100 protein-coding genes (2 of these 100 cut by a window edge) are annotated in these 114773 nt (G+C 67.9%); 46 read left to right on the top strand and 54 right to left on the bottom strand.

Features of this window, described 5'->3' with window-relative positions; all coding sequences use genetic code 11:
• Positions 1-702, bottom strand: partial view of an ABC transporter substrate-binding protein gene (locus AB0M22_RS33270; RefSeq protein WP_364735367.1) — the 5' portion only. It extends 639 nt beyond the left edge of the window; the window shows 702 of its 1341 coding nt (coding positions 1-702); it begins with the start codon at positions 700-702; its stop codon lies beyond the left edge, outside the window.
• Between the two features lie 36 nt (positions 703-738).
• Positions 739-1920 (bottom strand): ROK family transcriptional regulator, encoded by a 1182-nt coding sequence (locus AB0M22_RS33275; protein WP_364735369.1) that lies wholly within the window; start codon positions 1918-1920, stop codon positions 739-741.
• Between the two features lie 212 nt (positions 1921-2132).
• On the opposite strand from AB0M22_RS33275, the gene AB0M22_RS33280 reads away from it, so the two are divergent.
• A complete protein-coding gene (locus AB0M22_RS33280) occupies positions 2133-2801 on the top strand; it encodes a VOC family protein (RefSeq protein ID WP_364735371.1) in 669 nt (222 codons plus the stop codon).
• Positions 2802-2807: 6 nt separating this feature from the next.
• Here the strand turns inward: AB0M22_RS33280 and AB0M22_RS33285 are convergent, their stop codons facing one another.
• On the bottom strand, positions 2808-3752 hold the full coding sequence (locus AB0M22_RS33285) for an RDD family protein (protein WP_364735373.1): 945 nt from the start codon (positions 3750-3752) through the stop codon (positions 2808-2810).
• A gap of 454 nt (positions 3753-4206) precedes the next feature.
• Between AB0M22_RS33285 and AB0M22_RS33290 the strand changes: the two genes are divergently transcribed.
• Entirely contained in the window at positions 4207-4521 is a 315-nt protein-coding gene (locus tag AB0M22_RS33290; protein ID WP_364735375.1) for an NIPSNAP family protein, read from the top strand.
• A 1-nt stretch (position 4522) separates the two neighbouring features.
• Here the strand turns inward: AB0M22_RS33290 and AB0M22_RS33295 are convergent, their stop codons facing one another.
• The gene (locus tag AB0M22_RS33295) at positions 4523-6241 is read right to left on the bottom strand and encodes a DUF3556 domain-containing protein (RefSeq protein WP_364735377.1); all 1719 of its coding nucleotides are present in this window, start codon (positions 6239-6241) and stop codon (positions 4523-4525) included.
• 198 nt (positions 6242-6439) lie between these two features.
• Between AB0M22_RS33295 and AB0M22_RS33300 the strand changes: the two genes are divergently transcribed.
• Positions 6440-7597, top strand: coding sequence for an LLM class flavin-dependent oxidoreductase (locus AB0M22_RS33300; RefSeq protein ID WP_364735379.1), 1158 nt, complete (start codon positions 6440-6442; stop codon positions 7595-7597).
• Positions 7598-7759: 162 nt separating this feature from the next.
• On the top strand, positions 7760-9529 hold the full coding sequence (locus AB0M22_RS33305) for an NAD(P)/FAD-dependent oxidoreductase (protein ID WP_364735381.1): 1770 nt from the start codon (positions 7760-7762) through the stop codon (positions 9527-9529).
• 48 nt (positions 9530-9577) lie between these two features.
• Here AB0M22_RS33305 and AB0M22_RS33310 read toward each other — a convergent pair whose 3' ends face one another.
• Positions 9578-11104 (bottom strand): alkaline phosphatase D family protein, encoded by a 1527-nt coding sequence (locus AB0M22_RS33310; RefSeq protein WP_364735383.1) that lies wholly within the window; start codon positions 11102-11104, stop codon positions 9578-9580.
• A 180-nt stretch (positions 11105-11284) separates the two neighbouring features.
• Here AB0M22_RS33310 and AB0M22_RS33315 point away from each other — a divergent pair, with 180 nt between their 5' ends.
• Together AB0M22_RS33315 and AB0M22_RS33320 are read left to right on the top strand one after the other, a co-directional pair.
• Positions 11285-12364, top strand: a complete 1080-nt coding sequence (locus AB0M22_RS33315) for an ADP-ribosylglycohydrolase family protein (RefSeq protein WP_364735385.1) — start codon at positions 11285-11287, stop codon at positions 12362-12364.
• A gap of 108 nt (positions 12365-12472) precedes the next feature.
• Positions 12473-13096, top strand: coding sequence for a DUF6636 domain-containing protein (locus tag AB0M22_RS33320; protein WP_364735387.1), 624 nt, complete (start codon positions 12473-12475; stop codon positions 13094-13096).
• Between the two features lie 102 nt (positions 13097-13198).
• Here AB0M22_RS33320 and AB0M22_RS33325 read toward each other — a convergent pair whose 3' ends face one another.
• Complete coding sequence (locus AB0M22_RS33325) at positions 13199-13597, bottom strand: NUDIX domain-containing protein (RefSeq protein WP_364735389.1); 399 nt, start codon at positions 13595-13597, stop codon at positions 13199-13201.
• Positions 13598-13770: 173 nt separating this feature from the next.
• On the opposite strand from AB0M22_RS33325, the gene AB0M22_RS33330 reads away from it, so the two are divergent.
• The 6 genes from AB0M22_RS33330 to msrA all read left to right on the top strand — a co-directional run bounded on the left by AB0M22_RS33330 (position 13771) and on the right by msrA (position 17528).
• Entirely contained in the window at positions 13771-14556 is a 786-nt protein-coding gene (locus tag AB0M22_RS33330; RefSeq protein ID WP_364735391.1) for a thioredoxin domain-containing protein, read from the top strand.
• 57 nt (positions 14557-14613) lie between these two features.
• Positions 14614-15279: a peptidylprolyl isomerase gene (locus AB0M22_RS33335; protein ID WP_364735393.1), complete on the top strand. Its 666-nt coding sequence runs from the start codon at positions 14614-14616 to the stop codon at positions 15277-15279.
• Between the two features lie 91 nt (positions 15280-15370).
• Complete coding sequence (locus tag AB0M22_RS33340; RefSeq protein WP_364735395.1) at positions 15371-15670, top strand: hypothetical protein; 300 nt, start codon at positions 15371-15373, stop codon at positions 15668-15670.
• A 22-nt stretch (positions 15671-15692) separates the two neighbouring features.
• The gene (locus AB0M22_RS33345; protein WP_364735397.1) at positions 15693-16463 is read left to right on the top strand and encodes a 2-phosphosulfolactate phosphatase; all 771 of its coding nucleotides are present in this window, start codon (positions 15693-15695) and stop codon (positions 16461-16463) included.
• A gap of 97 nt (positions 16464-16560) precedes the next feature.
• Positions 16561-17016, top strand: coding sequence for a peptide-methionine (R)-S-oxide reductase MsrB (msrB, locus tag AB0M22_RS33350; protein ID WP_364735400.1), 456 nt, complete (start codon positions 16561-16563; stop codon positions 17014-17016).
• Entirely contained in the window at positions 17013-17528 is a 516-nt protein-coding gene (gene msrA / locus AB0M22_RS33355; RefSeq protein ID WP_364735402.1) for a peptide-methionine (S)-S-oxide reductase MsrA, read from the top strand. The genes msrB and msrA overlap by 4 nt, the downstream gene beginning before the upstream one ends.
• A gap of 25 nt (positions 17529-17553) precedes the next feature.
• On the opposite strand, the gene AB0M22_RS33360 is transcribed toward msrA, so the two are convergent.
• On the bottom strand, positions 17554-18225 hold the full coding sequence (locus AB0M22_RS33360) for a TetR/AcrR family transcriptional regulator (protein WP_364735404.1): 672 nt from the start codon (positions 18223-18225) through the stop codon (positions 17554-17556).
• A gap of 128 nt (positions 18226-18353) precedes the next feature.
• On the opposite strand from AB0M22_RS33360, the gene AB0M22_RS33365 reads away from it, so the two are divergent.
• Positions 18354-18725, top strand: a complete 372-nt coding sequence (locus tag AB0M22_RS33365) for a nitroreductase family deazaflavin-dependent oxidoreductase (protein ID WP_364735406.1) — start codon at positions 18354-18356, stop codon at positions 18723-18725.
• 411 nt (positions 18726-19136) lie between these two features.
• Here the strand turns inward: AB0M22_RS33365 and AB0M22_RS33370 are convergent, their stop codons facing one another.
• Positions 19137-20102 carry an ADP-ribosylglycohydrolase family protein gene (locus AB0M22_RS33370; RefSeq protein ID WP_364735408.1) on the bottom strand — a complete coding sequence of 322 codons (966 nt, stop codon included), beginning with the start codon at positions 20100-20102 and terminating at the stop codon, positions 19137-19139.
• Positions 20103-20474: 372 nt separating this feature from the next.
• Here AB0M22_RS33370 and AB0M22_RS33375 point away from each other — a divergent pair, with 372 nt between their 5' ends.
• Positions 20475-20963: a DinB family protein gene (locus AB0M22_RS33375; RefSeq protein WP_364735410.1), complete on the top strand. Its 489-nt coding sequence runs from the start codon at positions 20475-20477 to the stop codon at positions 20961-20963.
• 169 nt (positions 20964-21132) lie between these two features.
• Here the strand turns inward: AB0M22_RS33375 and AB0M22_RS33380 are convergent, their stop codons facing one another.
• Positions 21133-21765, bottom strand: coding sequence for a TetR family transcriptional regulator (locus AB0M22_RS33380; RefSeq protein WP_364735412.1), 633 nt, complete (start codon positions 21763-21765; stop codon positions 21133-21135).
• A 66-nt stretch (positions 21766-21831) separates the two neighbouring features.
• On the opposite strand from AB0M22_RS33380, the gene AB0M22_RS33385 reads away from it, so the two are divergent.
• The gene (locus AB0M22_RS33385; protein WP_364735414.1) at positions 21832-23259 is read left to right on the top strand and encodes an FAD-dependent monooxygenase; all 1428 of its coding nucleotides are present in this window, start codon (positions 21832-21834) and stop codon (positions 23257-23259) included.
• 141 nt (positions 23260-23400) lie between these two features.
• The gene (locus tag AB0M22_RS33390) at positions 23401-24003 is read left to right on the top strand and encodes a hypothetical protein (RefSeq protein ID WP_364735416.1); all 603 of its coding nucleotides are present in this window, start codon (positions 23401-23403) and stop codon (positions 24001-24003) included.
• On the opposite strand, the gene AB0M22_RS33395 is transcribed toward AB0M22_RS33390, so the two are convergent.
• Positions 24004-24870, bottom strand: a complete 867-nt coding sequence (locus tag AB0M22_RS33395) for an LLM class flavin-dependent oxidoreductase (RefSeq protein WP_364735418.1) — start codon at positions 24868-24870, stop codon at positions 24004-24006.
• Between the two features lie 120 nt (positions 24871-24990).
• Between AB0M22_RS33395 and AB0M22_RS33400 the strand changes: the two genes are divergently transcribed.
• Positions 24991-25536 (top strand): MepB family protein, encoded by a 546-nt coding sequence (locus AB0M22_RS33400; protein WP_364735420.1) that lies wholly within the window; start codon positions 24991-24993, stop codon positions 25534-25536.
• Between the two features lie 13 nt (positions 25537-25549).
• On the opposite strand, the gene AB0M22_RS33405 is transcribed toward AB0M22_RS33400, so the two are convergent.
• Positions 25550-26266, bottom strand: coding sequence for an SDR family NAD(P)-dependent oxidoreductase (locus AB0M22_RS33405; RefSeq protein ID WP_364735422.1), 717 nt, complete (start codon positions 26264-26266; stop codon positions 25550-25552).
• A gap of 102 nt (positions 26267-26368) precedes the next feature.
• On the opposite strand from AB0M22_RS33405, the gene AB0M22_RS33410 reads away from it, so the two are divergent.
• The 3 genes from AB0M22_RS33410 (at position 26369) to AB0M22_RS33420 (ending at position 28126) form a co-directional block, all read left to right on the top strand.
• On the top strand, positions 26369-27208 hold the full coding sequence (locus tag AB0M22_RS33410) for a helix-turn-helix transcriptional regulator (RefSeq protein ID WP_364735424.1): 840 nt from the start codon (positions 26369-26371) through the stop codon (positions 27206-27208).
• Positions 27209-27369: 161 nt separating this feature from the next.
• Positions 27370-27810: a nuclear transport factor 2 family protein gene (locus AB0M22_RS33415; protein WP_364735426.1), complete on the top strand. Its 441-nt coding sequence runs from the start codon at positions 27370-27372 to the stop codon at positions 27808-27810.
• A 187-nt stretch (positions 27811-27997) separates the two neighbouring features.
• Positions 27998-28126, top strand: coding sequence for a hypothetical protein (locus AB0M22_RS33420; protein ID WP_364735428.1), 129 nt, complete (start codon positions 27998-28000; stop codon positions 28124-28126).
• A gap of 110 nt (positions 28127-28236) precedes the next feature.
• Here the strand turns inward: AB0M22_RS33420 and AB0M22_RS33425 are convergent, their stop codons facing one another.
• Positions 28237-28632 carry a nuclear transport factor 2 family protein gene (locus AB0M22_RS33425; RefSeq protein WP_364735430.1) on the bottom strand — a complete coding sequence of 132 codons (396 nt, stop codon included), beginning with the start codon at positions 28630-28632 and terminating at the stop codon, positions 28237-28239.
• 234 nt (positions 28633-28866) lie between these two features.
• On the opposite strand from AB0M22_RS33425, the gene AB0M22_RS33430 reads away from it, so the two are divergent.
• Entirely contained in the window at positions 28867-29367 is a 501-nt protein-coding gene (locus tag AB0M22_RS33430) for a hypothetical protein (RefSeq protein ID WP_364735432.1), read from the top strand.
• A gap of 5 nt (positions 29368-29372) precedes the next feature.
• Here the strand turns inward: AB0M22_RS33430 and AB0M22_RS33435 are convergent, their stop codons facing one another.
• From AB0M22_RS33435 to AB0M22_RS33490, 12 genes are read right to left on the bottom strand one after another with little or no spacing between them, the layout of a single operon-like run.
• Positions 29373-30161, bottom strand: coding sequence for an ABC transporter permease (locus AB0M22_RS33435; protein WP_364735434.1), 789 nt, complete (start codon positions 30159-30161; stop codon positions 29373-29375).
• A complete protein-coding gene (locus AB0M22_RS33440; RefSeq protein WP_364735436.1) occupies positions 30148-31107 on the bottom strand; it encodes an ABC transporter ATP-binding protein in 960 nt (319 codons plus the stop codon). The genes AB0M22_RS33435 and AB0M22_RS33440 overlap by 14 nt, the downstream gene beginning before the upstream one ends.
• Positions 31070-32617 (bottom strand): SDR family NAD(P)-dependent oxidoreductase, encoded by a 1548-nt coding sequence (locus AB0M22_RS33445; RefSeq protein WP_364735438.1) that lies wholly within the window; start codon positions 32615-32617, stop codon positions 31070-31072. The genes AB0M22_RS33440 and AB0M22_RS33445 overlap by 38 nt, the downstream gene beginning before the upstream one ends.
• Positions 32614-32862, bottom strand: a complete 249-nt coding sequence (locus AB0M22_RS33450) for an acyl carrier protein (protein WP_364735440.1) — start codon at positions 32860-32862, stop codon at positions 32614-32616. The genes AB0M22_RS33445 and AB0M22_RS33450 overlap by 4 nt, the downstream gene beginning before the upstream one ends.
• Positions 32852-34594 (bottom strand): HAD-IIIC family phosphatase, encoded by a 1743-nt coding sequence (locus AB0M22_RS33455; RefSeq protein WP_364735442.1) that lies wholly within the window; start codon positions 34592-34594, stop codon positions 32852-32854. The genes AB0M22_RS33450 and AB0M22_RS33455 overlap by 11 nt, the downstream gene beginning before the upstream one ends.
• A gap of 2 nt (positions 34595-34596) precedes the next feature.
• Entirely contained in the window at positions 34597-35556 is a 960-nt protein-coding gene (locus AB0M22_RS33460; protein ID WP_364735444.1) for a hypothetical protein, read from the bottom strand.
• Entirely contained in the window at positions 35553-37313 is a 1761-nt protein-coding gene (locus tag AB0M22_RS33465; RefSeq protein WP_364735446.1) for a fatty acyl-AMP ligase, read from the bottom strand. Before AB0M22_RS33465 ends, AB0M22_RS33460 begins: the two co-directional genes overlap by 4 nt.
• Entirely contained in the window at positions 37310-42943 is a 5634-nt protein-coding gene (locus AB0M22_RS33470; RefSeq protein ID WP_364735448.1) for an amino acid adenylation domain-containing protein, read from the bottom strand. Before AB0M22_RS33470 ends, AB0M22_RS33465 begins: the two co-directional genes overlap by 4 nt.
• Positions 42936-45914, bottom strand: coding sequence for a beta-ketoacyl synthase N-terminal-like domain-containing protein (locus AB0M22_RS33475; RefSeq protein ID WP_364735450.1), 2979 nt, complete (start codon positions 45912-45914; stop codon positions 42936-42938). Before AB0M22_RS33475 ends, AB0M22_RS33470 begins: the two co-directional genes overlap by 8 nt.
• Complete coding sequence (locus AB0M22_RS33480; RefSeq protein ID WP_364735452.1) at positions 45911-50926, bottom strand: condensation domain-containing protein; 5016 nt, start codon at positions 50924-50926, stop codon at positions 45911-45913. Before AB0M22_RS33480 ends, AB0M22_RS33475 begins: the two co-directional genes overlap by 4 nt.
• The gene (locus AB0M22_RS33485) at positions 50910-54218 is read right to left on the bottom strand and encodes a beta-ketoacyl synthase N-terminal-like domain-containing protein (RefSeq protein ID WP_364735454.1); all 3309 of its coding nucleotides are present in this window, start codon (positions 54216-54218) and stop codon (positions 50910-50912) included. Before AB0M22_RS33485 ends, AB0M22_RS33480 begins: the two co-directional genes overlap by 17 nt.
• Positions 54219-54233: 15 nt before the next feature.
• Positions 54234-55070, bottom strand: a complete 837-nt coding sequence (locus tag AB0M22_RS33490; protein ID WP_364735456.1) for a CPBP family glutamic-type intramembrane protease — start codon at positions 55068-55070, stop codon at positions 54234-54236.
• Between the two features lie 663 nt (positions 55071-55733).
• On the opposite strand from AB0M22_RS33490, the gene AB0M22_RS33495 reads away from it, so the two are divergent.
• Positions 55734-57146, top strand: a complete 1413-nt coding sequence (locus tag AB0M22_RS33495; RefSeq protein WP_364735458.1) for an MDR family MFS transporter — start codon at positions 55734-55736, stop codon at positions 57144-57146.
• Here AB0M22_RS33495 and AB0M22_RS33500 read toward each other — a convergent pair.
• Positions 57143-58129 carry an endonuclease/exonuclease/phosphatase family protein gene (locus AB0M22_RS33500; protein ID WP_364735460.1) on the bottom strand — a complete coding sequence of 329 codons (987 nt, stop codon included), beginning with the start codon at positions 58127-58129 and terminating at the stop codon, positions 57143-57145. The two genes, AB0M22_RS33495 and AB0M22_RS33500, sit on opposite strands and share 4 nt — an antisense overlap.
• 211 nt (positions 58130-58340) lie before the next feature.
• Here AB0M22_RS33500 and AB0M22_RS33505 point away from each other — a divergent pair, with 211 nt between their 5' ends.
• Positions 58341-60317 carry an AarF/UbiB family protein gene (locus tag AB0M22_RS33505; RefSeq protein WP_364735462.1) on the top strand — a complete coding sequence of 659 codons (1977 nt, stop codon included), beginning with the start codon at positions 58341-58343 and terminating at the stop codon, positions 60315-60317.
• A 53-nt stretch (positions 60318-60370) separates the two neighbouring features.
• Here AB0M22_RS33505 and AB0M22_RS33510 read toward each other — a convergent pair whose 3' ends face one another.
• The 5 genes from AB0M22_RS33510 to AB0M22_RS33530 all read right to left on the bottom strand — a co-directional run bounded on the left by AB0M22_RS33510 (position 60371) and on the right by AB0M22_RS33530 (position 64315).
• Positions 60371-61126, bottom strand: coding sequence for a hypothetical protein (locus AB0M22_RS33510; RefSeq protein ID WP_364735464.1), 756 nt, complete (start codon positions 61124-61126; stop codon positions 60371-60373).
• Entirely contained in the window at positions 61123-61332 is a 210-nt protein-coding gene (locus AB0M22_RS33515; protein WP_364735466.1) for a hypothetical protein, read from the bottom strand. The genes AB0M22_RS33510 and AB0M22_RS33515 overlap by 4 nt, the downstream gene beginning before the upstream one ends.
• A 185-nt stretch (positions 61333-61517) precedes the next feature.
• Positions 61518-61952 (bottom strand): 2Fe-2S iron-sulfur cluster binding domain-containing protein, encoded by a 435-nt coding sequence (locus AB0M22_RS33520; RefSeq protein ID WP_364735468.1) that lies wholly within the window; start codon positions 61950-61952, stop codon positions 61518-61520.
• The gene (locus AB0M22_RS33525; RefSeq protein WP_364735470.1) at positions 61949-63292 is read right to left on the bottom strand and encodes an oxygenase MpaB family protein; all 1344 of its coding nucleotides are present in this window, start codon (positions 63290-63292) and stop codon (positions 61949-61951) included. Before AB0M22_RS33525 ends, AB0M22_RS33520 begins: the two co-directional genes overlap by 4 nt.
• A gap of 3 nt (positions 63293-63295) precedes the next feature.
• On the bottom strand, positions 63296-64315 hold the full coding sequence (locus AB0M22_RS33530) for an oxygenase MpaB family protein (RefSeq protein WP_364735472.1): 1020 nt from the start codon (positions 64313-64315) through the stop codon (positions 63296-63298).
• Between the two features lie 47 nt (positions 64316-64362).
• Here AB0M22_RS33530 and AB0M22_RS33535 point away from each other — a divergent pair, with 47 nt between their 5' ends.
• Positions 64363-65022 (top strand): TetR/AcrR family transcriptional regulator, encoded by a 660-nt coding sequence (locus AB0M22_RS33535; protein WP_364735474.1) that lies wholly within the window; start codon positions 64363-64365, stop codon positions 65020-65022.
• 764 nt (positions 65023-65786) lie between these two features.
• Here AB0M22_RS33535 and AB0M22_RS33540 read toward each other — a convergent pair.
• Positions 65787-67226: an amino acid permease gene (locus AB0M22_RS33540; RefSeq protein WP_364735476.1), complete on the bottom strand. Its 1440-nt coding sequence runs from the start codon at positions 67224-67226 to the stop codon at positions 65787-65789.
• Positions 67227-67518: 292 nt separating this feature from the next.
• Positions 67519-68346 carry an NADPH-dependent oxidoreductase gene (locus tag AB0M22_RS33545; RefSeq protein ID WP_364735478.1) on the bottom strand — a complete coding sequence of 276 codons (828 nt, stop codon included), beginning with the start codon at positions 68344-68346 and terminating at the stop codon, positions 67519-67521.
• Between the two features lie 138 nt (positions 68347-68484).
• Here AB0M22_RS33545 and AB0M22_RS33550 point away from each other — a divergent pair, with 138 nt between their 5' ends.
• Entirely contained in the window at positions 68485-69246 is a 762-nt protein-coding gene (locus AB0M22_RS33550; RefSeq protein ID WP_364735480.1) for a siderophore-interacting protein, read from the top strand.
• Between the two features lie 211 nt (positions 69247-69457).
• On the opposite strand, the gene AB0M22_RS33555 is transcribed toward AB0M22_RS33550, so the two are convergent.
• The 4 genes from AB0M22_RS33555 to AB0M22_RS33570 form a co-directional block, all read right to left on the bottom strand.
• Positions 69458-70366 carry an alpha/beta fold hydrolase gene (locus AB0M22_RS33555; protein WP_364735482.1) on the bottom strand — a complete coding sequence of 303 codons (909 nt, stop codon included), beginning with the start codon at positions 70364-70366 and terminating at the stop codon, positions 69458-69460.
• Between the two features lie 383 nt (positions 70367-70749).
• The gene (locus AB0M22_RS33560) at positions 70750-71802 is read right to left on the bottom strand and encodes an ABC transporter substrate-binding protein (protein WP_364735484.1); all 1053 of its coding nucleotides are present in this window, start codon (positions 71800-71802) and stop codon (positions 70750-70752) included.
• A 2-nt stretch (positions 71803-71804) separates the two neighbouring features.
• Complete coding sequence (locus AB0M22_RS33565; RefSeq protein WP_364735486.1) at positions 71805-72692, bottom strand: ABC transporter permease; 888 nt, start codon at positions 72690-72692, stop codon at positions 71805-71807.
• Positions 72682-73530 (bottom strand): ABC transporter ATP-binding protein, encoded by an 849-nt coding sequence (locus AB0M22_RS33570; protein WP_364735488.1) that lies wholly within the window; start codon positions 73528-73530, stop codon positions 72682-72684. Before AB0M22_RS33570 ends, AB0M22_RS33565 begins: the two co-directional genes overlap by 11 nt.
• Positions 73531-73676: 146 nt before the next feature.
• Here AB0M22_RS33570 and AB0M22_RS33575 point away from each other — a divergent pair, with 146 nt between their 5' ends.
• Together AB0M22_RS33575 and AB0M22_RS33580 are read left to right on the top strand one after the other, a co-directional pair.
• Positions 73677-75365 carry a sensor histidine kinase gene (locus tag AB0M22_RS33575; protein ID WP_364735490.1) on the top strand — a complete coding sequence of 563 codons (1689 nt, stop codon included), beginning with the start codon at positions 73677-73679 and terminating at the stop codon, positions 75363-75365.
• Positions 75347-76033: a response regulator gene (locus AB0M22_RS33580; RefSeq protein ID WP_364735492.1), complete on the top strand. Its 687-nt coding sequence runs from the start codon at positions 75347-75349 to the stop codon at positions 76031-76033. The genes AB0M22_RS33575 and AB0M22_RS33580 overlap by 19 nt, the downstream gene beginning before the upstream one ends.
• Here AB0M22_RS33580 and AB0M22_RS33585 read toward each other — a convergent pair whose 3' ends face one another.
• Positions 76034-76597, bottom strand: a complete 564-nt coding sequence (locus AB0M22_RS33585) for a carboxymuconolactone decarboxylase family protein (protein WP_364735494.1) — start codon at positions 76595-76597, stop codon at positions 76034-76036.
• 69 nt (positions 76598-76666) lie between these two features.
• Here AB0M22_RS33585 and AB0M22_RS33590 point away from each other — a divergent pair, with 69 nt between their 5' ends.
• Entirely contained in the window at positions 76667-77014 is a 348-nt protein-coding gene (locus AB0M22_RS33590) for a helix-turn-helix domain-containing protein (protein ID WP_364735496.1), read from the top strand.
• A 71-nt stretch (positions 77015-77085) separates the two neighbouring features.
• Here the strand turns inward: AB0M22_RS33590 and AB0M22_RS33595 are convergent, their stop codons facing one another.
• From AB0M22_RS33595 to AB0M22_RS33605, 3 genes are read right to left on the bottom strand one after another with little or no spacing between them, the layout of a single operon-like run.
• Positions 77086-77628 (bottom strand): LppP/LprE family lipoprotein, encoded by a 543-nt coding sequence (locus tag AB0M22_RS33595; RefSeq protein ID WP_364735498.1) that lies wholly within the window; start codon positions 77626-77628, stop codon positions 77086-77088.
• Between the two features lie 50 nt (positions 77629-77678).
• Entirely contained in the window at positions 77679-78371 is a 693-nt protein-coding gene (locus AB0M22_RS33600) for an HAD family phosphatase (protein WP_364735500.1), read from the bottom strand.
• A complete protein-coding gene (locus tag AB0M22_RS33605) occupies positions 78368-79924 on the bottom strand; it encodes a mannitol dehydrogenase family protein (RefSeq protein ID WP_364735503.1) in 1557 nt (518 codons plus the stop codon). The genes AB0M22_RS33600 and AB0M22_RS33605 overlap by 4 nt, the downstream gene beginning before the upstream one ends.
• Positions 79925-80610: 686 nt before the next feature.
• Here AB0M22_RS33605 and AB0M22_RS33610 point away from each other — a divergent pair.
• The 7 genes from AB0M22_RS33610 (at position 80611) to AB0M22_RS33640 (ending at position 88402) form a co-directional block, all read left to right on the top strand.
• Complete coding sequence (locus AB0M22_RS33610) at positions 80611-81660, top strand: Gfo/Idh/MocA family oxidoreductase (RefSeq protein WP_364735505.1); 1050 nt, start codon at positions 80611-80613, stop codon at positions 81658-81660.
• Between the two features lie 110 nt (positions 81661-81770).
• Positions 81771-82664 carry a bile acid:sodium symporter family protein gene (locus AB0M22_RS33615; RefSeq protein WP_364735507.1) on the top strand — a complete coding sequence of 298 codons (894 nt, stop codon included), beginning with the start codon at positions 81771-81773 and terminating at the stop codon, positions 82662-82664.
• Positions 82665-82745: 81 nt separating this feature from the next.
• Positions 82746-84494, top strand: coding sequence for a protein kinase (locus tag AB0M22_RS33620; protein ID WP_364735509.1), 1749 nt, complete (start codon positions 82746-82748; stop codon positions 84492-84494).
• A gap of 47 nt (positions 84495-84541) precedes the next feature.
• On the top strand, positions 84542-86098 hold the full coding sequence (locus tag AB0M22_RS33625; RefSeq protein WP_364735511.1) for an AMP-binding protein: 1557 nt from the start codon (positions 84542-84544) through the stop codon (positions 86096-86098).
• Positions 86099-86107: 9 nt separating this feature from the next.
• A complete protein-coding gene (locus tag AB0M22_RS33630) occupies positions 86108-86890 on the top strand; it encodes a M50 family metallopeptidase (RefSeq protein WP_364735513.1) in 783 nt (260 codons plus the stop codon).
• Positions 86887-87771, top strand: coding sequence for a DUF5995 family protein (locus AB0M22_RS33635; protein ID WP_364735515.1), 885 nt, complete (start codon positions 86887-86889; stop codon positions 87769-87771). Before AB0M22_RS33630 ends, AB0M22_RS33635 begins: the two co-directional genes overlap by 4 nt.
• A gap of 67 nt (positions 87772-87838) precedes the next feature.
• Complete coding sequence (locus AB0M22_RS33640; protein WP_364735517.1) at positions 87839-88402, top strand: DJ-1/PfpI/YhbO family deglycase/protease; 564 nt, start codon at positions 87839-87841, stop codon at positions 88400-88402.
• Here AB0M22_RS33640 and AB0M22_RS33645 read toward each other — a convergent pair.
• Positions 88397-88873: a gluconokinase gene (locus AB0M22_RS33645; RefSeq protein ID WP_364736103.1), complete on the bottom strand. Its 477-nt coding sequence runs from the start codon at positions 88871-88873 to the stop codon at positions 88397-88399. The two genes, AB0M22_RS33640 and AB0M22_RS33645, sit on opposite strands and share 6 nt — an antisense overlap.
• Before the next feature lie 110 nt (positions 88874-88983).
• Positions 88984-89862 carry a dihydrodipicolinate synthase family protein gene (locus AB0M22_RS33650; protein WP_364735519.1) on the bottom strand — a complete coding sequence of 293 codons (879 nt, stop codon included), beginning with the start codon at positions 89860-89862 and terminating at the stop codon, positions 88984-88986.
• 82 nt (positions 89863-89944) lie between these two features.
• On the opposite strand from AB0M22_RS33650, the gene AB0M22_RS33655 reads away from it, so the two are divergent.
• A complete protein-coding gene (locus tag AB0M22_RS33655; protein ID WP_364735521.1) occupies positions 89945-90865 on the top strand; it encodes an LLM class F420-dependent oxidoreductase in 921 nt (306 codons plus the stop codon).
• 1 nt (position 90866) lies between these two features.
• The gene (locus tag AB0M22_RS33660; protein WP_364735523.1) at positions 90867-91727 is read left to right on the top strand and encodes a class I SAM-dependent methyltransferase; all 861 of its coding nucleotides are present in this window, start codon (positions 90867-90869) and stop codon (positions 91725-91727) included.
• A gap of 1 nt (position 91728) precedes the next feature.
• Here the strand turns inward: AB0M22_RS33660 and AB0M22_RS33665 are convergent, their stop codons facing one another.
• Positions 91729-93687, bottom strand: coding sequence for a CocE/NonD family hydrolase (locus AB0M22_RS33665; protein WP_364735525.1), 1959 nt, complete (start codon positions 93685-93687; stop codon positions 91729-91731).
• Positions 93688-94102: 415 nt separating this feature from the next.
• Between AB0M22_RS33665 and AB0M22_RS33670 the strand changes: the two genes are divergently transcribed.
• On the top strand, positions 94103-95008 hold the full coding sequence (locus tag AB0M22_RS33670; protein ID WP_364735527.1) for a dienelactone hydrolase family protein: 906 nt from the start codon (positions 94103-94105) through the stop codon (positions 95006-95008).
• Between the two features lie 4 nt (positions 95009-95012).
• Here AB0M22_RS33670 and AB0M22_RS33675 read toward each other — a convergent pair whose 3' ends face one another.
• The 3 genes from AB0M22_RS33675 to AB0M22_RS33685 form a co-directional block, all read right to left on the bottom strand.
• The gene (locus AB0M22_RS33675; protein ID WP_364735530.1) at positions 95013-96521 is read right to left on the bottom strand and encodes an FAD-dependent monooxygenase; all 1509 of its coding nucleotides are present in this window, start codon (positions 96519-96521) and stop codon (positions 95013-95015) included.
• Positions 96518-97099: a TetR/AcrR family transcriptional regulator gene (locus tag AB0M22_RS33680; protein ID WP_364735532.1), complete on the bottom strand. Its 582-nt coding sequence runs from the start codon at positions 97097-97099 to the stop codon at positions 96518-96520. Before AB0M22_RS33680 ends, AB0M22_RS33675 begins: the two co-directional genes overlap by 4 nt.
• 74 nt (positions 97100-97173) lie before the next feature.
• On the bottom strand, positions 97174-98073 hold the full coding sequence (locus tag AB0M22_RS33685) for a LysR family transcriptional regulator (RefSeq protein ID WP_364735534.1): 900 nt from the start codon (positions 98071-98073) through the stop codon (positions 97174-97176).
• A gap of 117 nt (positions 98074-98190) precedes the next feature.
• Between AB0M22_RS33685 and AB0M22_RS33690 the strand changes: the two genes are divergently transcribed.
• A complete protein-coding gene (locus AB0M22_RS33690) occupies positions 98191-99312 on the top strand; it encodes a PQQ-dependent sugar dehydrogenase (protein ID WP_364735536.1) in 1122 nt (373 codons plus the stop codon).
• Between the two features lies 1 nt (position 99313).
• Here the strand turns inward: AB0M22_RS33690 and hutI are convergent, their stop codons facing one another.
• The 5 genes from hutI to hutH form a co-directional block, all read right to left on the bottom strand.
• Positions 99314-100471 carry an imidazolonepropionase gene (gene hutI / locus AB0M22_RS33695; protein ID WP_364735538.1) on the bottom strand — a complete coding sequence of 386 codons (1158 nt, stop codon included), beginning with the start codon at positions 100469-100471 and terminating at the stop codon, positions 99314-99316.
• Positions 100459-101763, bottom strand: a complete 1305-nt coding sequence (locus tag AB0M22_RS33700; RefSeq protein WP_364735540.1) for a formimidoylglutamate deiminase — start codon at positions 101761-101763, stop codon at positions 100459-100461. The genes hutI and AB0M22_RS33700 overlap by 13 nt, the downstream gene beginning before the upstream one ends.
• The gene (locus AB0M22_RS33705; RefSeq protein WP_364736106.1) at positions 101760-102959 is read right to left on the bottom strand and encodes an allantoate amidohydrolase; all 1200 of its coding nucleotides are present in this window, start codon (positions 102957-102959) and stop codon (positions 101760-101762) included. The genes AB0M22_RS33700 and AB0M22_RS33705 overlap by 4 nt, the downstream gene beginning before the upstream one ends.
• A 32-nt stretch (positions 102960-102991) precedes the next feature.
• The gene (hutU, locus tag AB0M22_RS33710) at positions 102992-104644 is read right to left on the bottom strand and encodes a urocanate hydratase (RefSeq protein ID WP_364735542.1); all 1653 of its coding nucleotides are present in this window, start codon (positions 104642-104644) and stop codon (positions 102992-102994) included.
• 64 nt (positions 104645-104708) lie between these two features.
• A complete protein-coding gene (hutH, locus tag AB0M22_RS33715; RefSeq protein ID WP_364735544.1) occupies positions 104709-106256 on the bottom strand; it encodes a histidine ammonia-lyase in 1548 nt (515 codons plus the stop codon).
• Positions 106257-106343: 87 nt separating this feature from the next.
• On the opposite strand from hutH, the gene AB0M22_RS33720 reads away from it, so the two are divergent.
• On the top strand, positions 106344-107126 hold the full coding sequence (locus tag AB0M22_RS33720) for an IclR family transcriptional regulator (protein ID WP_364735546.1): 783 nt from the start codon (positions 106344-106346) through the stop codon (positions 107124-107126).
• Here AB0M22_RS33720 and AB0M22_RS33725 read toward each other — a convergent pair.
• A complete protein-coding gene (locus AB0M22_RS33725) occupies positions 107123-107920 on the bottom strand; it encodes an SAM-dependent methyltransferase (RefSeq protein ID WP_364735548.1) in 798 nt (265 codons plus the stop codon). The genes AB0M22_RS33720 and AB0M22_RS33725 overlap by 4 nt on opposite strands.
• Positions 107921-108170: 250 nt before the next feature.
• Between AB0M22_RS33725 and AB0M22_RS33730 the strand changes: the two genes are divergently transcribed.
• The 3 genes from AB0M22_RS33730 to AB0M22_RS33740 are packed head-to-tail and all read left to right on the top strand — an operon-like array spanning position 108171 to position 110044.
• Positions 108171-108626 (top strand): MarR family transcriptional regulator, encoded by a 456-nt coding sequence (locus tag AB0M22_RS33730; RefSeq protein WP_364735550.1) that lies wholly within the window; start codon positions 108171-108173, stop codon positions 108624-108626.
• Positions 108623-109045: an organic hydroperoxide resistance protein gene (locus AB0M22_RS33735; RefSeq protein ID WP_364735552.1), complete on the top strand. Its 423-nt coding sequence runs from the start codon at positions 108623-108625 to the stop codon at positions 109043-109045. The genes AB0M22_RS33730 and AB0M22_RS33735 overlap by 4 nt, the downstream gene beginning before the upstream one ends.
• A 15-nt stretch (positions 109046-109060) precedes the next feature.
• The gene (locus tag AB0M22_RS33740; protein WP_364735554.1) at positions 109061-110044 is read left to right on the top strand and encodes a zinc-binding dehydrogenase; all 984 of its coding nucleotides are present in this window, start codon (positions 109061-109063) and stop codon (positions 110042-110044) included.
• Between the two features lie 4 nt (positions 110045-110048).
• Here AB0M22_RS33740 and AB0M22_RS33745 read toward each other — a convergent pair whose 3' ends face one another.
• Complete coding sequence (locus tag AB0M22_RS33745; protein ID WP_364735556.1) at positions 110049-111602, bottom strand: NAD(P)/FAD-dependent oxidoreductase; 1554 nt, start codon at positions 111600-111602, stop codon at positions 110049-110051.
• A 247-nt stretch (positions 111603-111849) separates the two neighbouring features.
• On the opposite strand from AB0M22_RS33745, the gene AB0M22_RS33750 reads away from it, so the two are divergent.
• Positions 111850-112287, top strand: a complete 438-nt coding sequence (locus AB0M22_RS33750; protein ID WP_364735558.1) for a hypothetical protein — start codon at positions 111850-111852, stop codon at positions 112285-112287.
• 13 nt (positions 112288-112300) lie between these two features.
• On the opposite strand, the gene AB0M22_RS33755 is transcribed toward AB0M22_RS33750, so the two are convergent.
• Positions 112301-113230 carry a PDR/VanB family oxidoreductase gene (locus AB0M22_RS33755; RefSeq protein ID WP_364735560.1) on the bottom strand — a complete coding sequence of 310 codons (930 nt, stop codon included), beginning with the start codon at positions 113228-113230 and terminating at the stop codon, positions 112301-112303.
• Between the two features lie 147 nt (positions 113231-113377).
• On the opposite strand from AB0M22_RS33755, the gene AB0M22_RS33760 reads away from it, so the two are divergent.
• Positions 113378-114535 carry an acyl-CoA dehydrogenase family protein gene (locus AB0M22_RS33760; protein ID WP_364735562.1) on the top strand — a complete coding sequence of 386 codons (1158 nt, stop codon included), beginning with the start codon at positions 113378-113380 and terminating at the stop codon, positions 114533-114535.
• 29 nt (positions 114536-114564) lie between these two features.
• On the top strand, positions 114565-114773 hold the beginning of the coding sequence (locus AB0M22_RS33765) for a YiiD C-terminal domain-containing protein (protein ID WP_364735564.1). The gene runs 316 nt beyond the window's last position; the window shows 209 of its 525 coding nt (coding positions 1-209); it begins with the start codon at positions 114565-114567; its stop codon lies off the right edge, out of view.

Genomic DNA, 114773 nt, shown 5'->3' on the forward strand with positions numbered 1-114773 from the left:
CGACTTTCCGTCCGCGCCGAAGTAGTCGGCGCCGTACTGGGCCAGGTAGCGGGTGGCCGCCGTCTCGTAGCCGTGATAATTCGGCAGGAAGCCGAGCTGTTTGAAGCTGTCCCCCTCCGGGATGGTCAGCTTGCGCGCCGCCGCCTCGAACTCACTGAATGTCTTTGGCGGTGAGGTGATTCCGGCGGCCGCGAACGCGGTCTTGTTGTAGTACAGGCCGTACGAGTCGCCCAGCAACGGCAGCGCGCACTGGTTTCCCTGGAACTGGCTGTACTCCAGCATCCCAGCCGGGAACGTCTTGGCCGGGTCGATGCCGTCCTTCTTCATGAACGGGGCGAGATCGGCCCAGACCTTGGCCGCGCAGAACTTGCCGACATTGTCGGTGGTGAACGAGGACACCACGTCCGGAGCATCGCGCCCGCCGCCGCGCAGCGCCTGCTCGAGCTTGTCGTCGGCGATATTGCCGACCGGCTTGACGTGGATGTTCGGGTGTAGCTTCTCGAAGGCGGCGATGTTGTCCTCGATCGCCTTGACCTCGGTGTCCTGGCTCCAGCCGTGCCAGAAGGTGATGGTGACGTCCTTGCCCTCGGCCGATCCGTCGTCACCACCGGTCGAACTCTGGCCGGTACAGGCGGCGAGGAACAGCGCGGTGGTCGCGCATGCGGTGAGGGCGGCGAGGGTGCGGCGGGTTGTTCTGCGCATGTGCGGTTCTCCTGGGTACTGCGGTTGTGCGGCGGATCAATGGGTCGAGAACACGGAGTCCCGCGTAGTGGCCAAGGCGCGTTCCAGCGCGCCGTGCAGTACCGGCGAGCCCGGCAGGGTGCTCGAACGCACCTCGGGACGCGGAAAGGTGAGTTCGGTCAACGCTTCTTCGACCAGCGCCCGCAGCCGTTCGCCGCCGGCGCTGGGCACGTCACCGGCCAGGATCAGCAGCTCGGGGTCGACCACCGACACGATCGAGGCCAGGCCGAGCGCCAGCCGGCCCGCGAACTCGACCAGGAACGCGTCGCCGGAGCCCGGCGTCTCCAGCGCCTCGGCCACCACGCGGGCGGCCGTCGGCGCGGACAGTCCATGCTGCTTGGCCAGCGCCAGAACAGCGGGCGCACCGGCCAACTGTTGGAAGCCGCCGGAGTTCTTCCGGCGAACGTCGTGCACGATCGGCGCGCCGGGCAGCGGCATGTAGCCGACTTCGCCTGCGCCGCTGTGGAAACCGCGGTGCAACCGGCCGGCGATCACGATGGCCGCGCCGACGCCGACGCCGGTCCAGAGCAGCACGAAGTCCTCGCACCCCTGCGCCGCGCCGTGCGCCTGCTCGGCGATGGCGGCGAGATTCACGTCGTTCTCGATCGACACCGAGCAGCCGATGGCCTGCTCGAGCTCGGCGATCAGGCGCGGCGAGTGCCAGCCGGGCAGGTGCGTCGCGTAGCGGAGCTTGCCGGTGGCCGGGTCGAGCGCGCCGCCGATGCCGATGACCACCTCGCAGCAGATGCCCTCGGCGAGCCCGGCCAGTTCGACCGCCTCGCCGACCGCCTCGCCCACCCTGGCGGTGGTTTCGGCGGCGGGCCAGCCTTTGGTGGAGACCTCGTGTTCGGCGAGGGTGCGACCGGTGATGTCCGCGACCGCGATTCGAATTCTGGAGGCTGTCACGTCGAGTCCGGCGACATATCCCGCAGCCGGATTCACTTGGTACAGCTGAGCATTCGGCCCTGGACCGCCGGGCATGGTGCCGACCGGGACGACCAGGCCCGCGGCCTCCAGGCGACCGAGCAGCTGGGAGGCGGTCGGCTTGGAAAGGCCGGTGAGCGTGCCGATTTGGGTCCTCGACAGCGGGCCGTTGGCGAGCAGCAGCTCCAGCGCGGCGCGATCGTTGATCGCGCGCAGCAGGCTGGGCGTGCCGGCGAGGGTCTGTCGCGTGCTCACGTGACACCCCTCCTCTCACCCCGCATCGGGTGAACTATTAGGAAAGTTTCCAATTACTTTGAGGAGGGACTGTATGTCCGGTTCGACAGCCTGTCAATCGCTGTCCGCATGGCGGATACCCAAACGTCATGCGGCACAACGAAGTGTTTGACCTCAACCACTGTTGAGGATCTAGCCTCGGGACCGACCGCATGGAACCGAAGGGACTCGGCATGAAGATTCGCGAAGTAGTCATCAGCACAACGGATCTCGGCGCGGCGGCGGATTTCTATCGGAACGTGCTCGAACTACCGGTCGTGGTTGGCAGCGATCATGTGACGGTAGAAATCGGCCGTAGCAGGCTCGTGTCGACCCGCGGCGAAAATTTCGCGGGCGCGCATCATCTGGCGTTCGGGATTTCCCCAGACGATTTCGAGCTTGCGCGGAAGTGGTTGGGGCGTCAGGTCGAGTTGATCGCCGCGAACGGGTCCGATGTCATCGAGGGGCCACCCGGTTGGGATTCGCGATCGGTCTACTTCCGTGGGCCGGATGGGATCGTGTTGGAACTGATCGCACGGGAGGCCGATGCCGGGGTCCCTGCCAGTAGCGGCGAGGTGCCCAGGATGCTGTCGATCAGCGAGGTCGGCATCGGTGTGCCCGACGTTCAGCAAGCGGTCGGCGAACTCGCCGAAGCGTATGGCCTCGACGCCTTCACGCCGCGGCTGCCCGCCTTCACCCCGGTCGGCGACCATGACGGATTGATCATTCTGGTTGACCGGGAACGGATTTGGTTCCCGACCGACGCCGACCTCCCCGCCCGCGCCTCGGTGGCGGTGCGCATCGATGCGCCCAAGGGCGGCGGAACCCTCGCCCTCAGCGAGGCGGCCCGCATCGACGGGTGAGAAGTATCAGCTCTGGGAATCGCGTCGCCTGTAGTAGACCGCGCGGAGGTTCGTGCCGATCTTCTTGGCCGAGTCCTGAACCTGCTGTCCGCGTTCGGAGTTGAGCAACTGCCTGGCTGCCGCGCCGGTCTGCCGACCGGCGTCCTTCCCGATCCGGCGCAGCTGTGCGGTCTGGTTCGATTCGCGCAGCCGCCGGAGGCGTTCGTCCTCGGCGAGGTGCTGCGCCTGTTCCTTCATGGCGTTGGTGACCGCGTGCATCCGTTCGAGGCCGACCTGCGCGCCCTGGGCGCCGCGCTCGACGATGGCCGCGTCTCGGGCCGCCTGCCACGACTTCTGGTACAGCCCGGCGCGCACGACCGTGGTCCCCGCCAGGCGATCGATCACCGTTCGACCACCGGCCAGCGGCACCGCGTTGACGATCAGCGCCACCACCGCGACCACCCAAAGCACAAGGGAGAGCACGAACTTTCCGGCAAGCAGCGCGATGCACGCGGCGGAATACAGTCCGACATCCACCATCGTGCCGGCGAACGCCCGGCGGGCCGACTGCCACTTGCTCAGGGCGCCTTGCGGATCCGCGAGCGAATGAACGCGGATGTCCAGCAGGAACTTTCCGAGCGTGCGGCCCTTCCAAGCCAGCGCCGCGAACTGGTAGGCGAACACGATCAAAACCAGGGCGACGAACGCCTCGGTGACGAGTAGCAGGATCTCACCGAAGACGTCCCACCCGAACGCTTTTCCCGCGCCGCCCCAATCACCGTTCGCGCGGAAGAGGTTCCAGCCGCCCTCCTCGGCGAGCCCGGGCCAGCTGGAGAGGTAGTCGGCGATCCGATAATGCGTCACCGAGCCGAGCAGCACCGCCGCGCAGATGATGAGGCCGAAATCGACCGCCCAGGCGGCGATTCGCCGATTGGCGGGCGCCCGGTCGGGTGGCGGAATGTGCTCGGCCATCGTGTGCACCTCTTCGCAGTGCCGGGACCCGGCGCTCTGTCTTTGCTCTAACAGATTCCTCGCTGCGACGAGGCCGCACTATCGGCCGAACAACCGACACGAATGCGGGGGTACCAGAGGTTTCGCGGCTCGAGCCGGGCGCGCTAAGCGGATACGCGCGGGGAGTTCGCGGGGTGCACGTCTTCGGCGACGGTACGGCGACGCGGGGCCGGCCGGCGCTGCGCGAGATGCGCGGCGACCACCACACCGTGAGTTGCGATCACGACGGCTGACGCAGTACCGATTCCCACCAGTAGCAAACCCACGACAGATACCGATCCTTCCAAAGCACAGTTTTTCGCCGGCGCGCTGTGCGCCGTCGGGCAGTATGCCCCGGCCTCGCCCTTCCAAACGGTGTGTGATCCAGAACACAGCACGGCGGGGCCGGCCGCTGCCGCGGTCGTAGGCTGACCTGGTGATCACCTGTGTTGTGGAGTACGTGATCGATCCCGCGAAGATCGAGGCGTTCGAGCGGTTCGGTCGCCGGTGGATCGAATTGGTGCAGCGGCACGGCGGCATCCATCACGGCTATTTCCTGCCCGGCGAAGGAGCCAGCGACAAGGCCATGGCGCTGTTCAGTTTCGACAGCCTCAGCGCTTACGAACAATACCGAGAGCTGTTCGGCGTCGATCCAGACTTCATCGCGGCGGATCACATCCGGGACGAGAGCGGGTGTGTGTTGCGCTACGAGCGCACCTTCATGCGGCCCATGCTCCCGGACCGGGATTAGCTCAATCGCGGACGTGCACGGGCACGTCGTCGGCCCAGGGCTGGCGAGTCACCATGTCCGCGACGTACACGTAACCGCGTTCGAACTCGCCGGTGGCGGCATCGACGAGGCGATACTCCTGCGTGCCCTTGTGGATCGGCTGCGCGTCGAGCAGCACGATGCGCACCTCGCCGGGTTCGAACCGGCAACGCTCCTGCATCGCGGCGATGAGTTGCTCGTTGTGCATATGGCCGTCGCCGAAGTTCCAGCCGACGGCGGTGCTGCAGATGCGTTCACCGTCGGTGATGGTGTATTCGTCCTCGTGACCGGCCGGCATGGCGCGATGGACGAGAGTGAACAGGGCGCGCCCGTGGGTGTTCATGGCACGGAAGGCATACCCCATGAACATCGGGATCACCGCGCGGTCCTTGCCGTAGAACCGCTCCAGCTGGGCGTGCGGCATGCTGGCGATCGCGACGATCCCCTGCCCGATCTTGGCCGCCGCCGACGGCTTGACGCACCACATCGTGGTATCCCAGTTGCCCGCGTAGTAGCGCATGCCCGGCAGGAAGGAAACCTTGCGCGGGAACAGGTTTCCGGCGATCACGAGGCCCGCGATCACCACGAACAACACCGCCACCGGCGCGGGATCGTGCAGGCTGCCCAGCCCGAGGTCGGCGTGCGCGACGAACAGCACCAGCACGCCGAAGATCATGAAGACGTTCCACTCCAGCGGCACGCCCATCGGCACGGCGGTCAGGATGCCCAGATGGAAGCCGACCATCACGATCGCGGCGATCACCGTCACGAGACCGCCGTGCGAGAAGAACAACACCAGGGGGACAAACATTTCCACGGCCGTCGCGCCGTGGGCGAAGATCCGGGACCGGCGGCCGGGGCGGAGATCGTCGGGAAAGTTCTCGAAGAACTTGCGTTTCAACGCCTTTCGCCGGAAGACCGGACTGTTGGACATCATGGTGGACACCACGAACGGGAAGTGCTTGTTCAGCTTGGAGGTCGCCGCGCCCATCCAGATCACCAGGAACACCACCTTGGCGGCGACGATCATGTCGGTGCCGGTGAACAGGAAGGTGACCGCGAGGGTGGCATATACCTCGCCGCGGGCCGCCAGGAAGATCACCTTGTCGCGCAACCCGAGCACCGCGAGCAGCCCGAGCACCGCCACGATCTGCCACATCGGCAGCGGTCCCACCGTCGTGTCCAGCTCGCGCACCGGGCCGGTTCCGTTGGACAGCAACGCGATCACGGTCATCACCAACAGCGCCGCGTACAGCGCGACATCCACCACCGAACGCGTGTCGCCCTTGGTCAACGGAACTCGCCCGGGCCAGGGCGGCAGCCGAATGGTCTTGGGCCGCAACCAATACAGGATCGAGCCGAACGGCGGAAAGAACCGGTTGTTCAGCGGCCCGAACCCACAACCGAGCCCGACCACCTCGAACAGCAACGTGTACAGCACGGCCTTCTGGAAGACGATCGGCTCCGACCACCAGTCACCGACATCGGTGAACCCATCGATGCCCTTGGTGGCCAGCACGATCAGCCAACCGCCGAGCACGTACAGGCCCACCTTGCCGACATAGAACAGGTGCAGCGCGACCGGCGTCCCGAATCCCACCTCGGCCCAGTGCCGGGCCATCGGCCGGATTCGTTCACTGCGGGTGCCCTTGCTCCACTCCGCCATATCGACCACCGGCAGTTCGGGTTGCAGAAACCCCATAGCGCACGCTCCGACTCGACGACACCGAGGCGCCCAGCCGAATCAGGGACCTCACGGTCCCTCGAACATTCGCAGGAACTGGAACGTGTGTCAATTCCGATCTGTCGACGCGGCCCGGCATTCGCCGGACGCGGACCTGGGTCGTCCGGATAATCGATGGGGTGCCCGATGCGGCACGCCGGTCGAGAGGAGACCACGGTGTCGGACTCGCACAATTCCCGGTCGTTCGCGGTGGGCACGATGGCCGGTGTCAATCCGCCACTGAGTGCCTCGCGCTTCCTGGTCCGGATGGCCAAGCTCGGACGGCTGGATTCCGTTCTGGCGCCGGATCATTTGATCAGCGTGTTTCCGCGAGCCATCTGGGATACCGATTTCACCCCGCAGGCGAAGGTGGTCCGCAGCCCTGACGAACAGTTCGATTACGCCCCGCTGCTGGCCAATCTGGCCGCCGGGGCCGGGCGGGTACAGCTGGGCGTCGGGGTCACCGATCCGATCCGCAGGCATCCGGTGCTGCTCGCGCAGACGTTTCTCACGCTGGCGCACATGACGAAGACGCCGCCCATCCTCGGGCTCGGTTGCGGCGAGCGGGAGAACCTCGATCCGTACGGGTTCACCTGGGATCGTCCGGTCTCCCGGCTGGAAGAGGCGCTCCAGGTGCTGCGCACCGCACTGACCGCGACCGAATCCTTCGATTTCACCGGCAAATACTACCGGATCGACGGCGCGCCAATGGATTTGACCGCGCCCGCGGATCGAATGCCGCATATCTGGCTCGGCGCGCACGGGCCGCGCATGCTGGAACTGACCGGGCGCTACGCCGACGGCTGGTATCCGTGGGAGGCGATGTCGCCGGACGAGTACAGGCGACGACTGACGTTGGTGCACAACTCCGCTCGCGCCGCGGGCCGCGACCCCGAGGCGATCGTTCCCGCCACGATGATCTCCATGCTCACCGCGCGCACTCCCGCGGGCATCCGGCAGCTGATGCGGCACCCCGGCATCCGCTACATGGCGCTGCTCGCGCCGGACGCGGTGTGGGCGCGCTGCGGTGCGAAACATCCCTTCGGCGAAGGATTCCGGGGCCTGATCGATCTCATGCCGCATACGTTGACCAAAGCCGAAGTGCAGGCGGCGATCGCCGAGGTACCGGACGAGGTGCTGCACGAATGGCTCATGATCGGCACTCCCCCAGAGATTCTCGCCCGCATTCACGCCTTGGCCGACGCGGGCTTGCGGCATGCCGTCGTGTTCCCGACGGCCGCGCTGGTGTCCGGCGCCGACGCGGCGTTCGGTTACGGTGTCGTGCTCTGGCTGGCTGCCCGGTTGCGACGGCAGGCAGGCACACCCGCTGAGTAGGTAGGCCGACCCACATCTCCCCCTGGTCAACAGCGTCTTTCTCGTGCCCTCTTGAGGTAGACCGATCATGCTACTACTGTATGGATAACTGTTACGTCCAGTTATATGCAGCTGATCGACCATGACCGTCCGCGGGCAGCGGATTCTCAGAGTGGAGATGACATGACGTCTGGTGTGCACGGTTCTTCCTGGGATGCGATTGTGATCGGGGCCGGGCTCGGCGGCCTGTCCGCGGCTTCGTATCTGGCCGCGTCGGGGCTGAAAGTGGCTCTGCTGGAGCAGTATTCGGTGCTGGGCGGCTCTTCCCACGTCTTCCGCCGGAAACGCAAGTGGGAGTTCGATGTCGGCGTGCACTACATCGGCGACTGCGGGCCGGACGGAAACGTGCCGACGCTGCTGCGCGGTATCGGTCTCGACGACCGGGTGCAGTGGCTGCCGCTGGACACCGACGGCTTCGACACGATCATCGCCCCCGATTTCGAACTGCGTATCCCGGTCGGCTGGGACAACTATCTGGAGAACCTGATCCAGGCTTTTCCGGGCGAAGAGCGTGGACTGCGCCGATACGTCTCGATCATGCGGGCCATCGGCCAATCACTGGATCGCACAGCGACTTCCGCGAACGACCTGCGGCGGGCCGTCATGCGGGCGGGGACTGCCGCGGCATGGGCGCCGGTGCCGCACGCCGTGCTCCTCGCGGCTTGCCGGTTGAAGCCGCGAACCATTTTGGCGCTGTCGGTCCAAGACGGCGCGGCCGCGACGCCGCCCCAGATCGCGCCGGTCGCCGTGGCCGCGGCGTTCCTGGAGAACTTCGTCGGCCGCGGCGCCTGGTTCCCGCGCGGTGGCGGCCAGGTGCTGGCGGCCGGCTTCGCCGAGGTGATCCGCGGGCACGGCGGGCACATCCGCACCCGCACCGAGGTCGACCGCATTCTCGTGGAGTCCGGACGCGTCACCGGGGTGCGGTTGCGCGACGGCGAGATCCTGACCGCGCCGGTGGTGGTGTCCGCGGCCGATATCAAGCGCACCTATCGCGATCTGGTCGGCTACGAGCAGCTCCCGCGGTGGGCGGTCATGCGCAACGAGCACTTCAAGATGGCACTCCCACTGATCAACGGCTACTTCGGGATCGAGATCGACCTCGCCGCAACGCCGAATACCAACTATTACACGATCCCGGCCACCACCTGGAAAGCAACCGACTCGCTGTGGTCGCTGTCGCGGATGTCGTCGCAACTGCTGACCGGGGCCGCGCGCCGCGATCCCCGGCGGTGGGCCGAGGACTTCGCGCTCCGGCAGCCGACCTACGTGCAGTCCTCGACCCGCCGCGATCCGTCGAACCAGTTCAGCGCGCCGCTCGGCCACGCCGCCATCGAGGCGCAGACCTTGGCGCCGTGGAATCCGGCGCTGTGGGGTGTGAGCGCGGATGAGGTTGCCACGCAAAGCTACCGGGGCAACAGCGCCTACCAGGACATCAAGGAGATCATCGCCGGCGGGCTGCTGGACCGGGTCGATCAAGCGTTCCCCGGTGCCGCCGCGAAGGTTCAGTGGAGCGAGCTGGCCACCCCGGCCACGCAAGAGCGCTACACCCGGACCACCAACGGCACCTCCTACGGCCTCGAACCTCGAATCACCCAGCTCGGGCCGTTGCGTCCGGGTGCGCGGACGCCGATCCGGGGCCTGTTCCTCGCCGGCACCAGCACCTCGACCGGACCTGCCACCGAAGGTGCGATGCTCAGCGGAGTGCAGGCCGCGTCGGCGATCGTCGGGCGCGATCTGCTGGCGGAGATCCGCGCCGGGGCGGTACTCGCCGACCCGACTCGAATCGCCCCGTGGGGACCCGATTTCGACCCGCTCGCTGCCTGCCGCGGCGGGCGTGCGACCGCCGCCGAAGAGGCCGAGGACCTCGATGCGGCACCGGTCATCCGGATCTGACGGTCCGAAAATGACCCTGGCCGAGTCGAATCCGCGCGGGTAACCGGGCTACTCGACGTTCGGGTTCTGCAGCGGGAGGTCCAGTTCGGCAACCTTGACCAGGCCTTGTTCTTCCCGCGCCGATTCGAGGGTGAATCGTGCTGCGCGGCCGTCGATATCGAGCGACGCGATGGAGTTGCCGAAGTGCGGCCCGCTGACCTTCTGCCAACGGACCGGATCGGCGGAGATACCACGGCGATTCGCGAGTCGGCGCAGGGCCGCGGCGATCGGCGTCGCCCAGGACAGGGCGAAGACCGCGCGAAAGATCTTGGGCGGGTCGTTGTGGACCGGCGAGCACACCAGTTGCAGCACTTCGGATTTCGTCGGATCGGCGTAGGTGGCACGGGCGGCGTAGCTGTGGTGTACGTCGCCGGACAGGACGCAGATGGTGCTCGGTGCGTCGGCCGTCGTGCCTAGGCGGTGAATCAGCCGGGCCAGTCGTTCGAAGGAAGCACGGAAGGCCGGCCAGTGCTCCAAATCTGCCGCCTGCCTGACCTTCTCGCCGAGTCGCCCGCGCCATCCCGGCAGGCCCGCCGCACGCTCGTTGAGTGACTGGAAGTGGCTCAACGCGTGCGGCATCAGCCACGGCAGCGACGATCCGATCAGCAGATGGTCGAAGTCGCCCGCCGCGTTCTCCTCGATCCAATCGAACTCCTCTGACCCGACCATCAGCCGCCGACCATCGAGAATGCGACCACTGCGGGTATCGATCACCAGCAGCCGGATCCGGCCGAAGTCACGGCGGTAACTCCAGCGAGTCGGTTTGCGCCCGTCGACCTCGTGGTCGGCCTGCTCGGCGAAGTCCTCCAGCATGCCCTGCACGTCTGCGCCGGCCTCGGTTACCTTGCGGTACAGCGGGTCTCGCGCCAGCTCGCCCGGCCCGAGATTGCCGATGTGCTGATACACCCAGTACGACGCCAAGCCGGCCCGGATACGCTGCCGCCACCACGGCAGCTCCGCCATCTGCTCGCGCCAAGTCCGCGAGGTGTTCCAGTCGTCGCGCACATCGTGGTCGTCGAAGATCATCGAGGTCGGCACGTTCGACATCAGCCAGCGAATCTCCGGGTCCGACCACGACTCGTGATACAGCTCCGCGTATTCACGGAACGACACCACCTCACCCTCGGGCTCCTGCCCCGCGCGCCGTTGCGCCAACCATTCGCGTATCCGCGGCGTCGGCTCATCCGCGTAGACCTGATCACCGAGCAGCAGCAACGCATCCGGCCATTCCGGCTCCGGCAACGTCTGCATCCGCACCGCATACGCGTCCAACGCATCCGGCCCGACCTTGTCCGCCCCCAATTCGTCCGGCGTCGCCTTGGCCGCCCGGCACGACCCGAACAGCACCTTCTGGACGCCCTGCGTCCGAATCCGGCACTGCGGCGCCGCGGCCCCCGGCTCCGGCCACACAGCCACCCCGTCGAGCGCGACCGCATACGGAATCGACGCCCCCGGCTCCAACCCCTCGATCACCACCAGCGCGAAATGCTGCTCGCCTACCTGAAATGTCCGCGCAGCCCGACCCAACACCCCCACTTCGCACGAACCATCCGTCTCCACCCAGACCGTCGCCGAAGTGCCATCCACATGCCGCAAAACCGGGCCTAAAACCAACTCAGCCATACCGGCCGACGTTACTTCGTTGCGCACCAACGGGGTCGGCAACTGGGTGAGGTTCTGGGACAGGGTGGGGTAAGTCGGGAATGATGGGGTCTTATGGTGGATTACGCGACGGTATTCGAGCGGGTTCGGGGATCCCTGCTGGGTGGGGCGGTCGGCGACGCGCTGGGGTGGCCTATCGAGTTCTTGAAGTTGGAGCAGATTCGGGGGCGGCACGGGGAAAGCGGGGTGACGGGGTTTGTGCCGCAGGCGAATCAGGGTGCGCCGCAGGAGATTACCGACGATACGCAGATGACGTTGTTCACCGCGGAGGGGCTTTTGCGGTCCCCTGCGGGGGCGGATCCGGTGCTCGCGTTGCGGCGGGCCTATCTGCGCTGGTTGCAGACTCAGCAAGGAGGCGGGCCCGCGGATCACAGCGACGGCTGGTTGGCGAGTTTGCCGTTTATGTATGCCTCGCGGGCGCCGGGGAATGCGTGCATGTCCGGGCTTGCCCGGCAGGCGCGCGAATTTCATCCGCCGGAGCCGTTCGGTGCGGAAGGACCGGTTAATCCGCATTCCAAGGGATGCGGAACCGTGATGCGATCCGCCCCGTTCGGATTGGCGGGAATGGGAGCTGATCAGGCGTTTGTCACGGCGGCGCGGGCCGCGCAGCTGACGCACGGGCATCCGACGGGATATATCGCGGCGGGTGCGTTCGCGGCGATTCTCGATCGGGTGGTCAGCGGAATCGAGTTGCCGATCGCGGTGCGGGAGACGATCGCTCAGCTGGCGCGGATTCCGTCGAGCGAGGAGACGGCGACCGCATTGACCCGAGCCGTCGAGTTGGCCGAGGAGCCGCCCACCGCCGAACAGGTCGAGCACGTCGGCGCTGGCTGGATCGCCGAGGAATGCCTGGCCATCGCGGTGTATTCCGCGCTGCACTCGGCGAAGAGCGGAGATACGCGAGCGGCGTTGCTGCTCTCCGTCAACCACTCCGGCGACTCCGACTCGACCGGCGCGGTCGCGGGCAACCTGATCGGCGCCGTCCACGGCGTCTCCGCGCTGCCGATGGATCTCGTCTCCACGGTCGAGGGACGCGACGTCCTGATCCAGGTCGCCGACGACCTGGTCATGCACTTCGGCGTCGGCGACCGATCAGGGCTCGAAGCGCGCTATCCGGTCGACGAGAACGTGTAGGCGGCACAGCGAAAACGGGCCCTTCCGTTGCCATGCCAAAGTAACGACGCTGCTCGGCCGCTCGATGATCAACAAGATCGTTGGGGTGGAATCGACCAAGGAGACGACATGAAGGCAATTGTTCTGGCGTTCGCCGCCGTTGCCGCGATAGGGGCGCTGACCGCGTGTTCGGACAACGCGAAGAGCCCAGCCGCGAGCAACTCACCTGGCACGAGCGTTCCCGTTTCCGCAGGCACCGGGTCGGTGGGCTCGCCGCAGGGCAATTCGACCGCGGCACCGGAGACGGCCGGCGCCGACGCCACCACGAAGCTGCCGAGCCGCGACGACGCGACCGTCGACGCGCGCGACTATCAGAGCGGTGACAAGTACTACTTCCAGTCGCCGAGCGGGAACATCCTCTGCGGGTTCGTCGAGGCCGACTCCCTCGGCACCGGCTGCCAACTGGCCCACGCGTCGGTGGTCCCCGCCGAGCTGCCCGATTGCGGCACCCGCGCCAATCGGGCGGTAGCGGCACAGATCGTGGGCGGCAAGGCAAAGTTCCTCTGCACCAGCCAGGGCATTTTCGTCGGACCGCCGCTCGACGGCGGCAACAAGGGTGGCGGCAAGGTCCTCGGCTACGGGCAGACACTCATCGTCCGCGGCACCGCGTGCACGTCGACGCAGGCCGGGATCAGGTGCGATCAGGGCGGGCACGGATTCTTCATCGCCGCCGACGCACAGTCGCTGTTCTGACCGGCTGAACTGGAAAACGTTCAGCAGCACAGTGTTTCAGCCGGCTCGAAAGCCGGTGACGCACAGATCGCTGACCGTGTCATCGGCGCGACGTTCGCGCACCTACCAGTCGACGATGCCGAGCTCGTGCAGCTTGCGGAACACCAGCATCGAACCGGGCGCGACATGATCCATCGCGGCGTACTCGCTCACCGTGAAGTAGCGCAGCTCGGCGATCTCACTGGTCGGCTGCGGTTCGCCGTCCAGTTCGGCGGTGAAGCAGGTCATGTGCAGCTGCGTGCCGGGTGCGTGCCCGACCGCCTGCGCGGTGAAAACGCCCAGCTCATCGAAGGAAACGACGCCGACGCCGAGTTCCTCGCGCACCTCCCGGTGCAGTGCTCCTTCGGGCGTCTCGCCGGGGTCGATCTTCCCGCCCGCCATGTAGAAAATGTCCTTGCCGATCGATCGCGTCTGCAACAGACGACGATCCCGGATGTGGGCCAACGCGGCTGTGCGAATCACCGGTCCACCCTACTTTTCCGGTTCGGGCCGGGGTCAAGGGAGTTATTCGCCGCCGCCCGACCGAGCGGTACTGGACGTGTACTCGACCCGGTCAGCGTCACCAAACCGGTTCGGCAACCACTATCGTGACGGAGCGAAACTGTTCAATTGGCGAGAGGCACGGGGGAATACACGTGAACACCACGCAGGGTGACTGGTCCACCCTCCCATCGGAGCCGGAGCGCGAGGCGCACAATCGCAAGGTGCTGGCCGCCCTGATCGCGGGCGGCGTGCTCTTCGCCCTCGTCGCGGCGGTGTGCGTCGGGATCGTGGCGCGCGACCTGACCAAAGACGTCATCGGCACGCCGAAACCGGTCCAGAGCGCCAGCCCGCTCCCGATGGCCGAGCAGCTCCCCGCCACCCCCGCGGGCGTCACCGACAACGGCGCGGTCCGGATCGGCGACCCCGCCGCGAAGGTCGTCGTGCGCGTCGTCGCCGACCTGCAGTGCCCGGCCTGCCAGATGTTCGAGAAGGCCAACGCCAAGGTGCTCGAAGACGCCGTGACCAGCGGTTCGGCCATCGTCGAATACAACGTCATCTCGTTCCTGGACCGCGCGTCGACCACCCAGTACTCCTCGCGCGCCGGCAACGCGTCCTACTGCGTCGCCGAAGCGGACCCGTCGAAATATCAGAGCTGGCTGGCCGCGATGTTCCAGAATCAGCCCGCCGAGGGCGGTGACGGTCTGCCCGACGAGCGGCTGCTGGAGCTCGCGAAGGAGGCCGGGTACACGGATCCGACAGTGGCCCAATGCATTACCGACCGCAAGTACGATCCGTACCTGCGCGCGAAGACCAAGGAACTGCTCGCCGGCGGAATCAAGTCCACTCCGTCGGTCTTCGTCAACGGCCAGCAGGTCACCGAGGCCCAGCCCCTCTTCGGCGCGGACGGCCTCGGCCCACTGATCACCGCTGCGCGATAGTGAGCGGATTGTCGCTTTAGTGAACTTGATTCGGCATTATCGGCTAGTTTGCACGCTATGAATTCACGCTGGGGCGCTGCGCTCGCCATCTCCGTCCTATCGTTGTCCGGCCTGGTCGCGGGCGCTGCCCCGGCCTCGGCCGGCCCGCCCGTGGTGCCGTGCGGCTTCACGCCGACCGCGCCGGACAACGCCGCGGCCCGTCCGGTGGTGTCGCCGCCGCCGGTCGCGCTGGCCGTCGGCACCATGGACGTGACCTTCCAGTTCAACTACGGTCCGGTGACCGTCCGGCTGAACCGGGCCGGAGCCGCGCCGTGCGCCGCGCAGAACATGGCAAGCCTGGTGCTGCAACGCTTTTACGATCAGAGCCAGTGCTGGCGGCTGACCGACAGCGCACGCCTCGGCGTCTTGCAGTGCGGCGACATCTACGAGGTGGAAAAGGGTGGCCCCGGCTACCAGTTCCCCGACGAGGTCGACGGCACCGAGACCTACGAACGCGGCACGGTCGCGATGGGTAATCAGGGCCCCGGCACCAACGGCAGCGAATTCTTCATCGTGCACTCGTTCGCGCACATTCCGGCCAACTACTCGGTGCTCGGCCAGGTCGTGAGCGGAATGGACGTGCTGGATCGGATGGTCGCCGCGGGCATCACGCCGACCGAACGCGGTGAGCGCGACGGGCTGCCGGCCCAGCCGGTCGTGATCAACAGCGCCCGGTTGGCCTAGTTCCACCGATCGGCGGATTCCGCGAGACCCCAGAGTTGGGGTGTCCTGCGGGACAGCCGGTTTCACTGCACGGTGCGGTAGCTTCGGACGAATGACTACATCTAATGACAGCGTGCAGTGGAAGCGTGGAATCAGCGGTGTGCTGGTGGCCGGTGGCGTGGTCGCCGGTGTGCTGGCCGGATCGGCGACGGCGTCCGCGGACAGCGGGCAGCTCGCCGGCAGCGAAATCGGGACGTCCGCGGTGGCCGATGACGGGTGCACCTTCTCCTCGGTCGGCGGTTCGTGCTCCGATCCGGGACCGGTCGGCAATGCGCTGATCAACTTCCGCAATTGGCTCAAGAGCATGGGTTACGGGACCGGAAGTTCCTCGGGGACCGCGTACTTCCTCTGACGGTCGAGAATTCGTCGAGCTGATGCCGGAGATTCCCGAATGGTCGAAACAACTTCCGTGGGGAGTGCGGATCGACTGGGGTTTGGCGGGTGCGCGGGCGTTAGGGCCCGATAGCGCGGCCGTCGTTGTCGTCGACGTGCTGTCGTTCACGACGTCGGTGTCGGTCGCGGTCGACGCGGGCACGCGGGTATTTCCCTATCCGTGGCGAGACGGGACCGCCGCGACGTTCGCGACCGACAGGGACGCTCGGCTGGCGGTCGGGCGCAAAGCCGTGTCCGAGCAGCAGCCGTGGTCGCTCTCGCCCGCGGCGCTGCGCCGGGCGCCCGCGCCCGCCCGCCTGGTGTTGCCGTCGCCGAACGGATCGGCGATCTCGGCCGCGGTCACCGGGGTGCCGGTGCTCGCGGCCTGCCTGCGGAACGCGTCCGCGGTCGCCCGTTGGATCGGCCGGCAAGGGTGGGGCACGGTCGAGCGGCCGGTCACGGTGATCGCCGCGGGGGAACATTGGCCAGGTCAGGATGTGTTGCGGCCTGCGATCGAGGACTGGTTCGGGGCCGCCGCGGTCATCTCGGCCCTCGCCGCGAACGGGGCCGGGCCGTTGTCACCGGAAGCCGCGGCCGCCAAGTCCACCTACGACGCGACCGCCGACGTGCCGTCGCTGATCTCCCACTGCGCCTCCGGCCGCGAATTGACCGATATCGGATTCGCCGGCGATGTCGCCGTCGCGATCGAAATCGACGCGAGCCAGAGCGTTCCGCTGCTGGTAGACGGGGCATTCATCGACGCGGCACACTGAGTGGCGGACAATGATGACCGAAGTGTGACGTCCGGCCGCGCGGGGACTTTCCCACCTGGAGCCCGGGTTATACGTGGGGCCGATATGAGGAGGTCATGTGGCACCGGAATACAACAGGAATCCCGCGGCCGTCGCCGCCCTGTCCCCTGAGCAGTATCACGTCACCCAGGAGAACGGGACCGAGCGCGCATTCACGGGCGAATACTGGGACAATCACGAACCTGGCATCTACGTCGATGTGGTGTCGGGTGAACCGTTGTTCGCCTCGGTCGACAAGTTCGACAGCGGATCGGGCTGGCCGAGTTTCACCAAGCCGATCGACGCCGCGAATGTGGTCGAGAAGCGAGACTTCAGCCATCTGATGATTCGCACCGAGGCGCGTTCGGCGCACGGTGGCAGCCATCTCGGGCACATTTTCACCGACGGACCGAAGGCCGACGGCGGCCTGCGGTACTGCATCAATTCGGCGGCACTGCGTTTCGTCCACCTCGATGACCTCGAGGCGGAAGGGTATGCGCAGTACCGGACTCTGTTCACGAAGGAGGACGCGTGACGGACACGCGCAAGGCGATTCTGGCCGGCGGATGTTTCTGGGGCATGGAGGACTTGATCCGTAAGCAGCCCGGGGTGTTGTCGACGCGAGTCGGCTACACCGGCGGCCGCAACGATCACCCCACCTACCGCAACCACCCGGGTCACGCGGAGGCCGTGGAGATCATCTACGACCCCGCGCAGACCGACTACCGTGCGCTGCTGGAGTTCCTGTTCCAGATCCACGATCCGACCACCAAGGATCGTCAGGGCAACGACATCGGCACCAGCTACCGTTCGGCCATCTTCTACCTCGACGAGGACCAGAAGCAGGTCGCGCTGGACACCATCGCCGACGTCGACGCCTCCGGCCTGTGGCCGGGCAAGGTGGTCACCGAGGTGACGCCGGCCGGTGAGTTCTGGCAGGCCGAGGCCGAGCACCAGGACTACTTGCAGAAGTACCCGGACGGCTACACCTGCCACTTCCCGCGTCCGGGCTGGAAGCTGCCCAAGCGGGAGAACGCCGCGCAGTAGGGCGCAACCAACTGCGCCACCTGATTCAGGTGGCGCAGTTGTCGTTTGCGAGCCGCCGGACTTCGAGGGCGTCCAGGATCAGGTCGAGGCCGTAGTCGAATTCGGCGGTGTGGTCGTAGCCGGGTTGCAGGGCGTGGTCGGTGATCATCTCGTGCAGGTACGGAAACTGTTCGGGGGGTAGGTGTTCGAGGATCTCGGCGGCTACTTCTTCGACGTCGGCGGGGGTGGTCATGGGGAGGCTTGCCTCTTGGAGGACGTAGCCGCTGATGTAGCTGTCGATGACTGAGATCGCGTGGGCGGCGGCGGGGAGCGTGAAGCCTGCCTCTCTGAGGACTCCGAGGACGGCGTTGTGGTGACGCAGTGTGGCCGGGCCCGGGTTGCGGCGGGAGTCCATGAGGCCGAGTGCCCAGCGGTGCTGCGACAGGACCTTGCGGGCGGAGAACGCGCGGGTGCGGATCGCGTCGCGCCACTCCGCGGCGGCCGGGTTCGCTAGGGCGATCGCCGCGAAGACCACGTCGACCACTCCGTCGAGGATCGCGTCCTTGTTCGGCACATGGTGGTAGAGCGACATCGCCTCGACGCCTAGTTCCTGCGCGACCCGGCGCATCGTGATCGCTTCCACACCGCCGCGATCCGCGACTCGGATCGCCGCATTCAGCACGCGCTCTCTGCTGAGCGGTAGCGGTGGTCGGGACAAGACAGCTCCTGGATATCGATGTGTTGACAGACTTACACGCGTACGTCAATCTTACAAGTGTAAGTCCGCCTTACAGACGTAAGGCCACCCGGGATGGATCGACTCCTGGGCGAACGAAGGAGATTCCTATGCCGATGCCGAGATGGTGGGGGCACATCAACAAGCGGGTGTTCAATCCGCGCGCGGTCGCGGGCGGGAAATGGCCGGTGCTGACGCACGTCGGGCGCACCTCCGGCACGACTTTCCATACGCCGCTCGACGCGTATCCGGTCGACGGCGGCTACTTGTTCATCCTGGTCTACGGGTCGCGTTCGGACTGGGTGCAGAACATCCTGAAAGCGGGCAGCGCACGACTCCGCGTCGACGGGCAGGAATTCGAGCTCGCCGCTCCACGGGTCGTCGGGCCGGACGAAGCGTTCCAAGCCCTCTCCGACGATGTCGCCCGGCCGCCCAAGGTGCTACGTATCCGGGAGTTCCTCCGGATGGACCTAGCCGCCTGAAAAGCTCGGGTTCGCCTGTCGCCTAACCTAATTCGACCTCGTCATATCCGACGGTCAGGCTATGCCGCCGCTCCCGCAGCACATTGCCCTCCCGATGGACCAGCCCCTCACCGAATTCGACGCGCAACTTCGCCCGACGCACATAAACCTCCCGCACGACTCCGCAGATCCCAGTGAACGGACCCTCCGGGAAATGAACTACATCGCCTGGCGCATATTCGGTAAACCCCACGCTGCCACAGTAATCCAAGTCGGCACAGGCAGGCGGTGCCGATCGCCCGGACGATCCGACCTCATCGAGTCGAGTCATCTGGTCGCTGGATGATCTCGTACAACAACCATTCGACTCGCATCGATTGCACCGGCGGGGGTACGGGTATGCATCGAGCGCGTTCGTGCGCCCGGGTCAGCTTACGAGGCGCCGGACAACCACCGTCTGAACGCACTCTTACGGCGTCGAGGCCGGCGGTCAGGATTGAACCAGTCCGGCAACGGTTCTCGCGCGGCGAGCCAGTTGGGCGGGACGCCGACGATCGGACCGGAGTCGGCGGCGGTGCCGGTGTAGGCGGCGACGATACCGCCGACGATGGCGCTTGTCGTATCGATATCACCATCTGCCGCAATACATGTCGCGATCGCGGACGGATAGTCCGCCAGATGCGTTGCCGCGACCCACATCGTGAACGGCACCGTATTCTGCGCGGTCACCTGAGATCCGTTGCCGAGTTCAGCCGCCGCCTGTTCGACGGACGCGCCGAGCAGAGTACGAGCGCGGCGAATCAGCCCGCTCGTCTCACCATCGTCCAGATGATCGAGCACCGTCGTGATGAACTCCGTCGGCGTCGGCCGAGTTCCAGTCAGCCGCGCATGCGCAGCCTGACCTGCCGCGAGCGCCACGGCCACCGCACCTGCCACCCCTTCGGGATGCATATGCGTCACCTGCGCCGACCGAACCGCCTCGGCAACAACCTTTTTCGGATCGTCGGCGAAATAGGCCCCCAGCGGAGCGACCCGCATCGCAGCACCATTCCCACAGGACCCCTGCCCGTCATACGCGGCCCCCGCCACCTCCCGCCAATCCGCACCACCCTGAATCCGACGCAGCGTACCGACCGCGATGAACCCATAATCCCGACCCGGATCGAACCGCCGCGCAAAACCAGCAGCAAGCCGATCCTGATCGATCCCCCCACGAAGACACAGCTCAGCAACCACCGTGCAGGCCATCTCGGTGTCATCCGTCCACCCCCACGGCCCCGCCGGAAGATTCCCTACCCGAACATCCTGAATCGACCGCCGCATAATCGGGAACTGCTGCCCCAGCGAGTCCCCCACAGACAACCCGTCCAGCGAATCAAACATCAAGTCGACATGCATCGCAGCCGATCGTAACCGCCACTCCCCTGGTCAGCCCGCCCGCCGCCATGTCCGGCATGACACCCGAGACGATCTACTGCCTCGATCCGACGCGGCAATCCTCGGCGCTCAGCGCAATGTGCAATACTGTGGCTCGGCGGCATCGACTTCGATGCAGACCTCTTGGGTGCGGTGTGAATCTGCCCGCATCGCCACCCTCAGTGCGCATTTCGCGGCAAGCACATCGAATGCTCCCCTCCCCCGGTTCGTCTCCGTCACTGGATGTGACGTCCCGGCTCGAGATCCGTAGCTGAAGCCTCACCAACCAATCATGCCCCGACCGACACAGCCGGTCCAGGGTCCTCAACCAGCGCAAGAATGGAGTGAAAGTCCATGACTACCAACAGAATCACCACCGGCACCGAGCGACAGCTCATCGAGAGCACGCTCGATCACAACCGGGCAGCACTCATCGCGACCGTCCGCGGCCTCTCCGACACCGACGCCCGCCGCAGGCTCGTCGCCTCGCTGACCACCCCGATCTCCTTGCTCAAACACGCCGCCGCAGCGGAACGCATTTGGTTCCAACGCTTCTGGGCAGGACTAGACGAATCCGAATGCGACGGATACTCGAAACGCGACGAAGGCACCTTCACCGTCGCCGCCCACGAATCGGTGGCCGACGTGATCGCCGAGTTCGAGCGCGCAAGCCAACGATCCCGCGAAATCGCCGCCCGTTTCGACCTCGACGACACCAAACACAACCCCCGAGAAGGCACCGTAAGCATGCGCTGGACCCTCCTCGCCATGATCGAAGAATTCGCCCGCCACGCAGGTCACGGCGACATCCTCCGCGAACAGATCGACCATCCCGCCGCGTAATCGAGCCCCGGTCCAACGTCGGCGCGATCCGGGCGGTCCGATCGGCAGGCGGCCCGGACTCGGCTCGACCGAACGAGCTGTCAGCGCCGTAATCGGCTCCGGCCGCCGCTCGCATATGCAGGGAGCCCGACCCGACGGCGCCGGACGCAGCGAGCCTCGACCCCGGGCTCTACGCGGAATGCGACTCGAACCCGTCGCGTAGGAGGTCGAATGCGTGGTTGGTGGCGCGGACGGCTGCTGGGTAGCGGGATGCGGCGGACTCACCTTTGACCAGGGATTCGTGGTTCATCAGGATGAGTTCGCGGTAGATCACGATGATTTGGGCGGCGAGCAGGCGGGCGGTCAGCGGGTCGAAGCCGTTGTCGTGCAATGCCTCTGCCAAGGTCGCGACTCCGCGGGCGGAGTAGCGCATCAACCTTGCGGCGAGAGTTTCTGTGCCGAAGATCAATTGGAGGAAGGACATGATTTCGGGGGTGTCGTTGAGGCCGGTGTTCGGGTCGCGGCGGCGGAGGGCATCCAGGTGTGCTTCGCGCAGTGCGTCGAGGGGTGGTTGATCGGGGCGGCGCGCGCGGACCGTTCTGGCGGCTTCGTCTTCGTGGTCGGCGAACCGTTGCAGGACAAGGTCTTCCTTCGTCGCGAAGTATGCGAACAGGGTGCGGCGGGAGACGTCGGCGGCGCGGGCGATGTCGGTGATCGAGACCTGGTCGAAGCCGGATTCGAGGAACATGCGGATCGCGGTGGCCGCGATCTGCTCGCGGATGCGGGCCTTCTTGCGTTCGCGCAGTCCCGTCGGTTCGGTCATGTTTCCACTCTAGCGCATTAGTATATCGAGTGTATTGTTGCATCGAGTCTACTTTTGGAGGGTGACGTGGAAACTGAAGTGATCGTGGTCGGCGCGGGTCCGACCGGGTTGATGCTGGCGAACGAGCTGACCCTGGCCGGAGTGCCGGTGGTGGTGCTGGAGAAGCGGCTCACCCCTAGTGCGCAGTCCCGGGCCGGCGGGCTGCAACCGCGCACCGCGGAGGTGCTCGACCTGCGTGGAATGCTCGATCCGCTGCTCGACCAGTCGCTGCCGCGCGGCGAGTTCGGCGGGCATTTCGCTGCGCTTCCGGTCGAGTTGGACTGCCGGCCGTGGCGGACTCGCCATCCGTATCCGGTGGCCATCCCCCAGACTCGGCTGGAGGCATTCCTCGAACAACGCCTGCTCGACCAGGGCGTGCCGGTGCTGCGCGGAGTCGAAGTGTCTGCCGTCGAACAGGATTCGGCCGGAGTCACCGTCGGGGATATTCGTGGCAGTTATCTCGTCGCGTGCGATGGTGGGCACAGCACGGTGCGCAAGCTGCTCGGCGCGCCTTTTCCCGGAACCGCGGGCACGATGTCATCGGTGGTCGCGGATATCACGCTCGCGTCCCGATCCGACACCGTGCCAACCACTTCCGAACATTTCAGCCGATACCTCAAAACCGCCAACGGGTTCTTCACCACCCTGCATCCCATCGAGGGCGAGCTGTACCGGTTCATCTTCGGCAAGCTCGCTGGAACGCGACCCGAACGCGAAACACCGATCACCACAACGGAAGTCAACGAGGCACTGCAGGCGGTGTACGGATCGGAGACACAGTTGGGTGCGTTGCGCGAGGCCTCGCGATTCAGTAATTCCGCCCGGCAGGTCGAGCACTATCGCGAAGGCAGGGTGATTTTCGCCGGGGACGCGGCGCATATCCACCTGCCGATCGGTGGTCAAGGCGTGAACCTCGGCGTCCAGGACGCCGTCAACCTGGGCTGGAAACTCGCTGCGACGGTGCAGGGTTGGGCGCCCGAGGGATTGCTCGACAGCTATCACGTCGAGCGCCATCCGGTCGCCGCGCGAGTGCTGCGCACCACCCGCGCGCAGGGCATGATCATGAACTCCGCCCAGGACGAGAACATCGCCGCCGTTCGCGAGCTGTTCACCGACCTACTCCGGCTGCCGGACGCCAATTACTTTGTCTCCGGCATGATGTCGGGCCTCGACACCCACTACGCAGGCCTCGGCCCGCGCATGATCGACCTCGACCTGACCACCCCGGACGGTCCGACCCGAGTGAGTCGGCTGATGCATTCCGGTCGTGGACTGCTGCTCTCGCTCGATGACACGCCCCGGTCGATCGACCGCTGGTCCGACCGCGTCGACCACGTCACCGCCAAGGCCGACGACGACACCCCCACCGTCTTGATCCGCCCCGACGGGTACATCGCTTGGTCCGCCACCGACGAACAACCACTCGAAGCTGCCCTCACTCGCTGGTTCGGCTGAGCGCCACTAATCAATAGCAGACCCGCCGGTCGCCAATTACGTGTGCTCACAAAAGAATTCGAGATAGCGACACTTGAAACAAAGGAAATAACTGCGACGATTAGATGATTGAAATGCCCCGGGTGGCTGAAGGAGACGGGCATGATCGACGGAATGGTAATCGCCGCGTATTTGGCCGCGACGATAGGGGGAGCCGGAAGTAGATGGGCGGACCGGTCGCTGGATCAGGGCCTGAATGCCCTCTCCGCGACGGTCACGCGCCGACTCGGTCGCGGCCCGGTGGAGGACCTCACCGAGAACCCGGACAGCATCCGCACGCGCGAGCGGGTCGCGGCGGCGATCGAGCGGGCCGCCGCGGCCGACGAGCGTTTCGAACGCGAACTGGCCGACCTCCGCGATCAACTCGACCGAGCCCAAGGCAAATACACCGCGACCAGCCGCGACGGCTGGGCGGTGGCCCGCGGCCCCGGCGACGGCCACATCGCAGGCGGCGACATCCGCACCTACGACTACTACGCCCCACAACCCGACGACATCTCCGGAGCCCCGGGCTGGACCAAGGCGTGCCTGTGGATCGGCGGCGCGATCGCCGCCTTCGGCTGGGCAGTCATGATGATCGGCATCAGCCAGCACAACTCCCAAAGCACCCCCGGCGCCGGCTTCGCCATCTTCGCCCTCGGCGGATTGATCATGGCCGCAGGCGAACTCGGCGCCCGAACCTCCCCACCCCGCCGCCGCCGCTGATTACAGAGTGGGTGGGCCCTGGTTGATTCGGCGCATTACGGGGGCGAGGCGGTGCAGGGCGTCGGTGGTCATCAGTTGGCGTTCGTCCCACCAGGTGGCGCCGGCTTCGGCGTAGGGGGCGATGAGGTCGCGGGCTTTGGTGGGGTCGCCGGGGGTAATGCCGCCGACTACTACCTCGAAGTGTTTGGGGTGGGGGTCTTTTCGGTGTTCTTTGACGTAGGTGAGGAGGTCGCGGAGTTCGTCCAGGGGTGGTGGGGTGCCGTGGCCGGCGCTGAACAGGGGGACGACGCCGTCCCAGCGGGCGGCTCGGCGGATGGGGCGGCGGTGGGGCCAGAAGCCGGCGATCCAGACCGGCGGGCGGGGGCGTTGGGTCGAGGCGGGGAGCAGGGTGACGTCGCGGACCTGGTAGTGCTTGCCGTCGTGGTCGACCGGGTTGCCGGACCAGTAGCGCTGCAACAGGTCCAGGCCCTCGTCGAGGCGCTCGGCGAGCAGGACGGGGTCGGTCAGTTCGCCGAAGCTGCCGAATTCGTCCGCGATCGGTCCGCCCAGTCCGGCGCTGAAGATGACTCTGCCGCCGCTGAGCGCGTCCAAGGTGGCGACCTGGCGGGCGAGCTGTTCGGGGCGGCGGCGGGCCACCGGGGTGACCAGGGTGCCGAGCTTCAGGCGGGAGGTCGCCAAGGCGGCCGCGGTCAGCAGCATCCAAGGGTCACCGAAGGGTTGACCTCGACGTTCTTTCTTGTCGAGGACCACGTGATCCCAGATGAAAAGCGCGTCCCAGCCTGCTTCCTCCGCCGCCTGGGCGGCCATGGCCACCGTCCGGGCGTCGGCGAAGTCCCCGAAGTTCGGAATGTTGATCGAGAATCGCATACCGGAATACTGCGGGGTCCGACCACCTCAGGCAAGCGGAATGAATTCTGCGGCAACGGTACTCATCTACCGGTAGTGTCTGAACCCGAGTCTGTCGGTGGGCCGTGACAGGGTGAGCGGGTGACTACCAGCGGCGAGCACTCGACCGACCTTCGATGCGCGGACCTCTCGTGGTCCGTCGACGAGGACCTGCTCGACGCGAAAACGCTCGTCTACGACCCTTGCGGGTTCGCCTGTTCGGCTCCGGTTCCGGAGGCAGAGAGCGCCGCGTACGCCGCTCACTCGTTCACCGTCGATGGCCGCGCGATCCGGTTTCGCGCGGCCAAGACGACGCCGACCAAGGTCGGTCAGTTCGTCACGGTGTGGAAGAGGTCGGCGGGCGGACCCATTCAGCCGTTCGATGTCACCGACCTCGTCGATCTCTTCGTCATCAGTACGCGCGACGGGGATCGTTTGGGCCAGTTCGTATTTCCCGCTGACATGCTTCGCGCGCGCGGCGTCCTATCGGTGGATGGTGCAGGCGGGAAGCGAGGGTTCCGCGTGTACCCGCCGTGGGTGGAAACCACGAACCGTCAGGCCACCAATTCGCAGGCCTGGCAGCTGGACCACTTCCTACCCGTCCAGCCGACAGATACCGATCGCGCCCGAATGCTGTACCGCCAGTAAGATATTCGGCGTACTACCAGGGCAAAGTTCCGGAGGCATCGAAGTAACCTCCGGTCGGACCGTCCGGTTGCACCTGCGCCATCCGAACGATGATCTCGGCACCCTGCTCGACGGTCTGAGTCCCTCTGTGCTCGTTCAGATCCGTCGCGGTGTAGCCGGGCTCCACCGCGTTGATCCGCATACCCGGAAACGCTTTGGCGTACTGCACGGTGACCATATTGACCGCGGCTTTCGACGCGGGATACGCGACACCCGGATAGAAGTAGCCGGGCGCACCCGGTGTGGCGACGTTCGCCAGTGACGCCAAGCCACTGCTCACGTTGACCACAACCGCCGCGGCAGATCGCTCCAACAGCGGCAGAAACGCATGCGTCACCCGGACCACACCGAAGACGTTCGTCTCGAACACCGTCCGCATCATGTCGGCGGTCACCACCCCGGCGCCGATCTCCGCGCTGTCCCGAGACTGCGCTTCGATACCGGAAATGCCCGCGTTGTTGATCAGCACATCCAGCCCGCCGTCGGCGTCGATGGTCTGCACGGCCGCTGCGACGGACGCGTCATCGGTCACGTCGATGACCACCGCCCGTGCGCCCACCTGTTCCGCGGCCCGGCGGCCGCGTTCTGCATCCCGACTGCCGAGGTAGACGGTGTGCCCTGCCGCGACGAGCCGGCGGGCAGTCTCGAATCCGAGCCCCTTGTTCGCTCCGGTGATCAATGTCGTTGTCATGACTCCAGACTCGCGCCGATCCGCCCGGTCAACCAGTCGCCTGAGCTTCCTGGGACTGCTGATACCAGGCACGCCGGCCGCCACGCGGGCAGACTGAGAAACATGGCAACAGCGGAATTCGGGAAGGCGGTGCGGCTCTGGCGCGACCGGGTCGCACCCGAGGCCGCCGGGCTGTCCGCCGGTGGGCAACGGCGCGCGCCGGGACTCCGCCGAGAGGAACTGGCGATGTTGGCGGGTATCTCCGTCGACTACGTCACGCGGCTCGAGCAAGGCCGCGCGTCCAACCCGTCGACGCAGGTGGTCGAGGCGCTGGCCAGGGCATTGCGCTTGTCCGCGGTCGAACGCACGCTTCTTTTCCGGCTGGCCGGGTTGGCCCTGCCGGACCCGGACACCGTGCCCACCTACGTCACCGCCAGCGTGCAGCGGGTGCTCGACCGGCTGACCGCAACGCCCGTCGCGGTCTACGACGCCGCCTGGACGTTGCTGCAATTCAACCAACCCTATGCGGCATTGATGGGCGAACCACCCGCACGCACCGACCCGAACCGCAACGGTGCGTGGCGGCATTTCGCCGGCCCCGGCATCCCCACCCGCCGCACGCCCGAGGCCACGCTCGCACACGAAATCTCCCTGGTCTCCGATCTGCGCACCGCCGCCGCCCAATATCCGGCCGACCAACGCCTGCGCAAGCTCATCGCAGACCTGCGCGCCAACAGCACCCGCTTCGTCGAGCTATGGGATTCCGGCGCGGTCGGCCGCCGCGAGGCCGCACAGAAGACGATCGACCATCCACGAGTAGGTCCGCTCACGATGGATTGCGACGTACTCACGGTCGCAGGCAGCGACCTGCGCATCATGATCTACACGGCCGAGCCGGGCACCGAGGACGCCGAACGTCTCGCACTACTCACCGTCCTCGGCACGCAATCCTTGACCGGGTAGCGAAACCGATCGTCGCACCCCCGTGACCACCGCACATTCTGGAAACCCGGGTAGCGATCACTCGACCGAACCTGTCGGTGCCCTCTGGCAGGGTGAGGGAGAAGTCGAACAACCTACCTGCTGGTCGTCGGGGTGGCCGTGGGGGAAGCTCGAGGTGGACGATGACTCCTACGACGACGCCCGATGAGGCGGAGATCCGGGGACTGATCGATAAATGGGTGGAGGCGTTCCGCCGGCGCGACGTAGATGCCGCGATGGCGATCCATGCGGCGGATACGGTGTCGTTCGACATCGCTCCGCCCCTGCAATACATCGGGACGGACACGTATCGGAAGCCGTGGGAGGAGACGTTCGCGAATTTCTCCGGCCCCATCTACTTCGAGATCCGCGAACTGGACATCACCCTCGGCGCCGACATCGCGTTCAGCCGCAGCCTCAACCACATGATGGGCACGACGGTCGACGGCCAGGACGCCGACATCTGGCTCCGCTGGACGGCCTGCTTCCAGAAACGCGACGACCAGTGGCTCATCGTGCACGACCACACGTCGGTGCCGACCGACTTCACGAATGGCACGTCCGTACTGGATCTGACACCGTAACGGCCACAATCCGAACCGCGCGGTGTGGAAAACGAACCCGGCCAACGCGTTACGCGCGACGCATCGCGTCGGCGTGGCGACACGAAACGATTGCCGGGCGTGGCGCGATTGGGACACTATGCGTACCGACCTCACATGTGGTGAGCGGCGGCAAGCCGTACGACGGCTGGTTGCCGTGTGTCATCTGATGAATCAGCTCGTCGACCTGGCCGAAGACGGCGCGTCGGAGCCGTTGATCGAGCAGGCGCACACGACCCGCCGACTACTCCAGGATCTGGTCCTGGACATGGTCGCGTCGACTTACACCCGCCCCTGACCTACCCGTTCCGATATTGCTTCGGCGTGCCGACAATCCAGACGGGGCAGCAAACCGAACTTAGATGTGAAGGCATCGACGTTTCGGAATGAGGTCACGATGGGCACGTATCAACCCGCCAGTGCGTCCCGCCAGCACCAGGTGTCCGTGTACTGGTGCAGCGCGCTGAGTTTTCCGTCGAAAACCCGCCAGACGTGGGCGAATTCGGCCTGCACCGCCTTGCCCGTCGACCGGGCGGTGCCGCGATAGTGCCCGGTGACGATCACCGCGCCGTCCTGCGCGTCGAACCAGTCCTCGGCGTACGGCGCGATCTCGAAGTCCCGGAACACCGGACCCCACACCGCGGCCAGCGCGGCCGCCGGACTATCCGGCGCGGTCTCGGTGACGCTGGGCATCCCGGGCGCCACCCGAGCGGCAAAGCGCGGGTGCAACAGCTCGACGATCGCCGCCCCGTCGCCGGCCTGGGTCGCCAGATAGAACTTCTCCACCACATCTCGATTGCTCATACCACCACATTAGAGCGATCCTTCTAATTCGGACAGAGGGGGCGAAAGGTTCGATGTTCAACCACGGTTCGACGGCGAGATCGGTTGCGCAGCAGCCCATGCGCGCGCGATTCGCGCGGCGTTTGCGGTGCCGCGATGACACCGTGCGGCTATCATTTAGTTAATCGTTCGGGGTACCGGGGGTCGGGTGGTAGCCGAGAGCGGCTCGGCGAGTCATGACAAGGCAGGGGTTGAGTGGCCACGATCGCGCAACTGAGGGCAATTCTCGCGGTGCTGCATATCGACCCGGGCGACGCCGATGCCCCCGCGCCCCACGACACCGCGGTCGAACGCGCCAAGCTGGCGGCGTTGTTGCAGCGGGTGTTCAGCAGCGAACTGCGCAGCGCGGTGACCAACGCGCCGGATCAGAACGAGCTGGCCCGCCGCTGGACCGCGGCCAGCACCCAGCCCGCGCTGGCCGGCGAAAACGCCACCGAACAGGCCCATTTCGACGCGCACTGGCTACACAACCGGATCGACGCATTGGCCCCGCGCGACACCTCGGACCAGGCCCCGGTGCTGCTCGACGCCGCGGCCCGCGCCGCCGAGGCCGCGCAGGTGCTGCTCTCACTCAGCAGCGGCAACCCGCACGGCGACGGCACCGAATCGCTCTGGCAGACCGCGCTCGACGACTTGGCCTCCGCGTTCCACCTGATCAACGACGAGCACAACGCGATCACCCAGCCGATCGAGTAACGACGTCAGCTCCGGCCGATCTTGGTGTGATTGAGCCGGAACTTGAACAGCGCGACCAGTCCGCCCGCCACGCCGACGGCGATCAGGATCAGGCACGGCTTGACAATGTCGCCGAACCCGGCGCCGTGCAGGATGACGTCCTGATATCCCTTCAACGCCCAGTACTGCGGCGTGTACGGCGACAACGCGCGCGCCCAGGCGGGCAGCGTGTCGCGCGGGGTGATGGTGCCCGCGAGTCCGCCGATGGCCAGCGAACCCACCTGCGCCATGATCGCCAGCTGATCGATGCTGCGGCACAACGAGACCAGCGCGATGCCGAATCCCCAGGTGGCGACGGCGAGCGACGCGGTAAGCGGAACCAGCAGCCAGGTCGAGCCCTTGCTGTGCAGGTCCCACAGCGTGAACGCGACCACCCACAGGAAGGTCAGCTGGAACACCGAGAACAGCACCGACGGGAACGACTTCCCGATGATCACCTCGACCGCCCGCACCGGCGCGGCACGCAGCCGATCCCAGGTCCCCCACTCGTGTTCGCGGAAGAACGAGGCACCGAGCAGGGTCGTGATGAAGAACGCGAACAGCACGATCGTGCCCGGCCCGGACTGTTCGATGCCCGTGGCATTGAAGTATCCGGTCAGCCGCAACTGCGCCCGGTTGGCCGGGGTCAGGAACGCCATCATGCCGATCGGCAGCACCATCATCACGATGAGCTGGGCCGGGTCGGAGCGGATGCGGCGCAGGTCCGCCCAGGACAACGCGCGTACTCGATCGACAGCAGAGTCATGCAACAGCATCTCGGATCCCTTCCACGGGCGGCTCGTCCGCGTCCTGCGCCGCGCGCATGATCGCCAAGTACGCGTTCTCCAGGTTCGGGTGATGGATCTCCGCGGCCAGCAGCTGGTCGGTATCGGTGTCCAAGGTGGCGAACAGTTGCGCGAGCAGCTGTCCCGGCGCGTTGGTCGGGATGTTCAATCGCTTCGACTCCAGCACCACGGCGCCCGGCGCGGCGAGGAAGCCGCCGAGGCTCGTCGGGATGGCCGCGGAGAACTCCAGGCTCACCGCGGATTGCGCGTACTGCTCGACCAGATCCGTGGCACTCCCCTGTGCCAGGATCTGGCCTTGATGCAGGACGACCACGCGCGCGTCGAGCACTTCGAGTTCGGGCAGATAGTGCGTCGCGTAGACGACGGAAGCACCCTGATCGGCCAGATTGCGCACCTCGACGAGCAGGTCCTGCCGCGCCGAAACGTCCGCGCCGACCGTCGGCTCGTCGAGCCAGAGCACGTCCGGCTCGTGCAGCAACGCCATCGCGGTGTGCAGCCTGCGCTGCTGACCACCGGAGAGCTGATGCGCCCGCGTCTTCAGGAAGGGCGTGACCCCGAGCCGCTCGCCGACCTCGGCGATGCGCGCGGTCAGGTCCTTGCGCCCGACGCCCATGAGCCGGCCGAAGAAGATCAGGTTCTCTTCCGCCGTGAGCGTCGGATATACGCCGAGTTCCTGCGGCGCGAGACCGAGCTTGCGCCGGGCCTGGCGGGGGTTGCTCCGGATGTCGATGCCGTCGATGCGCACCGTGCCGGAATCGGCGGCGGTGAGGCCGGACACGATCGAGGCCGTGGTGGTCTTGCCCGCGCCGTTGGGGCCGAGCAGCCCGACGATCTCGCCCGGCTGCACGATCAGATCGATCCCGGTGAGGACCTGTTTCTTACCGTACGACTTGTTCAGGTCGGCGATCTCCAGCATCCCGCACCTCCTCACTCAGAATTGGCCATGGGGCGCCCCAGCCGGCGGCGCCGAGCACCGAAACTTCCCCGGCGACAACGTCTTGCGCGGAGAACGCGTTGACGATGTCGGCGGCGACCGGCGCGATGGGGTTGCTCACGGCACGTCCGCCCGGCGTGTTCGTCAGGTCGGTCCAGAGCCGCGGCGGGCGGACCACCACGACGTTCCAGGGATGGTGTCGCGCAACGTATTCCGCGAGACCCTCGACCGCCGCCTTGGCCGCCGCGTAGTGCGGCCACCAGCGCGGCGGCGCGAGCACCGCCTCGGACGAGATCATCACGACCGTCGCGCCTTTGCGCAGCCGCGGCACGCACACCGACAGCGGGGCGAACACCAGCCGGGTGCTCGCCGCCATGAACTGCGCGGCGGTCTCGACCGCGTCCGGCGCCAGCGGCAGCGTCGGAATCGCCGGTGCGGCAAGGAGAACCACGCCATCCAGGGGGCCTTCCGGGAGCGCCGCGCCCAAGGCCCAGCCGTCGCTGGCGTCGGCGAGTACCGGCCACAATCGGTCCCGGTAAGCATGCGAGGCGGCGGCCAGTACCTCGGGTGCGCGGGTGCAGCTCACCAGCACGCGCGCGCCCTGACTCGCCAAACCCAGTGAGACCGCGGCACCTAAACCGCGGCTACCGCCGACGACCAGGATGGTGCGTCCGGCCAGCGCCTCCGAGGGCGGCAGGATCGCAGCCAGTTCCGCCGGATCCGGCCCGGGCACCGACTCTCTGATCAAACTCTGCACGGTGACGTCGGCGCTGGCCCCGCAGCGCATACCGGCGCGCAAGGTGACAAGGCCGGACCGCCTGTCGACCTCAGGCTCGTTCGTTTCGAATTCGACTGCACCGGAACCGGATCCGTGCAATACAACCGTGCACGCGACGAGCAACGCATCCCGGCCGGGTGTGCACATCCCGGTCCAGTAGCTCGCCCAACCCAGCACTGCCGCAACATGTTCCGGAACTCGTCCGCCAATGACCCGGGACACCAACCCCGCGATCAACGGATAATCCACCGAATACGACCCACTCTCCTGACCGGGTGCCTGCGCGGAATCCCCCGCCAGATCGGCCAATCCGAGCACCCGGGGCGCATCCCGCCGCGGCTGATCCTCGGCGGCGGGACCGCACCACGGCAGCACCGAGCCGAGCCGGCACCGGATGCCGACCACCTCGATCCCGCCGAAGCTGACCCGCCCGCGGGCCTCGCTCTCCGACACGGTCCAGTCCACCTCGTAACGGCGGCCCGGAATCGTGGGCTGCCGGAACGTCGCCCGGATGTCGCGCACCGCCATCGGGTCGGTCGTCTCGGCCAGCGCGGCCAAAGCCAGGGTGACCACCAGCGCACCGTGCGCGACCGGCCGGCCGTAGGGCGAGCGGTGGCCGAAGTCGTTGTCCACGTGCAGCGGATTGCGGTCGCCGACCGCCGCGGCGTAGGTCGCCACATCCGTATCGGTGACCCGGAAAACCCGTGAGTTCATGACACCCGCTCCTGCCGTGCGGCCGCGACGGACGCGGCGATCTCGGCGAGCGAGGGTTCGGAGGTGAGCGTGCTCTCCGGAAGTTCCACCGCGAAGGCGCGTTCCACCGCGTAGACCAGGCGCACCTGAGCGAGCGAGTCCCAGGTGTCCATGTCGCCGCGGACGGTGTCGGGGCCGTGCGCGGCCGGCTCACCGACCACCTCGGCGAACAGCTCGAGCAGCTGCTCCATCAGATCAGTAGCCATGTTGCATCTGCGCCTCTCGCACATGCGGGCTGCGCGCGAGTGCGCCGCCCGAAAGGTCGTAACCGAATACCGACCCCTGTTCGGACTCCGCTTCGAGCGCGAAGCCGTGCCCGGGGTACAGGTCGCGCACCAGCGCGTTGCGGGCGGTCGGGAAATACCGGCCCACCAATCGCGAACTACCCTGTGCCAGCGCCCATTCGGCGGTGGCGGCCAGGAGATTGTTTTCCGCGTTCCGGCCGATGACCCGGCAGCTGAGCAGCAGGGTGTCGATCTCGACGACGCCGCCGAGGTCCTCGGCCAGCAGCACGCCGACGATGCCGTGGTCGGCGAAGCGGTCCCGCAGGCGCAGCGTGGCGGCGAACCATTGCGGGTCCTCGGCCATCTTCCGGACCTGGGTCTGGGTGTGCCTGCGGGTGGTCAGGTTGAACTGGTTGGTCTTGGCGATCAGCTGCGCGGCCCGGTCGAGGGTGGTGCTGTTGATCGGCTCGATCGTGGCCACCATCTCCAGGCCGGCCAGGAATTCGTCGAGGTTGTCCGTCGCGGTGCGCTCGGCGGCGGCCAGCGCCTGGTAGGAGCGCTGCCTGGTGAAGTCCTCGGTGGACAGCGAGCCGGGATGCAGCCAGGGCAGCGCCGCGAGTTCGGTGGCGAACTTGGCCGGCGAGGCGGGCAGGCACAGCGCGCGCACCTCGGGATGCGCGGCGAGCACCTGGGCGCATTCGGCGGGGTTGTCGTCGACGAAGACAAAGCTGTTCAGGCCGAGCCGGATCTTGTCCGAGATCTCCTGGAGCTGTTCGGATTTGGGCCGCCAGTCGGCGACGATGTAGGTGAAGTCCTCGACCCGCAGCACCATGCCGGGCGCCTCGGCGATGGCGCGCAGGGCGAGATCTCGGTCGTTCTTGCTGGCCACCGCGAGCAGCACGCCGCGCTCGGTCAGGGCGCGCAGGTAGCGCTGGAAGTCGGCGAACGCCTCGCCGTCCAGGCCGGTGCCGACGCGGATGCCGTCGATGCCGTCGTCGCCGAGAACGCCGCCCCACAGAGTGCCGTCGAGGTCGACGACGACGCAGCGCGCGGAGTGGCCGCGGTCGGCGGCGATCGTGTCCGCGATGGCGGCGGCCAGCCACGGCAGGCTGTCCGGCGCGTACGGCTGGCGCACGCGGTACCAGCTGCGCGGGTCTTCCCACTGGCGCAGGCCGACCTGCGCGGCGAGCTGCTCGACGTCGACGAAAAGCACTCGGCCCGCGGCTTGTTCGGCGAGGCGGGCGTTGATCTCGCGGACCCGATGCGAGAGCGATTGCGGTGCCCGCCAAGCGGCCGGACCGTATGCGTCCACGGCGGGCGGCGCGAAACCGAGCTGCACGACCCGGACACCGGAACGCGCGGCCGCGTCCCAGAGGCCAACCCAGCGATTGACGGTTTCGTCGACCGTGCCGGTGACGTCGTGGTGCGTCCCGGCCAGCACCACGTAATCGCCTTCACGGAACGGCGTTTGGGGCGCGAGCAGCACCTGTTCGACCTGACCGAACGGGAACTCCAGCAGTTCCGGGGTCAGTCCCGCGCGAGCGCCCGCCAGCGGCAGCAGCTCGGCGAGGAAGTCCGTGGTGTAGGTGGCCAGCAGCGCCATCCGCACCGCGATCCCGGGCATACCGGGTTCGCGCGTCAGCGCTTTCGCGCGCTGCGTCCACGCCACGTAGCCGTCGGCGGGGGAAAGTTCTACTGCCACATCGGTTGTCATGACTACTCCCGCTCCGTGCGAGGGTGGTGCGCGAACGCCAGGTGCTTGCCCTCGTATTCGGCGAGGGACAGCAGGGTCTCGGCGATGTGCGCGGTCTGTACGGTGCCGCCCGCGGCGGCGCGCATCCTGGCATGCATGAGCAGCGGCGGCAGCTTGCGCCACTGCGTGATCGCACGTTCCCAGTGATCGCGGCCGTCCGCGTCGAGCAGGTCGGCGTCGAGCTCGGACGCCCACAGCAGCAGCTCGCGCTGGCGCAATGCCTGCCACAGATCGTCGAGCTGGGTGAAATCCTCTGGTGTCGAGGCGAACTGGTAGCGGCTGGCCAGGGCGATGAGCGCGTCCGCCCCGACCAGACGGTCCTCGCGGGGTGAGAGCGGCGCGACCGGATGGGATTCGAGCCACCGGTAGGTCTTGCCGGTGTGAATCGCGGTCGAACCGGCCATCGCGCGTTCGCGCAGCAGCGCGACCGTGTTGTCCGTGCCGAGACCGGTCGACCACTCGCGTAACTCTGCCGCAGAGAGCACCGGAATCCGTTGCCCGGTCTGCTTTCCCAGCTCGGTGGTCATGGTCAGCGGATCCTCGATCACCCAGCCCTCGATGGTCTCGACGACGGCCAGCCAGTGCGGCGCGTGCCAGCGCTGGTGCCCGTGCTGCCAGGGCAGGTGGAAGATGTCGGCGAGCAGCACCACCGAACCGTGCTCGGCCACTTCCTCTTCCAGGGCGTGGTAGGCGGTGGCCCAGTCGTCGTCGCCGTTCACCCGCAGGCCCAGGGCGGGCAGCGGCGGGGTCGCGTCGTGCTCGAACAGGAGCAGGTCGTCCTCGGCGGGGCTGACCGACAGCGTCGGCCCGCCCGCGAGCAGCGGCCGCCACCACCGGGTTTCGCCACGGGCCACCAGCGCGCCGGCCAACGCCGCGGTGAAGCAGGTCAGCTTGTCGCCGTGGGTGGCGAGGGCCGTGGTCATTTCGCGCCCCGCAGCGTGCCGTCGAGGTAGGCGGTGCGCGAGGCGGAGCGCTGGATCTTGCCGCTGGAGGTGCGCGGGATCGCGCCGGGGCCGAGCAGCACCACCTCGTGCACGCCGACGTCGTGGATGCTGAAGATGGCCTGGCGCACCGCGTTCCGTAGTTCCTCGGCGGTGGTCTCGTCGCCCGCGGGGATGCGGGCCTCGATGAGCACCACGATCTTCTCCTGCACGCCGACCTCGACGGAGAAGGCCGAGCACCGGCCGGGCAGCACCAGCGAATGCGCCTGCTCGGCGGCGTCCTCCAGGTCCGGCGGATAGTAGTTGCGGCCGTCGATGATGATCAGGTCCTTGAGCCGGGTGGTCGGGTAGACCTCGCCGTCGTGCCGGAAGCCGATGTCGCCGGTGCGCAGGTAGTATTTGCCGTCGCGCGGCGAGAGTTCGCCGCGGAAGGTGTATTCCGTCTCCTCGGGCCGGTTGTAGTAGCCGGTGCAGACGGCCGGGCCGGACACCCAGATCTCGCCGAGCCGGTCGTCGGGCAGGGCCAGCTTGGTCTCCGGGTCCACGATCTGGATGGTGGTGCCCGGCGCCGCCGCGCCACCGCTGACGATGTCCGCGCCGTTCTTTGCCACGACCACCTGACCGGCGGCGAGTGCCTCCCGGTTCACCGTGAGGGTCTGCACGCCGGACAGGGTGCGCCAGTTCACCGACACGATCAGCGTCGACTCGGCCAGCCCGTACCCGGCGATCAGGCTCGATCGGGCCAGGCCGTGATCGGCGAACGCCGCGTGGAACTTCTCGATCGTGCTGACCCGCACCGGTTCCGCGCCGGACAGGGCGTAGCGCCACCGGCTCAGGTCGATGCCCTCGAGTTCCTTCGGGCCGATGCGTTCGGCGCACAGCTCGTAACCGACGTTCGGTGAGGCGGCGAAGATCTGCGCGGGGTTGTCGCTGATCGCCTGGAGCCAGCGTTCGGGCCGGCGCAGGAACGACGTGGGCGACATCTGCACCACGCCGTGGCCGCTGATGATCGGCATGATCACGCCGACCATCAGGCCCATGTCGTGGAACAGCGGCAGCCAGCTGACGAAGCCGACCTCGTCCTCGGCGGAAATGCCGACGTGGTACATCATTTCGTAGACCTGCCGCGCGTTGTCCAGTAGCCCGCGGTGCGGCACCATCACCCCGGCGGGGGTGCGGGTGGAGCCGGAGGTGTACTGCAACAACGCGATCTGCTCGCGGTCCACCAGGACGGGTTCCCAGTCGATGGCGAGCTTCTCGTCGACCTCGCCGGTGGTCACGATCAGCCGGGTGGTGTCGGTCGGCGAATTGTCCAGCCAGGCAGTGACATTGGCGAGCGACCCGTCGGTGGTCACGATGCAGGCGGGATCGGAGTCGACGCAGACCGCATCGATGCGGCCGTTGGAATTGTGCGCGCTCGGCGGATACAACGGCACCGCGATGATCCCGGCGTAGAGGCATCCGAAGAACGCCTTCACGTACTCCAGGCCCGGCGGCAGGAGCAGCACGGCCCGGTCGCCGGGGTGCGCGACCTGGAGCAGCGTGGCCGCGTATGCCCTTGCCGCACGGTCGATCCCGGCGTAGGTGAGCGACTCGGTCTCGCCGTGCTTGGAGGTCGAGTCCGGGTAGCTGAGGAAGCTGTAGGCGACCTTGTCCGGCCGTTGCGCGGCCTGGTTGGTCAGCGCGCGCACCAGTGTGTCGTACTCGAGCGCGCCCCCGGTGAGCAGTGTTGTGGTCATACTCCGACCTCCTGTGGTGACGGCGCGGCGAGGAAGCCGACCTTGCGGAAGTAATCCAGGTAGCGGATGAACAGGTCACGGGTGACCGGCGGGCACGCCACGCCGACCTGGTCCAGCGCGGTGACGGCCTGGTCCACGTCGAACTGGATGAGCGGGGTGAGGCCGTCGTTGGCGCTCAGCAGGCTCAGCACGCTGAATGACGCCGACCCCGGTCCCGCGCTCGCGGCGTGCGCGGCGATCGCGTCGCGCCACTGATCCAGCGCCACCGGTTGCACTGGCCGGCCGCTCTCGCGCAGCCAGCCGATGGCGTCGGTGAAGGTGCACGGCTGCGGGTTGCGCAGGTGGTAGATGTGCGTACCCGGTTGCGGGTTGCGGGCCAGTTCGACCATGGCCGCGCCGGTGAAGTCGGCGGGCGCGAGGTCCACCGCGAAGTCCACCTCCGGCGCGAGGCCGACCTCCTGGCTGGCCTTGACCAGCAGCCAGAAGAAGTCGCTGGTCTGGCAGGCGCCGGTGCGGCTGTCGCCGCCGATGCGGCCGAGCCGGAACACGCTCACCGGCAGGCCGCGTTCGCCCGCCTCGGTGACCAGTCGCTCGGACACCCACTTGCTGCGCAGGTAGCCGAGGGACAGCTGCGAGGGATCCTGCGCGACAAGCGGTGCCGCGACCCGTCCGTCGACCGCGTCGCCGGGGCCGAGCACGTACAGCGAGGACACGAAATGCAGTGGCGCGCCGCTGGTCCGGGCCAGCGTGATCAGCTCCTGGGTGCCCTGGACATTGGCCGCCTCCAGCACCCGGTACGGCAGCGCGAAGTTGACGTGCGCGCCGTTGTGGTAGATCGCGTCGATCGTGCGGCCCAGTAGCAGGAATTGCTTCTCGGACAAGCCGAGTCGCGGTGCGGCCAGATCGCCGAGAACGGGGACGACCCGGTCGAACGAATCGCGCGGCAGCTCATAGCTGTCGAAGGTGGCGGCCAGGCGCGCGAGGCCCGCCTCCTTGCTGTCCGCTCGAACCAGGCAGTGCACGCGGGAATCGGTGCGCGCCAGCAGTTCGTGCAGCAGGAACGCGCCGACAAAGCCGGTAGCGCCGGTGAGCAGCACCTCGCCCGTGCTGGGCGGTGTCGCGGTCCACGGTGCGGCAGGCCAGGATTCGATCGCGGCGGCCACCTCGGCCTCGAGATCGATCGATTCCTCGGTGGCGGCCTCACCGGCCAGCAGCGCGACCACACCGGCGACGGTGGGCCGGGCGAACAGCGAGCCGAGCGGAATGTCCTCGCCGAAGGTCTGTTTCAGCCGCAGGATCAGCTGGGCGGCCAGCAGCGAGTGGCCGCCGAGGTCGAAGAAGTTGTCTTCCCGGCCGACCCGCGGGATGCCGAGGACGTGCGCGAAGACGCCCGCGACGCGCTGTTCGAGCGGGGTGCGCGGCGGCTCGTACTCCAAGGTGTTGCGGCGCAGGACCGGGGCGGGCAGCGCGCGGCGGTCCAGCTTTCCGTTGGTGGTCAACGGGAATTCGTCCAGCACGAGCACGGCGGCGGGGACCATGTGCTGCGGCAGTCGCCGCGCCAGGTGGGCGCGCACGTCGACGACGAGATCGTCGCGGGCCTTGACCCGCAACGGATCCGAGATGACGAGATCGTCCGGCCATTCGGCGTCGCGGGCCACCGGGATGGACGGCAAGGCCACGTCCCACCCGGTCACCACGACGTCGTAGCGGCCGCCGGGGCGGCGCAGCGCCTCGATCCGGTAGGGCACCCGATCGGCAAGGGCGAGATAGTCTTCCGGGCTGACCCCGCCGGAATCGGCGAGCGCGGCCCGGATCTGCGCGGCGCTCGCGCGGCCACGCTGTAGCTCGGCGACCACCGCGAGCGGACCGGCCACCCGGGCATCGAGGACGTCGGCGATCAGCACGGCCGCCGGGCGATCCCGTTCGAGCAGCTCGGCCAGCAGCCGCGGGGTGGTCGTCGCGTCGAGCAGCTTCGGCCGTACCGGCAGTCCACGCTGACCCGCGAACAACACGGCGTCGTAGCGGAATCGGGACATCTCGTTGAGGTACTCGCCGCGCTTGAGCCGGATCCTCGAACCGGACAGGGTGGGCTGTGCGGCGACGAAGTCCTCGAAATACCGTGGCGAGATGACCAATTCGGCGTCCCGATCGAGCGCGGCGCGCACGGCGGGCGCGAGTTCGGCGGCTCCGGCCGATGGGGCGTTCGTCGCCTCGACCGTCGCGTGGAAGGACTCGCTGAGCGTGAGATCGCGGACGTCGCCGACGAACAGCACGCCTTCGGGGGCGAGCAGGCCGACCACCGAATCCAGCACGCGGGTCAGGTAATCGGCGCTCGGGAAGTACTGCACCACCGAGTTGATCAGGATGACGTCGTACGGTCCGGCGACGTCGTAGGGCAGCTGATCGGCGGCACACTGGTCGAGCCGGACGTGCTGGAGGTCCGGGTTGCCCTCGACGATCTTCGTGCGCACGTTCTCGATGGCCGAGGCGGAGACGTCGGTGGCGTCGTACACCGCGCACTGCGCGGCCAGCCGGGACAGCAGCAGGCCGGTGCCGCAACCGATTTCGAGGACGCGTTGCGGGGCGAGGGTGCGCACGGCGGCGACGGTGGCCTCGACCCATTCCCGCATGTGCTCCTCGGGAATGGCGGCGTTGGTGTAAGAGTCGTTCCAGCCGGAGATGTCGAAATCGGCGTCGCCCTCGTGGCCTTGGCGGTAGGTGCTGTTGAACACGATCTGCCAGTTGGCGACCTGGTCCTGCTCCGCGTCGGCGGCAGCGGTGGACGCGTCGCCGGGCGTGAAATACGCGACCAGGGAGAGGCTTCCGCCGGCGTCCTTGCGGGCCAGCACGACCGACTGATCGACGCCGGGGTGCGCGGTGATCGCGGCCTCGATCTCGCCGAGTTCGATGCGGAAGCCGCGCACCTTGACCTGCTGATCGATCCGGCCGAGGTATTCCAGATCGCCGTCGGCCCGGCGGCGGGCGAGGTCGCCGGTCCGGTAGACCCGACGTCCTTCCAGCACAGCGCTTTCCACGAAGCGTTCGGCGGTGAGGTCGTCGCGGTTGAGGTATCCGCGCCCGACGCCGGGGCCGGAGACGAGCATCTCCCCCGCCACGCCGTCGGGTACCGGACGGCCCGCCGGATCGACGATCAGCACGCCGAGATCGGGCAGCGGGACACCGATCAGGCTGCCCGCCGCCGACACCACGTCGGCGCGGGTGAGTTCGCGATAGGTGACGTGCACGGTCGTCTCGGTGATGCCGTACATGTTCACCAGGCGCGCGGCGTCGCCGAAGCGGTCGAACCATGGTGTGAGCGTGGACAAGTCGAGCGCCTCGCCGCCGAAGACGATCCAGCGCACCGCGAGTTCGGCGCCGTTGTCCAACGCACGCAGCAGCTGGGTGAACGCCGACGGAGTCTGGTTCAGCACCGTGACCTGTTCGCGGGCAAGCAGTTCCGCGAACTCGGCGGTGGAGCGGCTGACCGAACCGGGGACCACGACGAGCCGGCCGCCGTAGAGCAGCGCGCCCCACATCTCCCAGACGGCGAAGTCGAAGGAGTACGAGTGGAACATCGTCCACACGTCCTGCGCGCCGAAGTCGTACCAGCGGCGGGTCGTCGAGAACAGGCGAACCACGTTGGCGTGCTCGATGACCACGCCCTTCGGGACGCCGGTGGAGCCCGAGGTATAGATGACATAGCAAGGGTCGTGCGGCGCGGCCTTCTCCAGTGGGAGCTCGGGCCCGGTCTCGTCGACCGGCTCGTCTATGAGCAGCAGCTCCGGGCCCGATTCCGCCGCCGAGACCAGGGAGCTGTGGCTGATCACCAGGCGCGCGCCCGAGTCGGCGATCATGAATTCGATCCGGTCCGCCGGGTACATCGGATCGAGCGGAACGTAGGCGGCCCCGGCGCGTAGCACCGCGAGGATCGCGACGACCACGTCGGCGGAACGCTCGAGGTGGATGCCGACGAACGAACCCCGGCCGACACCGCGGGCACGCAGGCGTTGAGCCAGCTCGTCGGCGGCCGCGGCGAGTTCGGCGTAGGTCAGGGCGCGTTCGCCGAACGTGAGCGCCACCGCGTCGGGCGTCTGGATGGCCTGGGCCGCGAAGAGTTCGTGCAGCGTCAGCGCGGGTTCGGCGGAGGTCTCGCTGGGCAGTGCCGCGGCGACCGCGCGTTCGCGCTCGTCGGGCTCGAGGAAGTCCAGCTCCGGCAGCGCGGTGTCCGGGTCGGCGACGACGGCGGTGAGCAGGGCGACGAAGTGCCGCGCGATGGCGGCGACGGTCGGCTCGTCGTACAGGTCGACGTCGTACTCGAACGCGCCGACCAGTTCCGCGCCGACCTGTCGCAGCGTGACCAGCACGTCGAACTTGGTCGTGCCCGAATGGACTTCGACGTATTCGGCGCTGAGGCCAGGGATGGCGAGCTCGGGCAGCGCGGTGTTCTGTAGCACCACGGCGGTGCGGAACAGCGGCGAGTGGCTCAGTTCGCGATCGGGGCGCACGTGCTCGACGACGAGGTCGAACGGCGCCTCCTGGTGGTCGAACGCGTCGAAGACGACGCGCTGTTCGCGGGCGAGCAGTTCGCGGAAGCTCGGCGCGCCGGACAAGTCCGTGCGCAGGGCGAGCGCGTTGACGAAGAACCCGATCAGCGGCTCGATCTCGGGCCGGGTCCGGCCGGCGATCGGGGTGCCGACGGTGATGTCCTCCGCGCCGGTGTAATAGCGAAGCAGCGCTTTGAATCCCGCCATCAGCGCGATGAACAGCGTTGCGGGACGGTCGTTCACCCTGACCTCGTCGGCCAGCTTCCGCAGCCCGGACAGCACCGGGGCGGGGATGGTGAACAGCACACGCGCGCCGCGGTTTTCCGGTTCGAGCGCGCGCGGCCGGTCGGGGTGGAAGGTGACCAGCGGCGGCTCGTCGCCGAGCACGCCGCGCCAGTAGTCGAGGTCGGCGCCGAACTTGTCCTGCTGCGCGAGATCCTGCAACCAGGTCGCGTAGTCGGGGTACTGCAACGGCAGTTCCGGCAGTTCGGGCAGGTGCTTGCCGGCCGTGAGATCGGCGTAGGCGGACATCAATTCGGTGGCGAACACCCCGAGCGACCAGCCGTCGGAGATGATGTGGTGCATGGCGACCGCGAAGATCGAATCGTCCTCGCTCAGCCGCACCAGCAGCACCTCGACCAGCTGACCGGACAGGTCGAAGACGGTCCGGCTGAACTGTTCGACCTGCGCGGTGGCATCCGCCAAGGGGCGCTGCGGATCCAGCTGCGACGGCGACACCATGGTCATCGGCAGCGGCGCCACCGGCCCGACCACCTGCACCGGAACACCGTCGCGCACTTCGATGCTGGTGCGCAGCGACTCGTGCCGGGCGACCACGAACGACAGCGCGCCCTGTAGGGCCGCGATGTCCAGGTGGCCGCGCAGGCGCAAGGCCAGCGGCATGGTGTAGGTCGCCCGGTCCGGGAACAGCTGCTCCAGGAACCAGATTCGCTGCTGCGCGGCCGAAAGCGGCGCGGCGGCCGCGGGATCGGTGCGGCGCGGGATACCGGCCCGCGGGGTGCCGCCGGCGGCCCAGCGCCGCAGCAACGCGCGCCGGGAGGCGCCCGTATCGACGAGTTCAGGCATTGTTGCTCCGTTCTTCGGCCGCCCCCGGCTGGTTGAGCAGCAGCTCGACCTCGCTGTCGGACAGTTCGTCCAACCGCTGCATCAGGTGCGCGGCGATGGTGTCGGCCATCCCCGCGGCTGTCGGACTGGCGAACAGCTCGCCGAGGGCGAGCTCCAGCGGGAAGATGGACCGCAGCTGCGTGGCGACGTGCACGGCGAGCAGCGAATCGCCGCCCAGTTCGAAGAAGTTGGCGTCGGTGCCGACCTCCTCGATGCCGAGCGCCGCGCACCACACCGCGACCACCTGGTTGCGCACCGAGACGACGAAATCGTCCTCGTCGGCATCGTTTTCGACAGCTGCCGCGGCAGGGGCGGCGGGCTGCACGGCCTCGATGCGCCGCGGCTGCATCGGTGCGGCCTCCGGCGCGTCGACCCAATAGCGTTTCAGGGCAAAGGGATACGTCGGCAGGCTGACCGAAACCGGCTTCTCGCCGCCGTAGATGGCGTCGAAATCGACCGCGACACCGGACAACCAGAGCCGTCCGGCCGCGTCCACGATCGCGTTCTCCGGCGCGCCCGCGCCCAGTCCGACGCCGAGGGTGCCGACCGTGGCCGAGGCGCGATCGGCGGTGCGCAGGAACGAGACGAGGGACTTGCCCGGACCGACCTCCAGCGCGACGATCCCCGGGTTCCGGCCGACCAGGCCGAGCGCGGCCTCCCGGAACCGCACGGTGCTGGTCATCTGCCGGGACCAGTAGGCGGGATCGACCGCCTGCTCGGCGGTGATCGGCGCGCCGGTGACGTTCGACCAGAACGGCACCCGCGGGGCCTGCCGGGGCACGCCGCGGACGAGCTCGGCGAAGCGCGCGGCGGCCTCGTCCATGAGCGGGGTGTGGAACGCGTGCCCGACGGGCAGCAGCGAGCTCGGCACGCCTTCCTCGGACAGCTCACCGGCCAGGCGGAACAGGGCCGCCGGAGCGCCGGCGACGACGCAGCGGCTGGCCGAGTTGTCCGCGGCCAGCCAGACGTCGTCCGGCAGGCGCTCGGCGATGATGTCGGCCCCCTTGGAGATGGCGAGCATGCCGCCGGGCGGGGCCGCGGCCATGATCCGGCCGCGTTCGACCACCAGTTCCAGGGCGTCACCGAGGTCGAAGACGCCCGCGAGGGTGGCACAGACCAGTTCGCCGAGGCTGTGGCCGAGCAGTTCCTTCGGTTCCGCGCCGAACTCGCGCCACATGCCTGCCAGGGCGTACTCGACGGCGAACAGGGCCGCCTGGGTCTGTTCGGTGCCCTCGGCATTGCGTACCGCGGCGTCCAGGTCGAAGCCGCTGCGTTCGCGCAGGAGGTCGGTGCAGGCGCGGTAGCGGTCGCCGAACGGGCGGACCGTCTCGGCGAGTTCGAGCACCGCGGCACCGAGCGCGACGCCCTGGCCGGGGAACAGCCAGGCGAGCGCGGGAGCGGGTGCGGCCTCCCCTGCGATCGGCTTGCGCAGTGCGGCCACGGCCTCCTGCGTCGTGCTTGCCACAACCATGCGGCGGTGCGGGAAGCGTCGGCGGCCGTGCGCCAAAGTGTGTGCCACAGCGGCGAGTTCCGCGTCGGTGCTGCCCAGATGCTCGGCGAGCCGGGCAGCCGCTCGATCCGCGTCCTGTGCGGTGCGGCCGGAGATCAGTACTGCGCGAGGGCCGGGTGCCGGAGCGGAAACCTGCGTCGGCGGCTGTTCGACGATCACGTGGGCGTTGGTTCCGCCGATGCCGAAGGCGCTGACCGCCGCCCGGCGCACCGGACCGGACCAGGTCCGCAGTTCGGTGTTGACGAAGAACGGCGTTGCGGCGAAGTCGATTTCGGGGTTCGGCCGGGTGTAGTTGAGGCTGGCCGGGATGCGCCCTTCGCGCACCGCCAGCACCGCCTTGATGAACCCCGCCACGCCGCCCGCGGAATTGAGATGGCCGACATTGGATTTCACCGAGCCGAGCGCGCAGTACTGCGCCGCCTCGGTGTGCTCGCGGTAGGCCGCGCTCAGCGCCGCCACCTCGATCGGGTCGCCGAGTTTCGTTCCGGTGCCGTGCGCTTCGACGTAGCCGATCGTCTCCGCGCCGATTCCGGCCGCCGACAACGCTTCCCGGATGACCGCGCGCTGCCCGGCGATGCCGGGGGCGGTGAAGCCGATCTTGTTGCCGCCGTCGTTGTTCACCGCGGAGCCGAGGATCACCGCGTGGATGTGGTCACGGTCGGCGATCGCGTCGGCGAGCCGCTTGAGCACGACAACGCCGACGCCCGAACCGAATACGGTGCCGCCCGCCTCGGCGTCGAACGCCCGGCAGTGGCCGTCCGGGGAGAGGATCGAGCCTTCCTCGTAGATGTATCCGGCCTCCTGCGGCACCTGCACGCTGGCGCCGCCGGCCAGCGCGACATCGCACTGGAAGTCGAGCAGGGCCTGCGCGGCCTGGTGCACGGCGACCAGCGAGGTGGAGCACGCGGTCTGCACCGCGACGCTCGGCCCGGTCAGGTTCAGCTTGTAGGAGACCCGGGTGGCCAGGTAGTCGGAGGCGTTGCCGTGCAGGGCATGCAGCTGCGAGCTGGGCGTCTGGAACAGGCTCGCGTGTCCGACCAGGTTCCGCAGCAGGTAGGTGCTCATGCCCGCGCCCGCGAAAACGCCTACCGGAGTGGGGTTTTCGGCCGCGATGTGACCGGCGTCCTCCAGCGCCTCCCACGCGCACAGCGTGAACAGGCGATGCTGCGGGTCGGTGAGTTGCACTTCGCGCGGCGGCATTTCGAAGAACTCCGCGTCGAACTTGTCCGCGTCCGCGAGCAGCGCGCCGGCGTGCACGTACCCGGCGGGCGGGTCGGCGGGCATGGACTCCGGTGCGAGCGGGCGCACGGACTCGCGGCCTTCGCACAGGTTGCGCCAGTAGTCGGTGACCGTGTCCGCGTCGGGGAAGCGGCAGGCCATGCCGATCACGGCCACGCGGAACTCGGTGTCGTCCTGGGTCATCGCTGGCTCCCAACGCTGTCGGGCAGGGTTTCGGCCGCCTGGCGGTGCGCCCGGCGGCGGGCGGCGGCCGCGCGGCGGTCCTGGCCGCGGTCCGCGTCGTCCTGCGGGGCCGTGCGGCCGGCCAGCGACTTGGCCAGCTCGTCCACGGTCGGCGCGGCGAACAGGTCGGTCATCGCCAGGATCACGCCGAGGCGGCGTTCGAGCAGGCCGCGCACCCGGGCCAGCGCGAGCGAGTGGCCGCCGAGGTCGAAGAAGTTCTGCCCGAGGCCGATCTCGCGGTCGAGCACCTCCGCCCAGACCTCGGCGACGATGCGCTCCAGCTCGGTGCCCGGCGGGGTGTAGACCGGCGGGGCGGCCGGGGCGATCTTCGGCAGCTTGGCGCGGTCGAGCTTGCCGGTGAGGCCGCGCGGCAGCGTGTCGAGCACCATGTAGGCCGACGGAATCATGTAGTCCGGCAACCGAGTACGCAGGTACGCCGACAGCTCCAGGTAGTCGGGTTCCAGCGGGCCGTCCTGGGTCAGGTAGGCGACCAGGCGGGGCACGTCGGCCTCGGCGTCGAGCACCACGGCGGCCTCGGCGACCGTCGGGTGTGACCGCAGGAACGTCTCGGCCTCACCGGGTTCCACGCGGTGACCGCGGATCTTGACCTGACGGTCCTTGCGGCCGACGAAGACCAGGCGGCCGTCGGGCAGCCGCCGGGCGAGGTCGCCGGTGCGGTAGTACGGGACGCCGTCGCGGCCGGTGCCGAACACCTTGTCGGTCAGTTCCGGTCGATGCCAGTAGCCGAGCGCGACGTACTGGCTGCGCAGCGCGATCTCGCCGTAAACCTCGGTGGGACGGCCGCTTCCGTCGATCAGGTCGACCTCGACGCCCTCGACCGGGTGGCCGATCGGCACCCCGGCCCGGTCCGCGTCTTCCGGAGTGACGATGTGCTGCAAGGCGACCGAGCATTCGGACGGGCCGTACAGGCTGACCAGCCGGCAGGCCGGGGCGAAGTGCCTGCCGAAGTCGACGACGTCGCCGCGGACCACTTCCTCGCCGCCCAGCGCCACCAGGCGCAACGCGTGCGGCACCCATGGGCCGTCGGTGTCGCTGAGCAGGTAGCGGAAAAGCGTTGGGGTGCAGTGCAGCACGGTGATCCCGGCGCGTTCGATCTCCGCGCGCAGGCCCGCGGGAGCGAACAGGTGCGGGTCGATCACATACAGCTCGGCCCCGGCCACCGCCGCGCCGAACGAGTTCAGCACGCCGGCGTCGAAGGTGTAGCGGGCGGGCGCGGCCACGACGTCGTCGGGTCCGATGCGCAGTCGCCGCGCGTAGGTGACGGCGTGCGCCAGGGCGTTACCGCGGCTCTGCGCCACGCCTTTCGGCCGACCGGTCGAGCCGGACGTGTGCAGGACGTAGGCGAAATCGTCGGCGCTGATGTGGGATTTCGCCCAGGTCGACAGGTCGTTGGTCGGCACCGTGCTCAGCGCCGGTTCCGGCCGATCGGTGCGGCCGGACACGGTGAAGACGTGCGCCCCGCCGGCCACCGAGCGGGCCAGTTCGGCCAGCGACGGATCGCACAGCAGCGCGGAAACGTCTGCCTCTTCAAGGATTTCGATCAGCCGGGCCTGCGGGGCACGCGGGTCGAGTGGCACATACGCCACTCCCGCGCGCAGTGCCGCCCAGACCGCGACGAAGCTCTCCGGCGTGTGGTCGTAGAGCAGGGCGACGCGGCTGCCGTCGAGTCCGGCGCCGATGAGTTCCTTGGCGATGACGGCGGTGATCGCGTCGAGCTCGGCGAAGCTGGTGGTGCGGTCGCCCACGCGTAGCGCCGGTGCGCTGCCGCGCAGGTCGATCACGGCGTCGAGCCGATCGATCAGGCGCTCGTCCGGTTCCGGCTCGGGCACCATGGGCGATCCGGGCAGCGTCCAGACCGCCTCGGCGACAGCCTGATCGGCGGTCTCCAGGCCGACCGCCCCGACGAGCTGTTCCGGGTTCGCGACGATGCTCGCGAGCGCGGTCGCGTAATGCCGCAGTGTCCGAACGGCGGTCGGTGCGTCGTAGAGGTCGGCGCTGTATTCCAGGACCAGCTTGGTCGGGCCGTCCGTCTCGTCGACGGTGAGGTCGAAGTCCAGCTTGGCCGTCGTCCGCGGCGCGTCCACCAGTTCGACGTCGAGGCCGGGCATGCCGAGTGACGGTGGGGGCGTGTTCAAGTAGTTGAACATGACCTGGGCGAGCGGGGTGCGGCTCATGTCCCGGGTCGGCACCATCGCCTCGATGACCTTCTCGAACGGCAGGTCCTGGTTGGCGTGCGCGGACAGGACCGTCTTGCCGACACGGGCGACCAGCGCGGTGAAGGTCTCCTCGGGGTCGACCTCGGTGCGCAGCGCCAGGGTGTTCAGGAAGCAGCCGACCAGCGGCTCGACGGCCGAACGGGTGCGTCCGGCGATCGGCGAGGCGACGATCAGATCCTGTTGGCGGGTATAGCGATTCAACATGGTGTAGAACCCGGCGAGCAGCACCGCGAAGGTGGTGACGCCGCTGCGGGCGGCGAGCGCCCGGACCTCGGCCATCACCTGCGGGTCGAGACCGAGCCGCTCGACCGCGCCGCGGGAGGTGCGGCGCGCCGGACGTGGCCGGTCGCCGGGGATTTCGGTGACCGTCGGGTCGGCCAGCTCGGTGCGCCAGAAGTCCAGCTGACCGTCGAGCCGGTCGGCGTTGCCGCGCTGCCAGTTCGCGTAGTCCGCGTACTGGACGACCAGCGGCGGCAGCGCTGTATCGACGCCGGCGACCTGCGCCTGGTAATGGGCTGAAACCTCTTGGCTCAGTACGGCAATGGACCAGCCGTCGCACACGATGTGGTGCAGCGCGATGGCGAGCAGATACTCGCCCGGCCCCGATTTGATGAGGTGGTATCGCCAGACCGGGCCTTCGGCGAGGTCGAACGGCGCGCGGTAGACGCTCGCCGCGAGTTCGGCCTCGGCGGTGCCGCGCTGTTCCGGCGCGAGGGTGCTGAAGTCGGTGAACTCCAGTGCCCGTGGCGAATACGGGCGGATCACCTGACGCAGCTGCCCGTCCTCGGTGGTCCGGTAGACGCTGCGCAGCACCTCGTGCCGCTGTTCGACCAGGGCCAGCGCGTTCTCCACCGCGGCGACGTCGAGGTCGCCGCGCAGCCGCAGGCCGCCGGGCATGATGTAGGTCGCGTTGCCGGGATCGAGGGTTTCCAGGAACCAAAGTCGTTCCTGGGCATAGGAGACCGGCAGCAGTTCGCCGTCCGTGCGCGGCACGGCCTGCAATGGCGGCAGCGAATCCTGTTCGGCGGAAGCGGTTTCGATCAGGCGCGCGGCCGTCACGATGGTCGGGCTCTCGAACAGTTCGCGCAGCGAGACGCTGACGCCGAACTCGTCGAGGATCTGCGAGATCACCCTGGTCGCGGCCAGCGAGGTGCCGCCGAGCAGGAAGAAGTCGTCGTGGCGGCCGATTTCGGTGCGTTCCAAAGCCTGCGACCAGAGGGCCGCGAGGCGGATCTCCCGCTCGCCGATCGGGGCTTCGAACTCCGCGTCTGCCGCGTCGTCCGAATCTGCCTCGGCCGCTTCGTCGTTCACCGTGTACTCGCGCACCGGCAGCGCGGCGAGCAGCGAGTCCACCGGCGAGTTCGGCGCGGCCGCGGCGGCCGCGGCGAGGGTGAAGAAGTCCTGCGCCAGGTCGGCGGCGGCGGTCGCGTCGAGCAGCTTCGAGTTGTAGGTCAGGTGACAGACCATCTCGGAGCCGGTTTCGGCGACGTGCATGACCAGGTCGTAGAGCGTCGCGCCGGTGTCGATGGTCTGCCATTCGACGGTCAGTCCCCACGCGCTCAGATCGGGGCGCTCGAGCATCTGCTGCACGAACAAGGTCTGGAAGACCGGGCTGAAGGCCGGATCCCACGGCCCGCCGACGGCCTCGACCACCCGCTCGAACGGGACGGTCTCGTCGTCGTAGGCGGCCAGCGCGGTGTCGCGGGTGCGGTGCAGCAGGTCGAGGAAGGTCTGGCCGTCGGCGAGATCGGCGCGGACCGGGACCGTATTGACGAAGTGCCCGATGGTTTTCGCCAGCTCGGCGTATGGGCGGGCCGCCATCGGGATGCCGACGCAGAAGTCCCGCTGGCCGGTGCGGTGCGCCAAAGTCAGCTCGTAGCAGGCCAACAGGAAGACGAACGGCGGAACGCCGTTCGCGGCCGCGCCGGCCCGCACGGCGGCCGCCACCTCGGGCGGGAACGAATTCTCCACGCGCGCACCGTTGTTGCCCACCCGTCGCGGGCGGCGGCCGATGGACAGATCCAAAGCCGGTGCGCCACGCAGCAGCGCGGCCCGTTTGTCCACCGCGGCCGCTTGGGTTGCGGGCGTGCCGTGTTCGGCACTCCACACCGCGTAGTCGGCGTACTGCCGCGGCGGCACGTGCAGGATGATCTCCTCGCCGCGCACCACGGCGCCGTAGGCTGCCCACAGCTGATCGATCAGCAGCGCGATCGACAAGCCGTCCAGCACAAGGTGATGCGCGACGACCGCGAGAATCCACTCCTGCTCGGCGAGCCGGATCAGCGCCCACCGCACCGGCGGCCGGGCCGCCAGATCGAACGGCTCGGACGCCAGGGTGTGCAGCAGCTGATCGACCGCCGACTCCCGCGCCTTCGCGGGCACGAGCCGGAGATCGGGCGTTTGCCAGTCTGCGCCCGCGACCTCGACGACCTCGGCCCGCAGTCCCTCCGGGGTCTCCTCGAAGACCGTGCGAAAGGCGTGCTGCTGCTGGGTCACCGCGTCGGCGGCCGTGTGCAGCGCCGCCACCTCGAGCGGACCGCTGATCCGAATGCCCAGCGGCACATGGTAGATCGCGGCGTGCCCGGCGAGCTGCTCGTGCAGCCAGATGCCCCGTTGCGCCGGCGTCGCCGGGAACGGACCCGCGCCCTCGCGCAGCGGGACGGTGGTGGTGGAGATGCCTGCGGCGCGGCGCTCCCGCAGGCGCGCCAGGGCCAGGCTGCTAGCCGGTGAGTTCATGATCGTTCTCCAAAAGGGCTGCATCGGCTTGCTCGACCATGAGCTCCTCCAGCGCGGCCGCCACCTGGGCGACGGTCGGCTCCTGCAACATGCGCCGGAGGGCGAACTCGATCTCGAAGAGTTCGCGGAGCCTGCGGACGAACTGGGTGGCGGCCAGGGAATGCCCGCCGATGCGGAAGAAGTTCTCGAAGACGCCGACCTGCTCGAGCCCGAGCAGCTCGGCCCACATCTCGGCCACGACCTGCTCGTATTCGGTGCGCGGCGCGACGTAGTCGGCGTCGGCGGTGAACAGATCGGTCGACGCCCGTGACACCGGGGCCGCCTCGACGCTCGGCACGCCGCCGACGATCCGGTAGGACTTGCGGTCGAACGGATACAGCGGCAACCGGGCCGGCGGACGCGTCGCCGCGTCCACCCCGGACCAGCGCACGTCGTGCCCGCGGACATGCAGCTCGCCGAGCGCCGCCAGCATCACCGAGAGGTCGTCGACGTCACGAACCAGCGACGGCACCGCGACCCCGGCCCGATCGTGATGGCGGAGCAGGCTTTTCAGCATTCCGTTCAGCGCCGGGTGCGGGCCCAGCTCGATGAAGGTGCCGATGTTGGCATCGATCATCGCGCCGACCGCCTCGGCGAACTGCACCGGGCGCACCACCTGATCGGTCCAGTAGAGGCCGTTCAGGTGCGCGCCGTCGATCCGCGCGCCGGTGACGGTGGAGAAGAACGGGATGCCGCCCTCGCGGGGCTGGATGCAGGGCATGTCCGCCGCGAACTCCGGCAGGCAGTCCAGCATCAGCGGCGAGTGGAAGGCGTAGCGGCCGGGCAGGCGGCGGGTCATGATCTGCTCGCCGTCGAGCCGGGCCAGGTAGCCGTCGACCGCGCCGGTGCTGCCCGAGATCAGCGTCCAGGCCGGGCCGTTGGTGCCCGCGAGGTGCACCCGGGGCGGCAGTTCGAGTTCGGCCGCGGGCCGGTTGACCACGGCCATGCAGCCGTTGTCACGCAGGCGCGCGGTCGCCTTGGCCCGGGCCGCGATGATCTGCGCGGCGGTGCGCAGGTCGATCGCGCCGCTGACGTGCGCCGCGGCGACCTCGCCGACGCTGTGCCCGACCACGGCGGACGGGGTGATCCCCCACGACTGCCACAGCGCCGCCAGCGCGACCTGTAGCGCGAACAGCACCGGTTGCGCGGTGCCGGTGTCGGCGAGGGCTTCCTCGTCGCGACCGCGGTCGAGGATGGCGAAGGTGGACCAACCGAGTTCGATGCGCAGCTCGCGGTCGACCGCGAGCAAGGCGTCGCGGAACACCGGCTGATGCCGAATCAGCTTGCGTCCCATGCCGACCCACTGGTTGCCCTGTCCGGTGAAGACGAAGGCCACCTTGCCGGGACCACCGCGCGGCACCCGACCGGCGGCAGCACCCAGCGGCAGCGAACCGCCGGAGATCGAGGTGAGCTGCTCGGCCAAGTCCGCATGACCGCGTGCGGCGACGGCGACCCGGAACGGGTGCTGTGCCCGGCGCGCGGTCGAGGTCTGTGCGAGTTCGGCGATCGGCGGGGCCGTGCCGCCGCGCAGCAGGTCGATCCAGTGGTCGACCAGGTCGAGCGTCGACTGCTCACTGCGGCCGGAAATGCTGACCAGATAGGGCTTTTCGAGCGCGGCAGCGGTCTGGGTGTGTGCCGCCTCAGTCGGTGCGCCGGTGAGGACGGCGTGCGCGTTGGTGCCGCCGAACCCGAAGGAGCTGACGCCCGCGAGCGCGCGGCCACGGCGCTGCGGCCAAACCTGGTTCTCGGCAGGCACAGTGAACGGCAGTTCGTCGAACGCGATGTGCTTGCTCGGCGACTCGAAGTTCAGGTTGGCCGGCACCTGCCCGTGGTGCAGCGCGAGCGCGGTCTTCACCAATCCGGTGATGCCCGCGGCCGCCTCGAGGTGACCGACCACCGTCTTGGCCGAACCGACCAGGAACTTGTCCTCGCGGTTGTCGGCGAAAACGGCGCCGAGCGCGCGGGCCTCGATGGCGTCGCCGAGGATGGTCCCCGTGCCGTGCGCCTCGATGTACTGCACGTCACCCGGGTTCACCCCGGCCCGCCGGTAGGCGCGACGCAGCACGTCGACCTGCGACTGGTAGCTGGGCGCGGTCAGTCCATTGGTACGACCGTCCTGGTTTACCGCCGAACCGAGCAGTACCGCGTAGACCCGATCGCCGTCCTGTTCGGCCTGCGCCAGCGGCTTCAGCACGACCGCGGCGCTGCCCTCGCCCCGCACGTAACCGTCGGCGCGATCGTCGAAGGTCTTGCATCGCCCGTCGGCCGCCATCATGCCCGCGCCGGCCAGCGACTCGGTGACCCGCGGGTCGAGGGTCATGTTCACGCCGCCGACCACGGCGACATCGCAATCGCCGTCGTGCAGGCTGCGCAACGCCATGTGCAGCGCGACCAGCGAGGACGAGCAGGCGGTATCCACGCTGACGCTCGGCCCACGCAGGTCGTAGAGATACGAAAGCCGGTTTGCCGCAATACTGCTGGCATTACCGGTCACGGCCGCGATCGGCATCCCGGCCGCGGCGGATTCGCCCATACCGCGCGAATAGTCACCCGCGGTGATGCCGACGAAGGTGCCGGTCGAGGTGCCGGCCAGCCGCTCCACCGGCACGCCCGCGTCCTCGAACGCGTCCGCGACGGTCTCCGCGAGCAGCCGATGCTGCGGATCCATGGCCGCGGCCTCGGTGTCACCGATGCCGAAGTAGTTGGCGTCGAAGGCATACGGGTCGTCCAGGAACGAGCCGAACCAGGATCGGCGCTGCGCATCGCCGCGCACGCCGCCGGTCGGCGGCCAGTCGTGCCGGGCGTCGGGCGCCTGGCCGACCAATTCGCGGCCGTGCCACAGGGTTTCCCACAGCTGCTCGGGTCCGCGCAGGCCGGGGAACGAGCAGCCGATGCCGATGATGGCGATCGGCTCCTGGGCGACACCGGCCCGGGCCGGGCGCCCCCCGACTTCGGGCTCCCGATCCGCGGTGTCCCGCGCTGCCGGTTCGAGGTTGTCCTGCGCCGCGGCCAGCCCCTCGGCCAGCGCGTGCACGGTCGGATACTCCCAGGGGAGATCCGGCGGAAGTGGTTTTCCCATCCAGGTGGAAATCTTGCCGACGAATACCAGCGCCACCGCCGAGGTGAGCCCGAAACTCGAGAACGGCTCACTCAGGGCCACGTCATCCGTGGCAATGTCCAATAAATCTCCGAGCGTTTCGGTGAGAAACAAACTGATCTCGTCGGCCGTCCGACGGGCCATTTCTGCAGACATCTAGCACTATCCCTACTACGTAGAAACAGAAGTACGTGGCTCGACTGAATTTTCAGTGTTGTCCGCGACGGCGGGGACATTGTGATCGGTGAGGGTTTTCCCGGGAATTTCGGACAATCCGCGCGCGGCCAGGTTCTGCCGCGCCTGGGCCAGCGGGAATGCCAGCACGCGCAGATCGTGGAAGAGCTTCACCGCGATGGTCGGCCAGATCGCGCCGGTCAATTTGTAGGTCAGCGCGAGGGCGACGCCGCCGAATATCACCTGGGCGGAGACGGCGGGCCGGAATCCGTGCCGCAGGCCATCGATGACGCCACCGGCAACGATGATCAGGATCCAGAACGGCAGGTCCGGCCAGAGCAGCGCGACCGCATAGATGGTGAAGCCGCGGTAGACGACCTCCTCGGCGGGCGTGCTGAACGAGTTGGCCAGCCACCAGAACCGCTCGATCGAGGTCTCCGGGGTGATGAAGACGACGTACTCGATCTTCTGCGCGATCCAGTCCTTGCCACGGCGACCGCCGACCAGCGGAATCAGCACGGGGCCAAGGAGATACGAGACGTAGACGGCGACGATGGCCAGGCTGATGATCTTCTCGGCGAGGGAGAAGCCACGGAAGACGGAGAAGTCGAAGTGGGTCAGGCCGAGCTCATGCACCGAGGTGCCGCTGATCGCGAAGGCGACCAGGATGACGGCCAGGGTGGCCCAGGTCCGGAAGACGCCGCCCTGATACAGGCGGACGCGCGCGTCGGACCGTTCACCGAATTCCTTCGTGAAGACGCGGACCGAGAATATCTCGAAGAATGGCTCGGCGAACACGAGATAGACAAGCAGAATTATGCAGAAGATTTCCATCGGGAGGCCCCGTTCACTTCCGGTCGGGTCGGTCTTTACATATGAGTGGAGTGGGGTCGTCCGCGCCCTCACGCAAGGACAACTTAATTACACGCAGGTCGAGGAAAACATCAGTGACTTTTGCTCTACTGCCCGAGCTCTTACATCACCTACCTGCGGCGTCGTCCTGAACACATCGGCAGACAGTACAACCGTACTGAGATGACTGTCTACAGCTTCCACCTGGAAGCTCCTGTGAGCTGGACCACCGGGTTTATACGGAGTAAGGACCTCCGCATGCACCGCGGGTTATACGTCCGATTCGCGCCGTTTTTTCGTCCGATTTCACCTGGTCGGACAAACCCCGGTCAACTATTCATACCGGCGCATTCAACTGCCCGAAACATTCGGCGCCGTTCGCTGGAACATCACGTCACGCGAATTTGATTGCCAATTGTTTGCCGGAGGTGTGCGGTCGTACAACTCCTTATGTACGCCCGTCCAACACCGAACCAAGGCCGCCCTACCCGGGCCGGGCTCGATCGGTGCCGACTCCGGCCGAACGCAGGCCCGCGGCGGGACTCCTCGACCACCGGGCGCCGAAAATATTCCGAGCGGGAATAGCTGGGTCCGGACTACGTTCGTTGAAGGTGATTAGTCGGACAAACGAAAGGGGCCGCACGCGTGGCAACCGAGACAGTGGCATCGGGCGTCGGCTTCCGATCGGAGCGCGGGGCCATCCTCGGCGCGCTGATGCTGGCGACCGGCTTGGTGGCGCTGGATTCCACCATCATCGCCACCGCGGTGCTGACGATCACCGACACGCTCGGCGGGTTCGCCCAGTTCCCTTGGTTGTTCTCCATATATCTCCTGGCACAGGCGGTGACCGTGCCGATCTACGGCAAGCTCGCCGACACGGTCGGGCGCAAGCCGGTGCTGATGTTCGGCATCGCGGTCTTCGCGCTCGGCTCGCTGCTGTGCGGGCTGGCGACCAGCATGCTCGGGCTGATCATCTTCCGCGCGGTGCAGGGCATCGGCGCCGGCGCGATCCAGCCGATGACCATGACCATCGCGAGCGACCTCTATACCCTCACCGAGCGGGCCAAGGTGCAGGGCTATCTGGCCAGCGTGTGGGCGATGTCCTCGGTGGCCGGTCCGCTGCTCGGCGGGGTCTTCGCCGATTACGTCAGCTGGCGCTGGATCTTCCTGATCAACCTGCCGCTCTCGGCCGTCGCGGCCTGGATGCTGCTGCGCAAGTTCTCCGAGAGCGCGCCGCGGCGTAAGCAGAAGGTGGACTATCTCGGCGCTGCCCTCTTGACCGTGGGTGCCGGTGCTTTGATCCTCGGCCTGCTCGAGGGTGGTCAGGCCTGGGCCTGGAACTCCCCCACCAGCCTCGGCATCTTCGTCGGCGGCACGCTGCTGCTGGTGCTGTTCGGCCTGGTCGAGCGGCGGGCGACGAATCCGATCCTGCCGCTGTGGGTGTTCACCCGCCGGGTGGTCATCGCGAGCAGCCTTGTTTCAGTTCTCGTCGGCGCGATCCTGATCGGCCTGACCTCCTATGTTCCGACCTTCACGCAGGGCGTGCTCGGCACCGGCGCGCTGGTCGCCGGACTCACCGTCGGCGCGCTCACCCTCGGCTGGCCGATCGCCGCCTCCCAGGCCGGAAAGGTTTACCTGCGCATCGGATTCCGCGCGACCGCGCTGATCGGCAGCGGACTGGCCACGGTGGGTGCGGTGACCACCCTGCTGATCGCTGAGGATTCGACGCTGTGGCAGATCGCCGGCTCGTGTTTCGTGATCGGCATCGGCATGGGCCTGGTCGCGACGCCCACCCTCATCGCCGCGCAGACCAGCGCGGACTGGTCCGAGCGCGGCGTGGTGACCTCGGCCAATATGTTCGCCCGCTCGATCGGCAGCGCGGTCGGCGTCGCGGTCTTCGGCGCGATCGTGAACTCGCGCATCGGCGACACCGATCATCCGCTGCCCTCGACGTTGTCCTCGGCGGTGCATCTGGTCTTCATCACGGTCGCGGTGATGGCCGCCGTGATGGTGCTGGCCTCGGCCTGCATGCCGAGCCGCAAGACCGTGATCAGCTAGGCGAAGTCGAAGGTCGCGACCACCGGCGCGTGGTCGGACTCGGGGAACTTGCGGTCGGTGGCGAAGTCGGCGGACTCGTCGTGCAGCAGTTCGTTGTGGATCTCCGTGCCGCGGTAGTTGGCCAGCAGGTTCCGGGTGACCAGCAGGTGATCGAGCATCTGCCCCTTGCCGTGATGGAACAGCGAGTAGCGCGACGACTCGGGGACGGTGTTCTCCAGCGGGACCAAGACCCGACCGGCCAGCGCGCCGTTGCCGGTGTCCTCGACGTCGCCGCGGATCGCGACCAGCGGCACCTCGTCGGCGGTGGAGTTGAAATCGCCGGCCACCACGATGCGGGCCGCCGGGTCCTGGTCGAAGATCTGGTCGACCAGCCGCCGGACCTCGACGGCCTGGCTCATCCGTTTCATCGCGGACAGGAACGAGCCCTCGGCGGCCGCGCCCGCGTCGCGCCAGGTGAAGCGATCGAGCTTCTGGCCGGCGATGTCGGTGGGCAGCTTGGACTTCAGGTGCACGACGATGACGTGCAGCGGTGCGCCGAGCAGGTCGAGTTCGACGTGCAGGATCGGGCGTTCGATGCCGATCGACTGTGGTTGCGCCGCAGGCGGATTCGCGGTCAGCACCTGGTAGACCGGGGCCGCGACCAGGTCGTTGAGCAGTTGCCGGTGCGCGGTGACCGGCAGCGAGGTGACCACCGCGAGGTTGCGTTCGTCGAACACCTCGCCGTTGGCCTTCTCGGTCGAGACGATGTTCCAGCCGGCCAGGGCGGTGCCCTGCAACAGGTCGGTCAGCGCGATCAATGACCGCGGCCGTCCGGGGCGCTCCTGGCCGTTCACCTCCTGCAAGCACAGGATGTCGGCGCGCAGTCGGTTGATCTGCGGCCGCATCACCGCGATGCGGTCTGCCAGGGTCGGCTCGAAGGGGGTGGGGTTCGGCGTCTCATCGAAATTTTCGAGATTGAACGTCGCGATACGCAGGGTGACCATTGCACACATCCTCATCAAGGCCCCGACCGTCCATACCCCTCAATTGTCGACCCGCCGAGGCGTTCGCAGACGCGTACTCGACTACCTGAAAATGTCTGTTCATCCCCCGGCTATGTGCCGCGTACGCCGTCGGGGATCAGGGTGATCCCCGATGTTCAGGGCCCGTGGGCTGCGGCATGCTCGGCCGTGTGACGAATCGCGGGTGGTCGTGATGACAGGGGTGGCGGCGGTTTTCGTGATTGCCGGCTGGGGGCTGACGGTCTGGCTCATCGCGACCGTGGCCCGGCGGGTGATCGGATCGCCGGTCGGGTGGCCGCGGACGATCGTGCTCTCGGCGGTGTTCCCGGTGACCGGGTCGGCGGCGGCGACCGGGTTGGCGCGCAAGCTCGGGCTGGTCGACGCGGCGGATCGGATCCAGGATCCGTGGGGCGCGTTCGCCGTGGTGGTGTTGTTGTGGGCGTGGATCTTCGTGCTGTTGCTCGCGGTGCTGTATGTCGCGGAGATCGTCCTGCCGAGTGGGTCGATTCCCGGGCCGATCGCAGTGTTCCGGGCGGCGCGGCGGTCGCGGCAGGAGGCGATTCGGTACTGGCAGTTGCTCGGGGTGCTGGTCCGGCACGGGCTCGGCGGGTTCCTGCTGCGCGGGTCGCGGGCGCATCCGGATCGGACCAGTGCGGCGGCGGCCAATCTGCGCGACGCGTTGAACGATGCGGGCGTCACGTTCGTCAAGCTCGGTCAAATGCTGTCCACGCGAAGGGATGTCATTCCGGCGACGCTCGCCGATCAGCTGGCGACGTTGCAGACCGATGCGACGCCGTTGCCGTGGACGCAGGTGGAGTTGATCATCGCGGCGCAGCTGGGGCGGCCGAGCGGCGAGGTGTTCGCGTCGATCGAGCAGGAGCCCTTGGCCGCCGCTTCCGTCGGGCAGGCGCACGCCGCGGTGCTGCTGGATGGCCGCCGGGTGGTGGTGAAGGTGCAACGGCCGGGGGCTCGGGTACAGGTCCGGCGAGATTTGCAGATCATGCGGCGGTTCGCCGGGAGGTTGGAGCGGGAAGCGCAGTGGGCGCGGGAGATGGGTGTCGCCGATCTGGTCGAGGGTTTCGCCGCGTCGTTGACCGAGGAGCTGGACTATACGATCGAGCTGGACAACATGCGCAATCTCGCTGCGGCACTGCGGGATTCCACGAGCGGCGAATGCGCGATCACGATTCCGGTGGCGTATCCGGAGTATTCGTCGTCGACCATGCTGGTGATGCAGCGGCTCGACGGTACGCCGGTCGGGTCGGCGCGGCGGATGCTCGATGAACTCGACTCGCAGACAAGGGCCTTGGCCGCATCGACGCTGCTGGCCGAGACGCTGCGGCAGATCCTGGTGGCCGGGGTCTTCCATGCCGATCTGCATCCGGGCAATGTGCTGGTCGACGATGCGGGCAGGCTCGGGCTGCTCGATTTCGGCGCGGTGGGCCGGCTCGACGAGACCGAGCGGCTGGCGTTGGCGGCGTTCCTGGTCTCGATCGAGGGCGATGACTCGGTCGGTGCGACCGAGGCGATGTTGCGGCTGCTCGGTGCGCCCGCGGAGTTCGAGCGGCGGGCGTTCGAGCGGCGGATCGGGCAAGTCATCGTGCGGTTCCGGGGTGGATTCGGGGCCGGGGGCAGCAAGGCGTTGTTCACCGAGATGATCGGGCTGATCACCTCGGCCGGGTTCGCGATTCCCGGTCAGATCGCCGGCGTGTTCCGGACGCTGGCGTCGGTGGAGGGGACGTTGCTGTTGCTCGATCCGGGTTTCGAATTGCTGGTCGCCGCACGGCAAGTGGGTGATGATGTGCTCGCGCCGATGCTGGCGCCGGATCGGCTCGCGATTCGGGCCAAGGGGCAGGCGTTGGCGATTCTTCCGGTGCTGCAACGACTTCCGGGACGGATCGACAAGATCAGCGCCGATCTGGCGGCGGGGCGGTTCAACGTCGGGGTGCGGGTCTTCGAGCATCCCGGTGATCGGGCGTTCGTCTCGGGGTTGGTGCAGCGGTTGATCACGGCGTTGTTCGCGGCGGCGTGTGTGGTGGCCGCGGCGGTGCTGTTGGTGGCCGGGAGCGACGCCGAATTGATCGACGGGGTCGCGGTTTCGGCGGTGCTCGCGGCCGCGCTGGGGTTGATCGGGGCGGTGTTGGGGATTCGGACGTTGTTGCGGGCCTGAGCGTTTACGAGGCGGGCAGCGCTCGGGATTCGGAGTCGGTGCGGGCCTGAGTGTTACGAGGCTGTGCGGCGGTCGGCGATTTCGGCGAGGGCGCGGTCGCGGTGTTCGGGTGGCAGTTGGTCGACCGCGGCGCGGACGACCGCGAGGGCCGAGTCGGAGAGGCCGCCGAGGGTGCTGCGGTATTCGTCCCACAGGTCGTGTTCGGCTGCGGCTTTGAGCATTTCGGCGAGCTTCTGCTCGGGGACCAGGCCGACCAGGCGTTCGAGGTGCTCGGTGTCGTCGATGAGGAACGCCGAGTGGAGCAGTGCGGTGCCGTCGAGGGCGGCCTGCGCGGCGCGGACGGCTTCGTCGGAGACGGCGGCCATCAGGTCGCCGAGGGTGATCCAATCTTCTTGCCGGGCAAGTAGTTTGCCGACCGCGACGATGGTGTCCGTCGGGACGCCGGCGATGAGATAGGCCGAGCGGCGCGGGTCGAGCAGCGGGGCGACCTCGGCGAGGAAGTCGACCGGGAGGCGCTTGGCGACGTCGACCGCGTGCGCCGGTTCGAGCACGCCGGCCATCCGCGCGGCGAGCAGGGCGTTGCGGCTGCGGGCGACCAGCTTGGCGATGACCGGGGCGGGGATCACCTTGGCGGCCGCGGCGACCTTGCGCAGGCCGCCGGATTGGCTTTCGAACAGCAGGTCGGCGACCTGGAAACGGAAGTCTCTGAGATCAGTGGCCGGGACATCGGTGAGGTAGGCGAGCTGATTGACCGGAACGCCGAGGGTGCGGGCGAGTTTGATGATCTGGGCGTTCGTCGCGTCGGTCACAGGCCCGCCGCCTTCTTCACCGCGCCGCGCAGGAAGCGGGGCACGAAATCGAGCAGCGAGTAGGCGGCGGTTTCGAGATCCTTCGCCTGCTTGCGCCGGGCCTCGGCGACCACCGTGGCGAGTTGGGCCTGGACCTCCGGTGCCAAGGCGGCGATTCCGGCGGGCAGTTCACCCGGTACCAGGTCGTTCAACGTCTTCGTTGCCATGTCGCTGCCTCCGCTCGACTCACTACCGAATCGGCCCCTACGGTTCCCCCGGTCTTGTCGAGGGCAACGCTACTGTGCCATCGGTCGGGTTGCTGCGCGCGTCGGCATGATCACAACGGAGTTGGCGTCGGATTGGTACGGATCCTCAGCGCGGGGATGAAGCTACACGACGGTGTGCGGCCTTGCTACAGATCCAAGACCAGGTGGGTGAGCGTACCGGGCGCCGTTATGCAGAGGCGGACCGTCCCGGGGTAGTGATCGATGGGAGACCCAGCCGCGAGCAGCGGCTTCGGCAATCCCGGTTCGGTCGCGGGACACAGCGTGCCGGCCGAGCGCGATTCGGTCGCTCGACGCGACGCACCCGGCGAGCCTTGTGCGGTCGCGGGATTCGGCGCATCGGCCAATCGCGATTCAGTCGCGCGACACGGTGCACTCGGTGAAAGCAGTTCGGTCGCGGCGAGGGCGGTTGTCTCGCAGGTTCCGCAGATGCCTGCTCGGCACATCGAGTCGATGGGGATGCCCTCGTTTTCCAATGCCTCGAGCACGGTCAGGGCGGGTGGCACAAGGACTGTGCGGCCGGATCGGCGTAATTCGACGACCAGGGGCGGGATCGGGGTCATCGGACGGGGCAGCGGGCGAGGCCGGTGGCCGAGTCGTCGTGTTGGTCGTAGGGGGTGCCGTAGATGCCGACGCGGGCGGCGAGGAGTTTCGCGATCTTCGTGTTGCGGCGCCAGACCGGGTCATCGGCGGATGCTCGGCGGATCATGCGGTTGTGCGCGCCGGGTAGTGCGTCGTCGAGGGCACGGAGCCGGACGTCGAGGGCGGCCGCGACACCGGTCAGGGTCGACCATGGCTGCACCGGTACGTCGCGTAATGGTGTGCTGCGGACCAACTCTCGGACAAGGGGTTCGCTGCTGAAGTAGGCCAGCAGGCCGAGTAGTGGTGCTGTCGCTTGGACTTTCAGTCGATCGGTGATGCCGGTAGCGTTCGCCAGGCGGTGGGTTGCGGCGCCGGCCATGTTCGCGGTCCACTCCGGTGCGACGCCGGCGGTGGCGACCATGTAGTCCGACATCTCCATGCCTTCGACGGCGGTGCGCGGGATCAGTTCGTCGGCGACGCCGAAGACGTGGGCGATGTAGGCCCAGTAGTGCATCACCGCATTCCGTTGCCGCTCAGTGGATTTTCGGCCGTGGGTGTGGTCGAAGCACATGGGTGAGATGCCGAAGGTCACCGCCGCGCCCATCATGGTGCTGTTGGAGATCGGGTTGCCGTGGACGGCGAAATGGTCGGGGCCCCAGGCGCGGCGGAGGCCGGCGCGGACCTGGGCGTGCATGAGGCGCACGCGGACAGTGTCTTTGAAGACCGGGGACCAGCGGTCCATGCCGCCGCGGACGGTCACGTTGCGGAACCAGGTGGAGGTCTCCAGGTTTCGCCGGTCGGGGTCGTTGACGAAGCGACCGGTGGCTCCCGTCGCGGAGGCGACCTCGGCGCCGACGAAGGTGCCCATGAAGTCCTGCACGCCCATGGCGAGTTTGCCGGAGGTGGAGACGTTGATCCACAGTTGGCGGCCGTGTTCCCAGAGGTCGGGGTCGTACCAGTCCGGTGGGTTGTCGAGGGCGGCGAAGAGACTCACGAGTTCCGCGGGCGGGTCGTCGAGGGTGTCGATGCCGTGGTCCAGGGCCTGGTCGAGCAGGCGTCGGCCGTCGGCAGTGCCGATTCGCTGGAATGCGGCGACCAGCCGATCCATCGGCTCGTCGCCCTGCCAGAGATGGTCGGCCATCAGGCGGGTGCGTGGGGTCTCGGCGGGCACCGGGCGCACGTCGATCCACGGGGCGAGGATCGATTTCCTTGGCTCGTACCACAATTCGGAGGCGACGGCGCGCGGTGGCGGCGGGCGCAGCGGCATGCCCTGGCGGTAGTAGTAGTCATAGGGATGTGCGTCGGTGTTCACGTCCAGCATCGGTCAAAATCCTGTCAGTTGCCGGAATTTCGTGGTGGGGGTCGTGCCGTGGTCGGCGTGGACCGGGCAGTAGTGCTTGGGGTCGGCGCGGTGCTCGGTTGCGGGCCAGAGCAATTCGGGGGCTTCCGGTGGTGGGAGTGTCGCGGGGCGTAGGCCGCGTTCGCGACGGCGGCCGGCGCGGATTCGGGGGAAGAAGTAGCGGATCTCGTCCGGTGTCACCCGGTTCATCGCGGTGAACAGGGCGCACCAGCGGTCGAACCAGAACTGGTCGCGGCGGGTCCAGGTGAAGCCCATCGTGCGGCGGATCGAGGGGTCGCACAGGCCGATGGTGACGAACTGATAGAACTTCGCGCCGAAGGGTCGAAGCATCTTTTCCCACAAGGGCTTCGGCAGCAGATCCAAGACCGGGAACGGCGGCACCGGGGCGTTCTCGGCCAGTCGATAGACGTCCCATGCTGCCTGCGTCGGCTCTAACACGTTCTCGCACATGTCATTCCAGTAGTCCTGGAACTCCGGCCAGCTCTTCGGGACGATCCGCATGCTCATGCCGTACATCTCGTACCACTGGTATTGCTCGCGCCAGAGCTGTTCGCGTTGCGTGGGCGTGAGGCCGCCCATGAGAAGTTCGCCCGCCCGCAGCGTCTGCACGAAGAACACCGCATGCGCCCAGTAGAAGGTACCGGGGTCCAGCGCGTGGTATCGCCGCCCTTGCTCATCGATGCCCTTGATCGTGCGGTGGTAGTTCACGATCTCGCGGGCGGTCTGCTCTGCCCGCGGGCCGTCGAAGACCACGCCGACGATCGGATACGCCGAGCGCAGCACCCGCTGATAGAACTCGTCCTTGATCTCCGAGTGGTACTCGACGCCCGCGCCGAGGCCGGGATGCATGTTCTGCACCATGCCGAGGAACAGCCCGGTCGGCGCGAAGTAGAGGGAACCGAAGATCTGCCAGGTCAACGAGTCCGGACCGAGCGGCACGGGTGCACTGTGGCTCTCGTGCACCACGTCATTGTGTGCAACCATGAAATGATGCTGACACGAATAAATACTCGCGTTCAATTCGTCTTCTGATGCCACCGAAGACGCGGAAAACGCCGCAGCAGCAACGCTCCCGGGAGATGGTCCAGCGCATCGTCGACGCCGGTCAGCGGGTGCTCATCGAGCACGGTTACGACGGCGCGTCCACCAATCGGATCGCCGACGCGGCCGGCATCAGCCCCGGCTCGCTGTACCAATACTTTCCGGGCAAGGACGCCATCGTGACCGCGGTGATCGAGCGCTACAACAGCGAGGTCGCGTCCCGGGTGCACAGCAGCGTGCTCGCCCAATTGCATCAGCCGCCCGAAATCGCGGTTCCCGCAACGATTTCCGCACTGCTCGACGCGTTGGGCAGCCATCCGGCATTGCTCCGCGCGGTCATCGAACAGACCCCGCGGCTCAGCGGCGACAACACCGTGTTCGCTTTCGAGCAGCAGATCGGCGAGATGGCCCGCGTCGCCCTGACCATGCACCGCCACTCGCTCCCCGACGACGTCGACTTCGAAGCAGCCTCATGGATGCTAGTCCGCGCCGTCGAGCACCTAGCCATCCGCTACATCCTCGACCAGCCCCCCGTCTCCCGCGACCGCTTCCTAACCGACATCACCCGCTTAGTCCTCAACTACTTCCGCCCACCACCCCCACCAGCAAAAACCACCCCCCACCAACGTTCACGAGCAAAACGCGAGTAGACAAAAGAGCCGCACGCGAACCCCGCGCCTACGTTCACCCGGCGAAGTCCCAAGCCCCAACCACCACGCACCCCACGCGGCGAGAACAGCCGCACGCCTTCTGATCTCCCGCACCAGAAATCGCATGCAAATCTCGGTGCGAGAAATCAAGAAGCGTGCGGCAAGGACGTCCAACGCCCGACTACTTCCCAGCGAAGCGCCGACGCACACGGACCCGCGGCAAGGTCCGCCCGGCGGAGTCGCGCGCGCCGGGCGGTGAGAACAGCCGCACGCCTTCTGATTTCCTGCACCGGGAATTGCATGCGATTTTCGGTGCGGGAAATCAAGAAGCGTGCGTGTGGTGCGCAGCAGTATCGCGGCCAGCTGCCGAACTCGCCCATCGCGCCTGCCGCGCGCACCCATTGCGCCCAGCAATCGCGCGCACCCATCGGCGCCTGCCGCGCGCGCCGATCGTGCGCAGCTCGCAGCACCGGGCGCTCATCACGCGAGGCCGGCCGCACACCTCCTGATTTCCCGCACACCGAATCGCGCGCGAATCGATCTGCGGGAAATCACGAGGTATGCGGCTGCCGCGTAGAACCATGTCGTCGCACCTCAGTGCACGGCTGTGCTCGCCACGGAATGAATACAGCCGCACACCTCCTGATTTGCCGCATAGGGAATCGCATGCGATTCGGTGTGCGGGAGATCAGGAGGTGTGCGGGTGTTGCGGTTGGGGTGACGCGGGCGATCCCACCGCACGTGGGGTGCGGTGGGATCGGGCGCTAGCGGCCGGCGGTGTTGCGGGCGGGGTTCGGTGTGTTGGTGGACTTTCCGAGGCGGGTCAGGGCTAGGTAGCCGGCGGAGACGAGGGCCGCCCAGACGACGCCTACGACGACGGCGGTGCGGCCGCTTTCGGTGAAGAACAGCAGGACGACCACCAACGCGAGGAATGCCAGGGCGAGCACGCTGGTGTACGGCGCGCCCGGAAGGCGGTAGTCCGCGGCGGGGAGTTCGCCGCGTGCGACTCGTGCCCGGTAGATCAGGTGGCAGACCAGGATCATGCCCCAGACGAAGATGATGCCGATGGTGCTCACCGAGGTGATGTAGGCGAAGGCCTTGTCCGGCGAGATGATGTTGACGATCACGCCGATGACCATCGCGGCCGCCGACGCCGAGATGCCGACGTAGGGCACGTGGCGCGAGCTGAGCTTGTTCAGCGCCGACGGCGCTTCGCCGTGCAGCGACAGCGTGCGCAGCATGCGACCGGTCGAGTAGATGCCGGAGTTGCAGGACGACAGCGCGGCGGTCAGCAGCACGAAGTTGATGATGCCCGCGGCGCCGGGGATGCCGATCTGCTGGAACACCTCGACGAACGGGCTCTTGCCGGCATGGAACGTGCGCCAGCTGGACACCGACATGATCACGATGAGCGCGCCGACGTAGAACAGGCCGATCCGGAACGGCAGCGTGTTGATCGCCTTGCGCAGGGTCTTGCGCGGATCGCGGGCCTCACCGGCGGTGACGCCGACCAGCTCGACACCGACATAGGCGAACAGCACGATCTGCAACACCAGCAGCGACTGCCCGAATCCGTTCGGGAACACACCGCCGTCGGCCCACAGGTTGGTCACGGTCGGGTTGGCGGCGTGACCGAAGCCGATGGTCAGCACGCCGATGCCGAGCAGGATCATGCCGATGATCGCGGTGACCTTGATGGTGGAGAACCAGAACTCGCCCTCACCGAACAGGCGCACCGAGATCAGGTTCGCCGCGAACATCACCGCGAGCACCACCAGCGCCGTGATCCACGGTTGGATATCGAACCAGTACTGCACGTACTTGCCCGCCACGGTGATCTCGGCCATGCAGGTCGCGACCCACACCGCCCAGTACGACCACCCGGTCACGAAACCCGCGTAGCGCCCGAGGAATTCGTGCGCGTACTCGGCGAAACTGCCCGAGACCGGGCGATAGGTGAGCAACTCCCCCAGCGCGCGCATGATCACGAAGATCGCCACGCCCGCCGCCAGGTAGGCCAGGATCAGCGCGGGGCCGGCCTGCTCGATCGCGCCGCCCGCACCGTAGAACAGGCCGGTGCCGATCGCGCCGCCGATGGCGATCATCTGAATGGTCCGCGGGCTCAGGCCGCGGGAGTAACCCTCCGAGTCGCCGGTCGAATCCTGCGTTCCAGCGTCCGATAGATGACTGTCGGCGGCTGTCATAGTGCGGTCCTTCTCTCTTGCGGCAACGACGCGACGCCCAGGATCGTCGGTCGGTGACCCCGGACACATGACATGGGATCATCGCATGTTCCGGAGTCGATCAGCACGTCACGCTACCGGTCAGATATCACCCGCAGCGTAATCCGGAGCGAATATTGCAGGTCAGAGCCGGTCTCGACGGAGAACCGCCGTCTGATCGTCTGGGGACACGATTCGCACCCCGATCGACAAAAGCCGATCGGGCCCGCTTGCCGCAGCGGGCCCGAATACGTCGGTCAAGGAGTAGCTGGTGTCACTTCAGGTGGAAGCCGTGGTTCTCCAATGAGGTGCGCAGGCGGTGGCGGCCGTTGAGGCTGGCGGCGGAGGCGAGGCGGGCCAGTACGCGTTCGGTCCAGGAGTGCGAGAGTTGTTGTTCGGCATAGAATTCCGCGATGCGGGACTCGTACGCGGTGACGTGTTCGCGCTGGGCGGTCAGGTCGTAGGTTTCGTGATGCAGGACCGCGGCCTGGGGCAGGCGCGGTTTGACTCTGGCGTCCTCGCTGGGGTCCGCGTGGCCGACAAGGAGGCCGAAAACGGCGAAGACCTGCGGGGGCAGATTCAGTTCTGCCGCAACGTCTTCCGGATGATTGCGCAGCGCGCCGAGGTAGACCGTGCCGAGGCCGAGGGATTCCGCGGCGACGACGGCGTTCTGTGCGGCGAGGGCGGCGTCGATGAAGCCGACGTAGCTGGATTCGAGGTAGTCGGCGCCGTCGAGCGGAGCTTCCTGATCGTCCGCGAGTTGACGCAGCCGCGCGAAATCGGCTGTCCAGACCAGCAATACGGGCGCTTGCAGGATGTGTGCCTGATTGCCGGCCAAGGCCGCGAGCCGCGCCTTGCGCTCGGGATCGCGCACCGCGATGACGCTCCACACCTGTAGATTCGACGAGGTCGGCGCGGACTGAGCGGCCGAGATCAGCAGGCGCAGCGTGTCATCCGAGACCGGGTCGGCCAGATAGCGGCGAACCGAACGATGCTCGTGCAGCACCTGCAATACCGGGTTCCAGTCGGCCGGCTCGGTAGGCTGGGGGTCGCGGTAACGCTGCTGCACCAGGTGGGTCGGCGTCGGCACGGTCTGGGTCATGCCCGCCATCCTGGACCGCGGCGGCGCGTTCGTCAGCGGTTGTTCGCACGGTGAGCCGAACACCGTCTGGATTTCCTTGGAGATCAACTCGGAGTAGGGTCGGTAAGGTAACCCTAATTAGTAGTGGGAGGAACACCTATGGCCCGACCCCGCACCACCCTGACCGTGCAGCGCACCGAGTGGCTGAGCCCGCACCTGATCCGGGTTCACTTCGGCGGCCCCGGCTTCGCCACGTTCCAGGCCAGCAAGTTCTCCGATTCCTACGTCAAGTTCATCTTCGAGCGCGACGGCATCGAGGTGCTGCGCACCTACACCATCCGCTCGATCGACCAGGACGCCGGACAGCTCGCCGCCGATTTCGTGTACCACGGCGCCGAGGGCATCGCGGGACCGTGGGCGGCCGCGGCACAGCCCGGCGAGACCATCGACCTGTTCGGCCCCGGCGGCGCGTACTCGCCCCGCGCGGACGCCGACTGGCACCTGCTGGCCGGGGACGAGGCGGCGCTGCCCGCCATCGCCGCCGCACTGGAGGCAATGGACCCGACGGCCGTCGGCTACGCGTTCATCGAGGTCTCCGGACCGGACGACGAGCTGCCGTTGCAGAAGCCCGAGGGTATCGAGCTGACCTGGCTGCACCGCGGCACGCAGGCTCCGGGCGAAGCGCTCGCCGAGAGCGTGCGCAACGCGCCGTGGAAAGACGGGCAGGTCCAGGTATTCATCCACGGCGAGGCGCAGGCCGTCATGCACGACATGCGTCGCTACGTGCGCCGGGAGCGCAATGTGTCCGCCGAGTGGGCGAACTCGATCTCCGGGTACTGGCGTCGCGGACGGACCGAAGAGGGCTTCCGTGAGTGGAAGGCCGAGCTCAAGCAGCAAGAGACCGCGCCGGCGACCAGCTGAGGTCGAGCCGCGCCGCCGACGCACACGAAGTCGCTGACCGACCGGCGCGCGGCCGAGCACACGCACGTACGTCCGATGGCGGGACGCCTCGATGGAGGCGTCCCGCCATCGGTCAACCGGCTCTAGTACCCGACGAGCACGATGCAGCGACAATTCTCTCGCGATCCGCAACAACCGCCGAGAGACCTTGTCGACCAAGGGAATTCGTCGTTCACAGCCCGCGTTCTGCACCCGGATCACCAAGGACGGCGTCGATCGCCGACCGGGTCGCCGAAACGTACTTCGCCGGGTCGGTGAGGAAGACATCGTGTGCGGCATCGAGTTCGATCACTTGCGCCTCGAGTAGCGCGGCCAGCTCACGCTGATCTTTGGGTGGCACCGCACCGTCGCGCGTGGTGACCACAACCGCGGTCGGCAATTCGGCAATCTCCGCCGCATACGGCCGGAAATCGAAGACATACTCGGCCAGGATCACGTCCACGATCACCCGCGGATGACACTGCCCCAGCTCCGCCCGCAACCACGGCCACAGCCGCGCGACCTCCTCGGACTTGAACCGCGCCTTCCAGAAATACGACAACGGCACCGACCGCCCGATCCCGCCACTGCGATGCGCGAACGGCCGCAACCCCCGAAAGAACACCCGCCCGACCTTGTCCTCCGCACTGTCGAACGCCATCGCGGTCGCTTCGAACACCAACCCACGCACCCGATCCCGGTGTCGCCGAGCGAATTCCAGCCCCACCGGCCCGCCCAGCGAATACCCGCACACCACCACCTGATCGATGCCGAGCGCGTCCAACACCGCAGCCGCATCATCGGCACACTGCGCGATATCGAACCGCTCCCCCGCCCCCAACGGCAGCCCCCGCCCATGCCCCCGCATGTCCATCGCGACCAGGCCGTACTCGTCGGCAACCGGCTGCATCAGATGACAGAAGTTCACATCCGCGGTCAACGCCCAGCCATGCAGCAAAAGGACGGGATAAGCACCAGGCGCAAACCGGACATCGACCCGCGAGCCATCGTCCAACGCGACGGCCCGCCGCGGCGGAAATGCCACCGGAGCGGCGATCGCATCGCCGCTTCGACGCTCACCACTTCGTGGAAGACCCGTCATCTGCTCGACGGTAGCCGATCAGTCCGGCCATCCGCTCGACGCCCGGGTGCCGCCGAGGACACGCATCTACGATGAAGAACTCACGCCAACCCGAGCACGGCTGAAAGGTATTCGATGTCGAAACCTGGCTTGAAATTTTGGGTCGCCACCATCGGACTCATCGCGGCACCATTGGTAATGGCCGCACCCGCCACAGCGGAGGGCCTGCCCTTGACCCCCGCGGTGACCGACCCGGCAACCACGATTGATGGACCACCGCCGTGCGTCAATTACCCCGGCAATATCCCGTGCAACCTGTCGACGTTCTCTAGCTCGATCGGTATCGGCCGCTGACGCGACGATGCGCCGCCCAGGGTTCCTGGGCGGCGCATCGCGAAAACGCGCTACTGCTTGGGCGCGCGCAACGCCTCCTCTACGAATTGGGTGGTGTAGGTCTTGGACAGGTCGATGCGGTCTTTCATCGGGGCGACGTTGCGCGAGTACTTGCCCAGGATGTTCAGAACGTTCTGTGCGCCTTCGGGTTTCATCAGGCCGTCGCCGTTGAACATGCCGATGGAGTCGCGGATGGACTGGATGTAGAGGTCCTTGCCGGCGCTGGCGTATTGCGAGGGCATTTTGGCCGCGATCTCTTCCGGCGTATGGGTTTTGATCCACTTCAGTGTCTGCACGAAGGCCGCCGCGAGCTTGCGCACGATGTCCGGGTGGGCGTCGATGGTGGCGCAGTTCATGTACAGCGAGGTGGCCGGGTACAGGCCGCCGAGTGCGGCGCGGGTGCCTGCTTCGGTGCGCATGTCGACCAGGATTTCGGCCTCACCGGAGTTGATCATCTGCGCGACGGTCGGGTCGGTGGTCATGCCGGCGTCGATGCCGTTGTGGTTCATGCCGGCGATGAACGTCTGTCCCGCACCGACTTTCACCCGCGTGTAGTCCTTGGTGGTCATGCCCTGCTGGCCGGTGAGCGCCTGGGTGAGGAAGTCGGTCGACGAGCCGAGCGAGGTGACGCCCAGGTTCTTGCCGCGCAGGTCGGCGGTCGATTTTATGGTCGCCGCGTCCTGCTTGGAGACCAGCTCCACCTCGCCGGGCACATCGGAGAACTGCACCACCGATTGGATGCACTGCTCCTTGGCTTGCAGGTCGATGGTGTGGTCGTAGAACCCGACCACGCCCTGCACATCGCCGGTGAGCAGCGCGGTTTCGGCATTGGCGCCGGACTGCTCGCCGAGCAGCTTCACGTCGATGTCGTTGCTGTCGAAGTAGCCGAGCTGCTTGGTGAGCATCGCGGGCAGATAGATCACCTTCTCCAGCCCGCCGACCATGATGGTGATCTGCGGCCGCCCGTTCGCCATCGGAATGTGCCGGGAATCCCGGCATCCGGTGGCCAGCAGCAGCGCGGCGATGGCAACGACGACGACCGTCACATGTTTGCGGTACCTCATGCTCAGATCCCGTGGCCCGAAGTCGCCTGCGACGGACGCCATTTCAGCAACTTGCCCTCGGCGAAGCCGATCGCCCATTCGGCGAGCAGCGCGATCACCGTGATGATGATCATGCCCGCGTAGATGCCCGCCGAGTCGAAGGTGCCCTGAGCGTTGCTGATCAGCAGGCCCAAACCCTTACTGGCACCGGCGTATTCGCCGACAACCGCGCCGATCAGTGCGAAGCCGAAGGCGGTGTGCAGGCTGGACAGGATCCAGGTGGTCGCGCTCGGCAACACGATCGCGGTGAGCACCTGCCGCTTGCCCGCGCCGAGGATGCGGGCGTTGTTGATGACGTTGCCGTCCACTTCCCGCGCACCGGTGAAGGCGTTGAAGAACACCGCGAAGAACACCAGCACGACCACGGTCGCGACCTTCGAGCTGAGCCCGAGACCGAACCAGATGATGAACAGCGCCGCGAGCACGATGCGTGGAACCGCGTTGAGCGCCTTGATGAACGGCGCGAGCACGTCGGCCCAGTACCGGCTGCGGCCGAGCAGCGTGCCGAGCACGACACCGGCGACCGCGCCGATCAGGAAGCCGAGCACGGCCTCCTGCACGGTGGTGAAGATCTGCAACCAGATCGAGCCGAATTGGGTTCCTTCGGTGAACCATTCGACCAGGCGGTCCCAGATCAGCGACGGCTTGGAGTAGAAGAACGGATCGATCCACAGCGACGCGGTCAACTCCCAGGAGCCGAGCCACAGTGCGACCAAAGCCAATCGGAGACCCCAGGTGCGCACGCGCACCCGCCGGGCGTTGGTGCGCACCCGGGTGAGGATCTGCTCCTCGGTCTCGTTCTCCGGCACCGGCGTTGCGGCCGAATCCTTTTCGATGACGTTATGCGACACGGGAGGCACCATCCTTACCCGCCCCGCTGGCTCCGCCAGCTACCGTCCCCCTGGTGGCTCGAGCCGCCTCGACCTCGTCGCGCAGCGTTTCCCAAATCTCTTTGTAGATATCGCGGAATTCGGTGGTGAGCCGGATCTCTTCGACATCGCGCGGTCGGTCGAGCGCGACGGTGAAGTTGCCGCATATCGTCGCCGGGCTCGCGGTCATGACGACCACCCGGTCGGCGAGCACGATCGCCTCTTCCAGGTCGTGGGTGACGAAGATGACCGCGGCGCCGGTGCCCGCCCACACGCGCAGCAGTTCGTCCTGCATGAGCTGGCGGGTCTGCACGTCGAGCGCGCTGAACGGCTCGTCCATCAGCAGGATTTCCGGGTCGTTGACCAGCGTCTGCGCTAGCGCGACGCGCTTGCGCATGCCGCCGGAGAGCTGATGCGGGTAGTAGGTCTCGAACCCGGCCAGGCCGACCTTGTGCACCCAGACCGAAGCCTTTTCCCGCGCTTCGGCTTTCGACGCGCCGCGCAGACGCGGACCGAGGGCGACGTTGTCCAGCACCGACTTCCACGGCAGCACCGCGTCCTGCTGGAACATGTAGCCGATGCCGTCCGGGATGCCGTCGACGTCCTTGCCGCGCACCAGCGTCCGGCCGGCCGAGGCCGGCTCGAGGCCGGAGACCAGGGACAGGGTGGTCGACTTGCCGCAGCCGGTCGGGCCGACCACGGAAACGAATTCGCCGGGACGGACCTCCAGGTCGAGGTTCCTGACGGCGGTGTGGATGCCGCCCCCGGTGCCGGGGAAACGCTTCGTCGCGCTCCGCAGCTCGATGAGTGGGTGGTTCATGGTTCTAGCTCCTGCGAGATCGAGGTAGAGCGAACGTACGTGGCCCCGATCACACCGCGGAGCTTGTGCGCACAAGCCGTGCAAAGTGCCGATTCGGTGGTTCTGCGCATTCTGCTCACCCTCGACGGGTGGTCTATGCTGCGCCAATGGCCAATGAGGGCGCGCCGGCCGTGCGATTGAGGACTCAAGTTCTGCTGTTGCAGATCGTGGTGGTCACCCTGACCCTCGGCGTCGCCTTCGCCGTCTTCGGCTACCTCAGCGACCAGCGCCTGCGCGACGGGTACGGCCAGCGCGCCCTCGCGATCGCCCGCACGGTCGCCGCCGAACCCGTGGTTCGCGAGGAGGTGACCAAGTACGCGCCCGGGGCGATCACCACCGACCCACTGCTGCGCGAGCGGTTGGCCGCCGGGCCGCTGGAGCGGATCGCGATCGACACCACCCAGCGCACCGACGCGTTGTTCGTGGTGATCACCGACGACTCCGGGATTCGGCTGGCGCATCCGGACGCGGCGCGGATCACCGAGCACGTGAGCACCGATCCGTCCGGCGCGCTGGCCGGGCGCGAGGTGATCGCCGAGGAGCGGGGCACGCTCGGCGATTCGGTGCGGGCGAAAGTTCCTGTGCTGGAACCTGGTTCGGATCGTATCGTAGGCGCGGTGAGTGTGGGTATCTCGACCGACGCGGTGCGCGATCAGCTGCTCGACGATCTACGGACCGCCGGGTTGCTGGTCGGTGCCGCGCTGCTGGTCGGGATCGCGGGTTCCATGCTGCTGGCGCGTCGTTGGCGCGGGCTGACGCTCGGGTTGGAGCCTGCCGAACTCGCCGAGCTGGTGCGCGGCCAGGCGGCGGTGTTGCACGGCATCGGCCGCGGCGTGCTGGCCGTCGATTCTTCTTGGCGCACAACGTTTGTCAACGACGAGGCGCGCAGGCTGCTCGGCATCGGCGCGGACATCGGGCGGCCGGTGGACGAGATCGGGCTGACCCCACGGGTACTCGAAGTGTTCCGCGGGCTCGACGAGCAGCCCGCGTCGGCCACCGTCGGTTCGCACATCGTGGTCGTCGCCGCGCGCCCGGTGCATCGGGACCGGCGCGACCTGGGCGCGGTGCTGACCGTACGCGATCGCACCGACGTGGAGGCGCTGACTCGCCAGCTCGACGCCGTGCAATCGATGAGCACGGTGTTGCGCGCCCAGCGCCACGAGTTCTCCAACAAAATGCACCTGATCAGCGGTTTGCTGCACGGCGGGCGGACCGAGGAAGCCTCACGGTCGATCGACGAGATGATCGGCGCCGGGCCGCTCGGCGCCGCCGCGCCCGGTATCGACGCGATCCACGACGCCTACCTACAGGCGTTCCTCGCGGCGAAGGCCGCGCACGCCCGCGAAGGCGGCGTCGAGCTGGTGCTCGGCCCGAACACCTGGGTGGACGGCAGCCTCGCCGACCCCGTCGACGTCACCACCGTGCTCGGCAACCTGCTCGACAACGCGATCGAAGCTGTGCGCGCCTCCGACAATCCGGTCAAGCAGGTGGAAGTCGAACTGGTGCAGGAGGATTCGACGCTGCACATCGTCGTCGCGGACAGCGGTGACGGCGTCGCGCCCGAGCTGATCGATGTCCTGTTCACCGAGGGCACCTCCACCCGCGACGGCGGCGACGTGCCCGGTGGCCGCGGCGTCGGCCTGGCACTCATCCGCCAGATCGCCCGTAACCACGGCGGCGACGTCCGGCTGGCCAGTCCGCGCGGGGGTACTCCCCCGTTGACCGGTGCCGAATTCAATGCCCGCATACCCGAAGTGCTCGTAGACAGTAAGGCGTCATGGCTCCATCAGATCTGACCGTTCTCGTCGTCGACGATGATTTCCGCGTGGCAAACCTGCATGCCGGAATCGTCGACTCCATCGCGGGTTTCACCGTCGCCGGGACCGCGAACACGTTGACCACCGCGCGCGAAATCCTGGCCGCCGAACCGGTCGACCTAGCCCTCGTCGACGTCTATCTACCAGACGGTTCCGGCATCGACTTCGTCCGCGAATTACGCTGCGACGCCATGGTTCTGACCGCTTCCACGGACAGCGGCGCGGTGCGTGCCGCGCTGTCCGCCGGCGCGCTCGCCTTCCTCGTCAAGCCCTTCCCGCACACCGAACTCGCGGCCCGCCTGGCCGCGTATGCCCGCTACCGCCGCATCCTCACGGCCCCGCAGGTGGACAACGCGCGCGTCGACGCCGCCCTCCAGGCCCTCCGCCCCACCACGACCACCCACACCCCGACCACTGTCACTTCCCCGACCAAAGACCTTGTCCTGCACTCGATCCTCGAAGCAGGCACTCCACTCTCGGCCGGCGAAGTGGCCACCGCGATCGGCATCTCCCGCGCCACCGCCCAGCGTTACCTCGCCAACCTCGTCGGCGCCGGCACCCTCCGCATGAGCCTGCGCTACGGCAGCACCGGGCGACCGGAACAGGAGTACTCGGCGGTCACCCGCGAGGCGAAGACGGATCGCTGATCAGGCCGGGAAGCGGCGGGACCAGGTTTCGTGTTCGATACGGGCGGTGTTGATTACGGTGCTGAGTAGGCGGTACCAGCCGGTGGTGGTGATCAGTTCGAGGACTTGGTCGTCGGGATAACGAGCACTGAGTTCCGACCAGAGAAGGTCGGAAACTGTTGCGGTGTCGTGCATTTCGTCGACAAGGCGGAGCAGGACCGTGTCGCCCTCCGACCAAGCCGGGTCGTCGGACTTGCCGACTACCGTTGCGTCGATCTGCTCCGCGGTCAATCCGACCTCCGGAGCCTGGATTACAGCGTGGATGCCCCATTCGTATTCGGCGTTCGCGCGAGCGCAGGTGCGGAGGATGACGATCTCGCGATCGCGGGGCGGGATGCGGCCGTGGCCGAGGATGCCTGCACCAAGGGGGCGCATGCGGCCGAAGAGGTCGTCGTGGAGTGCGAGGGTGCGGAACAGGGCCAGCGGTTCGATGGCCGAGCCGGGCGGCATCCATTTGAGCAGTTGCGCCTCGATTTCGGGAGCATAAGGCGGGCTCAGCGGGGCGATCCGTGCGGTGTCACTCATGGTAGATCCTCATGCTTGCGGCGATGACGGAGTATTCTTGCTTCGAAAAACAGAGCAAGGATGGTGACGATGGTAGCTTCGGAATCCGAAGCAGACAAGATGCCGACGGTCGGCACACCGGTCCGGGGCTCGCAGACCGGGCGGCCGATCATGGTGCTGCTGGACCTGCTCGGCCGGCGGTGGGCACTGCGCGTGCTGTGGGAGTTGCGCGACGGACGCGCGGTGACGTTCCGCGAGTTGCAGACGTTGTGCGGCGGCGTATCGGCGAGCGTGCTCAACGATCGACTACGCGAACTCCGCGAGGCAGGCGTCCTCGCCACGGAACCCACCGGCTACCACCTGAGCACGGACGGCCTAGACCTCGTCACCGCCCTCGCACCCCTCCAGGTCTGGGTGCAGAGGTGGGCCGACCACTGACGCACGCCTTCTGATTTCCCGCACCAGGTTTCGCATGCGATTCTCGGTGCGGGAAATCAGAAGGCGTGCGGCTACTTCGGCGGCGTGCCGACCATGCGCACTTTCTGTCCCTCCCAATGGAATTGGACGCGGGTGACGGTGCCGTCGGGACAGGCGTTGCAGCTGCCTGGGGTCTTGTAGGCCAATCCGACGGTGTCGTCGGTGGTGCGGTCCACGTCCAGCGATGTGAATCCGTGCGCCTCGGGCGTCGCGGTGCCGAGGTAGGCGCCCTGGTGGAACAGCAAGGCCTGGTTCGGCGAACTCCCGGTCGCCCCCTGCACCGTGACGATCACGGTCGACAGCGTGGCGCACGGGTCGAAGTTCCCCTCGAAGCCGCGCGGGTCGCTGGACCACGGCGCGTGCGTGACCGGCTCGACCGGCAGCGCGGCGATCGCGGACTGGATCACCGACGCGGTCAGGTCGACCCCGCACCGGGCGGGCAGGCCCGACGTCGTCGGCGCCGCGTTGTGCACGTGGGTCTCCGATGACCCCGTGTCGTTGTCGACGGCACATCCGGCCGCCGCCACGGTCAGTCCGGCGCACATCACGAAGACAGGTCGAGCTATCCGCACCACGAAAGATCCTCTTCAGGTCCGCCGACAGATTCGAGCTAGCTCGAATCAGCCTAAGCGGTCGAAGCGGGCGACGGCGCATTGGCCACCGCCAGGTATTCGATGACCTGATGCAGGTCCGGATACAGCCGGTGGGCGAGCCGCCGGGACTCCTCGGTCGGCTGCACCAGGTCCGGAACGAGGATGCAGCGCAGGCCGGCCGCGTGCGCGGCGCGCAGGCCGTTGGTCGAATCCTCCAGCGCGAGTGTGGTTTCCGTTTCACCACCGAGCGCCGCCATCGCCTTGAGGTACGGCTCGGGGTCGGGCTTGCCCTTGGTCACGTCTTGCCGCGTCACCACCACGTCGAACCGGTCCGCGATCCCGGCCAGTTGCAGATGGTGGTCGGCGCGGTCGCGCGACGAGGAGGTGGCGATCGCCTTCGGCACACCCTGCGCTTCCAGGGCGTCCAGCAGTTCGACCGCACCCGGCTTGGTCTCCAACCGGCCGCTGTCGACCAGCACGCGCAGGTGCTCGTCGTGCAGCGCGAAGTACTCCTCCAGCGGGAAACCCCGTCCGTAGGCGGCCGCGGCCAGGGTCCGGCAGCGGTCCGCGGGCACGCCGATCATGCTGCGGCAGAACTCGATCGGCATCTCGTAGCCGAGTTCGGCGCCGGCGCTGACCAGCGACTCCATGGCCAGGCTCTCCGAGTCGATGAGCAACCCGTCCATGTCGAAAACTACTGCGCGAACCGGATTTTCGGCGTTCACCCGTTGCTCCCTTCCGACTGCGGCGCCAACCTGCGCCGGACCGCGGCCTCGACACCGTCGCGGCTGATCTCCGCCAGGGCGTCACCGACCTGTCGCTGCACTCTATCCAGCTCCGGTAGCGTGCCGAAAATATCGGTGCGCTGCAAGAACGCCTGCGCACAGCGATGCGGATCGCTGTCCACCAGCACGGCGAGCGAATCCTCGCGCGGGTCGATCAGCTCCATCACCGCGCCGGGAGCGTGGCTCGCGGTGAACCAGCGGATCCAGGCGGCGATCAGCAGAGTGGCCCCGGGAGTGGGCCGGCCCGCCTCGATGTTGTCGCGCAGCGCGTCGACGACCCGGGGCATCATCTTGTCCGAACCGTTGCGGCCGATTCGGGTCATGTCCTGGGCGATGGCCGGATTGCGGAACCGCCGCATCAAATCGTCTACGGTCCGGCGTAATTCGGGTTCCGCGAGGGCCAGTGTCGGCCCCTGCTCGTCCAGCATGAACTGCCGGGCCAGCGCCGCGAGCGCCGGGCCGGCCGTCGCGTCGGCGATGGTGCGATGCCCGGCGACGCCGCCGAGATACGCGAGCAGCATGTGCGTGCCGTTGAGCAGGCGCAGCTTCGCGAGCTCGTAATCCTTGACGTTGGAGACGAATTGGGCGCCGCCGAGTTCCCACTGCGGGCGCTCGCCCTCGAAATCCTCGATCGTCCAGGTCATGAACGGCTCGGCGGAGACCGGCGCGAGGTCCTCGATGCCGCCGAGCCAATTGCGCGCCACCGCGGCGTCGGTCGGCGCGGTCGGCTGCACGATGCGGTCCACCACGCTGTTCGGGAACTGCACGTGCCGGGCGATCCACTCGGCGAGGTGATCGTCGCGCAGCAGCGCGAAATCGATCACCGCGCGGCGCAGGGTGCTGCCGTTGGCGCACAGGTTGTCGCAGCTGATCACCACCGGCGGGGTGCCGCCACGGCGTCGGACCAGCTCGAGTCCCTGCGCGAGCATGCCGATCGGGGTGATCGGCCGGGTCGGCGAGCGCAGGTCGTGGCGGACGCCGGGGCAGTCCACCTCCAACCGGCCGGTGACCGGCGAAACGCAGTAGCCGCTGGCCGTGACGGTCAGCGTGACGATCTTGACCCGCGGATCGGCGATCCGCTGTGGCACGCCGATCAGGTCGGACGGGGCATGGACGGCCTCGGTGATCGAGCCGACCACCTCGACCCGCGCCTGCCCGTCTTCGTGCAGCAGCGTGGTGTACAGGTGGTCCTGCGCCCGCAGCGCGTCCACGACGGTCGGGCGGTTGATCGCGACGGCGGCGATGCCCCAGCGCGGATCGCCGGTCTCGTTCATCGCGTGCTGGGTGGCCAGGGCCTGGTGCGCCCGGTGGAACGAGCCACAGCCGAGGTGCAGGATGCCGGTGCTCAGGCTCCGCGGGGCAAACCCCGGCCTGGCGACCGTGGCGGGCAGTCTGGTGAGCATGTCGGTGGACAGGCGCGGCACCACCTTGCCCGGTATCCGGGACGTCATTTCGGTTCGAGTTTTCTTCGCCGTAATCAGCGGCACACGCATGTGCGGCCTCCGTTGGGTCTGCGAGAAGGGGCGATATAGAACGCCGTATCAGCATTGACTAAGCGCCGTTTCACACGGTAGGTCAGGCTCGCCAGTATTTCGACAGCAAACCTCGAATTGAGCAACTGAAGGCAGTTCGCCGCAGGTCATCGACCCTATTGCAAATATTCCGTAAAGCACCACCTCAGGCCGCATGAATCGGCGGTAACAACTGGAAACAGTCACCACCAAAATGCGCGTCGGTGACCTCTGTCACGCGCAGTCATTTCCGATTTGCCCGATAGGGAACGCTTTAAGATTGCTCTAAGATTTGCTGAAGAATTGCCGAATTATCACCGGAGAATACGGTGTAAATAAGCACCCGAAGGGGCGGCAAGTGGACGAGAAGCGCTGTGGCATACATCCTTCCGAATGGAAGGAACGCCGCGAGGACATGACGGCGCAGCTATCGCCCGGCACAGATCGTAAGCAAGACTAAGGTTGCCTCACGGTTGCGGACGCGCGATGGTCAGATCAGCGCGGCTCACGAGCCGCCCGGCGCATCGCCCAGACCACGATCACGCAGGCAGCCGCGCCGAGCGGCACGCCGACACGGTCAGATTCCCCAGCAGGAACTCCGCAGGTTGGTCAGCCATACCCAATCGATCATGACCCGAATTCCTGGGACGATCCGCTAGCGTCGAGATATGAGCCTGGACGTCGCAGTTGTCGGATACGGATTGGCCGGGTCGGTCTTCCACGCTCCGCTGATCGCCGCCGAACCACGGATGCGGGTCGCGGTGGTGGTCACCTCCTCCCCCGAACGCGCCGCCCAGGCCGAACGCGAACACCCCGGCGTGCGGGTCGTCGCGAGCACCGACGAACTCTTCGCCGACCCGTCCGGCATCGACCTCGTGGTCGTCGCGACGCCCAACCGCACCCACGCGCCGCTGGCCGCACAGGCCTTGGACGCGGGGCTGCCGGTGGTCGTCGACAAACCGTTCGCGGTGACGGTCGCCGACGGCGAAGACCTGGTCAAGCGCGCCGAACAAGCCGGTCTCACGCTGACGGTCTTCCAGAATCGACGCTGGGACAGCGACTTCCTGACCGCGCGCGCCCTCATCGAGGCGGGCCGGCTCGGCGAGGTGCGCCGCTTCGAGTCCCGGTTCGAGCGCTGGCGGCCGGTGCCGAAGGGCGGCTGGCGTGAGGTGGGCGGCGCCGACGACGGTGCGGGACTCCTCTTCGACCTCGGCAGTCACCTGATCGATCAGGCGCTGACGCTGTTCGGACCGGTGAAATCCGTTTATTGCGAACTGGATCGGCGACGCCCCGACATCACAACCGATGATGATGCGTTTGTCGCGCTCACCCACACCTCGGGTGTCCGCTCGCACCTGTGGATGAGCGCCGTTGCGCCGCAACTGGGTCCGCGATTCCGGGTACTCGGTTCCCAGGCCGGCTACGTCGTCTACGGCCTCGATCCGCAAGAGAGCGCGCTGCGCGAAGGACGCCGCCCCGACGACGGCCGACCCTGGGGCACAGTCGAATCCGCCGACTGGGGTGTCATCGGCGCCGATCCCGCCGTCGAACCGGTCCCCACCATCGCGGGCGACTACCCCGCCTTCTACGCCGAACTGGCCGCCGCCCTGCTCGACGGCGGCAAGGTTCCGATCGACCCGCGCGACGCCGTCGCCACGCTCCGCATCCTGGAGGCCGCCCGCCGCTCGGCCGCCGACGGCGAGGTCGTCGCCGGGTAACCGCCGCCACCCCTCGATTATTGGGCTGGCGACCCGAGCCGGAGATCGATAACGTCGACGCTCGGTGCCGGCCGCGCGCGGGCCGGCCGTTCGGCTGAGAGGAGACCCGCATGGGTTCAACGATTTTCGCGGTCTTCTTACCGCTGGCCCTGGCCTTGGTGATGTTCGGGCTCGGATTGACCTTGGCCGTGGACGATTTCGCCAGAGTGCTGCGCTATCCGAAAGCGGCAGTGGTCGCCCTGCTCTGCCAGATGGTGCTGCTGCCCGCGGTCTGCCTCGGCCTGATCTATCTGTTCCAGCTCGAAGGCGCACTGGCCGTGGGCATGCTGTTGCTGGCCGCTTCGCCGGGTGGTCCGTCGGCGAATCTGTTCAGCCACATCGCGGGCGGCAATGTCGCGCTGAACATCACGCTCACCGCGATCAATTCGGTGCTCGCCGTGTTCACCATGCCGCTGATCGTCGCGTTCGCCTACAGCCAGTTCATGGGCGGCGACGGGTCGTTCGGGCTGCGGCCGGACAAGTTCGCCCAGGTGTTCGCGATCGTGCTGGTCCCGGTGGCGATCGGCATGTGGGTGCATCGCCGGTTCACCGGGTGGGCCGAGCGGATGCGCGGGAACGTCAAGATCCTCTCCATCGTGGTGCTGGCCCTGGTGGTGCTCGCGGCCGTGGCGAAGAACTTCGGCACGCTCACCGAGAACATCGGCAAGCTGGCCTCACTCAGTCTGGTGTTCGCCGTGATCAGCCTGGCCGTCGGCTATTTCGTGCCGCGGCTGTTCAAGGTCGACGCGGATCAAGCGATCGCCTCGGCGATGGAGATCGGCATCCACAACGGCGCGATCGCCATCGCCATCGCCGGATCCGTGCTGCACAACGACGCGATGGCGGTGCCGGGCGCGGTGTACGGGGTGCTGATGAACATTCCCGCGGCGATCGCGGCCTTCCTGCTGGCGAGGTATGTGCGCCATGCTCGTCCGGCGCCGGTGCCCAGCGCGGTGGCCGGTTGACAACCGGTAACTGAACCAGACAGCGCGTCGCCGGGTAGGTAACCTTTCGATGTTCGACACTCGAAGGGAACCAGCATCGCGATGCGACCGCTCGGCGCAGACGATCCGACGCGGATCGGCGACTACCGGATACTCGGCGTGCTCGGTGCGGGCGGCATGGGCCGGGTCTACCTGGGCCGCAATGCCGGTGGCCGGACCGTGGCGGTCAAGGTCATCCGGCCGGATCTGGTCGGCGACAACGAATTCCGCGAGCGCTTCCGCCGCGAGGTGACCGCGGCGCGACGGGTCGGCGGCCAGTTCACCGCGCCGGTGCTGGACGCCGACGTGGACGCGGACCCGCCGTGGCTGGCCACCGGTTACGTCGCCGGATTCTCGCTGACCGAGGCGGTCGACGAGTACGGACCGTTCGCCGAGACCTCGCTGCTGGTGCTCGCACACGGGCTGGCCGAGGCGCTGGTCGCCGTGCATGCCGCCGATCTGGTGCACCGGGATCTGAAGCCGTCGAACGTGCTGCTCGCCCTCGACGGCCCCAAGGTGATCGACTTCGGCATCGCCCGCGCGATCGACGACAGCCAGTTCACCACCACCGGAAAGGTCATCGGCTCACCGGGTTTCATGTGCCCCGAGCAGGTGACCGGCGACCAGGTCGGCCCGGCCGGCGATGTGTTCGCCCTCGGCGGCGTGCTGGTGTTCGCGGCCACCGGGCAGGGTCCGTTCGGGATCGGCGAGATGGTGCAGATGCTGTGGCGGGTCGTGTACGAGGAGCCGCGCCTCGACGCGGTCCCGGATCGGCTGCGCCCGCTGATCGCCGCCTGCCTCACCAAAGATCCGGCCGCCCGCCCGACCCCCGAACGCATCATCGCCGACCTCACCGAGCTCGGCCTCCCCGGCCGCGGCGGCTGGCTCCCCGGCCCCGCGCTGGAGGAGGTCAGCCGGCGTGCGGTGCAGTTGCTGGACCTCGACTCCGGACCGTTCGACGTGCCCGACGCGTTGAGCAAGCCGGTGAATCCGCCCCGCACCGCCGAAACGGTGCTCCAGCCGTTCACCGACCCGAATCCGCGGCCGCTCACCGACCCGAACGCGCGGACCGCCACCAGCATGCCCGGGGCCGGACAGCCGGACGTCACGCCGCGATCATGGTGGCGGGGTACGCCCGATCCCGCAGGTCAGCCGTATTCCTATGGGCCGCAAGACGGCCCGCGCCCGCAGCAATCGACCGGGCCGCAAGACCAGTCCTACCCTCCGCAACACCCGCAGCAATACATAGGGTCGTACGGCACCCAGCACCCGCAGGACGTGCCCCACGGCGCACAGCAGTCGGGGACACACTCCGCGCAACCCGCCCGCCCCCGCCGCATCGCATTGATCGCAAGCGGAGTGGTCCTGTGCCTCGTAATAGCGGTCGCCGCCTTCGTGATAACCAAGCAATTCACCGGTTCGAACGACGCCGCCGACCAGACCACCTCGTCGCCGGGCGACCCACCCGCCGAATTGCCGGAGGCCTTCGTCGGCGAATGGAAAGGCGTGGCCAAAGACAAGATCGCCGGCTTCGACATCGTGCTCACACTGAACGCGGGCACGGTCGGCGAGGAACTCGGCGCCTCCTCCAATACCGGCAATGTGGTCGGTATGACCTGCGGCCGAGCGGAAACACTGACCGCGGTCGACGGCGAGGAACTGACGCTCACCGCGCGCCTCACCGAGGACAGCGGCGGCTGCAACGACGACGGCAACACCACGCACCTCCAGCTACTCCCCGACGGAACGCTGTCCTACCGCACCGCCAGCGTCATCGGCGACATGTCCGGAATACTCACCAAAACATCGTGACCCGGCTTGCGCTACCCGTTAGCTGAGGAAGTGGCAGACTGCGAAACATGGGCGATGCTTCGGGCAGCAGGTCAACACCAACCATCACCTGCGCGGGTCGCGTGCGATCGCAGCCCGAGGCGCATCAGCGGGCGGGACGGCTAGCCGCCGGGCTTGCGGCGGCGGGGGTGCGGCCGGGAGACCGAGTCGCGATGATGATCCGCAACGACATCGAGTTCATCGAGGTGTCGCTGGCGGTCGCGGCGTGCGGGGCGAATTCGGTGCCGATCAACACGCGCTGGCAGGTGCCGGAGGTCGCGCACGTGCTCGGCGACAGCGGTGCGCGACTGGTCATCGCGCACACCGAGTTCATCGATATCGTCGAACAGGCTGTGCCGCAACCCGATACGCCGATTCTCGAGATCGCCATGCCGAGCGAGCTGCTCGCCGCAACGAGTCTGGACGCGGCGCTGGCCGAGCCGACCGGCAGGCACGCCACCCTCGAACAGTGGATCGAAACGCACGTCGAACCGCTCGGCCGCATCGAAGGCTCGCGCGACGACTCGACCGGCTTGATCTACACCTCCGGCACCACCGGCAAACCCAAAGGCGTACTGCGCGAACGCATGACGCCGCACCAGTGGTTGTCCATCGCCGGCAGCGCGGCCAAGCGACTCGGCCTCACCCCGCGCGGGCAGGCGGTGATCCCCGGCCCGCTCTATCACGCGAGCCCGAACGGCATTGCCACCCTGGCGCTGCGGGTCGGCACCAACATCACGATCATGCCGCGCTGGGACGCCGAGGAATTCCTGCGCCTGGTCGACGAGCGCCGCATCACCCAGGCCAAGGTGGTGCCGACCATGCTGTCCCGGCTGCTCTCGCTGCCCGCGGACGTGCGCGCCCGCTACGACGTCTCCAGCCTCACCCACATCATCCATTCCTCGGCCCCGTGTCCGCCCGCGGTGAAGCGAGCCGCGATCGACTGGTTCGGCGACGCGCTGATCGAGTTCTACGGCTGCGCCGAAGCCGGCACCATCACCTGGATCTCGGCCGGTGAGTGGCTGGCCCATCCCGGCAGCGTCGGCCGCCCGGCGGACGGCGCGGCCGTCGTCGTCCTCGACGACGCGGGCGAGCCGCTGCCCACCGGCCAGACCGGCCAGGTGTTCGTGCGCGGCGCCGACTACTGGCCGAAGTTCCGCTACCTGCACGACATCGGCGCAGAGCCCAGTCCGCTCCCGGATTTCCTCGCCGTCGGCGACCGCGGCTACCTCGACGAGGAGGGCTACCTCTATCTCACCGGACGCTCCAGCGAGCTGATCATCTCCGGCGGCGTGAACATCTATCCGGCCGAGATCGAGAACGCGATCATGGCCCTGGACGGCGTCGAGGATGTCGCGGTGTTCGGCATCCCGCATCCCGGCGATCTCGGCGAAGCCGTTGCCGCGCAGGTCGTTCCGCGGCCAGGCGCCGAGCTGACCGAGGACGGCATCCGGGCCGGCCTGGCCGGGCAGCTCGCCGCGTACAAGGTGCCGAGGGTGCTGCGGATCGTCACCGACCTCCCCCGCGACGATGCCGGAAAGGTCTACAAACGTCAGCTCCGAGCGGAGATGTCCGACGCCGGATAAGGTGCGGCGGTGGACAGAGCCGAATGGGTCGAGCGGGGCACCTCCATCGTCGACCGCTTGACGACAACGCAAACGCAGCCCCCATGGTGGTTGGTGGCCGGCGCCGGGGTCGTGGCGCTCGTGCTGGTCGGATACACGCCCATCTGGCGGTTCACCCGCAATATCGTCACCATCGCGCACGAAGGCGGGCACGCGCTGGTCGCGCTGCTCACCGGGCGCAAGCTCAACAGCATCCGATTGCATTCGGACACTTCGGGTCTCACCGTGTCCAGCGGAAAACCCTACGGGCTGGGCATGATTCTGACCACGATGGCGGGTTATCCGGGACCGCCGTTGCTCGGTCTGGGTTTCGCCGCGTTGCTCGGCGCGAGCCGGATCACGCTGATGCTGTGGGTGGCCATCGCGCTGCTGGCGGCGGTGTTGATCATGACGCGCAACGTGTACGGCATGCTGACCGTGTTCGCGGTCGGCGCGACGGTGTTCGCGGTGTCCTGGTTCGGAACCGACACGCTGCAAGCGGGTTTCGCGTATCTCGGCGCGTGGTTCCTGCTGCTCGCCGGGGCGCGGCCGGTGATCGAGTTGCAGCGCGGGCGATCTCGGCAGTTGCGCAGCCGCTATCAGGAGGACGTCGCCTCCGATGCCGATCAGCTCGCGCGCCTCACGCACCTGCCCGGGATTCTGTGGGTCGGGTTGTTCGGGGTGATCGCCGTCGGGTCGCTGGTGGTCGGCGCGGGCTTCCTGATCTCCGATATCTCCGGGTTCTGCCTGCCGGGCGGAGCCTGCGCCTCATGATCACGACCATCCGCCTCGCCGTCGTCTCGACCTTGATACTCGGCTGCGCCGGCCTGTTCGGCGTCGGGCAGGCCACCGCCGTCGCCGACACGGCCTGCGGGACACCGCTCTCGCCCGCCGAAATCACCTCGATCGCCGAGCTTTCGGACACGACCACACTCACCGGCTCGTCGATGGAACAGCTGGAGCAGGCCGTCGAACAGAACCGGCAGCTCACCCAGATCCTGGTCCAGCACCGCGATCTGCGCGGCGTCTTCGCGCTCGGCCTCGATGCCGTCGAGCAGGCCGCGGTGATGCCGTTGCAGCGCGACCCGGCATCGTTCACCGATCCGGAGTGGGCGCATCGGATCAGTCTCGAACTGCTGTCCCGCTTCCTGCGCAACGTGCACGCCGAGTTCACCGGCGCACCGACCGACCCGCAGTGGACCAACTACTTCGAGCTCGCCCGCCGCTGCGAACTGTCGCCCGCACGGGTCGCGATGGCCGGATACGACGCGCACCTGAGCGTCGACCTCGCCTACGCGGTGGCCGCGGTCGGCGGCACGACCGCGAACGCGCCCGACTACTTCAAGATCGTCGACTCGATCGCGCAGCAGGGTGCGCTGATCGTCTCCTCGACCAAGGAGATCTATCACGGCGACCTCGGGCCGCTGTGGCGGTTCTACTTCGTCGGCGAGGGCCTCGATCTGCTCTTCGGCGAGGGTGTGGCGACGCCGCAGCTGCTGCGGCTGGCCGATCTGGGCGCCAATGTGGTGATCTTCGGCAACGGACTCGCGCTCACCGATCCCGCTCTCGCGCCGGCCGCCCGGGTCGAGATCGACGCATTGTGGCGCAGCGCTGACGTGGCGTTCGAGGTGCTCACCCGACTCGGTGGGCTCTAGCGGGTTTAGCTTTCCGGATTCGCGGCACGCCTACTCCTGGGACGAACGATGGAAGGGAGTATTCGGCATGTCGGAAGAGCTGAACGGGAAGCGCGTACTGATCATCACGTCGAACACCGGCGTCGAGCGCGATGAGCTGCTGGTTCCGCAGAAACAGCTGACGGACAAGGGGGCGACGGTCGTGCACGCCGCGCCCAAGAACGAGCAGGTGCAGACCTTCGAGCACGACACCGAGAAGGACGTGACGGTGCAGCCGGATGCGTCGTTCGACGATCTGGATGTCGACGACTTCGATGTGCTGGTCGTGCCGGGTGGCACGGTCAACGCGGACAAGCTGCGGGCCGAAGACCGGGCGGTCGAGCTGGCCAAGGCATTCGCCGCGGCGGGTAAGCCGATCGCCGCGATCTGTCACGGGCCGTGGCTGCTGGTCGAGGCCGAACTCTTACCCGACAAGACGCTGACGTCGTATTTCTCGCTGCGCACGGACGTGCTCAACGCGGGCGGGCGATGGGTCGATCAGCCGGTGGTGCGGTCCGCGGAGAACGACTGGGCGCTGATCACCTCGCGCAATCCGGACGATCTGGACGACTTCTGCCGGGCGATCACCGAGGAGCTGGTCGACAAGTCATAGTTCGTGCAGTACCGCCGAGGTTTCGCGGGCCAGTTCGCCAGGGTCGCGGGTCGCGTCGACGGTCGCGCCGCGCTCGTCGTCCGCCAGCGGCTCGAGCGCGGCGAGCTGCGAGTCGAGCAGGCTCGACGGCATGAAATGGCCGGTGCGGTCGGCCATTCGGTGCGCGAGTTCCTCGTGCGAAGCGGCCAGATGCAGGAAGAACGCATCGGGCGCGGCGGCTCGGAGCCGGTCGCGGTAGACGCGTTTGAGCGCCGAGCAGGTGATCACCCCGCCCTGCGCGGATCGTTCGGCCATCCAGGCCGCCACCTTGTCGAGCCAGGGCCGGCGGTCCGCGTCATCCAGCGGGATGCCGGCCGCCATCTTGTCGACGTTCGCCTTGGGATGCAGGTCGTCGCCTTCGCCGTATTCGACGCCCAGCTCGGCCGCGAGGGCCCGCCCGACCGTCGACTTGCCGGACCCCGACACCCCCATCACAACCACGACGGCCAGCGCTCGTTCCGGCACATCGGCTCCTTTGCTCGGCACGCACCACAGCGATGCGCATGTCCGATCCGACATTAGCGCGGCCGCTCGGTCCCGCCTCAGCGAGCTGACGCTGCGATAAGTTCGGCGAGCACGCGGCGAGTGTCCTCGTCCACCGGCAGCAATGGTGGTCGCGGGTCGCCCACCTCGATCCCCAGCGAGCGCAACCCCGCTTTGACAGTCCGCGGCAGACCACCGCGGGACATCGCGATGAGCAACGGTTCCAGCCGCTCGAAAAGCTCTGTCGCCGCTGCGGTTTCACCGGCAGTGAGCAACCGCCACACCTGCACGATCTGCTCCGGCACCAAACACGGTGCGGCCGTGCACCATCCGACGGCACCCGTCTCGAACGCCTGGAGCGCGAGCCGATTGCTGCCGTTGAAGAACGGCACGCCGTGCTCGGCCAGCCGCCGCATCCGCGCGATGTCCCCGCTGGATTCCTTGACCATCGTGATGTTGTCCACGGCCCCAACGAGTTCCACCAGGAACTCCGGCGGCATATCGATCCCGCTGGTGCCGGGATTGTTGTAAGCCATGATCGGCAGCGCGACCGACTCGGCCACCGCCGTGAAATGCCGACGCAGCTCCTCTTCGGTCAACCGCCAGTAGGCCACCGGCAGCATCATCAACGCCGTGGCGCCGAGCCGTTCGGCAAGCCGTGCCCGCGCAATGGTTCCCGCCGTGGTCAATTCCGACACCCCGACCACCGTCGGCACCCGCCCGTCGATCTGCTCGATACAGACCGAGGCCGCCGCCGCCCACTCCTGATCGTCGAGATACGCGGCCTCCCCCGTACTGCCAAGCGGCGCAACCGCATCCACGCCAACGTCGACCAGGCGATCCACCAGCCCGCGCAGCACCTGCTCGTCGACCTTGCCGCTGTCCGCACCGAACGGCGTCACCGGATAGGCCACGATCCCCGCGATAGACCCACTCATCGCATCCTCCATTCCTCCACCCAGATCATGCCCCGCACCCCGGCCGTTCCGGACGGAAGCGTCCTGGGGCACGATGGTGATCATGGAATTGCGCATCTTCACCGAACCGCAGCAGGGCGCGAGCTACGACACGTTGCTGACCGTCGCCAAAGCCACCGAGGACCTCGGATTCGACGCATTCTTCCGGTCCGACCACTACGCGGCCATGGGCGGCGGGGACGGACTGCCCGGCCCGACCGACGCCTGGATCACCCTCGCCGGGCTGGCCAGGGAGACCAAGCGGATCCGCCTCGGCACGCTGGTCACCGCCGCCACCTTCCGGCTGCCCGGACCGCTGGCCATCCAGGTCGCGCAGGTGGACCAAATGTCCGGTGGCCGGGTCGAACTCGGCCTCGGCAGCGGCTGGTTCGCCGAGGAGCACGCCGCCTACGGCATCCCGTTCCCCGCGGACAAGTTCGCCCGGTTCGAGGAGCAGCTCGCGATCATCACCGGGCTGTGGTCGACCAAGCCGGGTGACAAGTTCGACTTCGCCGGCCGGCACTACCAGCTCACCGACTCCCCCGCGCTGCCGAAGCCGGTGCAGGACCCGGTGCCGGTGCTGATCGGCGGCCACGGCGCCACCCGCACGCCCCGGCTGGCCGCGCAGTACGCGACCGAGTTCAACATGCCGTTCTCCTCCATCGAGGACAGCGCCGCCCAGTTCGGCCGGGTCCGCGCGGCCGCCGAGGCACGGGGCCGTCGCGCCGACGACCTGATCTACTCGAACGCGCTGGTCGCCTGCGTCGGCGCGAACGACGCCGAGGTGGCGCGGCGGGCCGCGGCGATCGGCCGCGAGGTGGACGAGCTGAAGACGAACGGCCTGGCCGGGTCGCCCGCCGAGGTGGTGGACAAGATCGGCCGCTTCGCCGAGATCGGCGCGCAGCGGATCTACCTGCAAATACTGGACCTCGACGATCTCGATCACCTCGAGCTGATCGCCGGTCAGGTGCAAGGGAAAATCTGACATGCGGGCCGGGAAGCCGAGCCGGACGGCGCTCGCCACCGCACATGTGCGCGCCTACCATCAGATCGCTGCCGAGCCGCGCGTCTTCACCGACCCGTTGGCGGTGCCGATCATGGGCCTGACCCCCGAAGAGCTGACCGATCAGACCGTGGCCGCGGCGGCAGGCGAGGACATCGCCTTTCACCGCGTCCGCCGGTTGTTCATGGCCGGCCGGTCGCGGTTCGCGGAGGACACGGTCGCCGCCGCGGTGGCGGACGGGACGCGGCAGGTGGTGATCCTCGGCGCGGGGCTGGACACCTTCGCCTACCGCAACCCCGATCCGACGCTGCGGGTGTTCGAAGTCGATCATCCCGCGACGCAGGCGTGGAAACGTCAGCTGCTCGCCGACGCCGGGATCACCGTCCCCGATTCCCTGACCTTCGCCCCGATCGACTTCGAGAGCGAAACGCTGGCAACAGGTTTGGCCACGGCTGGTCTCGACCGAGACCAGCCCGCCGTCTTCGTCTGGCTCGGCGTGGTGATGTATCTGACCAGGGAAGCCATCCGGTCGACGTTGCGGTACGTGGCCGAGCAGGCGACCCCGGTTCGACTGGTTTTCGACTACATCCCGCCGGCCGCCGAGGCCGCACCGGAACATCGGGCTCAACTACAGGCGCGCGCGGACCGGATGGCCGCGGTCGGCGAACCCTTGCTGAGCTCGCTCACCGCCGCCGAATTGGCGGCGGATTTGCGCGCGGCAGGATTCGACGAGGTCGAAGACTTCAGCGCACCGGACCTGATCGCGAGCTATGTCGGCGCGGCCGAGCTCGGTCCCGAGCCCGAACGCCTGCACGCCCGGATCGCCCGCGCCCTGCGCACCTGACTCATCCCAGCGGCCTGCTGGTCGGCAGGTTCACGAAGCTCGGCTGGGCCGGATCCAGTTGCAGGGTTTGCGGTTTGAGTTCGGTGTTGTTGAGCAGCGGCCGGAACGGCAGTCCCTTCGGGGAGTTTCCGGCGAAAACATCGACGCGTAGTCGATGTCCCGGCCGGAGCACCGCCTGGATCGGGATGACCGCGATGTCCAGCGTGATGGGCGCACCCGGCGTCACGGGCAGCAGGCTGTCCAGGGTGATCGGGTTGTACGGGGCGGTGTAGTCGCCGTTGGGCGAGCGGGTGCTCTTCGCCTGGTCGATCGCGCGCATCGACGCGGTGAGCTGGCCGGTGCTCACCACCGTCGAAGTTCCTTCGGGGGCAACGTCGTTCACGGTGACCGCCCAGTATCCGTCGGTCGCGTCGTGCACGACGTTGAGGTGCGCGTTGATCGGGCCGGAGATGACCGTCCGCTCGGTGACGGGTGCGCCGGTGAAGGTCAGCGCGTTGCGCTCGGCGATGCGAGAGTCCTTGGCGCACATGTCCAATACCGCGGTTATCCCGGCGGCGCCCTGCGCGGTGTCGCGCGAGCACGCGGTGGTGAGGCCGGGTGACACCGTCAGCGTGCGGAGCTCGTCCGGCTTGGTGGCGGACAGCGATCCGTCGTACACGCTCTGCGCGGTGCCGCTGGGGGTCGCGGAGAGATAGACCCGCCGATGGGTCGCGCCGGCCTGCGGGAACTGCTCGAGCGTCCGCCAGCCGCCACCCTGTTCCCACACCGTCACCGGCCCGAATTCGCCGATGCCGTGGTCGATGTCCTTGAGCCACTTGTCGAACCACACCCGCTGCAACACCTCCAGCCGTGCCGGACCGTCGGGCGCGCCCGTACCCGCGCCGGGATTGGCATGATAGGTGTCGCCGACCAAGAGCTGTTTCTGGTTGGCGGGCAACGGGATCGCGTTGAACAAGGTGGTCGCGCTGTTGGCGAAGATGTCGTGCCAGCCGCCATAGACGAAGGTGGGCACCGTGATTCGCTCCGGATGTCCGAGAATCGCCTGCCGGAAGTCGCTGTCGGGATCGAGCGCGGCGGCGAGGGTCTGCGGGATCTGGTCGAGCGTCGGGGTGAGCAACGCCTGGGTCAGCAGGTCGTAGTTGGTGGCCGGGTCGGCCAGCCGGTCGCTCAGCCAGCGCCAGTCGAACGTGCCGGCCAGCATCGAGCGCACGTCGGGGATGAGTTTCGTCTGGTTCACATTGCTGAGCCACAGCGGCAGGAAGGTGGTGCCGATGCCGCCGCCCGGCGCGACGACATCGCGCATCAGATCGCTGCCGGGTTCGACCGGAAAGATGGCTTTCAGTGCGGCCGGGGCGTTTTCGGCCGCACGCAGCTGGGTGATGCCCGCGTAGGAACCGCCGCTCATCCCGACCTTGCCGGTGGACCAGCGTTGCGCGGCGGCCCAGCCGATCACCTCGCGGGTGTCCAACTGTTCACGGACGCCCAGGGTGTCCCACGTGCCCTGGGAGAAGCCGGTGCCGCGGACATCGGCGACCACCAGGGTGTAACCGCTGCGGATCAGGAACCGGTCGATGCCGAGCACGGTCTGTATCGTCCCGCCGTCGAGCGCGTGTAGCAGATCGCCGAAACCGCTGATCGGCGTTCCGGATAGGTTCATCCGGCGCAGCAGATCCATCACCATGGGTTGCAGGCCGGGCGCCGAGATCGCCGAATCGACCACGTTGGACAGCAGTTTCGTGTACGGCGTGAGGTTCACGATGGTCGGCAGCGGACGCTGTTCGACCACTCCGTCCGCGTCCATCGGCCGGTACACGTTCGCCTTCAGGATGACGCCGTCACTCATCCGGATCGGCACATCCCAGTCGATGTGCACGTCGGCGTACGGCTGCGGTCCGTCGTGTAGCGCGGTCCATCGCTCGCTACGGGTACTGGTGTCCGGTTGAGCCGCTACCGACCCCACCGCAAACCCTCCGCCAACTAGAACCATCGATAGGACCGTCGCCAATCGAGCCACGCGGACAAACCGTTGTGCCACTTGCTGCCCCGAAAGCATCCTGCTCCTCGACCGATGTGCCGCACGTTGATTGAGTTTCGCCGTATCGGATTGACAAGATAGCAATCTGTGCGCAAATCACCGGGAGGTACGAATCGGCCGGTTTGCCGTGTTGCCCGCAACCCGGCAAACCGATCCGGTTGTGCGATAGTGGATTTGCGCAAATCGGGCACAATAGATACCCCGCAGTTTGGTTTAAGACCAGGCGGGCCAAAACATTCCGGTCAGTCGTTCAGTATCGCCGAGCCGCCGCCCATCGAAGGCTGCACGCATTGCCCGGAAAGGCGCGCGGATCCCCATTCCGGGGCCTACCTTGGTGGGCATGACGCCGCTGCAGCGCTATATCGCGGAAGAAATCGCCCTCGATCATGCCGACGGCCTGCTGAATCGTCGCGAGGCGCTGCGCCGTCTCGGGTTGCTCGGATTCGGCATTCCGGCCGCCGCCGCCTTGCTCGCGGCGTGCTCGACCGAGTCCAAGGATCAGCCGGCGACTTCGCAACCGCCTTCTGTCGCAACACCATCCACGCCGCCAGGGTCGGGCTCGGCCGTGCCGACTACCCCGATCACCTTCGCGGGGCCGGACAATCGCGAATTGCAGGCCGCGTGGGCGGCCGCGGCGCAGCCGCGCGGCGCGGTGCTCGTCATCCATGAGAACAAGGGCCTCACCGACCATATCCGTTCGGTGACAGGACGATTCGCCGGAGCCGGCTACTCCGCCCTCGCTGTGGACCTGCTGTCCGCGAAGGGCGGCACCGCGGCCTTCACCGATCCGGCACAGGCCACCGCCGAACTGAGCAAGACCCCGCAGGATCAGTTCATCGGCGATCTGTGCGCGGGCTTGGACGAGCTGGGACGGCGGGTTCCCGGCAAGAAGCTGGGCGCGACCGGGTTCTGCTTCGGCGGCGGACTGGTCTGGCTGCTGCTCGCCTCCGGGCCGTCCACGCTCGCCGCGGCGACGCCGTTCTATGGTCCGTTCCCGGACAACGGCGACCTCACCGCCTCGAAGGCCGCCGTGCTGGGCATCTACGCGTCCGCGGACGCCAGGGTGGATGCCACCCGGCCGGCCGCGGAGGCCGCGCTCGCGCGGGCGGGCACGCCGCACGACATGTGGGTCGCGCCGAATGCCGATCACGCGTTCTTCAACGACACCGGGCCGCGTTACGCACCGGCCGCCGCGAACGAGGCGTGGCGACGGGTAGTGGATTGGTACGGAACGCATCTGGGCTAGCGGTTCACCACGCCGCGAAGAAATCCCGGATCGGCTCGATGCCCGTGGCGACGACACCGATGTAGCCGTCGGGGCGGACCAGCACCAGCGTGCCCGGACCCGCCGGATCGATGTCGTAGTTGCGGAAGGGCTCGCCGACCGTTCCCTCGATCACCTCACCGGGTTCAATCACTCGACCGCGAACCCGATCACCCTGTGTACGAACGACTTCGGCGACCGCGGCGGCGGTATCACTACCGAACCCCAGTACCGTGAAATGCGTGCCGCGGAACAGATCGAACAGAGTGGAATCACCGCACCAACCGTCAGGCGCACGGTCACCCGCGCGCACCGCGCCCGGCCGTTCCCGCGTCTCCACCGCCAGCGGTCCACCTCGATAGTTGACCTTCAGCTGGAAGATATCCAGACTCCCCTCTCCCGGCTCGGCGTCGCGGAAGTCCTGCCGATGCGAACGCGTGGTCACCTCGAGCACCCGCGCCGCGACCGGAAACCGTTCGGCCTCATAGGTATCCAGCAGCCGGTCCGGACCGCCCGACAGCACCGCCGCCAACTTCCAGGCGAGGTTGTAAGCATCCTGCACGCTGGTGTTCAAACCTTGTCCGCCGGATGACGAATGCACGTGCGCCGCATCGCCGGCCAGGAACACCCGACCGACCCGGAACCGGTCCACCATCCGGGCATTCACCCGGTACACCGAGATCCAGTTCAGGTCGAACAACCGGATATCCGAGCGGCCGGAGCGCTCGTCGAGGATCTGCTGCACGGACGCCAGGGTCAGCTCGGGCACGTCGTCCGCGGTCATGTTGGCGATGAACTGGTAGTAGTCGGTGCCCGGCATGGACCACAGCGAAAAGCGTTCCTGCACATTGCCGGTCGTCAACATGTGACAGTAGGTGCCGGTCAGCCCCTCCGCTCTGACGTCACCGATCAGTGTTCGCTCGGTCTCGAAGGTTTCCCCCTCGAAGCCGACGCCGAGCGTCTTACGGACAACGCTGCCACCGCCGTCCGTGCCGACCAGGTATCGGGCGCGCACCGGCACGAGTTCGCCGTCGCGACGCAGTGTCGCGGTGACGCCAATGTCGTCCTGCGCGAAATCGATGAATTCCGTGTCCAATTCGAGCCGGCCACCGAGTTCGAGCAACCGGTCGCGGAGCAGTTCGTCGGTGCGCCACTGCGGCAGGATCCAGGTGTTCGGATAGGGCACTCCGTCGACGCGTTGCAGTGGCGGAAGCCCGAGCATCTCCTCCACCGTCCGCGTCATTGTCACCTGTGTGCCCGCGTACATGCGGAACGACGGGAACGGCGCACCGGCCGCCACCACCGCATCGATCACGCCGAGGTCGTCGAAGACCTCCAGAGTCCTTGGCTGCAAACCCTTTCCGCGTGAACCGGGAAAGAGCCCCGCGGCCTTGTCCACCACCAGGCACTCGATCCCGCGCCTTGCCAGTTCGCAACCCAGCGTCAGTCCGGTCGGTCCGGCGCCGACGATCAGCACCGGTAGATCTTTTGTCATCTGTCTTCTTTCGGGAAAGTTCGGGTGAGGATCGGCAGCAGCAGATCGTCGACCAGGTCGGCGAGGAACCCTCGATCCAGCGGCTCGCCGAGAAACATCCGGCGCATGATCTGCCCTTCCGAAACCTGGTGTGCCAGTTCGGTTGCGGTGCCCGCGGGCAATTCGCCGCGGGCGACGGCGCGCTCGACGACGGTGCGGAACGGCCCGAGGTCCTCGTCCGCGACGTGCTCGCGCAGCGCCTCCGCGAGTTCGGCATCCACCCGCATGGCGTGCATCAGGCCGGTCATCATGGTCACGTAGTGCTCGTCTACCTGCGCGGTGAGGTTCACGAGCGCCGCGATCAGATCGCCACGCACCGTCCCGGTGTCCGGAATCTCCGCGACGTACTCGGCGTCGTGCGCGTCCATCGCCGCCTTGACCAGCGCGGGCTTACCCGGCCAGCGCCGATAGATGGTCGCCTTGCTCGCCTGCGCCCGAGCGGCGACGGCGTCCATTGTGATTGCCGCGTAGCCGATTTCGCCGAGCAGCGCATAGGTGGCGGCGAGTATCGCCTGCTCGCGTTCCGCGCCCCTGATCACACACCCTCCAAGTGAACGGTACGGTTTCGTTCACTTCGACAGTAACGGAAGACCGGCAACAGCCACAAGGCCGATTACAGAATTTGATCGCCGAGCGCGACGTCCCGGCAGGCCTCGAGCAGCGGCTCCAACCGCTCCATGGCATTGGTGCGCACGGCGAGCACCGTGGGCAGCGCGAGCACACCCGGCGTGCACACGGGCAGGAAGGCCACCCGGCTGCTGTGCAAGAGGCGGGCGTGCGGCGCGTAGAGGACCGTCCATCCGGCGGCACCGGCGCCGAGTGCGGCGAGGGTGTCCTGGATCGAGACCTGCTCGGGACCGAACACCGGCTCGAATCCCGCTTTGCTGCATGCGGTCAGCACAAGATCATCGAGCAGCGCGTTGTTCTGCCGGTTCGTCAGATAGAGCGGCAGCTCGGCGAGCTGAGCGAGATCGACACAGCGGTCGGTGGCCGAGGGATGATCGGCGGGCAGCGCGACGACCAGTTCGTCGTACCACACCGGGATCTGCTCGACGCCCTCCGGCGCGGCCACCTCGCCGCGCAGGAACGCCGCGTCCCACTCGTGCTCCGACACCTTCCGCAGCCGCTGCCCGAGCGCCGCCGAGGTCAGTTCCACCTTGATCCCGGGCGCGCGGTACTTCAGCGCGACGAGCAGTCGCTCCAGCCGTTCGCCCATCCCCCGGCTGGTCCCGATGCGCAGCACGGTCGGCGTGGTCAGGAAGTCGGCAACGCTGGTCCGCGCGCGCTTCTCGGCGGCAAGGACCTTCTTCGCGGCAGGCAGGAACGCCGCCCCGGCCTCGGTGAGCCGGACGCTGCGCGGCGATCGTTCCAGCAGCACGACGCCGAGCTCGCGTTCGAGCCGGCCCAGCTGCTGGCTGACTGACGACTGCACAATCATCAGCCGTTCCGCCGCCCGACCGAAATGTAGCTCCTCGGCCACCGCGACGAAATACCTCAGTTGACGAAGTTCCATGACCTCAACGTGGTTCGGGGACAAGACTGGGTCAGGCTACCGCCCGGGGTGCGCGGCCAACCGATGCGGCTTCGTCCCGCGCGCCGCGCACACACAAATATCGTCGGAGGTGCCCGCGTGAGATATCCGAATGTCAGCTCAGCGCGACGTCGCATGGCCGGTGTCGCGATCACCGCAATCCTGGCCGGCGGCGCGCTCTCGGCCTGTGACAGCGACAAGCAGCCCGCGCCCGTCACCGAGACCGTGCACGCCACCGCGCCGAGCAGACCGCAGGGCGCACCGGACCTCGGCGCGGCGGAGGAGATCGCGCACGGGATCGATGTGCCGTGGGGACTGACCTTCCTGCCCGACGGGAACGCGCTGGTGGCCGAACGCGACAGCGGGCGCATCCTGCGGATCGGGCCGGGACACGCGCCGGAGCAGGTCTATCAGGTGCCGGGCGTCGTCGCGAGCGGCGAAGGCGGGCTGCTCGGCTTGGCCTTGTCACCGGAGTATGCCGAAAACCGTTATGTATACGCGTATTTCACCGCGCAGAACGACAATCGGATCGTGCGATTCCGCCTGGATGGGCAGCCGGAGGTGCTGTTCGACGGGATCGCCAAGTCGTCCAATCACAATGGCGGCCGGATCGCGTTCGGGCCGGACGGCATGTTGTATGCCGGAACCGGCGACGCGGGACAGAGCGGCCGGTCGCAGGACCCGGCGAGTCCCAACGGGAAGATCCTCCGGCTGACCCCGGAAGGCCGACCGGCACAGGACAATCCGATCGCCGACTCGCCGATGTACAGCCTGGGACACCGGAACGTGCAAGGGCTGGCCTGGGACCGCGAGGGGCGGCTGTTCGCGGCCGAGTTCGGGCAGAACCGGTTCGACGAGATCAACCTGGTCGAGGCGGGCCACAACTACGGCTGGCCGACGGTCGAAGGAGTGGGCGGCGCGGATCGCGGGTTCACCGAACCGTTGACCACCTGGTCTACGTCCGAGGCTTCGCCGTCGGGGATCGCGATCGCCGGAGACACCTTGTACGCCGCGGCATTACGCGGCGAGCGGCTGTGGACCGTGCCGCTGCGCGAGGGCACGGTCGGTCAGCCGCGAGATGTGTTCCGGGACAGCTACGGCCGGCTGCGCACGGTCATGGTCGCACCCGACGGCGCGCTGTGGCTCACCACGTCCAACACCGACGGACGCGGCAACCCGCGAACGAATGACGATCGCGTGCTTCGCTTCCCGGCGCGGTGAGTCAGTCGAACATCGGCACCTTGACCTGGCGGCCCAGTCGCCACACCGCGTAGGTCAGCGGCACGCCCGGACGGTAGGCCAGGTGGGTGACCGACGGTGCGTCCAGCACCTGGAGATCCGCGCGGGCGCCGACGCGGACGACGCCGACGTCGTCGCGGCGCAGCGCTCGCGCACCGCCCGCGGTCGCCGCGTGCACCGCCTCGGCCACCGAAAGTCCCATCTGCAGAACGGCGGTCGCGACGCAGAAGGCCATCGAGGTGGTGTAGGAGCTGCCGGGGTTGGCGTTGGTCGCGAGTGCGACCGTGGCGCCCGCGTCCAGCAGCGCGCGGGCCGGTGCGAGGCGCTGCCTGGTCGACAGATCGCAGGCGGGCAGCACGGTGGCGACGGTGTCCGAGGAGGCCAGCGCCTCGATGTCGGCGTCGGTCAGGTAGGTGCAGTGATCGACGCTCGCCGCGCCGTGCTCGACCGCCAGTTGAACGCCGGGGCCCTCGCCGAGCTGATTGCCGTGTACCCGCAGACCGAGGCCGTGTGCCTTGGCGGCGCGCAGCACCCGATCGGACTGGTCCTGGTCGAAAGCGCCTGTCTCGCAGAACACATCGGCCCAGCGGACATAGGGCGCGACGGCGTCGAGCATGTCGCCGCAGACCAGATCGACGTACTTCTCGGCGTCCATGTCGTTCGGGACCAGGTGCGCGCCGAGGAAGGTCACCTCGTCGGCGGCCGCGGCGGCGAGCCGGGCCGAGCGGAGTTCGTCGGCGACGCTGAGGCCGTAGCCGGTCTTGGTCTCCAGGCAGGTGGTGCCCTGCCTGCGCGCCTCGGCGATGTGCCGCGCCAGGTTCACCGACAGCTTGTCGTCGGAGGCGGCGCGGGTGGCGGCGACCGTGGTGGCGATGCCGCCCGCGCGATACGGCCGTCCCGCCATCCTGGCCTCGAACTCGGCGGTGCGGTCGCCGGCGAAGACGAGGTGGGTGTGGCTGTCCACCCAGCCGGGCAGCGCGGCCCGGCCGTCGAGGTCGATGCGGTCGTCGGCGGCGGGCGCGTCCGTCGCGGGGCCGACCCAGGCGAACTGCTCCCCGTCGAGGACCACCGCGGCGTCGCGCAGCGGGCCGTCCTCGGTGTTGGTGGTGAGTTCGCGGATGCCGGTGATCAGGGTCGACACAGTGCCTCGATTTCCTCTCGCAACACGGTTTCCGGATGTTGCACCTGTAGGTGGCGATGCTCGGACACGACCGGTCGACCCGCGACGACCACCGATCGGATGTCGCTCGCGGTCGCGGCGAACAGCGCGGCGGCCGGGGCGGTGCCCGCGGTGCGGATCGAGTCGAGGTCGATGGTGACCAGGTCGGCCGCGGCGTTCGGGGCGATCCGGCCGGCCTCGGGCCAGCCGATGGACGCGTGGTCGGTGGCGGCGCGGTAGAGGTCGGCCGGGCTGAAGCGGCCGCGGGCGCGGCTGGCCAGTCGCTCGTCGAGTTCGAGGGCCCGCCATTCCTCGAAGGCATCGATCACGGCGTGGCTGTCGGTGCCGAGGCACAGGACGACGCCCGCGTCGGCCAGCGCGCGGGCCGGGCCGATGCCGTCGCCGAGGTCGCGTTCGGTGGTGGGACAGAAGCACGCGCGGGTGCCGCTGTCGGCGAGCAGGGCGATGTCGGCGGTGGTGAGGTGGGTCGCGTGCACCGCGACCGTCTGCGGGCCGAGCAGGCCCGCTTCGGCCAGCAGTGCGGTCGGGGTAACGCCGTGTGCGGCAAGACAATCGGTGTTCTCCGACGGTTGCTCGGAGAGGTGGACGTGCAGTGGGCGGCCCTTGGCGGCCTCCGCGACCACGGACAGCGCCGCGGCGGGGACCGCGCGCACCGAATGCGCGGCGACGCCGGTCCGTACCAACTCCTGCTTCGGGGTGAACGCGGCGGCACGTTCGGCCCACGCGTCGACGTTGCCGTCACTGAACCGAAGCTGGTGCTCCCCCAGTTCCGCGCCGAAACCGCCTGCCAGATAACACGTATCGAGCAGTGTGAGTCGAATACCGGCATCGTCGGCGGCCGCCGCGAGGGCTGCGCTCATCGCGTTCGGGTCCGAATACCGCGCTCCGCCCGGGGCGTGGTGCAGGTAGTGGAACTCGCCGACGCTGGTGTATCCCGCCAGCACCATCTCGGCGTACACCGCCCGCGCGAGCCGGTAGTAGGAGTCGGGATCCAGCTGGGCGGCAACGGCATACATGCGTTCACGCCAGGTCCAGAACGTGCCCTGATCGTGCTGGGTCCGCCCGCGCAGCGCACGGTGGAAGGCGTGCGAGTGCGCGTTGGCGAAACCGGGGATCGTCAGTCCGGTCAGCACGGTGCCGGTTCGCTCGGTGCCGCTGGTGACCGACTGGATCGTCGAGCCGTTGACCTCGATCGTCACCGCCTCGGCGACACCGTCCGGCAGCCAGGCGTATTCCGCCCAGTACGTGCTCATCCGGCCAGTTCCTCGAGAATCCGCGCGAGACTCTGTGCGCCGCTGTCGATATCGGCGGGCTCGGCGAATTCCTCAGGGGCGTGGCTGATCCCGGTCGGGTTGCGCACGTAGAGCATGCCGGAGGGGACGTGCCCGGCGAGGATGCCCGCGTCGTGCCCGGCGCCGGTGGGCAGCGCGGGTACGCCGCCGAGCACCTTGTCCATCCGGCCGCGCAGCGTCTCGTCGAAAACGACGTCGTCCGAATAGGACTCCTCGGTGACGGTCAGCTCGCATCCTTCGGCGGCGGCGGCCTCCCGCGCGGCCTCGGTGATGTCCTCGACCAAGGCCGCGGTCCGGCCGTCACCGGCCACCCGGGCGTCGAGCCACAAATCCACGCTGGACGCAATGACATTCGTGCCACCCGGGTTCGGCACCAGCCTGCCGACCGTGGCCCGCGCGTCGGACATCGCGGCGGCGGCCCGGCGCGCGGCCGCCACCACCGTCGCGGCGGGCAGCATCGGATCGTGCCGATCGGTCAGCCGGGTCGCGCCCGCGTGATTTCCCTGGCCGGAGAACGAGAATCGGTACCGGCCGTGCGCGATGATGCTGCTGCCGGTGGCGACCGGACTGTCCAGCTCGATCAGCCCGCGCCCCTGCTCCACATGCAGCTCCACGAAACACCCGATCTGGGCGAGAGATTCGGGATCCGCGCCGAAACGCTTCGGATCGTGCCCCGCCTTCACCGCCGCCTCGGCCAGCGTCACGCCCTCGGAATCCCGCAGATTCCGGGCCCGATCGGGGTCGATGGCGCCGGTGAGCAGTCGCGAACCCAGACAGGGCACGCCGAACCGCCCGCCCTCCTCCTCCGCGAACACCAGCACCGCGAGCGGCTTGGCCGGCGTAAAACCCTTGCCCTGCAAGATCTCCACCGCCGCGAGCGCGCTGGCGACGCCGAGCGGACCGTCGTACGCGCCGCCGCCGGGCACCGAGTCGAGGTGACTGCCGGTGACGACCGCGCCGGCCCCCGGGCTTCCCCACCAAGCCCAGATATTGCCGTTGCGATCGGTGTTCACGTCCAGCCCGCTGTCCAGGGCCTGGTCGATGAACCAGTCCCGCAGCTCGAAATCGGCGTAGTCGTAGACGTGCCGCGAGTAGCCGCCGCGCCGGGAATCCCGGCCGACCCCGGCGATCTCGTTCATCAGCTGGTTCACGCCCACGGCGTCGCTCCTGGTCTGCTCTGGGGTCTGGTTCACGGCGCCTCGTGCATCGGAATGCGCACGCCGCGTTCGGCGGCCACCTCGGTGGCGCGGTCGTAGCCCGCGTCCACGTGCCGGATCACGCCGGTGCCGGGGTCGTTGGTGAGCACCCGCTCGATCTTCTGCGCGGCCAGCTCGGTGCCGTCGGCCACGCACACCTGGCCGGCGTGGATGGACCGGCCCATGCCGACGCCGCCGCCGTGATGGATGGACACCCAGGTCGCGCCGGACGCGGTGTTCAGCAGCGCGTTGAGCAGCGGCCAGTCCGCGATCGCGTCGGAACCGTCGGCCATCGACTCGGTCTCCCGGTACGGCGACGCGACGCTGCCGGAATCGAGGTGATCGCGACCGATCACCACCGGCGCGGACAGCTCGCCGCTGGCCACCATCTCGTTGAAGCGCAGGCCGGCCAGGTGCCGCTCGCCGTAGCCGAGCCAGCAGATGCGCGCCGGAAGCCCTTGGAAGGCAACGCGTTCGCTGGCCATCCGGATCCACCGGCGCAGCGACTCGTTCTCCGGGAACAGGTCGATGATGGCCCGGTCGGTGGCCGCGATGTCCTTCGGGTCACCGGAGAGCGCCGCCCAGCGGAACGGGCCCTTGCCCTCGCAGAACAGCGGGCGGATGTAGGCCGGGACGAAGCCGGGGAAGTCGAAGGCCCGCTCGCAGCCGCCGAGCTTGGCCTCCCCGCGCAGCGAGTTGCCGTAGTCGAACACCTCGGCGCCCTTGTCCAGGAAGCCGAGCATGGCCCCGACGTGCTCGGCCATCGACTCGCGGGCCCGGTCGGTGAACTCGTCCGGCTTCTTCGCCGCGTAGTCGGCCCAGTCCTCCACCGCGATGCCGCGCGGGAGGTAGGCCAACGGGTCGTGCGCGGAGGTCTGGTCGGTGACGATCTCCGGGTCCAAGCCGATCGCGAGCAGCTTCGGCAACACTTCGGCCGCATTGCCGATCAGGCCGACGGACAACGCCTTTCGCTGCCTGCGCGCGTTCGAGACGCGGATCACCGCGTCGTCCAGGTCGGTCGCGATCTCGTCGAGGTAGCGTTCCTGCACCCGGCGCTGGGCCCGGGCCGGATCGCACTCGATCACCAGCGCGACGCCGCCGTTCATGGTGACCGCCAGCGGTTGCGCGCCGCCCATGCCGCCGAGCCCGGCGGTGAGCGTGAGCGTGCCGGCCAGGGTGCCGCCGAATCGCTTGTCCGCCACCGCCGCGAACGTCTCGTAGGTGCCTTGCAGGATGCCCTGCGTGCCGATGTAGATCCAGGAGCCCGCAGTCATCTGCCCGTACATGGTCAGCCCGAGCGACTCCAGTCGGCGGAATTCCGGCCAATTCGCCCAGTCGCCAACCAGATTGGAGTTGGCGATCAGCACCCGCGGCGCCCACTCGTGCGTGCGGAACACGCCGACCGGCTTGCCCGACTGCACCAGCAGGGTCTCGTCGCGCTCCAGCTCGGTCAGCGACCGGGTGATCGCGTCGAAGCTGGCCCAGTTCCTGGCCGCCTTGCCGGTGCCGCCGTAGACCACCAGATCCTGCGGCCGCTCGGCCACCTCCGGATCGAGGTTGTTGTGCAGCATCCGCATCGCCGCCTCGGTCTGCCAATTCTTGGCAGTCAGCTGCGTGCCCCGCGCCGCCCGAACTATCCGAGTCATGAAATCGCCGCCCTTCCAGCACAATCGAGATCCAGTGAGCCGCGAGTCGCGGCAGATGTGGCGTTCATTCGCCGAGGTGTGGTGCGACCGCGCGGGTGAGTTCACCGGAGCGGACCAGCGCCTCGGCGGCGGCGATCTCCGGCGCGAGATGGCGATCCGAGCCGGGACCGTCGACCTTCGTGCGCAGCAGTTCCAGCGCCGCGCCGGTGGCGGGGGCCGGACGCATCGGCGCCCGGAAGTCCAGTGCCCTTGCGGCCGTGAGGTATTCGACGGCCAGCACGGTGGTCAGACCGTCCACCGCGGTGCGCAGCTTGCGGGCGGCCGACCAGCCCATCGAGACGTGGTCCTCCTGCATCGCGCTGCTCGGGATCGAGTCCACCGACGCGGGCACGGCCAGGCGCTTCAGCTCGCTCACCACGGCGGCCTGGGTGTACTGGGCGATCATGTGCCCGGAGTCGACACCAGGGTCACCGGCCAGGAAGGCCGGAAGTCCGTGCGAGCGTGCGACATCGAGCATCCGGTCGGTGCGGCGCTCGGCCATGCTCGCCACGTCCGCCACCGGAATGGCGAGGAAGTCGAGCACGTAGGCGATCGGCGCGCCGTGGAAGTTGCCGTTGGACTCGAGCCGGCCGTCGGCCAGCACCACGGGATTGTCGACGGCGGAAGCCAATTCGCGACCGGCGACCAGCTCGGCGTGCGTGACGGTGTCCCTGGCCGCGCCGTGCACCTGCGGCGCGCAGCGCAGCGAGTAGGCGTCCTGCACCCGATTGCAGTCCGGCCCACGGTGACTCGCCACGATCTCCGAACCGGCCAGCGCGGCACTGATCCGCGCCGCCGAACGCGCCTGACCCGGATGCGGGCGCAGGGCTTGCAGATCCGCCGCGAACACCCGGTCGGTGCCGAGCAGCGCCTCCACGCTCATCGCCGCGGTGACATCGGCGACGTCGAGCAGCATGTGCAGGTCGGCCAGCGCGAGCACCAGCATGCCGAGCATGCCGTCGGTGCCGTTGGTCAGGGCCAGGCCTTCCTTCTCAGCCAGCACGACCGGCTTGATCCCGTTGGTGCGCAAGGCCGTTGCCGCGTCCGTCACGGTGCCGGCGGCGTCGGTGACCTCACCCTCGCCCATCAGGGCCAGGGCCACCGCGGCCAGCGGCGCGAGATCGCCGGAACAGCCGAGCGAGCCGTACTCGTGCACGATCGGGGTGATGTCGGCGTTGATCAGCGCGGCCAGCGCGGCCGCGGTCTCCGGCCGGATCCCGGTGTGGCCGGTTGCCAGGGTGCGTAGCCGCAGCACCATCAGCGCGCGAACGACCTCCCGCTCGACCGGTCGGCCCGCGCCTGCCGCGTGCGAGCGGATCAGCGAACGTTGCAGCGCGACCCGGCTCTCCTGCGGGATGCTGTGCGTGGCGAGCGCGCCGAAGCCGGTGGAGACGCCGTAGGTCGGCACCGTCCCCGCGGCCAGCGCGTCGACGTGCGCCCTGGCCTGCGCCAGCCGGTCTTCGGTGGCCGCGCTCAAGTGGACCTTGGCGCCGAGGCGGGCGACGGCGACGACCTGTTCGCCGGTCAACGGTCCGTCTAGCGCCACGGTCGGTAGCTGTGCAGTTTCGGGCATGGGGTCCATTCCACCGTCAGCGCGGGCAGTGGAGAATGAGGGACGGTGCGATAGTGTCTGATATCCAAGACTTGCCGAGGAGATGGCATGGGAACGAGCAGCGACGTCCCGGCGTTGCGCCGTGGCCTGGCGGTGTTGCAACTACTCGCGGGGCGCGCGGGCCCGATCTCGGCGTCGACCATCGCGCGCGAACTCGGCCTCCCCCGGTCTACCACCTATCACCTGCTCGGCGAGCTGGAGTCGGCCCGCTTCGTCACCCGGCTACCCAGCGAGCGCCGCTACGGGCTCGGCATCGCCGCGTTCGAACTCGGCTCGGCGTACCTGCGTCACGATCCGCTCGAGCGGCTGGCCGGGCCGCTGCTGCGTGAGCTGGTCGAGCAGGTCGGGCACAACGCGCACCTCGGCGTGCTGCACGGCAACGAGCTGCTCTACCTGATCAAGGAACGCCCGATCCGCCCGGAAACGCTGATCACCGGGGTCGGCGTGCGGCTGCCCGCGCATCTGACCGCCTGCGGGCGCGCGATCCTCGCCTACCTGCCCGCCGCGCAGATCCGCGCGCTGTTCCCGTCCGCGTCGTCGTTCGTGCGGCGCACCGAGCGCGGGCCGAACTCACTCGCATCGCTGCGCACGGTGCTGGCCGTCGAACGCAATCGCGGCTGGGCCAGCGAAGACGGGCACGTGACACCGGGTTTCGCCTCGGTCGCCTATCCCGTCTTCGATCACAACCAGCGCCCGATCGCGGCCATCAGCGTCACTTTCCGGCACCACTGCGAGGCCACGCCGTGCCCGGCCGACTGGACACCGCTGGCCGATCGACTCCGCAGTGCCGCCGACAGCCTCACCCAGCGCATCGGCGGTCGCGTCGGCTAGAGCTTGCGGCCGATGCCGCCCCACGCCGCCGACGGCGCCTCGCTCGTGGGTTCGGAGCTGTCGGCGCGCCACTGGTTGACCGGCACGATGCCGGGTTCGACGAGATCGAGATTCTTGAAGACCTCGCGGACCTGATCGACACTGCGCACGTAGTACGGAACCGCGCCGGTTTTCGAGTAGTAGTCCGATAGGCGCACCAGCCGTGGATCTTCGGTGGTGCCTTCGTACATCGCGAAATAACTTCCGGACGGAATGGCTTCCTGCAACGCGCCGGTTATCCGGATAACGTCGTCCCAGGTGCGCGCGTGACCGAGAACGCCCATGAACATGACCGCGATCGGTTTGTTGAAGTTCAAAATGTTGCGCGCTTCGGTGACCACCTGGTCGGTATCGTGGAAATCCGCTTCGATCAGCGCGGTGACGCCTTCGTCGGTGGTATTGATCAACAACGCGCGGGCATGCGCGAGCACGAGCGGATCGTTGTCCACGTAGACGATCTTGGACTCCGGCGCGTAGCCCTGCGCGACCTCGTGCGTGTTCTGCATGGTGGGCAGGCCGGTACCCACGTCGAGGAACTGCCGGATGCCACCCTCCTCGGCGAGGTAGCGCACGACGCGCATCAGGAACTTGCGCGATTGCCGAGCCATTGTCCCGATTTCGGGAAATACCGACTCGCCCGACTCGCCGGCTATTCGATCGACTTCGTAATAATCCTGACCACCGAGCCAGTAATTCCAGATACGGGCGGAATGTGGTACATCGGTGCGGATCAGCCGATCGCTTTCGCGGACCATGATGCGGCTCCTCGAGAGGTGGTACGTGCGGCTGACTGTACAAGCGTCCAAGGGCTCACGGCGGCGAATTCAGACATAAACACCGAAGAGTCAGATCGGACACGAGTCGCGTGTTCCGCCGAACGCTCGGAAGGTGGTTCTCGCCAGCCCGGGGGCTCCGACACTCTACATCCAGGGATGTCCAGGACTGTGACCGGCAACACCTCCCGATTGGTTGTGCACAATTTAATTGAGGACTACATTGTTGGACATGACCGACGACCATCTCACCCTCGATGAGCAGATCTGCTTTCCGCTGTACGCGGCATCCCGGGCGATGACCGCGGTCTACCGGCCGAAACTGGAACGGCTCGGGCTGACCTACCCGCAGTACCTGGTGATGCTCGCCCTGTGGGAACGCGACGGGCGTAGCGTCGGCGAGGTGTGCCACGCACTCGCGTTGGACTCCGGCACGCTGTCTCCCCTGCTCAAGCGGCTGGAGGCGGCGGGCTTCGTCCGTCGGCAGCGCGCCGCCGACGACGAACGTCGCGTCGACATCGAACTCACCGACCGCGGACGCGCCCTGCGCGCCGAGGCCCGCGGTATCCCGGCCGAAATGGCCGAGGCCAGCGGCCTGTCCGTGGACGAATTCCTGGCTTTGCGCGCAACCCTGCGGCGACTGACCAGCGCACTCTCGGCACCACCGATCGAAGGAGAACAGTCATGAAGATCCTGTACACCGCTGAGGCCCTGGCCACCGGCGACGGCCGCAACGGCCACGCCCGCACCACCGACGGCAAGGTCGACGTCGATCTGGCCACCCCGCCGGAGATGGGCGGCAGCGGCGCGGGCACCAACCCCGAGCAGCTGTTCGCGGCGGGCTACGCGGCCTGCTTCCATTCGGCGCTGCGCCTGGTCGGCAAGCAGGCCAAGGCCAATGTCGACGACTCCGCGGTCGGCGCGAAGGTCGGCATCGGCCCGAACGACGCCGGCGGTTTCCAGCTGGCGGTCACCCTCGAGGTGTCGCTACCCCATCTGTCCCGCGAGGACGCGCAGGCCCTCGCCGACAAGGCACACCAGGTGTGCCCGTACTCCAACGCCACCCGCGGCAACATCGACGTCGATGTCGTTGTCGCCGAAGACTGATCGGAGGAGCAAGCCATGCGTGCGGTAGTCATCGAGAGTTTCGGCGAACCGAAGGACGTACTGAGCACGGCGGAACGGCCGCAGCCCGAACCCGGCGAAGGTGAGGTGCGGGTCGAGCTGATCCTCGCCCCCATTCACAATCACGACCTCGCCATCGTGCGCGGCGTGTACGGCTACAAGCCGCCGCTGCCCGCGATCCCGGGCACCGAGGGCGTCGGCCGGATCGACGCGCTCGGCGCGGGTGTGACCGGACTCGCTGTCGGCCAGCGGATTACGGTCTCCGGCGCGCAGAACGTGTGGGCCGACTACTTCGTCGTCAAGGCCGGTCAGGTCGTGCCGGTGCCGGACGCGGTGTCCGACGAGACCGCCGCGCAGCTGCTGGCCATGCCGCTCAGCGCGCTGATGCTGCTCGAGGATCTCGACGTGGCGTCCGGCGATTGGATCGCGATCAACGCGGCCAACGGCGCGGTCGGGCGGCTGGTGAATGTGCTTGCGCGCCAACGCGGAGTCAACGTGCTGAACCTGGTGCGTGGGCCGAAGTCGGTCGAGGCGTTGCGGGCGGCCGGTTTCGAGCCGGTCTTCGACACCGAGGCCGAGGGGTGGCGCGATGCCGCCGTCGCCGCGATCTCAGGCGCGCCGATCGTGCGGGCCGTCGATCAGGTCGGCGGACGCGCGGCCGGCGATGCGATGGCGTTGCTGGCGCCGAAGGGCGAGCTGATCTCGTTCGGCGCGCTGTCCGGCCAGCCGATGACGTTGAGCCCGAGCGATCTCATCTTCAAACAGACTGTGGTCAAGGGCTTCTGGGGCTCCAAGCGGATCGAGGAGACCTCGGCCGAGGATCGCCGGCGGTTGATCGGTGAACTGGTGACCGCGGCGGCGCAGGGCGTGCTGAAGCTCGACGCCGAAGCCACCTACCCGCTGGACGCGGCGGCCGACGCCGCCGTGGCCACCGAGAGCCCGGGACGCAGCGCCAAAGTCATGCTGGCGCCGAAGGTCTGACGCGCTACGGGCGCAGTTCGAGCACGGCCATGGCGGCATTGTGACCGGGGATGCCGCTGACCCCGCCGCCTCGTACTGCGCCCGCGCCGCAGAGCAGGACGTTGCGGTGACCGGTCGCGACACCCCAGCGGGTAGCCGGGTCGGTGTCCGAGTCGTCCTCGCGATAGGGAAAGGCCAAGTCGCGGTGGAAGATATGACCGCCGGGTAGGCCCACCTCCTGCTCGAGATCGAGCGGGGTCTTCGCTTCCAGGCACGGATCGCCGTTCTCGTCCACGGCCAGGCAGTCGCTGATCGGCTCCGCGAGCACCGAATCCAGCTGGGCTATGGTCGCTTTCAGCAGTTCGACCTTGGTGCCCGCTGGGTCCTTGGCGAAAAGCTTTGCCGGTGTGTGTAGTCCGAACAACGTGAGTGTGTGCGCGCCCTGCGCGGCCAACTCCGGCGACAGGATCGACGGATCGGTCAGCGTGTGGCAGTAGATCTCCGACGGCGGCGCGGACGGAATCCGCCCGATCGCCGCCTCACCATAGGCGCGATCCAGCTGCGCATACGATTCGCCGATGTGGAAGGTCCCCGCGAACGCTTCCCGCGGGTCGACCGAGCTGTCCCGTAACCGAGGCAGTCGCGTCAACAACATGTTGACCTTCAATTGCGCGCCTTCGGGTTTCGCCTCCGCAGGCGCACCGAGCAAACGCGCGAGCTCATGCGGCGCGGCATTCACCAGCACGTGCCCCGCGCCGACCACCCCGCCCGCATAACGCACTTCCGCTGCGCGCCCGTCGGTTTCGATCCCGGTCACCGCACACTCCGTGACGATCTCGGCACCGGCGGATCGCGCCGCCTCGACCAGCGCATCCGTCAACGCCCCCATGCCGCCCACCGGCACATCCCAGTCCCCCGTGCCACCCCCGACCACGTGATACAGAAAGCACCGATTCTGCCGCAACGACGAATCGTGCGCATGCGTGAACGTCCCGATCAACGCATCGGTGAGCACCACCCCACGCACCGTGTCATCGGCGAACTCGGACTCCACAACCTCCCCCAACGGCCGCTCGAACAACGCCCCCCAAGCAACCTCGTCATCGACGATCCCCCGCAACTCGGCCCGCGTCGGCAACGGCTCCGTCAACGTCGGAAACACCCGCTCCGCCAGCCGCCCCGTCATCCCATAAAACCGTTGCCACGCAACGAAATCCCGAACCGACCCGGTCAACCCGACAAAACTGTCCCGAGTCCGCTCCGCCGACCCGGTATCCACCAACAACCCGCCGTCCCCCACCGGCGTATACGAAGAAATCCGCCGCCGCCGAGTAACAAACGACAACCCCAACTCCTCGACAATCCGCCGAGGCAACAAACTCACCAAATACGAATACCGCGACAACCGAGCATCCACCCCCGCAAACACCCGCGAAGACACCGCCGCCCCACCCGCACTCCCCTGCCGCTCCAACACCACAACCGACCGCCCAGCCCGCGCCAAATAAGCCGCAGCCACCAACCCGTTGTGCCCGCCCCCGACAATCACCACGTCATAAGACCCCTGCGTCGGCTCCATCCGTCCTCGATAGCACGAAACCCCCCGATCGGCACCCCAACACGGCAAAGATCCGACCAGTCGCCGCCGAATGGACGCCGATATCACCGACTGCAACCCCACGTCGTGAACCGACTGGTCCCCTGTCCGGGATTCCCGTCGCCGCTTTCTCGACGCGGTATTCTCTACGCATCGAATAGATCGAAAGCTTAACGGATGCAATCGATTCCGTTGTATAGAGGCTTTCGTCACAAGGAATGGCAAGCTCATGATTGTGGTCTTCATTGCCAAAGACATCGATGTTCTCGAGGCCGGATACGACGACTCCGCCTACAAGCCGGCCACGTTCGGCCGCGCGTACGCCTACAGCAAGAAACTCTGGCCCTGTGCCACGCTGGGCAAGACCGAGAACCTCTTCATCACCGCCTACGGCGACGAGGACTCCATCGGCGACGAGGACTCCACCCCGGGCAAGGGTCCGGTGATCGATCTCGACGCGGACCAGCTCGCCGGCATCATCAAGGCCATCCTGCCCGGCGGCTACACCGGCAATATCTACATCTCGACCTGCAATTCCTTCAAAATCGCCCAGGCGGTCGCGGCGAAGCTGGGCATGCTCGTCGGCGGCGATGTGTACGGCACCAAGAAGTCCATCGACTACGCCATCCAAGGCCCGAGCGGTAGCAATTGGTCGCTTGCCGGGTGACGGCCGGGCCGAGTCAGAGGTCCAGTACCAGGACCCCTGACTCGGCCCGCGATACGCACAGCATCATGGTGTCACCCCGCGCCTGCTCGGCGGCGGTGAGCAGCGAGTCGCGGTGATCGATCTCGCCGGACAGGACCGCGGTTTCGCAGGTACCGCAGGTTCCTTCGCGGCAAGAGGTCACGATGGGGATGCCTGCTCGTTCGAGGACGTCGGCAATGGATTGCTTGGCACCGATCCGGAAGGTTCGGCCCGTGCTTGCCAGTTGCACGTCGAATTCACCGTTGGGCGCGAATTCCATTGGGCGAGGGACGAATCGCTCGACGTGGACCGGCAGGCCCTGTCGGGTTCCTTCGGCTTCTACGGCGGCGAGGAGGGGTTCGGGGCCGCAGCAGTAGACGGTGGCGTCGGGGTGGGTGGTGAGGATGTCGGCGAGGGGTAGGAGGCCGTGTTCGTTCTGCGGCAACAGTTTTGCGGCCGGATGCTTGGTGGTCAGTTCGTCGGCGAAGGCCATGTGCGCACGGGTGCGGCCGCCGTAGTAGAGGGACCAGCGGGCACCGGCGGCTTCGGCGGCGGCGATCATCGGCAGGATCGGGGTGATTCCGATGCCGCCGGCGACGAACAGGTAACTTTCGCGCGTGACCAGCTCGAAATTGTTGCGCGGCTTGGACACTCGTAACTCGGTGCCGGGCCGCGCGGTGCGGTGCAGATGACGTGATCCGCCGCGGCCCTCGGGCTCGTGCAGCACCGCGATGCGCCAGCGGTCCGCCGCCGCAGGGTCACCGCACAGCGAATACTGGCGGACCCCCGCATCACCTACCGCGACATCGATGTGCGCGCCCGGTGTCCAACTCGGCAACTCCCCGCCGAGGGCGGACAGCTCGAGCGAGAACACGCCTTCGGCCTCGTCGCGGCGCGCCGACACCCGTACCGGAAACTCAGTCATTTCGGCCTTCTTTCGCGGGGTTGGTCGTCGCGATCACGGTCTCGGACATCCCCTGGCCACGCAGCAGGCGAACGGGCAGTCGATTCGGGCGATCGACGTTGACTATCGCCCCGACTCAGACGGCCCCGCGGCCCCGAAACTGGCGCCATGACGACTGTGGGGCAATTGGTGGACAAAACCACCCAGTTCATTCGTGACCAGGTCGTTCCGGTGGAACGCGAGGTCATCGTCGACGGGCGGGTGATGGACGACGCGCTGCGCCTCGACCTGCAGAAGAAGGCGAAGGAGGCGGGCGTGTTCGGCCCGCTGTCCGACCCGAAGTACGGCGGCCTGGGCCTGGACACCCGGGCCCAGGCCCAGGTGCTGGAGGCGGCGGGCGCCAGCCTGCTCGGCCCGATCGCGGTGAACGCCTGGGCGCCCGACGACGGCAACATCCATCTGCTCGCCCATGTGGCCAATGCCGAGCAACAGGAGCGCTACCTGGCGCCGCTGGCCTCCGGTGAGGTCCGCTCGGCCATCGCCATGACCGAACCGGCCCCCGGCGCCGGCTCGGACCCCGGCATGTTGCAGACGGTCGCCGAGGAGACCGACGACGGCTGGATCATCAACGGCGCCAAGCACTTCACCACCGGCGCGCAGGGCGCCGCGTTCACCATCTGCGTGGCCCGCACCGGCGACGGGCCGACGATGTTCCTGGTCGACGCCGACAACCCGGGCCTGCGGGTCGGCCGCCGGATGCCCACCCTGGACCACACCAGCGCCCCCGGCGGGCACTGCGAGGTCACCTTCGTCGATTGTGTCGTCCCCGATTCCGCCGTACTCGGCGAGGTCGGTCAGGGTCTGGCGCTCGCCCAGGTGCGGCTCGCCCCGTCCCGGCTGGTGTTCTGCATGAACTGGCTCGGCCTCGCGGTCCGCGCGCACAAGCTCGCCATCGACCACATCAGCACCCGAACCTCGTTCGGCGTCCCGATCGCCGATCACGGTCTGGCGCAGGGCATGGTCGCGGACAACGAGATCGACATCGCCGCCGCCCGCGGCGTGATCCGCACCGCCGCCGAGACCATCGACGCGCAGGGCCCGACCTCCTCGCAGGCGCGCCACGACGCGTCGATCGCGAAAACCTTCGTCTCCGAGGCGGTCTGGCGGGTCCTGGACCGCGCCGTGCAGCTGCACGGCGGCCTCGGGGTCTGCGAGGACTACCTGGTCGCCCGATTCCTGGTGGAGGCGCGAGCTTTCCGCATCTACGAGGGACCGTCGGAGGTACTGCGCTGGTCCATCGCCAGGCGCGCACTGCGCAATCGCTGACATCCGTTACCGCTGAAGGGAGTACCGCAATGACCACGCGAGAGATCGCCGGCTTCGCCGCCGCCTACCCCGAACTCGACGGTGCCGCCGTCGACTACGAATACCTGCGCGCCGTGTCCCAGGACCTGGTGCCGTTCGGCCGCCACGTCGGCACCCGGATCACCGAGATCAGCCCGGAGCGCGCCGTCGTCGAGATCCCGGTCGGCGACACCGTCGGCAACCACATGGGCACGGTGCA

Source organism: Nocardia sp. NPDC051756 (assembly GCF_040681495.1).
Lineage (GTDB): Bacteria > Actinomycetota > Actinomycetes > Mycobacteriales > Mycobacteriaceae > Nocardia.

Coding starts and splice junctions, on each gene's coding strand:
- AB0M22_RS33460 (WP_364735444.1), bottom strand. CDS start 35,556: ATGACCACGGCCCTCGCCACCCACGGCGACAAGCTGACCTGCTTCACC.
- AB0M22_RS33555 (WP_364735482.1), bottom strand. CDS start 70,366: ATGACGGGTCTTCCACGAAGTGGTGAGCGTCGAAGCGGCGATGCGATC.
- AB0M22_RS33305 (WP_364735381.1), top strand. CDS start 7,760: ATGACGTCTGGTGTGCACGGTTCTTCCTGGGATGCGATTGTGATCGGG.
- AB0M22_RS33730 (WP_364735550.1), top strand. CDS start 108,171: ATGACCGACGACCATCTCACCCTCGATGAGCAGATCTGCTTTCCGCTG.
- hutH (WP_364735544.1), bottom strand. CDS start 106,256: ATGCCCGAAACTGCACAGCTACCGACCGTGGCGCTAGACGGACCGTTG.
- AB0M22_RS33485 (WP_364735454.1), bottom strand. CDS start 54,218: ATGTCTGCAGAAATGGCCCGTCGGACGGCCGACGAGATCAGTTTGTTT.
- AB0M22_RS33315 (WP_364735385.1), top strand. CDS start 11,285: ATGGTGGATTACGCGACGGTATTCGAGCGGGTTCGGGGATCCCTGCTG.
- AB0M22_RS33475 (WP_364735450.1), bottom strand. CDS start 45,914: ATGACCCAGGACGACACCGAGTTCCGCGTGGCCGTGATCGGCATGGCC.
- AB0M22_RS33280 (WP_364735371.1), top strand. CDS start 2,133: ATGAAGATTCGCGAAGTAGTCATCAGCACAACGGATCTCGGCGCGGCG.
- AB0M22_RS33375 (WP_364735410.1), top strand. CDS start 20,475: ATGACTACCAACAGAATCACCACCGGCACCGAGCGACAGCTCATCGAG.
- AB0M22_RS33560 (WP_364735484.1), bottom strand. CDS start 71,802: ATGAGGTACCGCAAACATGTGACGGTCGTCGTCGTTGCCATCGCCGCG.
- AB0M22_RS33370 (WP_364735408.1), bottom strand. CDS start 20,102: ATGCATGTCGACTTGATGTTTGATTCGCTGGACGGGTTGTCTGTGGGG.
- AB0M22_RS33610 (WP_364735505.1), top strand. CDS start 80,611: ATGAGCCTGGACGTCGCAGTTGTCGGATACGGATTGGCCGGGTCGGTC.
- AB0M22_RS33540 (WP_364735476.1), bottom strand. CDS start 67,226: ATGACAGCCGCCGACAGTCATCTATCGGACGCTGGAACGCAGGATTCG.
- AB0M22_RS33580 (WP_364735492.1), top strand. CDS start 75,347: ATGGCTCCATCAGATCTGACCGTTCTCGTCGTCGACGATGATTTCCGC.
- AB0M22_RS33465 (WP_364735446.1), bottom strand. CDS start 37,313: ATGACCACAACACTGCTCACCGGGGGCGCGCTCGAGTACGACACACTG.
- AB0M22_RS33520 (WP_364735468.1), bottom strand. CDS start 61,952: ATGACCCCGATCCCGCCCCTGGTCGTCGAATTACGCCGATCCGGCCGC.
- AB0M22_RS33455 (WP_364735442.1), bottom strand. CDS start 34,594: ATGACAACCGATGTGGCAGTAGAACTTTCCCCCGCCGACGGCTACGTG.
- AB0M22_RS33320 (WP_364735387.1), top strand. CDS start 12,473: ATGAAGGCAATTGTTCTGGCGTTCGCCGCCGTTGCCGCGATAGGGGCG.
- AB0M22_RS33480 (WP_364735452.1), bottom strand. CDS start 50,926: ATGAACTCACCGGCTAGCAGCCTGGCCCTGGCGCGCCTGCGGGAGCGC.
- AB0M22_RS33340 (WP_364735395.1), top strand. CDS start 15,371: ATGACTACATCTAATGACAGCGTGCAGTGGAAGCGTGGAATCAGCGGT.
- AB0M22_RS33505 (WP_364735462.1), top strand. CDS start 58,341: ATGACAGGGGTGGCGGCGGTTTTCGTGATTGCCGGCTGGGGGCTGACG.
- AB0M22_RS33645 (WP_364736103.1), bottom strand. CDS start 88,873: ATGGGGGTGTCGGGGTCCGGCAAGTCGACGGTCGGGCGGGCCCTCGCG.
- AB0M22_RS33745 (WP_364735556.1), bottom strand. CDS start 111,602: ATGGAGCCGACGCAGGGGTCTTATGACGTGGTGATTGTCGGGGGCGGG.
- AB0M22_RS33585 (WP_364735494.1), bottom strand. CDS start 76,597: ATGAGTGACACCGCACGGATCGCCCCGCTGAGCCCGCCTTATGCTCCC.
- AB0M22_RS33295 (WP_364735377.1), bottom strand. CDS start 6,241: ATGGGGTTTCTGCAACCCGAACTGCCGGTGGTCGATATGGCGGAGTGG.
- AB0M22_RS33755 (WP_364735560.1), bottom strand. CDS start 113,230: ATGACTGAGTTTCCGGTACGGGTGTCGGCGCGCCGCGACGAGGCCGAA.
- AB0M22_RS33515 (WP_364735466.1), bottom strand. CDS start 61,332: ATGGCAACGAAGACGTTGAACGACCTGGTACCGGGTGAACTGCCCGCC.
- AB0M22_RS33605 (WP_364735503.1), bottom strand. CDS start 79,924: ATGCGTGTGCCGCTGATTACGGCGAAGAAAACTCGAACCGAAATGACG.
- AB0M22_RS33445 (WP_364735438.1), bottom strand. CDS start 32,617: ATGAACTCACGGGTTTTCCGGGTCACCGATACGGATGTGGCGACCTAC.
- AB0M22_RS33620 (WP_364735509.1), top strand. CDS start 82,746: ATGCGACCGCTCGGCGCAGACGATCCGACGCGGATCGGCGACTACCGG.
- AB0M22_RS33670 (WP_364735527.1), top strand. CDS start 94,103: ATGACGCCGCTGCAGCGCTATATCGCGGAAGAAATCGCCCTCGATCAT.
- AB0M22_RS33405 (WP_364735422.1), bottom strand. CDS start 26,266: ATGACAACGACATTGATCACCGGAGCGAACAAGGGGCTCGGATTCGAG.
- AB0M22_RS33660 (WP_364735523.1), top strand. CDS start 90,867: ATGCGGGCCGGGAAGCCGAGCCGGACGGCGCTCGCCACCGCACATGTG.
- AB0M22_RS33425 (WP_364735430.1), bottom strand. CDS start 28,632: ATGAGCAATCGAGATGTGGTGGAGAAGTTCTATCTGGCGACCCAGGCC.
- AB0M22_RS33685 (WP_364735534.1), bottom strand. CDS start 98,073: ATGGAACTTCGTCAACTGAGGTATTTCGTCGCGGTGGCCGAGGAGCTA.
- AB0M22_RS33530 (WP_364735472.1), bottom strand. CDS start 64,315: ATGGTTGCACACAATGACGTGGTGCACGAGAGCCACAGTGCACCCGTG.
- AB0M22_RS33655 (WP_364735521.1), top strand. CDS start 89,945: ATGGAATTGCGCATCTTCACCGAACCGCAGCAGGGCGCGAGCTACGAC.
- AB0M22_RS33335 (WP_364735393.1), top strand. CDS start 14,614: ATGAATTCACGCTGGGGCGCTGCGCTCGCCATCTCCGTCCTATCGTTG.
- AB0M22_RS33435 (WP_364735434.1), bottom strand. CDS start 30,161: ATGCTGTTGCATGACTCTGCTGTCGATCGAGTACGCGCGTTGTCCTGG.
- AB0M22_RS33740 (WP_364735554.1), top strand. CDS start 109,061: ATGCGTGCGGTAGTCATCGAGAGTTTCGGCGAACCGAAGGACGTACTG.
- AB0M22_RS33625 (WP_364735511.1), top strand. CDS start 84,542: ATGGGCGATGCTTCGGGCAGCAGGTCAACACCAACCATCACCTGCGCG.
- AB0M22_RS33415 (WP_364735426.1), top strand. CDS start 27,370: ATGACTCCTACGACGACGCCCGATGAGGCGGAGATCCGGGGACTGATC.
- AB0M22_RS33735 (WP_364735552.1), top strand. CDS start 108,623: ATGAAGATCCTGTACACCGCTGAGGCCCTGGCCACCGGCGACGGCCGC.
- AB0M22_RS33535 (WP_364735474.1), top strand. CDS start 64,363: ATGCCACCGAAGACGCGGAAAACGCCGCAGCAGCAACGCTCCCGGGAG.
- AB0M22_RS33700 (WP_364735540.1), bottom strand. CDS start 101,763: ATGAGCACGTACTGGGCGGAATACGCCTGGCTGCCGGACGGTGTCGCC.
- AB0M22_RS33545 (WP_364735478.1), bottom strand. CDS start 68,346: ATGACCCAGACCGTGCCGACGCCGACCCACCTGGTGCAGCAGCGTTAC.
- AB0M22_RS33285 (WP_364735373.1), bottom strand. CDS start 3,752: ATGGCCGAGCACATTCCGCCACCCGACCGGGCGCCCGCCAATCGGCGA.
- AB0M22_RS33640 (WP_364735517.1), top strand. CDS start 87,839: ATGTCGGAAGAGCTGAACGGGAAGCGCGTACTGATCATCACGTCGAAC.
- AB0M22_RS33525 (WP_364735470.1), bottom strand. CDS start 63,292: ATGCTGGACGTGAACACCGACGCACATCCCTATGACTACTACTACCGC.
- AB0M22_RS33750 (WP_364735558.1), top strand. CDS start 111,850: ATGATTGTGGTCTTCATTGCCAAAGACATCGATGTTCTCGAGGCCGGA.
- AB0M22_RS33365 (WP_364735406.1), top strand. CDS start 18,354: ATGCCGATGCCGAGATGGTGGGGGCACATCAACAAGCGGGTGTTCAAT.
- AB0M22_RS33590 (WP_364735496.1), top strand. CDS start 76,667: ATGGTAGCTTCGGAATCCGAAGCAGACAAGATGCCGACGGTCGGCACA.
- AB0M22_RS33390 (WP_364735416.1), top strand. CDS start 23,401: ATGATCGACGGAATGGTAATCGCCGCGTATTTGGCCGCGACGATAGGG.
- AB0M22_RS33345 (WP_364735397.1), top strand. CDS start 15,693: ATGCCGGAGATTCCCGAATGGTCGAAACAACTTCCGTGGGGAGTGCGG.
- AB0M22_RS33570 (WP_364735488.1), bottom strand. CDS start 73,530: ATGAACCACCCACTCATCGAGCTGCGGAGCGCGACGAAGCGTTTCCCC.
- AB0M22_RS33490 (WP_364735456.1), bottom strand. CDS start 55,070: ATGGAAATCTTCTGCATAATTCTGCTTGTCTATCTCGTGTTCGCCGAG.
- AB0M22_RS33575 (WP_364735490.1), top strand. CDS start 73,677: ATGGCCAATGAGGGCGCGCCGGCCGTGCGATTGAGGACTCAAGTTCTG.
- AB0M22_RS33550 (WP_364735480.1), top strand. CDS start 68,485: ATGGCCCGACCCCGCACCACCCTGACCGTGCAGCGCACCGAGTGGCTG.
- AB0M22_RS33470 (WP_364735448.1), bottom strand. CDS start 42,943: ATGCCTGAACTCGTCGATACGGGCGCCTCCCGGCGCGCGTTGCTGCGG.
- AB0M22_RS33615 (WP_364735507.1), top strand. CDS start 81,771: ATGGGTTCAACGATTTTCGCGGTCTTCTTACCGCTGGCCCTGGCCTTG.
- AB0M22_RS33380 (WP_364735412.1), bottom strand. CDS start 21,765: ATGACCGAACCGACGGGACTGCGCGAACGCAAGAAGGCCCGCATCCGC.
- AB0M22_RS33725 (WP_364735548.1), bottom strand. CDS start 107,920: ATGGTCCGCGAAAGCGATCGGCTGATCCGCACCGATGTACCACATTCC.
- AB0M22_RS33500 (WP_364735460.1), bottom strand. CDS start 58,129: ATGGTCACCCTGCGTATCGCGACGTTCAATCTCGAAAATTTCGATGAG.
- hutU (WP_364735542.1), bottom strand. CDS start 104,644: ATGACTCGGATAGTTCGGGCGGCGCGGGGCACGCAGCTGACTGCCAAG.
- AB0M22_RS33420 (WP_364735428.1), top strand. CDS start 27,998: ATGAATCAGCTCGTCGACCTGGCCGAAGACGGCGCGTCGGAGCCGTTG.
- AB0M22_RS33635 (WP_364735515.1), top strand. CDS start 86,887: ATGATCACGACCATCCGCCTCGCCGTCGTCTCGACCTTGATACTCGGC.
- AB0M22_RS33440 (WP_364735436.1), bottom strand. CDS start 31,107: ATGCTGGAGATCGCCGACCTGAACAAGTCGTACGGTAAGAAACAGGTC.
- AB0M22_RS33450 (WP_364735440.1), bottom strand. CDS start 32,862: ATGGCTACTGATCTGATGGAGCAGCTGCTCGAGCTGTTCGCCGAGGTG.
- AB0M22_RS33675 (WP_364735530.1), bottom strand. CDS start 96,521: ATGACAAAAGATCTACCGGTGCTGATCGTCGGCGCCGGACCGACCGGA.
- AB0M22_RS33760 (WP_364735562.1), top strand. CDS start 113,378: ATGACGACTGTGGGGCAATTGGTGGACAAAACCACCCAGTTCATTCGT.
- AB0M22_RS33720 (WP_364735546.1), top strand. CDS start 106,344: ATGGGAACGAGCAGCGACGTCCCGGCGTTGCGCCGTGGCCTGGCGGTG.
- AB0M22_RS33395 (WP_364735418.1), bottom strand. CDS start 24,870: ATGCGATTCTCGATCAACATTCCGAACTTCGGGGACTTCGCCGACGCC.
- AB0M22_RS33650 (WP_364735519.1), bottom strand. CDS start 89,862: ATGAGTGGGTCTATCGCGGGGATCGTGGCCTATCCGGTGACGCCGTTC.
- AB0M22_RS33410 (WP_364735424.1), top strand. CDS start 26,369: ATGGCAACAGCGGAATTCGGGAAGGCGGTGCGGCTCTGGCGCGACCGG.